The 115,343-nt window shown below is 46.1% G+C and carries 108 protein-coding genes, 1 tRNA gene, 4 pseudogenes, 1 riboswitch and 2 other annotated features (2 of these 116 cut by a window edge); of the genes and pseudogenes, 16 read left to right on the top strand and 97 right to left on the bottom strand.

The features are described from left to right. The 11 genes from clpX to ilvE form a co-directional block, all read right to left on the bottom strand. Positions 1-192: the beginning of an ATP-dependent protease ATP-binding subunit ClpX gene (gene clpX, locus MKX80_RS15235; RefSeq protein WP_154995871.1), read on the bottom strand. Its footprint begins 1,074 nt before the window's first position; only the first 192 of its 1,266 coding nucleotides appear in the window; the start codon lies at positions 190-192; its stop codon lies beyond the left edge, outside the window. Positions 193-460: 268 nt separating this feature from the next. Beyond that, complete coding sequence (gene tig / locus MKX80_RS15240; RefSeq protein ID WP_154995873.1) at positions 461-1,735, bottom strand: trigger factor; 1,275 nt, start codon at positions 1,733-1,735, stop codon at positions 461-463. A gap of 226 nt (positions 1,736-1,961) precedes the next feature. Next, positions 1,962-2,969 carry a DNA damage checkpoint antagonist DdcA gene (gene ddcA / locus MKX80_RS15245; RefSeq protein WP_268309960.1) on the bottom strand — a complete coding sequence of 336 codons (1,008 nt, stop codon included), beginning with the start codon at positions 2,967-2,969 and terminating at the stop codon, positions 1,962-1,964. A gap of 129 nt (positions 2,970-3,098) precedes the next feature. Then, positions 3,099-3,698, bottom strand: a complete 600-nt coding sequence (gene leuD, locus MKX80_RS15250; protein WP_339227091.1) for a 3-isopropylmalate dehydratase small subunit — start codon at positions 3,696-3,698, stop codon at positions 3,099-3,101. 12 nt (positions 3,699-3,710) lie between these two features. After that, on the bottom strand, positions 3,711-5,129 hold the full coding sequence (leuC, locus tag MKX80_RS15255) for a 3-isopropylmalate dehydratase large subunit (RefSeq protein ID WP_339227093.1): 1,419 nt from the start codon (positions 5,127-5,129) through the stop codon (positions 3,711-3,713). 33 nt (positions 5,130-5,162) lie between these two features. Further along, positions 5,163-6,275: a 3-isopropylmalate dehydrogenase gene (leuB, locus tag MKX80_RS15260; RefSeq protein WP_176275162.1), complete on the bottom strand. Its 1,113-nt coding sequence runs from the start codon at positions 6,273-6,275 to the stop codon at positions 5,163-5,165. Positions 6,276-6,302: 27 nt separating this feature from the next. Then, entirely contained in the window at positions 6,303-7,859 is a 1,557-nt protein-coding gene (locus tag MKX80_RS15265) for a 2-isopropylmalate synthase (protein WP_076793593.1), read from the bottom strand. Further along, positions 7,846-8,874 (bottom strand): ketol-acid reductoisomerase, encoded by a 1,029-nt coding sequence (gene ilvC, locus MKX80_RS15270; protein WP_003184095.1) that lies wholly within the window; start codon positions 8,872-8,874, stop codon positions 7,846-7,848. Before ilvC ends, MKX80_RS15265 begins: the two co-directional genes overlap by 14 nt. 23 nt (positions 8,875-8,897) lie before the next feature. Next, a complete protein-coding gene (ilvN, locus tag MKX80_RS15275) occupies positions 8,898-9,416 on the bottom strand; it encodes an acetolactate synthase small subunit (RefSeq protein ID WP_154995879.1) in 519 nt (172 codons plus the stop codon). Next, positions 9,413-11,137 carry an acetolactate synthase large subunit gene (ilvB, locus tag MKX80_RS15280; RefSeq protein ID WP_154995881.1) on the bottom strand — a complete coding sequence of 575 codons (1,725 nt, stop codon included), beginning with the start codon at positions 11,135-11,137 and terminating at the stop codon, positions 9,413-9,415. The genes ilvN and ilvB overlap by 4 nt, the downstream gene beginning before the upstream one ends. Before the next feature lie 157 nt (positions 11,138-11,294). Continuing rightward, positions 11,295-11,556, bottom strand: a binding site (T-box leader). Positions 11,557-11,560: 4 nt separating this feature from the next. Then, on the bottom strand, positions 11,561-12,475 hold the full coding sequence (ilvE, locus tag MKX80_RS15285; RefSeq protein ID WP_268343037.1) for a branched-chain-amino-acid transaminase: 915 nt from the start codon (positions 12,473-12,475) through the stop codon (positions 11,561-11,563). 456 nt (positions 12,476-12,931) lie between these two features. Between ilvE and MKX80_RS15290 the strand changes: the two genes are divergently transcribed. Then, on the top strand, positions 12,932-13,159 hold the full coding sequence (locus MKX80_RS15290; protein WP_234113250.1) for a hypothetical protein: 228 nt from the start codon (positions 12,932-12,934) through the stop codon (positions 13,157-13,159). A gap of 45 nt (positions 13,160-13,204) precedes the next feature. On the opposite strand, the gene gdhA is transcribed toward MKX80_RS15290, so the two are convergent. After that, the gene (gene gdhA / locus MKX80_RS15295) at positions 13,205-14,587 is read right to left on the bottom strand and encodes an NADP-specific glutamate dehydrogenase (protein WP_268343038.1); all 1,383 of its coding nucleotides are present in this window, start codon (positions 14,585-14,587) and stop codon (positions 13,205-13,207) included. Positions 14,588-14,997: 410 nt separating this feature from the next. On the opposite strand from gdhA, the gene MKX80_RS15300 reads away from it, so the two are divergent. Further along, complete coding sequence (locus tag MKX80_RS15300) at positions 14,998-15,252, top strand: hypothetical protein (protein ID WP_043926318.1); 255 nt, start codon at positions 14,998-15,000, stop codon at positions 15,250-15,252. 43 nt (positions 15,253-15,295) lie between these two features. Here MKX80_RS15300 and MKX80_RS15305 read toward each other — a convergent pair whose 3' ends face one another. The 3 genes and pseudogenes from MKX80_RS15305 to MKX80_RS15315 form a co-directional block, all read right to left on the bottom strand. Beyond that, the gene (locus MKX80_RS15305) at positions 15,296-15,778 is read right to left on the bottom strand and encodes a hypothetical protein (protein WP_154995888.1); all 483 of its coding nucleotides are present in this window, start codon (positions 15,776-15,778) and stop codon (positions 15,296-15,298) included. 653 nt (positions 15,779-16,431) lie between these two features. Next, positions 16,432-16,659 (bottom strand): hypothetical protein, encoded by a 228-nt coding sequence (locus tag MKX80_RS15310; RefSeq protein ID WP_268318247.1) that lies wholly within the window; start codon positions 16,657-16,659, stop codon positions 16,432-16,434. A gap of 136 nt (positions 16,660-16,795) precedes the next feature. Then, positions 16,796-17,017 (bottom strand): annotated as a pseudogene (locus tag MKX80_RS15315) (helix-turn-helix domain-containing protein). Between the two features lie 464 nt (positions 17,018-17,481). Between MKX80_RS15315 and MKX80_RS15320 the strand changes: the two are divergent. Then, on the top strand, positions 17,482-18,255 hold the full coding sequence (locus MKX80_RS15320) for a hypothetical protein (RefSeq protein WP_268343039.1): 774 nt from the start codon (positions 17,482-17,484) through the stop codon (positions 18,253-18,255). Between the two features lie 331 nt (positions 18,256-18,586). On the opposite strand, the gene MKX80_RS15325 is transcribed toward MKX80_RS15320, so the two are convergent. The 5 genes and pseudogenes from MKX80_RS15325 to MKX80_RS15345 form a co-directional block, all read right to left on the bottom strand. Next, the gene (locus MKX80_RS15325; protein WP_268343056.1) at positions 18,587-18,817 is read right to left on the bottom strand and encodes a LysM domain-containing protein; all 231 of its coding nucleotides are present in this window, start codon (positions 18,815-18,817) and stop codon (positions 18,587-18,589) included. Then, a pseudogene (locus MKX80_RS15330) lies at positions 18,803-18,898 on the bottom strand (LysM domain-containing protein); the annotation flags it as partial. The gene MKX80_RS15325 and the pseudogene MKX80_RS15330, both read right to left, overlap by 15 nt. Before the next feature lie 78 nt (positions 18,899-18,976). Beyond that, a pseudogene (locus tag MKX80_RS15335) lies at positions 18,977-19,165 on the bottom strand (hypothetical protein); the annotation flags it as partial. A gap of 93 nt (positions 19,166-19,258) precedes the next feature. Beyond that, positions 19,259-19,708 (bottom strand): SMI1/KNR4 family protein, encoded by a 450-nt coding sequence (locus MKX80_RS15340; protein WP_268318140.1) that lies wholly within the window; start codon positions 19,706-19,708, stop codon positions 19,259-19,261. 17 nt (positions 19,709-19,725) lie between these two features. Further along, entirely contained in the window at positions 19,726-21,726 is a 2,001-nt protein-coding gene (locus MKX80_RS15345) for a T7SS effector LXG polymorphic toxin (protein WP_268318139.1), read from the bottom strand. A 280-nt stretch (positions 21,727-22,006) separates the two neighbouring features. On the opposite strand from MKX80_RS15345, the pseudogene MKX80_RS15350 reads away from it, so the two are divergent. Both MKX80_RS15350 and MKX80_RS15355 read left to right on the top strand, forming a co-directional pair. Further along, a pseudogene (locus MKX80_RS15350) lies at positions 22,007-23,110 on the top strand (Rap family tetratricopeptide repeat protein). Continuing rightward, positions 23,110-23,244 (top strand): hypothetical protein, encoded by a 135-nt coding sequence (locus MKX80_RS15355; RefSeq protein ID WP_017474965.1) that lies wholly within the window; start codon positions 23,110-23,112, stop codon positions 23,242-23,244. The pseudogene MKX80_RS15350 and the gene MKX80_RS15355 overlap by 1 nt, the downstream one beginning before the upstream one ends. Before the next feature lie 47 nt (positions 23,245-23,291). Here MKX80_RS15355 and MKX80_RS15360 read toward each other — a convergent pair whose 3' ends face one another. From MKX80_RS15360 to MKX80_RS15430, 15 genes are all read right to left on the bottom strand, one after another. Continuing rightward, positions 23,292-23,675, bottom strand: a complete 384-nt coding sequence (locus MKX80_RS15360; protein ID WP_268318134.1) for an ArpU family phage packaging/lysis transcriptional regulator — start codon at positions 23,673-23,675, stop codon at positions 23,292-23,294. 124 nt (positions 23,676-23,799) lie between these two features. Then, entirely contained in the window at positions 23,800-23,946 is a 147-nt protein-coding gene (locus MKX80_RS15365; RefSeq protein WP_268343043.1) for a hypothetical protein, read from the bottom strand. A 133-nt stretch (positions 23,947-24,079) separates the two neighbouring features. Beyond that, positions 24,080-24,153 (bottom strand) — tRNA-Arg (locus tag MKX80_RS15370). 119 nt (positions 24,154-24,272) lie between these two features. Next, positions 24,273-24,794, bottom strand: coding sequence for a metallophosphoesterase (locus MKX80_RS15375; RefSeq protein ID WP_182070268.1), 522 nt, complete (start codon positions 24,792-24,794; stop codon positions 24,273-24,275). A 16-nt stretch (positions 24,795-24,810) separates the two neighbouring features. After that, positions 24,811-25,401 (bottom strand): XTP/dITP diphosphatase, encoded by a 591-nt coding sequence (locus MKX80_RS15380; protein ID WP_154995892.1) that lies wholly within the window; start codon positions 25,399-25,401, stop codon positions 24,811-24,813. Positions 25,402-25,423: 22 nt separating this feature from the next. Beyond that, positions 25,424-26,164, bottom strand: coding sequence for a ribonuclease PH (gene rph, locus MKX80_RS15385; RefSeq protein ID WP_020452486.1), 741 nt, complete (start codon positions 26,162-26,164; stop codon positions 25,424-25,426). A 125-nt stretch (positions 26,165-26,289) separates the two neighbouring features. Then, a complete protein-coding gene (locus MKX80_RS15390; protein ID WP_154995894.1) occupies positions 26,290-27,399 on the bottom strand; it encodes a GerMN domain-containing protein in 1,110 nt (369 codons plus the stop codon). A gap of 152 nt (positions 27,400-27,551) precedes the next feature. Beyond that, on the bottom strand, positions 27,552-28,370 hold the full coding sequence (gene racE, locus MKX80_RS15395; protein ID WP_154995896.1) for a glutamate racemase: 819 nt from the start codon (positions 28,368-28,370) through the stop codon (positions 27,552-27,554). A gap of 7 nt (positions 28,371-28,377) precedes the next feature. After that, complete coding sequence (locus tag MKX80_RS15400) at positions 28,378-28,821, bottom strand: MarR family transcriptional regulator (protein WP_003184148.1); 444 nt, start codon at positions 28,819-28,821, stop codon at positions 28,378-28,380. Positions 28,822-28,982: 161 nt separating this feature from the next. After that, positions 28,983-29,207, bottom strand: a complete 225-nt coding sequence (gene gerE, locus MKX80_RS15405) for a spore germination transcription factor GerE (protein ID WP_003184172.1) — start codon at positions 29,205-29,207, stop codon at positions 28,983-28,985. A 175-nt stretch (positions 29,208-29,382) separates the two neighbouring features. Beyond that, the gene (locus tag MKX80_RS15410) at positions 29,383-30,081 is read right to left on the bottom strand and encodes an SDR family NAD(P)-dependent oxidoreductase (protein ID WP_268343044.1); all 699 of its coding nucleotides are present in this window, start codon (positions 30,079-30,081) and stop codon (positions 29,383-29,385) included. A 17-nt stretch (positions 30,082-30,098) separates the two neighbouring features. After that, entirely contained in the window at positions 30,099-30,569 is a 471-nt protein-coding gene (locus MKX80_RS15415) for a thioesterase family protein (RefSeq protein ID WP_182070265.1), read from the bottom strand. A gap of 64 nt (positions 30,570-30,633) precedes the next feature. Then, positions 30,634-31,398: a succinate dehydrogenase iron-sulfur subunit gene (gene sdhB / locus MKX80_RS15420; protein WP_268343046.1), complete on the bottom strand. Its 765-nt coding sequence runs from the start codon at positions 31,396-31,398 to the stop codon at positions 30,634-30,636. Further along, entirely contained in the window at positions 31,395-33,158 is a 1,764-nt protein-coding gene (gene sdhA, locus MKX80_RS15425) for a succinate dehydrogenase flavoprotein subunit (RefSeq protein WP_154997577.1), read from the bottom strand. Before sdhA ends, sdhB begins: the two co-directional genes overlap by 4 nt. Before the next feature lie 33 nt (positions 33,159-33,191). Further along, positions 33,192-33,800, bottom strand: a complete 609-nt coding sequence (locus tag MKX80_RS15430) for a succinate dehydrogenase cytochrome b558 subunit (RefSeq protein WP_154997579.1) — start codon at positions 33,798-33,800, stop codon at positions 33,192-33,194. Between the two features lie 301 nt (positions 33,801-34,101). On the opposite strand from MKX80_RS15430, the gene MKX80_RS15435 reads away from it, so the two are divergent. After that, positions 34,102-34,545, top strand: coding sequence for a YslB family protein (locus MKX80_RS15435; protein WP_268343048.1), 444 nt, complete (start codon positions 34,102-34,104; stop codon positions 34,543-34,545). A 176-nt stretch (positions 34,546-34,721) separates the two neighbouring features. Here MKX80_RS15435 and MKX80_RS15440 read toward each other — a convergent pair whose 3' ends face one another. Both MKX80_RS15440 and MKX80_RS15445 read right to left on the bottom strand, forming a co-directional pair. Next, positions 34,722-37,295, bottom strand: coding sequence for an FtsX-like permease family protein (locus tag MKX80_RS15440; RefSeq protein ID WP_339227108.1), 2,574 nt, complete (start codon positions 37,293-37,295; stop codon positions 34,722-34,724). Further along, positions 37,292-38,041: an ABC transporter ATP-binding protein gene (locus MKX80_RS15445; protein WP_154997584.1), complete on the bottom strand. Its 750-nt coding sequence runs from the start codon at positions 38,039-38,041 to the stop codon at positions 37,292-37,294. The genes MKX80_RS15440 and MKX80_RS15445 overlap by 4 nt, the downstream gene beginning before the upstream one ends. A 164-nt stretch (positions 38,042-38,205) precedes the next feature. On the opposite strand from MKX80_RS15445, the gene MKX80_RS15450 reads away from it, so the two are divergent. Together MKX80_RS15450 and MKX80_RS15455 are read left to right on the top strand one after the other, a co-directional pair. Beyond that, complete coding sequence (locus tag MKX80_RS15450; RefSeq protein ID WP_182070262.1) at positions 38,206-38,880, top strand: response regulator transcription factor; 675 nt, start codon at positions 38,206-38,208, stop codon at positions 38,878-38,880. A 2-nt stretch (positions 38,881-38,882) separates the two neighbouring features. Beyond that, the gene (locus MKX80_RS15455; protein WP_268343052.1) at positions 38,883-40,304 is read left to right on the top strand and encodes a HAMP domain-containing sensor histidine kinase; all 1,422 of its coding nucleotides are present in this window, start codon (positions 38,883-38,885) and stop codon (positions 40,302-40,304) included. Between the two features lie 562 nt (positions 40,305-40,866). Here MKX80_RS15455 and MKX80_RS15460 read toward each other — a convergent pair. The 13 genes from MKX80_RS15460 to zapA all read right to left on the bottom strand — a co-directional run bounded on the left by MKX80_RS15460 (position 40,867) and on the right by zapA (position 55,637). Next, positions 40,867-42,099: an aspartate kinase gene (locus MKX80_RS15460; protein ID WP_268343054.1), complete on the bottom strand. Its 1,233-nt coding sequence runs from the start codon at positions 42,097-42,099 to the stop codon at positions 40,867-40,869. Between the two features lie 148 nt (positions 42,100-42,247). Beyond that, positions 42,248-42,427: riboswitch (Lysine riboswitch) on the bottom strand. A gap of 64 nt (positions 42,428-42,491) precedes the next feature. Continuing rightward, entirely contained in the window at positions 42,492-44,264 is a 1,773-nt protein-coding gene (gene uvrC / locus MKX80_RS15465) for an excinuclease ABC subunit UvrC (RefSeq protein ID WP_268314258.1), read from the bottom strand. A gap of 145 nt (positions 44,265-44,409) precedes the next feature. Then, a complete protein-coding gene (trxA, locus tag MKX80_RS15470) occupies positions 44,410-44,724 on the bottom strand; it encodes a thioredoxin (RefSeq protein ID WP_003184189.1) in 315 nt (104 codons plus the stop codon). Between the two features lie 212 nt (positions 44,725-44,936). Next, complete coding sequence (locus MKX80_RS15475; RefSeq protein WP_216930441.1) at positions 44,937-45,914, bottom strand: electron transfer flavoprotein subunit alpha/FixB family protein; 978 nt, start codon at positions 45,912-45,914, stop codon at positions 44,937-44,939. A gap of 49 nt (positions 45,915-45,963) precedes the next feature. Then, complete coding sequence (locus MKX80_RS15480) at positions 45,964-46,737, bottom strand: electron transfer flavoprotein subunit beta/FixA family protein (protein WP_182070259.1); 774 nt, start codon at positions 46,735-46,737, stop codon at positions 45,964-45,966. 31 nt (positions 46,738-46,768) lie between these two features. After that, complete coding sequence (locus tag MKX80_RS15485; protein WP_216930442.1) at positions 46,769-47,545, bottom strand: enoyl-CoA hydratase; 777 nt, start codon at positions 47,543-47,545, stop codon at positions 46,769-46,771. A 2-nt stretch (positions 47,546-47,547) separates the two neighbouring features. After that, positions 47,548-48,150, bottom strand: coding sequence for a TetR/AcrR family transcriptional regulator (locus tag MKX80_RS15490; protein WP_154997600.1), 603 nt, complete (start codon positions 48,148-48,150; stop codon positions 47,548-47,550). A gap of 141 nt (positions 48,151-48,291) precedes the next feature. Beyond that, positions 48,292-49,971: an AMP-binding protein gene (locus MKX80_RS15495; RefSeq protein WP_234112156.1), complete on the bottom strand. Its 1,680-nt coding sequence runs from the start codon at positions 49,969-49,971 to the stop codon at positions 48,292-48,294. Positions 49,972-50,178: 207 nt separating this feature from the next. After that, complete coding sequence (locus tag MKX80_RS15500) at positions 50,179-50,583, bottom strand: DUF350 domain-containing protein (RefSeq protein WP_026579111.1); 405 nt, start codon at positions 50,581-50,583, stop codon at positions 50,179-50,181. Between the two features lie 18 nt (positions 50,584-50,601). Further along, complete coding sequence (locus tag MKX80_RS15505; protein WP_268363679.1) at positions 50,602-52,959, bottom strand: endonuclease MutS2; 2,358 nt, start codon at positions 52,957-52,959, stop codon at positions 50,602-50,604. A 16-nt stretch (positions 52,960-52,975) separates the two neighbouring features. Continuing rightward, positions 52,976-54,691, bottom strand: coding sequence for a DNA polymerase/3'-5' exonuclease PolX (gene polX, locus MKX80_RS15510; protein ID WP_154997606.1), 1,716 nt, complete (start codon positions 54,689-54,691; stop codon positions 52,976-52,978). A gap of 143 nt (positions 54,692-54,834) precedes the next feature. Then, positions 54,835-55,371: a CvpA family protein gene (locus tag MKX80_RS15515; RefSeq protein WP_154997608.1), complete on the bottom strand. Its 537-nt coding sequence runs from the start codon at positions 55,369-55,371 to the stop codon at positions 54,835-54,837. A gap of 8 nt (positions 55,372-55,379) precedes the next feature. After that, a complete protein-coding gene (zapA, locus tag MKX80_RS15520) occupies positions 55,380-55,637 on the bottom strand; it encodes a cell division protein ZapA (RefSeq protein ID WP_020452506.1) in 258 nt (85 codons plus the stop codon). A 149-nt stretch (positions 55,638-55,786) separates the two neighbouring features. On the opposite strand from zapA, the gene rnhC reads away from it, so the two are divergent. Both rnhC and MKX80_RS15530 read left to right on the top strand, forming a co-directional pair. Continuing rightward, a complete protein-coding gene (gene rnhC, locus MKX80_RS15525; protein WP_234112158.1) occupies positions 55,787-56,728 on the top strand; it encodes a ribonuclease HIII in 942 nt (313 codons plus the stop codon). Positions 56,729-56,939: 211 nt separating this feature from the next. Continuing rightward, complete coding sequence (locus MKX80_RS15530; protein ID WP_182070253.1) at positions 56,940-57,743, top strand: hypothetical protein; 804 nt, start codon at positions 56,940-56,942, stop codon at positions 57,741-57,743. Positions 57,744-57,802: 59 nt separating this feature from the next. Here the strand turns inward: MKX80_RS15530 and pheT are convergent, their stop codons facing one another. The 3 genes from pheT to MKX80_RS15545 all read right to left on the bottom strand — a co-directional run bounded on the left by pheT (position 57,803) and on the right by MKX80_RS15545 (position 62,377). Further along, positions 57,803-60,217 carry a phenylalanine--tRNA ligase subunit beta gene (pheT, locus tag MKX80_RS15535; RefSeq protein ID WP_268316223.1) on the bottom strand — a complete coding sequence of 805 codons (2,415 nt, stop codon included), beginning with the start codon at positions 60,215-60,217 and terminating at the stop codon, positions 57,803-57,805. A gap of 15 nt (positions 60,218-60,232) precedes the next feature. Continuing rightward, entirely contained in the window at positions 60,233-61,267 is a 1,035-nt protein-coding gene (gene pheS / locus MKX80_RS15540) for a phenylalanine--tRNA ligase subunit alpha (RefSeq protein WP_076793188.1), read from the bottom strand. 363 nt (positions 61,268-61,630) lie between these two features. Further along, a complete protein-coding gene (locus MKX80_RS15545) occupies positions 61,631-62,377 on the bottom strand; it encodes an RNA methyltransferase (RefSeq protein ID WP_154995554.1) in 747 nt (248 codons plus the stop codon). Positions 62,378-62,494: 117 nt separating this feature from the next. Here MKX80_RS15545 and sspI point away from each other — a divergent pair, with 117 nt between their 5' ends. Then, entirely contained in the window at positions 62,495-62,707 is a 213-nt protein-coding gene (sspI, locus tag MKX80_RS15550; protein ID WP_023855460.1) for a small acid-soluble spore protein SspI, read from the top strand. Positions 62,708-62,740: 33 nt separating this feature from the next. On the opposite strand, the gene cstA is transcribed toward sspI, so the two are convergent. The 12 genes from cstA to MKX80_RS15610 all read right to left on the bottom strand — a co-directional run bounded on the left by cstA (position 62,741) and on the right by MKX80_RS15610 (position 77,365). Next, positions 62,741-64,537: a carbon starvation protein CstA gene (cstA, locus tag MKX80_RS15555; protein WP_268343283.1), complete on the bottom strand. Its 1,797-nt coding sequence runs from the start codon at positions 64,535-64,537 to the stop codon at positions 62,741-62,743. Positions 64,538-64,620: 83 nt separating this feature from the next. Next, positions 64,621-65,028 carry a hypothetical protein gene (locus MKX80_RS15560; protein WP_268299277.1) on the bottom strand — a complete coding sequence of 136 codons (408 nt, stop codon included), beginning with the start codon at positions 65,026-65,028 and terminating at the stop codon, positions 64,621-64,623. Positions 65,029-65,121: 93 nt separating this feature from the next. Next, positions 65,122-66,630, bottom strand: a complete 1,509-nt coding sequence (locus MKX80_RS15565) for an alpha-N-arabinofuranosidase (protein ID WP_154995558.1) — start codon at positions 66,628-66,630, stop codon at positions 65,122-65,124. A gap of 35 nt (positions 66,631-66,665) precedes the next feature. Continuing rightward, a complete protein-coding gene (locus MKX80_RS15570; RefSeq protein WP_154995560.1) occupies positions 66,666-67,508 on the bottom strand; it encodes a carbohydrate ABC transporter permease in 843 nt (280 codons plus the stop codon). Beyond that, the gene (locus MKX80_RS15575; protein ID WP_154995562.1) at positions 67,508-68,452 is read right to left on the bottom strand and encodes a sugar ABC transporter permease; all 945 of its coding nucleotides are present in this window, start codon (positions 68,450-68,452) and stop codon (positions 67,508-67,510) included. The genes MKX80_RS15570 and MKX80_RS15575 overlap by 1 nt, the downstream gene beginning before the upstream one ends. A gap of 30 nt (positions 68,453-68,482) precedes the next feature. Next, complete coding sequence (locus MKX80_RS15580; protein ID WP_268343286.1) at positions 68,483-69,760, bottom strand: ABC transporter substrate-binding protein; 1,278 nt, start codon at positions 69,758-69,760, stop codon at positions 68,483-68,485. 23 nt (positions 69,761-69,783) lie between these two features. Next, positions 69,784-70,989: a sn-glycerol-1-phosphate dehydrogenase gene (locus MKX80_RS15585; protein ID WP_154995566.1), complete on the bottom strand. Its 1,206-nt coding sequence runs from the start codon at positions 70,987-70,989 to the stop codon at positions 69,784-69,786. Between the two features lie 16 nt (positions 70,990-71,005). Further along, a complete protein-coding gene (araD, locus tag MKX80_RS15590; RefSeq protein ID WP_154995568.1) occupies positions 71,006-71,692 on the bottom strand; it encodes an L-ribulose-5-phosphate 4-epimerase in 687 nt (228 codons plus the stop codon). Positions 71,693-71,707: 15 nt separating this feature from the next. Next, positions 71,708-73,399: a ribulokinase gene (gene araB / locus MKX80_RS15595; protein ID WP_268294159.1), complete on the bottom strand. Its 1,692-nt coding sequence runs from the start codon at positions 73,397-73,399 to the stop codon at positions 71,708-71,710. Between the two features lie 14 nt (positions 73,400-73,413). Beyond that, positions 73,414-74,895: an L-arabinose isomerase gene (araA, locus tag MKX80_RS15600; protein ID WP_182070250.1), complete on the bottom strand. Its 1,482-nt coding sequence runs from the start codon at positions 74,893-74,895 to the stop codon at positions 73,414-73,416. A gap of 266 nt (positions 74,896-75,161) precedes the next feature. Beyond that, on the bottom strand, positions 75,162-76,058 hold the full coding sequence (locus MKX80_RS15605; protein WP_234113254.1) for a glycoside hydrolase family 43 protein: 897 nt from the start codon (positions 76,056-76,058) through the stop codon (positions 75,162-75,164). Between the two features lie 221 nt (positions 76,059-76,279). After that, positions 76,280-77,365 carry a M42 family metallopeptidase gene (locus MKX80_RS15610; RefSeq protein WP_339227124.1) on the bottom strand — a complete coding sequence of 362 codons (1,086 nt, stop codon included), beginning with the start codon at positions 77,363-77,365 and terminating at the stop codon, positions 76,280-76,282. Between the two features lie 173 nt (positions 77,366-77,538). Between MKX80_RS15610 and MKX80_RS15615 the strand changes: the two genes are divergently transcribed. Further along, on the top strand, positions 77,539-77,940 hold the full coding sequence (locus tag MKX80_RS15615; protein WP_154998134.1) for a sigma-w pathway protein ysdB: 402 nt from the start codon (positions 77,539-77,541) through the stop codon (positions 77,938-77,940). A 16-nt stretch (positions 77,941-77,956) separates the two neighbouring features. Here MKX80_RS15615 and MKX80_RS15620 read toward each other — a convergent pair whose 3' ends face one another. From MKX80_RS15620 to lrgA, 6 genes are all read right to left on the bottom strand, one after another. Further along, positions 77,957-78,220, bottom strand: coding sequence for a DUF1294 domain-containing protein (locus MKX80_RS15620; protein ID WP_154998136.1), 264 nt, complete (start codon positions 78,218-78,220; stop codon positions 77,957-77,959). 117 nt (positions 78,221-78,337) lie between these two features. Further along, positions 78,338-78,697, bottom strand: coding sequence for a 50S ribosomal protein L20 (gene rplT / locus MKX80_RS15625; protein ID WP_003184266.1), 360 nt, complete (start codon positions 78,695-78,697; stop codon positions 78,338-78,340). Positions 78,698-78,729: 32 nt separating this feature from the next. Then, a complete protein-coding gene (gene rpmI / locus MKX80_RS15630; RefSeq protein ID WP_003184267.1) occupies positions 78,730-78,930 on the bottom strand; it encodes a 50S ribosomal protein L35 in 201 nt (66 codons plus the stop codon). Between the two features lie 17 nt (positions 78,931-78,947). Continuing rightward, positions 78,948-79,466 carry a translation initiation factor IF-3 gene (gene infC / locus MKX80_RS15635; protein ID WP_154998146.1) on the bottom strand — a complete coding sequence of 173 codons (519 nt, stop codon included), beginning with the start codon at positions 79,464-79,466 and terminating at the stop codon, positions 78,948-78,950. 66 nt (positions 79,467-79,532) lie between these two features. Beyond that, positions 79,533-79,665: a sequence feature (ribosomal protein L20 leader region), on the bottom strand. Positions 79,666-79,800: 135 nt separating this feature from the next. Then, positions 79,801-80,484 (bottom strand): antiholin-like protein LrgB, encoded by a 684-nt coding sequence (gene lrgB / locus MKX80_RS15640; RefSeq protein ID WP_043926602.1) that lies wholly within the window; start codon positions 80,482-80,484, stop codon positions 79,801-79,803. Positions 80,485-80,507: 23 nt separating this feature from the next. Continuing rightward, the gene (lrgA, locus tag MKX80_RS15645; RefSeq protein ID WP_154998138.1) at positions 80,508-80,921 is read right to left on the bottom strand and encodes an antiholin-like murein hydrolase modulator LrgA; all 414 of its coding nucleotides are present in this window, start codon (positions 80,919-80,921) and stop codon (positions 80,508-80,510) included. Between the two features lie 238 nt (positions 80,922-81,159). On the opposite strand from lrgA, the gene MKX80_RS15650 reads away from it, so the two are divergent. After that, positions 81,160-82,716, top strand: a complete 1,557-nt coding sequence (locus MKX80_RS15650; protein ID WP_268343233.1) for an alkaline phosphatase D family protein — start codon at positions 81,160-81,162, stop codon at positions 82,714-82,716. A 53-nt stretch (positions 82,717-82,769) separates the two neighbouring features. On the opposite strand, the gene MKX80_RS15655 is transcribed toward MKX80_RS15650, so the two are convergent. The 3 genes from MKX80_RS15655 to MKX80_RS15665 form a co-directional block, all read right to left on the bottom strand. Then, positions 82,770-83,492, bottom strand: coding sequence for a LytTR family DNA-binding domain-containing protein (locus MKX80_RS15655; protein WP_216930460.1), 723 nt, complete (start codon positions 83,490-83,492; stop codon positions 82,770-82,772). Further along, on the bottom strand, positions 83,467-85,251 hold the full coding sequence (locus tag MKX80_RS15660; RefSeq protein WP_268343234.1) for a sensor histidine kinase: 1,785 nt from the start codon (positions 85,249-85,251) through the stop codon (positions 83,467-83,469). The genes MKX80_RS15655 and MKX80_RS15660 overlap by 26 nt, the downstream gene beginning before the upstream one ends. Positions 85,252-85,377: 126 nt before the next feature. Next, positions 85,378-85,605, bottom strand: a complete 228-nt coding sequence (locus MKX80_RS15665; protein WP_154994021.1) for a DUF3923 family protein — start codon at positions 85,603-85,605, stop codon at positions 85,378-85,380. 274 nt (positions 85,606-85,879) lie between these two features. On the opposite strand from MKX80_RS15665, the gene MKX80_RS15670 reads away from it, so the two are divergent. Further along, positions 85,880-86,692 (top strand): HAD family hydrolase, encoded by an 813-nt coding sequence (locus MKX80_RS15670; protein WP_268343235.1) that lies wholly within the window; start codon positions 85,880-85,882, stop codon positions 86,690-86,692. Positions 86,693-86,723: 31 nt separating this feature from the next. On the opposite strand, the gene thrS is transcribed toward MKX80_RS15670, so the two are convergent. From thrS to MKX80_RS15715, 9 genes are all read right to left on the bottom strand, one after another. Beyond that, positions 86,724-88,655, bottom strand: coding sequence for a threonine--tRNA ligase (gene thrS, locus MKX80_RS15675; protein WP_182070243.1), 1,932 nt, complete (start codon positions 88,653-88,655; stop codon positions 86,724-86,726). A gap of 342 nt (positions 88,656-88,997) precedes the next feature. Continuing rightward, positions 88,998-89,840 (bottom strand): putative sporulation protein YtxC, encoded by an 843-nt coding sequence (ytxC, locus tag MKX80_RS15680; protein WP_154994027.1) that lies wholly within the window; start codon positions 89,838-89,840, stop codon positions 88,998-89,000. Between the two features lie 77 nt (positions 89,841-89,917). Next, positions 89,918-90,550, bottom strand: coding sequence for a TVP38/TMEM64 family protein (locus tag MKX80_RS15685; protein WP_154994029.1), 633 nt, complete (start codon positions 90,548-90,550; stop codon positions 89,918-89,920). A 38-nt stretch (positions 90,551-90,588) separates the two neighbouring features. Further along, positions 90,589-91,521, bottom strand: coding sequence for a primosomal protein DnaI (gene dnaI / locus MKX80_RS15690; protein WP_182070992.1), 933 nt, complete (start codon positions 91,519-91,521; stop codon positions 90,589-90,591). A 17-nt stretch (positions 91,522-91,538) separates the two neighbouring features. Beyond that, entirely contained in the window at positions 91,539-92,963 is a 1,425-nt protein-coding gene (locus MKX80_RS15695; RefSeq protein WP_268343236.1) for a replication initiation and membrane attachment family protein, read from the bottom strand. A 116-nt stretch (positions 92,964-93,079) separates the two neighbouring features. Beyond that, a complete protein-coding gene (gene nrdR, locus MKX80_RS15700) occupies positions 93,080-93,538 on the bottom strand; it encodes a transcriptional regulator NrdR (RefSeq protein WP_154999129.1) in 459 nt (152 codons plus the stop codon). Between the two features lie 16 nt (positions 93,539-93,554). After that, complete coding sequence (locus tag MKX80_RS15705) at positions 93,555-93,947, bottom strand: cytosolic protein (protein WP_268343237.1); 393 nt, start codon at positions 93,945-93,947, stop codon at positions 93,555-93,557. A 183-nt stretch (positions 93,948-94,130) separates the two neighbouring features. Further along, on the bottom strand, positions 94,131-94,517 hold the full coding sequence (gene speD / locus MKX80_RS15710) for an adenosylmethionine decarboxylase (protein WP_020452545.1): 387 nt from the start codon (positions 94,515-94,517) through the stop codon (positions 94,131-94,133). Positions 94,518-94,753: 236 nt separating this feature from the next. After that, positions 94,754-95,776 carry a glyceraldehyde-3-phosphate dehydrogenase gene (locus MKX80_RS15715; protein ID WP_154999127.1) on the bottom strand — a complete coding sequence of 341 codons (1,023 nt, stop codon included), beginning with the start codon at positions 95,774-95,776 and terminating at the stop codon, positions 94,754-94,756. 515 nt (positions 95,777-96,291) lie between these two features. On the opposite strand from MKX80_RS15715, the gene MKX80_RS15720 reads away from it, so the two are divergent. Then, on the top strand, positions 96,292-97,512 hold the full coding sequence (locus MKX80_RS15720) for a pectate lyase (protein WP_268299392.1): 1,221 nt from the start codon (positions 96,292-96,294) through the stop codon (positions 97,510-97,512). A 26-nt stretch (positions 97,513-97,538) separates the two neighbouring features. On the opposite strand, the gene coaE is transcribed toward MKX80_RS15720, so the two are convergent. The 10 genes from coaE to MKX80_RS15770 all read right to left on the bottom strand — a co-directional run bounded on the left by coaE (position 97,539) and on the right by MKX80_RS15770 (position 109,975). Further along, positions 97,539-98,144, bottom strand: coding sequence for a dephospho-CoA kinase (coaE, locus tag MKX80_RS15725; protein WP_154999125.1), 606 nt, complete (start codon positions 98,142-98,144; stop codon positions 97,539-97,541). 17 nt (positions 98,145-98,161) lie between these two features. Continuing rightward, a complete protein-coding gene (ytaF, locus tag MKX80_RS15730; protein ID WP_255220632.1) occupies positions 98,162-98,836 on the bottom strand; it encodes a sporulation membrane protein YtaF in 675 nt (224 codons plus the stop codon). A 179-nt stretch (positions 98,837-99,015) separates the two neighbouring features. After that, entirely contained in the window at positions 99,016-99,843 is an 828-nt protein-coding gene (gene mutM, locus MKX80_RS15735; protein WP_182070239.1) for a DNA-formamidopyrimidine glycosylase, read from the bottom strand. 18 nt (positions 99,844-99,861) lie between these two features. Next, positions 99,862-102,501: a DNA polymerase I gene (polA, locus tag MKX80_RS15740; RefSeq protein ID WP_216930469.1), complete on the bottom strand. Its 2,640-nt coding sequence runs from the start codon at positions 102,499-102,501 to the stop codon at positions 99,862-99,864. 254 nt (positions 102,502-102,755) lie between these two features. Further along, positions 102,756-104,501 (bottom strand): ATP-binding protein, encoded by a 1,746-nt coding sequence (locus tag MKX80_RS15745; protein WP_268333123.1) that lies wholly within the window; start codon positions 104,499-104,501, stop codon positions 102,756-102,758. Further along, positions 104,494-105,216, bottom strand: coding sequence for a response regulator transcription factor (locus tag MKX80_RS15750; RefSeq protein WP_009329363.1), 723 nt, complete (start codon positions 105,214-105,216; stop codon positions 104,494-104,496). The genes MKX80_RS15745 and MKX80_RS15750 overlap by 8 nt, the downstream gene beginning before the upstream one ends. A gap of 328 nt (positions 105,217-105,544) precedes the next feature. After that, on the bottom strand, positions 105,545-106,483 hold the full coding sequence (gene mdh / locus MKX80_RS15755; RefSeq protein ID WP_154999322.1) for a malate dehydrogenase: 939 nt from the start codon (positions 106,481-106,483) through the stop codon (positions 105,545-105,547). Positions 106,484-106,531: 48 nt separating this feature from the next. Continuing rightward, positions 106,532-107,803, bottom strand: a complete 1,272-nt coding sequence (gene icd / locus MKX80_RS15760) for an NADP-dependent isocitrate dehydrogenase (protein ID WP_023855485.1) — start codon at positions 107,801-107,803, stop codon at positions 106,532-106,534. Between the two features lie 166 nt (positions 107,804-107,969). Then, positions 107,970-109,088 (bottom strand): citrate synthase, encoded by a 1,119-nt coding sequence (gene citZ / locus MKX80_RS15765; RefSeq protein WP_268316215.1) that lies wholly within the window; start codon positions 109,086-109,088, stop codon positions 107,970-107,972. Between the two features lie 422 nt (positions 109,089-109,510). Then, positions 109,511-109,975 (bottom strand): DUF441 domain-containing protein, encoded by a 465-nt coding sequence (locus MKX80_RS15770; protein WP_003184322.1) that lies wholly within the window; start codon positions 109,973-109,975, stop codon positions 109,511-109,513. Positions 109,976-110,076: 101 nt separating this feature from the next. On the opposite strand from MKX80_RS15770, the gene ytvI reads away from it, so the two are divergent. Further along, on the top strand, positions 110,077-111,192 hold the full coding sequence (ytvI, locus tag MKX80_RS15775) for a sporulation integral membrane protein YtvI (RefSeq protein WP_182070237.1): 1,116 nt from the start codon (positions 110,077-110,079) through the stop codon (positions 111,190-111,192). A 41-nt stretch (positions 111,193-111,233) separates the two neighbouring features. Here the strand turns inward: ytvI and MKX80_RS15780 are convergent, their stop codons facing one another. From MKX80_RS15780 to accA, 4 genes are all read right to left on the bottom strand, one after another. After that, on the bottom strand, positions 111,234-111,620 hold the full coding sequence (locus MKX80_RS15780) for an FxsA family protein (RefSeq protein ID WP_020452559.1): 387 nt from the start codon (positions 111,618-111,620) through the stop codon (positions 111,234-111,236). A 313-nt stretch (positions 111,621-111,933) separates the two neighbouring features. Continuing rightward, on the bottom strand, positions 111,934-113,691 hold the full coding sequence (gene pyk, locus MKX80_RS15785) for a pyruvate kinase (protein WP_154999324.1): 1,758 nt from the start codon (positions 113,689-113,691) through the stop codon (positions 111,934-111,936). A 24-nt stretch (positions 113,692-113,715) separates the two neighbouring features. Beyond that, positions 113,716-114,675, bottom strand: coding sequence for a 6-phosphofructokinase (gene pfkA, locus MKX80_RS15790; protein ID WP_154999325.1), 960 nt, complete (start codon positions 114,673-114,675; stop codon positions 113,716-113,718). A 242-nt stretch (positions 114,676-114,917) separates the two neighbouring features. Beyond that, positions 114,918-115,343, bottom strand: partial view of an acetyl-CoA carboxylase carboxyl transferase subunit alpha gene (gene accA / locus MKX80_RS15795; RefSeq protein ID WP_154999326.1) — the 3' end only. 552 nt of this gene lie beyond the right edge of the window; only the last 426 of its 978 coding nucleotides appear in the window; the start codon falls outside the window, past its right edge; it ends in the stop codon at positions 114,918-114,920.

A 115,343-nucleotide genomic window follows, 5' to 3' on the forward strand; every position in this document is an offset into this window, starting at 1 on the left:
TGGCTTCGGAACATCTTTGAACTCCACTTCTTCTTCAGAGCCGAGTTCCTCTTCTACAATTTCAGTGCAAAGTTCGATGCACTCGTCACATATATATACGCCTGGTCCGGCGACAAGCTTGCGTACCTGATCTTGTGTTTTACCGCAAAACGAGCATTTCAATTGTCCTTTTTCCTCGTTGAATTTAAACATTCTTTCACCCCTTATATCCTTGTCATTCCAGTTTCTTCGTTAAAAGAAACATCGCTTGAAAACATTCGTTCCATTATGTATTGCATTTTACCACACTTTCCAAAAAGGCGATAACGTTGTGTTTGCCGTTCGGCATATTCAATATGTATGTTGATCAAAACGACATTATCTATCCTTTCCCAAAGAAAAGATGATAAGTCAAAATTGTATAAAACAAGGCACGAAACATTCGCGCCCTGTTTTATATAAAGTATGATTATGAAACATATTAACGGTTTTCTACAAGAAAATCAATTGCTTTGCGAACTTTTAAGTCCTCTTTCATTCCATCTGTAGAACCGATTGCTTGTTTGATGTTTTCAACAGGCATGTTGTATGCTTCAGCCATTTTAGAAAGCTCTTCTTCGACTTCTTCGTCAGTGACTTGAAGGTTTTCCGCTTTGGCGATCGCTTCCAGTGTCAGGTTTGATTTCACGCGTTTTTCAGCATCCTCTTTCATTTGCTCTTTCAGCGCGTTTTCATCCTGTCCTGAGAATTGGAAGTAAAGCTCAAGGTTCATGCCCTGCATTTGCAGACGCTGTTCGAATTCTTTCATCATGCGGTCAAGCTCTGTGTCGATCATCGCTTGAGGAATGTCAGCCTCAGCGTTTTCAGCTGCTTTCACGACAAGCTCTTCGCGAAGTTTAGCATCCGCTTCGTTTTCTTTTGCTTCCTCGAGACGTTTTTTCGTTTTTTCAGTCAGCTCGGCAAGCGTTTCAACTTCCTCATCGACATCTTTCGCAAACTCGTCATCAAGCTCAGGAAGCTCTTTCGCTTTGATTTCGTGGATTTTCACTTTGAATACGGCAGGTTTGCCAGCCAGCTCTTCCGCGTGGTATTCCTCTGGGAATGTCACTTCAACGTCTTTTTCAGCACCGGCTTCAAGTCCTACAAGCTGATCTTCAAAGCCTGGAATGAAAGAGCCTGAACCGACTTCAAGGGAATAGTTTTCCGCTTTTCCGCCTTCGAATGCTTCGCCGTCTACGAATCCTTCGAAATCAAGAACAACAGTGTCCCCTTCTTCCACTTTGCCGTCTTCTTTTACAACGAGTTCAGCCTGGCGCTCTTGAAGAGACTTAAGTTCGTTTTGAACGTCTTCATCCGTCACGGCAGTGTCGTCTTTTTCAATGCCAAGGCCTTTATATTCGCCAAGTTTCACTTCAGGCTTAACCGTTACCTTCGCAGTGAAGATCAGGTTTTCGCCTTTTTCGATTTTTTCCACATCGATTTCCGGGCGGTCAACAGGCTCAATGCCCGCTTCCTCTACCGCTTTCGGATACTCGACAGGAAGCAGGATGTCCAGCGCATCCTGATAAAGCGCCTCAACGCCAAAACGCTGTTCAAACAAACCGCGCGGCACTTTCCCTTTGCGGAATCCAGGAATGGATACCTGCTTTACTACTTTTTTAAATGCATCATCAAGGGCTTTATTAAAGGTATCGGCATCTACCTCAACCGTTAAAACGCCTTCGTTTCCTTCTTGCTTTTCCCATTTTACTGACATGTGTTTCCCTCCAAAATCTATTCAGGTTGTGTCGTTTTTCCATTTTAAAACAAGCAAACGGCTACGTCCATCGCAAGCTGCCGACTGTGTGCAGCTCATGTGTTTCTGACAGCCATCATTATGTATACAAAGATAAATAATGAATCTTTAGCGGCAAACGGATCAACTTCCGTTTTTCACAAATGCAACCACTATATTATAACACAATGCCCGCTGCTTTCAACATTTACAAATAAGAAATTTCTTCTATGTCTTTGATCAGCGCGCATGCTTCGTCAAGCTGTCTGTCATTGAATTCATAGAGAATGTGAAGCTCCTCTTTATCGATGTCGATCCCGTGCATCTCATATCCGACTTTATGCAGTGCAGCAGCCCAGAGCTCGCGGTTTGAGTATTTCGGCTGAAACGGATAGAGGACGTAAATATGCCTTCTCCACAGCTCTTCGACCGCCTGGTACAGCGTGGGATTTTCATTCCCAAGCGTATCATCGAGCACGCTTAGAACATGCTTTAATATCGGCATATCATCCGGCTTGACCGTCTCTGTCGGATTAATTGTCATCGAATCGCCAAATTTTGCGACAAGCGTCGGCTTTTCATGGTCTGACTCGGCTAAAAGCTGAAGAATCATCGTTTTTACGACAGGATGTGCACTCGGATTTTGCAGAATCGTTTTCAACAAGCCGATATAGCTTGTCAGATTGCGGTCCTTCAGCCCGTGAAGAAGCTTAACCTGCTCTTCCGTGTCATGCAAAAGCCTTTCCTGATCAACCTCCTCCGTCTCAGGAAGGTCTTCGGTGATGTCCTCAGGTCCCGGGTCTTCCGTCATCTTGCGGCTGAAATCAAGCAGTTTATAAAACTGTTCTGCGCTTTCAGGAGGAAGCTTGTTTTCTTCGAGTACAGCTTCAATCGTTTCTTTTACTTTTTCGTATTGTCTGAGCTGGATTAAAATCGTCATATAGACTTGTAAAACGGTAAAATAGTGGCCGTGGCCTTCTTTCAGCATCTTTTCGCAGATGCCTTTCGCTTCTTCAAGCTCGCCGATTTCCAGCAGGCAGATGGCCATTCCCAGATAAATATCCGATTCCTCATCATCATAGCGCTTCGCTTCAGAAAACAGCCTGAGCGCTTCGTGGTAATTCTTTTCTTTGAGCGCTGCCATCCCTTTGTGCACTAAACGCTCCTTTACGTTAGGGAACGGGATGATCTTCGAGTTTTTCTTGTCATGCTTCATTTCTAAGTTCCTTTCAGGCACTTATTTTTTAACAAGTGTATCAACCCGGCCCGCTAAACACAAGAAAGAACCGGCGGCAGTATGCTGACGCCAGCAAAAAAAGCCTCCGATCTACATCGGACAGCTTTTTTATGCTTGCAGCCAAGAACTTCTCTGTTTCTCAAATTGTTCGATTTCTTCTTCAAGGAGCAATGTTAAAGAAATTTCATCGTAACCGTTCAGCAGCATCTCTTTCCAATGCGGATCGACCTCAAAGGCAATCTGCTGCCCGGCGTGGTCTGTTATCGTCTGTTTTTCAAGATCGACAGCCATCGTCAAAGATTGATATTCATACTGTTCAGCAAGCTCTTTCCACTTCTCATAAGGAAGGCGGATCGGCAACATGCCGTTTTTAAAACAGTTTTGGTGAAAGATATCGGCAAAAGACGGCGCGATAATGATTTTAAATCCGTAGTCGTCAAGCGCCCATGGCGCGTGTTCCCTTGAAGAGCCGCAGCCGAAGTTTTCGCCGGCTATTAAAATCGAAGCGCCTTTGTATTCCGGCCGGTTCAGTTCAAAATCAGGATTGGGATCGCCGTTATCCAAATATCTCCAGTCAAAGAAAGCAAAACGGCCGTACCCCGTTCTTTCGATCCTCTTTAAAAATTGCTTCGGAATGATCTGGTCCGTATCTACGTTGATTCTGTTAAGTACCGCCGCTATTCCGGTATGGGTCTTTAATGGCTCCATCTTGTCACTCCTCTATACAGCTGTTGTCTCGTGGTAATATTTTCTGACATCGACAAAGCGTCCGTGAATCGCGGCCATCGCAGCCATCGCCGGGCTGACGAGATGCGTCCTGGCCCCTTTGCCCTGCCTGCCTTCAAAATTGCGGTTGGAAGTCGAAGCACAGCGCTCTCCTTCAGGGACAACATCGTTGTTCATGCTCAAACACATGCTGCATCCCGATTCTCTCCATTCAAAGCCCGCTTCGATGAAAATCTCGTGAAGCCCTTCTTTTTCGGCTTGGATTTTGACGCTTTGCGAGCCGGGAACGACGATCGCTCTGACGCCGTCGGCGACTTTTTGACCTTTAATCATTTCAGCCGCCTGACGAAGATCTGTCAGGCGCGAATTGGTGCATGAACCGATGAAGACGTGCTCAATTGTAATGTCCTCGATTTTTTTATATGGTTCAAGACCCATATATTCATATGCGCGCTGCGCTTCTTTTTTATCGTCTTCCTGCGAGAAAGCCTCAGGCCCCGGAATCGCATCATCAACCGGCAGCACCATGCCAGGGTTGATGCCCCACGTCACCATCGGCGAAATGGCGCTTCCGTCCATCACGATCGTCCGGTCGTAGACCGCCCCCGGATCGGTTCTCAAATTCTTCCACTCTTCTACAGCTTTCTCAAACTCTTCGCCTTTTGGCGCATATTTTTTCGTTTTAACATATTCAAATGTTGTTTCATCCGGTGCAATCAATCCCGCTCTTGCCCCAGCTTCGATTGACATGTTGCACACCGTCATCCGTTCGTCCATCGACATGTTTCGGAACACTTCACCGGTGTATTCAATGACATAACCCGCACCGAATTTAACCCCGTATTTTCCGATGATTGCGAGAATGACGTCTTTAGCCGTCACTCCTTTTTGCAGTTTGCCGTCAACGCGGATTTCCAGCGTCTTCGGTTTTTGCTGCCAAAGCGTCTGCGTTGATAAGACGTGCTCCACCTCGCTCGTTCCGATTCCGAAAGCGAGCGCGCCAAACGCTCCGTGTGTGGATGTATGGCTGTCTCCGCAAACGATCGTTTTTCCCGGCAGCGTCAACCCCAGTTCAGGCCCGATGACATGGACGATCCCCTGGTCAACGCTTGACAAGTCTGCGAGGCGGATGCCGAATTCTTCGCAATTCCGTTCGAGCGCACTGACCTGCCGTTTGGCGACATCATCTTGAATCTCAAACCGATTGACAGTCGGAATGTTGTGGTCCATCGTGGCAAACGTATTTTGTGGCCGTCTGACTTTTCTGTTCTTTTGCCTTAGGCCTTCAAAGGCCTGGGGTGACGTTACCTCATGTATCAGATGCAGATCGATATAGAGAAGGTCAGGCTTCCCTTCACCTTTTTTAATCACGTGTTGATCCCAAATTTTTTCGATGATCGTTCGAGTCATCATCTTTCTTCCTCCCTCTACCAATATCCATTTTCCTTAAACGTAAGCGGTCATGATGTTTGAAATGGCATTGTCGTCTGCCAGCGCGGCTTTTACTTCCCCTGTAATCGATTGAGTCGTGCAATGTTCCGATCCTTTTGCCAGGTCCTTCGTCCGTTTTCCTGCACGGAGTACTTGATCGACTGCGTGTTCAACAGCTTTCGCTTCAGCTTCAAGACCGAAGGACGTCCTGAGCATCATCGCCGCGGACAAGATCGCCGCAAGCGGATTGGCAATGTTTTGTCCCGCGATATCAGGAGCCGAGCCGTGCACAGGTTCATATAGATGAAGTCCAGAGCTTGATAAGCTTGCCGACGGCAGCATGCCGAGCGATCCGGTCAGCATCGATGCTTCATCGCTTAAAATATCGCCGAACATGTTTTCAGTTACGATAATATCAAACTGTCCAGGCGCATAGATGAGCTGCATGGCTGCATTGTCGACGAGCATGTGCTCAAGCTTGACGTCAGGAAACTCTTTCGCTACTTCTTCCGCCGTCTTGCGCCATAGTTTGCTTGACTCAAGGACGTTGGCTTTATCAACGGAGGTCACTTTGCCTTTTCGTCTTTGCGCCATTTGGAAGGCTTCCCTGATGACTCTTTCCATTTCCGACTTTTTATAAAACAGCGTGTCAACAGCTTCTTCCTCGCCGTTCTGATTGACGTACTGCTCACTCGGCTTTCCAAAATACAAGCCGCCCGTCAGCTCGCGAACGATGACAAAGTCAACACCTTCGATATATTCAGTTTTTAACGGAGAAGCTCCCGCAAGGCTTTCAAACACTTTAACAGGCCGCAGATTGGCAAAAAGGTCGAGCTGCTTGCGGATGGCGAGCAGCCCTTTTTCAGGCCTCAGCTCAGAAGGATTTTGATCCCATTTCGGCCCGCCTACAGCTCCGAGCAAAATGGCATCCGCAGCTTTGCAGGCGGCGACAGTTTTCTCAGGAAGCGGCGCTCCCGCCTCATCAATTGCCGCTCCGCCGATCAGGCCGTATTCAAATTCGAATTCATGCTGATAATGTTCAGCAACGCTTTTCAGCACATCAACAGCCGCGTCCAATACTTCGGGACCAATTCCGTCACCGGGCAAAAGTGCAATTCGTTTTTTCAAATTCAACAAACTCCTTCCTTCTTACTGTTATGATCCTACAGCCGCCTGTTTTGACAATCCTTCCGCATTCGTCTTCAATACGAGATAGCGGTTCACCGCATTCAAGTAAGCTTTGGCAGATGCTTCGAGAACATCCTGGGCAACCCCGCGTCCTCCGGATTCTTTTCCGTCGATCATCACCCTGACATATACTTGCGCGAATGCATCCTGTCCCTTGCGGTTCGATTGAATCCGGTAATCAAGAAGCTGGACTTCTTTATCCATACAGCGCTTCAGCGTGTTGTACACCGCTTCAACGCTTCCCGCTCCGGTCGCCGCTTCCTGAATGATCTGATCTGTTTCCTGATCTTTAAGAGAGACCGTTGCTGTCGGAACCTGCGAGGTGCCGTAATGAACCTGCAGTGAAATAAAGTCATAGCCGATTTTGCGGTCTGCCGTTTTCTCCTCGAGTATCAGCGAGATGAGATCTTCATCCGTAAATTCCTTTTTCTTTCCAGTAAGCTCTTTAAAGATGTTAAAAAATTTATTGATTTCCTCTTCTCCAAACTGGAATCCGAGGTTTTGCAGCTTATCTTTAAATGCGTGGCGCCCTGAATGCTTTCCGAGCACAAGCGCATCCGTTTTCACGCCGACAAGCTCCGGAGAAATAATTTCATATGTTGTTTTTTCTTTTAAGAAGCCGTCCTGGTGAATGCCTGATTCGTGGGCAAAGGCATTATCGCCGACGACCGCTTTGTTCCGCGGCACGGCCATGCCGGTCAGCTTGCTCACTAAATCACTTGTCCGCTTAATCTCATTCAGCTGAATCGTTGATTCCGCCTGGTAGAAATCTTTTCGGATATAGAGGGCGACGGCGATTTCTTCAAGAGAGGCGTTCCCCGCTCTTTCGCCAATACCGTTGATGACAGATTCGACTTGATCTGCTCCGTTTTCAATCGCAGCCAAAGAGTTGGCGACAGCCATGCCTAAATCATCGTGGCAATGGGCCGAAAGCTGGACTTTATCGGCATTGCGGGCATTTTCTTTAATATAGCGGAAGATATTTCCGTACTCGGCAGGCGCTAAATAACCAACCGTATCCGGAAGATTGACGACATCCGCTCCCGCGGCGATCACTTCGCTGACAATCTCGGCTAAAAACGGAAGATCGGTCCGGCACGCATCTTCGGCAGACCACTGGACGATCGGGAAGCGCTCTTTGGCGTATTTCACCATTGCGACCGCCTGTTCCAGAACCTGTTCGCGCGTTTTTTTCAGCTTATATTTTAAATGGATGTCAGAAGTGGCGATAAAAATGTGAATCCTTGGTTCAGCCCCGTCTTTGAGCGCTTCCCACGCCGAATCGATATCTCCTTTGACAGAGCGGGCAAGCCCTGTTACCGAACAGTTTTTAATCGTCCTTGCGATTTCTTTTACTGCATTGAAATCCCCGGGGGATGAAGCGGGAAAGCCCGCTTCCATAATGTTGACCCCGAGTTTTTCAAGCTGCTGGGCGATCGCCAGCTTCTCCTGCGTGTTTAAATTAACGCCCGGCGACTGTTCACCGTCACGGAGTGTCGTATCAAAAAAGTTAATTTTTCGCACCGGCTACCACCGCTTCCTTCTTCTTGCCCTGCTTGACAAACGGCATCATTTCGCGAAGCTTTCTGCCGACCACTTCGATTTGGTGTTCGTTTTCGCTTGCATTGATGGCGTTGAAACGCGGACGGTTGACTTGGTTTTCGACGATCCATTCTTTCGCGAATGTACCGTTTTGGATGTCTTTCAATACTTCTTTCATTGATTCTTTTACCTTCTCATCAACGACGCGCGGGCCTGATACGAAGTCTCCCCACTGCGCTGTGTCGGAAATCGAATATCTCATACCTGCCAAACCTTCTTCATACATCAAGTCGACGATGAGCTTCAGCTCGTGCAGACACTCGAAGTATGCGAGTTCAGGCTGATAGCCCGCTTCTGTCAGCGTTTCGAATCCGGCTTTGACAAGGGAAGTCAATCCTCCGCACAGCACCGCCTGTTCGCCGAAAAGATCAGTTTCAGTTTCTTCTTTAAATGTTGTTTCAAGAACGCCGGCTCTTGCGCCGCCGATCGCTTTAGCATAAGCAAGGGCTTTATCTTTCGCTTCCCCGGTTACATCCTGATAGATCGCAAACAGCGCCGGAACCCCTGCACCTTGTTCAAACGTTCTTCGGACAAGATGTCCCGGTCCTTTAGGAGCGACAAGGAATACGTCAACATCTGCCGGAGGTACGATCTGATGGAAATGAACGTTGAATCCGTGGGCGAATACGAGTGAATTGCCCGCTTGAAGTCCGTCTTTAATTTCCGCTTCATACACTTTTTGCTGCTGTTCATCCGGAAGAAGCACCATGACGATGTCGGCCTGTTCTGCCGCTTCTCTTACCGTGAAAACTTGATGGCCGTCTTCCTCTGCTTTTGCAAAGGATTTCCCTTTTCTGACGCCGACAATGACGTCCACTCCGCTTTCTTTCAGGTTCAGTGCGTGCGCATGGCCTTGTGAGCCGTATCCGATTACCGCTACTTTTTTGCCCGCCAATACGTTTTCTTTGATATCACCGTTATAATATACTTTTACCATTTCAATCTCTCCCTTTTTATGTTTTATACAATAGATATTGTTTTAATAGAGGCCGGCTTTTGCTGAGTTCCCCTCGCAAAGGCCGTGGTGCCTGTTCTGGCAACCTCTTTAATCCCGTATGGTTTCAATAGTTCGATCAGGGCTTCGATCTTGCTTGATTCCCCTGTCACTTGAATCACGACGCTGTCTTTTGCGACGTCGACGACAGACGCCCGAAACGGTGCGATGACGCCGTTTATTTCCGCCCTGCTCGACGGAGGGGAAACCACCCTGATTAATGCCAGCTCTCTTTGGACGATCGATTGATTCGTAATGTCCGTGACTTTCAGTACATCAATCTGTTTATTTAATTGTTTTGTCAGCTGTTCCGTTTCTTTTTCATCTGCCACATGAACGACAAATGTGATCCTCGAAATTCCCGCTGTTTCGGTGTGGCCGACCGTAATGCTTTCAATGTTGTAATGCCGTTTTGTAAACAACCCTGTAATTCTGTTTAAGACGCCGCTTTGATTCAAAACCGTCAGCGTGATGATTCTTTTCAAGGTTTCACCCCCACCATTTCGTGCAGCCCTTTTCCAGGCGCAACCATTGGAAATACTTTTTCAGCTTGTGCAACCTGAACATCGATGACCATCGGTTCATTCGACGTTAGCGCCGCTTCCAGCTTTTCTTCCGCTTCTTCTTCGGATGTGATCCGGACACCTTTGATGCCGTAAGCTTCAGACAGCTTGATGAAATCAGGCTGTGATGTGAACTTGGAGTGTGAATAGCGCTCATCGTAAAAGATTTCCTGCCATTGCCGGACCATTCCGAGGCAGCGGTTGTTTAAGACCACGACTTTGATCGGAAGGTTCAGATCGTGAATGACGGACAGCTCCTGCAGCGTCATCTGGAATCCTCCGTCGCCGAGTATCGATACAACCGTCGCATCCTTATCCGCAAGCTGTGCTCCGATTGCCGCTGGAAGTCCGAAGCCCATCGTGCCGAGCCCGCCGGAAGTGACCCATCTGTCGGCTTTTTGGAACCGATAGAATTGCGCGGCCCACATTTGATGCTGTCCGACGTCCGTTGTTACAATAGCTTCGCCTTTTGTATAGCGGTGGATATATTCGATCAGCTTCTGTGGTTTGAACCCTTCTGTTTCATTCTCTTCATACCAGAGCGGATATTCGTTTTTCCACGCCGCAACCTGCTTTTTCCACTCATCAGAAGCGCTCGGCTTGCCGTTTTGCTTGATCAGCTCTGTCAGTACAAGCTTGCTGTCGCCGACAACCGGAATGTGCGTATGAACGTTTTTGCCGATTTCAGCCGGATCGATGTCAATGTGAGCGACTTTCGCATATTTTGCAAAATGCTTCAGATTCCCTGTGACCCGATCATCGAATCTGGCACCGATGCTGATTAACAGATCGCTTTCATACAGAGCCATGTTGGCCGCATACGTTCCGTGCATTCCGGCCATCCCGAGGAAAAGCGGATGGTCGGCCGGAAATCCTCCTAAGCCTAACAGCGTATGCGCCACCGGAATTTGCTGCTGTTCGACATAATTTTTTAATTCTTCTGACGCTTTCCCGTGCAAGACGCCCGCTCCCGCTAAAATAACCGGCTTTTTCGCTGCACTGACCGCTTCCACAAGCTTTCTGATCTGCAGATAATTCGGTTCCTTCGTCGGCTGATAACCCGGAAGGTGAATCTCATGGTCGTAGCGGAATTCTCCTTCTACAACGGCGATGTCTTTAGGAATATCGATTAAAACGGGGCCCGGTCTTCCTGTTGTCGCGATATGGAATGCTTCTTTAATAATTCTCGGCAAATCTTCGGCATTGCGAACCTGGTAGCTGTGCTTTGTAATCGGCATCGTAATTCCGATGACGTCCGCTTCTTGGAATGCGTCAGATCCGATAACCGATGTCGCAACCTGACCGGTGAATACGACGAGAGGCAATGAATCGATCATCGCATCGGCCAGACCCGTTACAAGGTTGGTCGCCCCCGGTCCGGATGTGGCGATGACGACACCTGGTTTCCCGGAAATTCTTGCATAGCCTTCGGCTGCGTGGATGGCGCCTTGTTCATGGCGCGTCAGCACATGAAACATTCCCGATCCGTAGAGTTTGTCATAAATCGGCAGGACCGCACCGCCCGGATACCCGTAGATCACTTCGACATTTTCCTGTTTTAAAGCCTCGATCAGCATTGACGCCCCTGCCATTGTTTGTGTACATTGGGCATTTTCAGCATCCAACTGTACATTCGTCCCCATTTTTCTTCCTCCTTATCAAGTGATCTTCATCACTGTTCATTCACAATTGGTTTTTAAAAATAATCAATGTATATGTGCCGCAAAGCATGTATACAATCTGCTTTTGCAGCTAAAAAAAGCCTTCCCGCCCACTGTTGACGCTGCACACCTTGCAGGCCAAAGGGGCGAAAAGGCTTTTCTTTCCGCGGTACCACCCTTGTTCGCGGCTTTTGAAAGCCGCCTTATGGATAATCGCTTATCCGGTTTAATAACGAGTGAACCTTCGTGACGTTCACCCGGCCAGCCTTACTAAACGTAGAAATCGTTCAGACTGACACTCAGAGGGGAGTTCACAAGCGGAGGCCGTCACCGGTTCCCAGCAATCCCGGCTCTCTGCAGGCGGCGTTTCCGCTGTTACTTATCCTCTTCAACGTTTGTCTTTATTCAGCTGACACTTAAGCTTTGATCTTTGAGGCTGACTTTTAACCCTTCACGGACGACGCGCTCGCGGAACTTTTCAAGCATCCGATTTGTGTGGACTCCCGGTTTGCCGTCCCCGATCTTGCGGCCGTCAACTTTTACGACCGCGATGACTTCTGCAGCCGTTCCGGTTAAAAACACTTCATCGGCTGTGTATACGTCATGGCGGGTAAACGGCTCTTCTTTCACTTCATAGCCGAGCTCTGCGGCTATTTCGATGATGGCATTCCGGGTGATTCCTTCAAGCGCTCCGATATAGCCCGGAGGCGTCAAGAGCTTTCCGTTTTTATAAATGAATACGTTATCCGCAGAACCTTCGGCGACATAGCCTTGATCATTGAGCATGAGCGCTTCTGTCACGCCCGCCATATGCGCCTCGATCCGGACAAGAATATTGTTTAAATAGTTCAGCGATTTTACTTTAGGGCTCAGCACATCTGGTCTGTTTCTTCTTGTCGGAACCGTAACGATATCAATTCCCGTTTCATATAAATGTTTCGGGAATATTGCCAATGGTTCGACAATTATGATGACACTCGGGTGTGAACAATTGTTTGGATCGAGTCCGAGGTCACCTGCTCCTCTTGAAACGACCAAGCGGATGTAAGCGTCTCTAAGCCCGTTTTTTTCGACTGTTTTAAGAACGTGCTGTGTCAGTTCTTCCTGCTGATATGGAATCTCCAGCATGATCGATCTCGCAGAATCGTAGAGGCGGTCCATGTGCTCTTTCATTCTGAAGATGTTGCCGTCGTATACCCTGATTCCTTCAAACACGCCGTCCCCGTATAAAAATCCGTGATCATAGACTGATATTTTAGCGTCTTCTTTTTTAACGAGTTTGTCGTTTAGGAAGATCCACTGGTCTTTCTGGTCCCCCATCCCTCTAGCACACCTTTCTGTTGTAAATGAACGCTTTAAACGATTAAAAATTCATGATGCGGGAACCCGTTTTCCCGCTGTCATTCCCGGGAAAGATGAAAAGTTTTCAAGTGATTTGTTCTTTTGTTTGAACTCATATTACGCCCCTTTACATGCAGTGTCAACCGTATTTTTTAAAATTATTAGACAATTTCGATTAATCAATCTACTTGTATACGCTTACATGATTGATATAAAAGGAAATTTTAAAATTGAAAAACAATTTAAAATTTTTTATTTAATCTATAAAGATTACATAAAAAAACTGGTGTTTTATACAGTTTTGTTAGATTTTATCACCGACAACTTTTTAAAATTTTATCCCGGCCGGTTAGATTTTTTACCACACACGTGTACAGACTCCATTTTACGATTTTTTACATAAACTGCTGTTAATCAAAAAAGAAACAGGTGAATATGATGTACCGCACTTTTCCTTCACACTCTGATCCACGCGTGCGCCAATACCCAGGATACTTCGGCTATCCGACTACTTATGTCTATAATCCTTCAGCGCACGGGCCCTATCCCTATTATCCGTACGGCGGGGTGTACACCACTCCGACTCTCGGATTCGGCATCGGCTACCCGGGAATTTCCGTTCCGGCTGTGCACGCCTTTACCGGAGGATTCAGAGAAAATTAACAAAGCACAAAAAAAGAGAGGGCATCATGCTCTCTCTTTTTACGGTTAAACGACTCCCTGAGCGATCATCGCATCCGCCACTTTGATAAAACCGGCTATATTGCAGCCGTCGAGCAGATTTCCGGGCCGTCCATATTCTGAAGCCGCTGCAACGCTTCTCTTGTAAATATCGGCCATGATCGTCCTGAGCTTCTCATCCGTTTCTTCCGCCGTCCAGTGAAGCCGTGCGCTGTTCTGCGCCATTTCGAGCGCTGACACGGCTACACCGCCGGCATTTGCAGCCTTAGCCGGCCCGAAAAGAACCCCCGCATCCAAAAAGCGTTTGACGGCGCCCTCTTCAGATGGCATATTTGCCCCTTCTCCGACGGCTTTGACCCCATTTGAAATGAGCACTTCGGCCGTCTCTTCGTCAATTTCGTTCTGGGTCGCGCACGGAAGCGCGATATCGCACGGAATAGACCAAATACCGGAGCATCCTTCGAAATAGTGTGCTTCCGGATGCTCGCTGACATACTCGCGAATCCTTCCGTTGCCGTCTTCTTTGAGCCGCTTCACCGTCTCAAGACAGATGCCTTTTTCGTCATAGACATAGCCGTCAGAATCGCTGCAGGCTACCACTTTCGCGCCGAATTGAGCGGCTTTTTCCATCGCATACAGCGCCACATTGCCTGAACCGGAGACGACAACAGTGCTGTTTTCAAAGCGCAGCCCCTGATCCTTCAGCATTTCTTCTACGAAATAAACGAGACCGTACCCTGTCGCTTCTTTCCTCGTTAAACTGCCCCCGTATTCAAGGCCTTTGCCTGTTAACACGCCTGCATCATAGCGCCCCCGAATCTTTTTATACTGCCCGAACATAAACCCGACTTCCCTTGCCCCGACACCAATATCGCCGGCAGGGATATCCGTGTCCGGTCCGATATGTCTGTACAGTTCATTCATGAAGCTCTGCGTAAAACTCATGATCTCCCTGTCCGACTTGCCCTTCGGATCAAAATCAGCCCCGCCTTTTCCGCCTCCGATCGGCAGTCCGGTCAAAGAATTTTTAAAAATCTGCTCAAAGCCCAAAAATTTAATAATGCTCGCGTTTACAGAAGGGTGAAAGCGGATTCCGCCTTTATACGGACCGATTGCGCTGTTAAATTGAACCCGGTATCCCCTGTTAACCTGGATATTGCCTTCATCATCGACCCACGGCACCCTGAAGGTGATCATCCGTTCAGGCTCTGCAATCCTTTCAAGAATGCGGTGTTCGATATACTTTGGATGTCTTGCCAATACAGGGACGAGGGAATCGAAAATTTCTTTTACAGCTTGAAGAAATTCGCTTTCGTGAAGATTTCGCTGCCGCACTGTCTCGTATGCTTTTGTCACATAATCTCTCGCCGTCTGAAAATTTGTTTGCTCCATTTTTTCTAGCGTATGCATCTTTCTTCAGCTCCCTTTCTAAAATAAAAGCAGAACGAACGTTGTAAGATTTTCTATCATGGTAAATTTTACAACCAACGCCCCGTTTACATCAATCTGGAAAACAGATTAAACCATTGCTGAATTGAGATGTATAACAAAAAGCGAGAATAGACGGGTATTAAGATAGAAGAACCGTTCTTAAAAGCTGAGGAGAAAAGGACCAATAAACCATAAAATACCACTTCATCTAAAAGGTTCTATCCGTACAAAATGTCTATTTTCTTTGTGGTCGGCGCATTTCCTGTTGTTCTCCCAGCAAAGGATGAGCATCTTATCCCGTTTTTAAAATGAATCCTACTGCATACAAAACGAAAACACATAGCTCTCTTATTTCATGGCAACAATAAAACGAAAACGGGGGTGATCTGATGGACGACAAAAAAGAAATGTCAAACGTTGAAACACAAAGAAACTTTTTAACTGCTGAAGAATTTCCTGAAGGAGCGTATGGAGCTGCACAGGGCAAAGACAAGCCTGTTGAGAACAAAAACACGCCATGGAAGGAAGGTCAGCAATACTACAGCAATTTCACATATGAATTCCGCAATCTCCACCAAGGAATGCCCCGGCAGTACCCCGGAGCGCATCCAACACATGACGAAGAGGATCAAAACGAGGAATGACCGATTTAAAAAAGAGCCGTGCTAAACGGCTCTTTAAAGCTTTTTATTGTAGGGGCTGTTGGAAATTTTGATTTTGCTGCTGGTTTTGTTGGTTTTGCTGACCCTGTTGTCCTTGCTGGTTAAATGACTGCTGCGCCTGCTGAAGTGCCTGGCTCATTTGGTTCATGGCCTGGTTTGTCTGGATCCCTTGAAGAGCCTGATTCAGCTGCTGGACAGCCTGCTGAATGCTTTGCTGAATTTGCTGATCCGTCTGCTGCATTTGCTGCTGAGATTGGGAGCTGAATTGCTGAATTTGCTGCTTCAGCTGATTGATTCCCTGGCTCAATTGAGAGCTCTGCTGGCCGCTTTGTCCCTGCTGCTGTGACCCCATTTGATTAACAGTTTGCTCCAGCTGGGCAAGCTGCTGCTGGATATTTCCGAATTCTTGAGCAAGTTCGGTATCCGTAATGTTGGCCCCGAGCAGCTGCTCATGCTTTTGTTTTTGTTGCTTCTGCTTTTGCTGCTGATTTTGCTGTTGCTTTGTCATGACAACATCCTCCTTAAAATTGATCACACCCTTTAGCTTTTTCATTTTGTTTGAAATGATGAAAGGGAATTTTTAGGATGTTGTTGTTTTGCAATATCAAAAGCCTCAAACCCTTGTATACCAAGAAGTTTGAGGCTTTTTTCAGAGACGTCCCAGGAGAGATTCGAACTCCCGACCGACGGCTTAGAAGGCCGATGACCCTTATGGACAGCATGTGACATCAGTTAACCAAAAGCCCATGATATCAAGGTTCTTTGCCCTTTTTTGTTTTCTGGAGGAACTAAAAATACCTAATTGGGAGCGAATCCGCTCCCCACTCGCTCCTAATTTTTCAATTAATTCATAAGTTTAAAAAGGGGACATGTTCCCCTGTTACCAAAAGAAAAATCAAAAAAACCTGTGAAGAATTTAACTAATTCAAGGAGTCCAAAGTCTTAAGAAGAGTGTTTATATATGAAAGGAGTGTTCTTCATATGACAGTCGAAGGTTTGTTTGAAACTTCAATTAAATCTATGTTCCGAGAAGAAGTATCTATGCTGGTTAAGTCGTTTTCACTCGAGAATCAAAAGAAGCAGCTCCAATCTTATCTAACCATGTAAGAACTTTCGAAAAAAACCGGTTTGAGTCTTTATACTCTTAGAGATTTAATGCGTTTAAAGCCATGCTAACCTTTTATCTATAGCCTCACAAAGTTGAACAACTTCTGATTCTGTTTTAAATTCAGTTAAATCAACCGATTGTTCCTGCTCCGCCAACAAATGTTCTTTATAATGAATCAAACGAGATTGTTCCAATGATTTCAGCATATTACTGCAATATGTTTTTGTAGACGCTTCTTTAATTGTATCCTGTAAGCAAGCCTTGTAAACACTTTTGTCCATAATAGTCCGATCACCTCTAAGAATGTGTACTCCTATTATAGATAAACAAATGCGAGAAATAAAGAGATATTTATACTCTCATTCCTTTTTATTCTCCATCTGGAAATTCATTGTTGACAAAAAATAAAGCCTTGCTTCATTGATCATACTGCCGGTACTTTTTCCGGCCGGCTTCAAGTTCCTGCTTCAACTGCAAAACATCAGTACGTCAAAGCCGGTTCACTTGTCCAATTTTTTAAACTGGTTTAATCCGTCCATCACTAATCAGCTTACTCATCCGCTGCTTATTCACTTTTAAAATATTCTGAGCCTCCGGGGTGCCGAGGACTTCATTTTTTATAAAAGGACCAAAATAAATATAGTCCCTTTATCTATAGGTGGCAAACGTATGACAAAAAAACTTTTTCAAGAGACCTTTTCCCTCACAATTTCTTTTGAGCACTAACCTTCAACTTGTTAAGTGATTAACACTGTATAAAAGACAACTCTTATGCTCAAATAAATCCTTTTAGGTTCTTCGGATGCATTGTGATTATTCAAAGGAAGACAACCTTATTAATTTTGAGGATGTCGTCGGAGTGGAAATAAAGTAAGCCCTATTATTCAAAGAGCAACGCAGTTACCTCATGACGGCCTTTATCTTAATCGCTTTTTTCCTTCTTAAATTAGCCCTCCAATATTCTAATTCATTACACCTAGTATAATTTCATTACGCACAAGATTTTAGATGGTTCCTTTTTACTGTTATGCACATAACGCCCCTAATTACCTTGTTTTTCAAGTACAATGAGGTTGAATTATAATAAGAAGGGTGGCATTATCGTGAAAGAAAAGAAGCACAATGGTTTTAAGACATTTGTTATGGTACTGACATTAATATTGGTTTCACCTGTATTTTCAATATCAGTATCAGCGTCAGAACTAACTGACAACGAAAAACTACATACTGAAACTACTGGAGCATCTAAAGGAAATTCTGTACCCGATCAAATACTGAACAGCGAAGATTTTAAGAATGTAAAGGTGGGTATGAATGATGTAAAGAAATTAGAAGCTTATCTTAAATTAAACGCAGATGGAACTCTTACCTTAGATCCCTCTTATACTAAACTAGATATTTCACGTTCTGTCACCAACGAAGTTCAAGAATGGATTAAATACTTGAACGGTTTAGTAAAACAAAAAGAAGCTGTCATTAACTCTGATTTTAGTGTGAAAATTTTAGACAAAGACGGTAGTGTATTGACACTTGAGAATGGAAACAATAATAAAATGAAAGTAGCGAAAAAAGGCTGCGGTCGATCTGGTCATGATGTCTACTGGTGGGGATATAATCTTTATTTTGACTGTAATGAAACAAGAACACTATATCAATCATTTAAAGCAGGCGGTGGAGCAACCTCTGGTCTTGCTTTAATATCAAGGGTTATACCCGTACCTCCTACACAATTAGCAAGCGTAATTTCCGGAGTAATCGGAGGCGGACTAGTTGGTTTTGGTCAAATGATTCAAGACGAACATGAAGGGCATGGTGTTAGAATACGTTTTACTGGACTCGGATATGCAGCTGTTCCAACTGGAGTTTTTCCACAATAAAAATGAAAGAGGGGAAACTATGACTTTCTTAGTTTTAATGGTAGGGTTATTTCTTTTCATTTACATGAAAGAACCATTCAGCAAAAAAGTGTATGCTTATGTTTACGTAGCTTTTTATTTAATGGTTTTAGCCCTATATATTATTAACACTACATTTGTAAATTTAATATCTAGCAGACTATTATTAATTGTAACAGTAATTGTCATTTCACCATTGTTCATCAGTTTCCTTAAATCCTCAAATGAATCTCGTTAGTTTCAAGTTAGAGGAGCAGGCATAATGCCTGCTCCTTTTCGTTACTTCAATAAAGCTTCAATTTTCGCTTTAGTTTTAGGTTCGTAAATACCGCGACAAACAGTCTGATTTAACTCGAATTTTTTGTCCAGCATAAATCTTGTTTGCATTCTTGATGCTATTCCAAGACTGCAGCGTCTTAATTGATGTATTGAACTTTTTGGAGATTCTAGATAAAGTGTCGCCAGTTTTGATTGTGTAATATTGCTTATTATTTGATGCCTTTGATGCACTACCACTTATTTTTAATTTTTGGCCAACATAAATCTTATTAGGATCTTTAATATTGTTCAAACTCTGAAGAGCTTTGACAGTCGTGTTGTATTTCTTTGCGATAACAGAGAGTGCATCCCTTTTTTGACAGTGTAAACCGTCTCCTTTTTAACTGGCTTTTTGTTTGAAACTGGTTTTACAGTAGCAGCTTTTTCAGTTCACGGCCACCATTGCCCGTAACCCGTCACGATAACAAATATTTGAGAATTTGCCGTCACCCTTACGAGTAATTGTGATATTCACAGAATTGTCCCCAGGGCGGGCAGTTAAGCGTTCAAGCTCAACTTGCTTTGTCTCATTTGAAAGATAAATGCCGCGGAGCTTCAGTTCCTGCTCATCCATTCATTTTATCCCCCTTTTTGTCGGATTTTTCTCGGATTTGAATATAAAAAAACCTTGAAAGGCAATAGCCAATCAAGGTTCTAAAAGCACATTTCATTCTTCATCATCTTCATAAAGGTTGTCCAAAAATTCATTGATGTCATCAGCTAAGATATACATATTGCTCATGTCATCAGGATTCTCTGACTCTTCTTCATGATCCCAAAAATAAATTTTGTCATAATAAGGTTCTTTAGTGCCTAGGCATATTACGTTCCCTGCAGGATCATCTGCAATCGGAATAAAGCCAGTTGGAAGTCTATACTCATATATGTCTATGACTTTCTCTAAATTATCATACATGTCACCAATGCCATTAAATACATTCAGAACGCTCTTTCCTTGTTCATCAGAAATATTAAAAATATTTGGTTCAGGATATCCACCATTCCACTGAAGTAAAAATTTCTTGTATTTTTCCGTTAGCTTTACGTTATTTTTTGTTTCAAACTGTTCAATCTCTTCTAAAGAAAGTTTTTTACCTGGTTCTTCAATTCTCACCATTAATTTCTCCTCCTTATCTACTTGCCATTAACAGTTGATACTCCACCTGCATGAGTAAATTCCCTATGAATATCTTTTTCTACAAGAATCATCGTTTTCCCGTCTTGGTGATGATGCCATATATAACCTGAAGGTGGCCTATTAAGTGATGGTACAGGTGGATCAGAATCTTTATTTAAGCCAGCCTCTATATTTGCCTTCTTATAATCCGCTGGTCGATTGGTCGGTTTTGAGATTTCTATTTCTACCGGTTTCACCGTAGGGTGCATATATGGTGTGAAATCAGGATAACCGTCAGGATATCTTACAGTTTGTCCATGTTTATTTGTGTATACCCAAGTACCATTTTTATCTATCTCTACTTTCCCGCCTTTCATCTCCCATTTTTCTGGAACAGGCGAATTTTTAGGCTTAGTTGCCAATTGTTCTTTTGTAAATTTTTTTATCGTTTCATTTTTACCCTTAGCAACAGGATTCACTTTTCCACTTGTTGATTTAAATAAAACACTCTTCTTCTTATCCTCAACCAGCTCACGTATCAGAGGTGTATTCTTCACGTTAATAGAATTCGGAGCATCCTGAAGAATCCCTTGCAATGCAGGAGTGTAACGATTATTAGGTGGCTTAATTGACTGTTTTATAGTCTTACCGGCTTTCTTCGCCTTGTTGACCGCGGCTTTCCCCGCTTTTGCAAGATCTTTCGAGCCTGTCGAAACAGAAGATTTTCCGCTTTTCAAGCCCCAAAGGCTGCCGATCATATAAGTAAAATAATGCGCTCTTGAATACGCATCCCCATGTACTACTTTCTCATCCCATTTTTCCGCCAACGTGTCAACCATACTCATAAAAGCGCCCTTATAATCGTATTCAAGAACCGTGTCTAAAACGACTTGTGGGTCTTTATGTAAATGGTCGATTGTCCACCCAATATTCCACCCCAACTGAATTCCGCCATCAACAAAATCTTTCGCAAGATCATATCCAGCGACAGCGCTGCCTTTAGCTGATTTATATACAGGACCTAAATATTTCTCCCCTGCCTCATCTAATTTTTCCCCTGCGTCCACTATACCATCTATAAAGCCTTTGCCGGTCTCTTTAATATTATCAATTGTCGTTTGAAGGGGGTCATTCCAGAACTCAATAGATTTAACATGCTCCATTTGTTCTGGTGTGAGATTATCATAACCAATTTCTTTAGCAATCTTAAGATATTCCGCTGAATCGGATGTATTTTCGAGCTTTTTTCTCAGCTTATAAAGCTGAACATCATGTTCACTAACTTCGCTGACTTCTTTTTCAAGCTTTGATCTCTTATCCAGCTTATCCAACATGACGCCCATCGCTGTGTCTTGGCCACCACGCAAAGTATCCATCTCATCCGGCTTTAAAATCGAACCCTTTTGGTAACCGGTGATTTCAATTTTAGGGCCTGTGTACATTTTTTCAAGTCGGCTTATGTATCTATGCATCGTTTCCAGGTCGTTTTCAGCGGTTTTAAGAGCGCTTGTCTGTTCGCGGTCAAAAGCATGTAGCTTTTCAATTGTCTGATTAATTTCCTTTAAGGCTTTCTGATTCTGTTCATGAAAACCGCTGTCATTCAAATCGGGCAAATCGACAATGTGGCTGACTTTTGCGATCGTGGCATTTGTTTTAGATACCAAACGCTTCGTTGTGCGGTCGGCAGCATTCACCCCTTGTTCCAGCTCGTGTTCGAGAAAGGTTTGCGAAATAAATCCGTTGTGGTTTGGTTCCAGAGAATTCAGCGCGCTTTTCATTTTCTTCAGCGTGGAACTGTATTCCTCTATGAAAGTATCATAGAACTGTAGAAAAGGGGTGTGGCATTCCTCGTAAAAGGCGCGGATCGCGTCGCCACCTTTTCCTTTTAAAGCATCATCAAGTGATGTAATGCTTTCTACGGCTTTTTTGACTTTTGCGAATTCGTCTGACTGATGTTTTAATTGTTCCAGCGTGTGGTCAATGGCTTTGTGCAACGCCTGAACATCCAGAGTTTTCATAGCACTCTCCTCTAATACTAAAGTGACATACCTCGAAATATTTTACCACTTTATAGAAAGGAATTGGTGAATAAATCCTGTCAATCCATGAAAATGAATCTTATTGAGTAGGTCTTATACCCTGACACGTTCGACTTGTTATTTTCAAATGCCAAAAAAGGAAAATCATTGTCAAAAAATGATCCTTTATGTAAAATGAATCATATGCAGAAAAAGGAAAAGACCAGACATTAATTTTTTGAATATTTAAAAACAACTATATGAAAGGATGCTGGGGGCATTGGAAGCTAAAGTTGCGTTTGAGAAAGTCGGTAAAATGCTTAATGATTGGTATTGTTTTATTAGACAAAACAATATTCAAAATGCTACTAAACTGCGGGAAGAAATTAAAAATATACTGCCTAATATGAAGGAAAATCAAAATGTGCTGTTATATTTTAACCTTATAGATTCACGATTTAAACTGATGACTGAGAATTACAAAGAATCTGGAGATCTGTTAAACGATATCAAATCAAAAGCTTTAGAATCCTGTACTGATGATATGATTCAGTACTATTTCTATTTCTTTTCTGGATTGTATGAGTTTTATAAAAAAAGATTTACCAAAGCCATTAATTTTTATAGAATCGCGGAAAGTCGTCTACATAAAATCCCTGACGAAATCGAAAGGGCAGAGTTCAATTATCAAGTTGCCATTGCATACTATGAAATTCGGTAAAATTATTTTTCCTTAAATCATGCTGAAAGAGCATTAGAGAGTTTTAAAGCAAACGGTATGTATTCCAATAGAGCAGCAACGTGTCAAATGGTTATTGCATGTAACAAAATGGATTTACTTCAATACAATGAAGCTGAAGACATTTTCAAAAGAGCCATTAAGGAGGCTGCTCAAGCAAATGAAAAAAGGGCTGAAGCCCTGGGATATTTCAACCTTGGCATATGTTATGAAAGACAGGAAAAGTTAGATGCGGCCCGACAATCCTTTGAATCAGCATTGGATATTCCAGAGCATCAAAGATCAGTTTATTCTGTACGAAGTATGTATATGTTAACCCGGGTGCTCTGTAAAAAGGGTCTTATTGATGAGGCGCAAGAATGGTACAAAAAAGCAATCTATGAAGCTGCTAAAGCTGGAGAAACAACATATGAAGCCAAACTGAATATCATAAAATCTTTATATATGGATTTAAACGAGACATCATTAGAGAAAGGATTTAATGTTCTCAAGGAAAATAACCTCTGGAGTGATGTTGCGGAATTGTCACAAAATGCAGGTAAACACTTCAAAAAGAAGGAACACCAGGCACTTGCGGCGAAATATTTTGAGGAAGCATTAATTGCCAAAGACCAAATCCAACGATTAACGGAGGGGATTGACTGATGAAAAAATTCCTGATCACCCTGGCTACAGTATCATTAACAAGCTTTATGTTATTAGGAGCTGTTCATACACCGAGTGACAACTTAGTCAAGACAACAACTATAAAAGTAGCTGAAAATGGAGCTTTCGGATAAAAATTCGCGGACTCATAAGAGTCTGCTTTTTTTGTTCTTAACAGCCCTCAGATTATCCCGAGAGCTGTCGCGAGATTGTAAATGGCCCGCCGTTTGACCTGATAGTATTTGTCCTTTTTCAGTCCCATCTCCATATAAATCTCAATGTCCTTTATTTTTTGGGGAGAGAGATACTTGGCCTTTATAATCTTTACTTCATCATCATCAAGGCTTTGTTTAAGCGCCCTGTCCATCTGACAAACTTTCAATTCATTTAAAGAGTGCTGGTCCCTGAGCTGCGGGAAAAGGTTATTCATCCCGGCCGCTTCCCGTTCTTTCCGGTTTTCAAGCTGAACCTTCAAAGCCTTATATCTTTTCAACTCCCTTATAATCGTATTTCTGACTTCTTTTTCGTCTATAGGCGGCAGAAAAGTCAATTGTGTAGCTGACATGCTAAATCCCTCCTAAAAACAAATTAGACACCAAATAAACGCTTATACAACGTCGATTTGGTGTCCGCAGGCTCTCCTTCTTGGACCAATATAAATTCCTGAATCCATCTATTCCATTAGAGACTTAATTGTTGTTTCTCTCAAATAATTTCATTTCGATGGTAATTCGATCCCCCTCTCGCTTTTTCGGCATCTTTACCGAAGGCATTTGCGCCACAGTCAAATCGGAAAAATCTTCGTCGATTGTGAAAACCGGTTTCTTTTTCGTCAACAAAAAACGCCTCCTACTTCGTTAAATTGATCGGTGCAAAATTGCGTCGGTTTTTTAATTGACCGATACATTGACCGTTACATTTAACGAGTAGAAAGCGTGTTATGACGGGCTTTATCGCCCCATTACGTGACGTCCCAGGAGAGATTCGAACTCCCGACCGACGGCTTAGAAGGCCGTTGCTCTATCCAGCTGAGCTACTGGGACATGATGTTGTTTTGTTTCGCTTTAACTATCAGCGACAAGATTTATTATATGCGGATCGGGACATAAAGTCAACAACTTTTTAGAATTTTTTTCTTCACGAGGAAGAAAAAAATTCTTCCTCATGAATGTGCTGGCAATTGGACGTGGTTCGTCAGGCTTTCGACTTCCCGGCCGTCCAAGTCATAAAAGCGGACCGTTGCATTGTCTTTGTCAATGTTTAGTATAGCATAAGTTTTTTCTTTCCGCACCCGCGGAAGGCGGATGCTGCCGGGGTTGATCAGCAGTTTTCCGTCCATCAGTTCGCTTCCCGCGATGTGGGAATGGCCGAAACAGATGATATCGGCGCCGAGCTCTTCAGCCTGGTAATACACATTTAAAAGCGACTGTTTAATGCCGTATAAATGTCCGTGTGTGAAAAAAAGTTTTCTCGATCCGACGGGAACGACAATTTCGTCTTTAAACTCTCCGTAAAAATCGCAGTTTCCTTTTACCGTTAAGTAAGAGGATAGCGCGGGATGGGAAGGATCCAATTCGGAATCCCCGCAATGGATAATGAGATCTGTTTCCTCCCCGTGCCGCTCAGCGATCATTTCCAGTTCGTCTTCAAGGCCGTGGCTGTCGCTGACAATCAGAACCTTCATGATCGGCCCTCCTCCTTTACGCTTGATCCAATAAAGCGGACAGTTTTTTCAGCGCTTCCGCTCTGTGGCTGATTTTGTTCTTTTCGCCGCTTGAGAGCTCGGCCATCGTTTGATCTTTGTCTTTGACGAGAAAAACCGGGTCGTAGCCGAAGCCGTTTGTGCCGCGCGGCTCTTCGGTAATGTACCCTTCCACAGAACCTTCGACCGTTTTCGTTTCCTGTCCGGGAATGCATAATGCGAGCGCGCATCTGAACCTCGCGGAACGGTCTTCTTTTTCCACCCCTTCGAGCTCTTTCAATAGCTTTTTCAGGTTGGCGAGATCGTTTTTCTCTTCTCCTGCATAGCGGGCCGAGTATACGCCGGGGCTGCCGCCGAGGTAGTCGACAGACAGGCCGGAGTCATCGGCAATCACGATTTTGCCGGTTTCTTTCGAAATCGTTTCCGCTTTAATCACCGCGTTTTCTTCGAATGTCTGCCCGGTTTCTTCGATTTCGGGCGTATAGCCGATGTCCAGCAGAGATTTGGCATCGTAGCCCCTCGGTTCAAGCATCGCTTTGAATTCCTTGACTTTCCCTTCGTTTTTCGTGGCAATGATGACTTCTTTCATCGTATATCAAGCCTTTCTCATGTTATTGTTGAATGGCTGATGCAACGTCGCCGAGCACTTCTTTCTGCTTTTCGATGAGTTCGGCGATCCCTTTCTCAGCCAGTTCTAAAAGCCCGTCCAGTTCACTTCTTGAGAATGTCGCTTCCTCTCCTGTTCCCTGAAGTTCGACAAAGCGGCCTTCGCCTGTCATGACGACGTTCATATCAACCTCTGCTGCAGAATCTTCCTGATAGTTCAAATCAAGGATCAATCCTTTTTCCTTATCGATTCCCACTGAAGTGGCAGCCAAAAAGTCGGTGATCGGCATCGCCTTCAGCGTGCCTTTTTCGACAAGTCTTCCGACGGCAAGCGCCATGGCCGTAAATGCTCCGGTGATCGACGCGGTTCTCGTACCTCCGTCAGCCTGAATGACGTCGCAGTCAATCCAGATCGTCCGCTCACCGAGCTTTTCCAAATCAACGACCGCCCGCAGAGCTCGTCCGATCAGCCGTTGAATTTCCATCGTCCGTCCGGAAATTTTCCCTTTTGACGATTCCCTGATCGTCCTTTGGTTCGTGGCCCGCGGCAGCATGCTGTATTCGGCGGTGATCCAGCCCTTCCCCTCTCCTCTCAAAAAGGGCGGCACGCGGTCTTCCACAGACGCGTTACAGATCACCTTTGTCCCGCCGACTGTAATCAGGACCGATCCCTCGGGATGCGTAATGAAGTCGAGGTCCATTGTGACAGGGCGCAGTTCATTGTTTTCTCTTCCATCGTATCTCATTTTTTACCTCCGATTGTATGTACATAAACCTTTCACAATCATTCCGCTCTTCCAAAAAGCTGAATAAAGAAAGAGGCAGCTTTAATCGCTCACCTCTTTTTCTATAGTATATCAAAAATCTCTGCTTAAAAACTACCTGTGTTCACCTTGCTCGGTCTTGAAACCGGCTTGGAAAGCTTTTCTCCTTTTTCATTCACGAGCTCAGCTTTTCCGTTCACAGTAACCGACACACTTTTTACATCAGGCAGCTCGGTTAATGTCAACACAATACTGTTTAACACTTCATCTGATATCACTTTTTTCTCGCCGTCGGCACTCCCGTAGATCGCTTTGTTAAAGTCGAGGGTTACATGGCCGTCTTCAATCTTCGGCTCGTTTTCAAGCTTAACGTCGCCCTGGAAATCGGAAAGCAGGCCGCTTTTATTGCCCGGTCCTTCCGTCAGCTCTTTAATCGCCGCCGTCACCTGGTCTTTTTCTTTTGCAGACGTCCGCTTTGTTACCGGAACGTAGTATGTGCCTTTGTCTGATTCAGCTAAATAATAGACGGTGACTGGCTGTGTCGCAGTTATATCGGTCACACCCGCCGTATCGAGGTTGATGCCGTCCTCGCGGCTGAGTTCTTCTGAAATCGGCGTGCCGCTAACAGGCATTTCTTTCAAATCATGGCCGTTCATGCGGATCTTCACTTTATCAATCGAGTTAAACTGTGTTAACGTCCATGTAATCGCCTGTACGATTTTTTGCTCGTCTTCAGCTTTATAGTTTTTAAATTCATTTGAGAAATCAGCAATTGCTGTTCCGTCTTCTTTAATATCAACATTGACCGTTGTATCCGCCGGCAGCACGGCTCTGAATCCGTTTGGCAGGATGTTTGAAACAGGGCCGCCTTCAACGAGGTATTCAAGCGCTTGTTTAGCCGTACCTTCCTGCTTTGGCAGCGGCAGCGTCTGGGCTGTCACATAGCCGTTCTTATCAATGAGATAAAGCTCTCTCATGACCGTATCGCTCGTTTGAGCCGCTTTATCGTCGCTTGTCGTTTTGCTGCCTTTGTCTTCTGTTTTATCTTTGGTTTTGTCTGTTTTGTCTTGCTCCTTCTCCTCTTTTACATATGTGATGTCCTGCGGCGGATCTATCTCCTCTGAGGCTTGATCTGACTGAAATATTCCGCACCCGGAAAGAAGCAGCGCGGAGGCCGTAACCGAAACCGCGATTCCTTTCATTCCTTTTTTCAGCATACTTTTCCCTCCTAAGGCAGTTTGTACTATTATGTATACGAGCCCGCTTTTGAATTAGACCGCTTTTTAAAAAAATCCCTCTCAATACAAAAAACCTTTTCTTTAAAAGAAAAGGCTCATGAAAAAAGCTGCCGTTTGCTTGTGCGGCAGCTTTATTTTATAGCGGTTTCCTGAAGAGAAATGCTTTCCACATTTTTCACTTCGTATCCAAACCAATCGTTTGCAATTTTTGTGAAGCGGGCGCGTTCCCCGGTTGTTAAAAACAAGTGTTCAGGCGGTTCCGCCGTTTTGCTTAATAAACCGTTGTATGACAAGATCGTGCTGACTTCCCTGGCCGTTTCATCTCCGGAGGAAATGATGTTGACGCGCTCTCCCATATAGCGCTGAATCGGTTCTTTTAAAATCGGATAATGCGTGCATCCGAGAATCAGCGTATCGATTGATGAATCCCTGAGCGGGTGCAGTGACGACCTGACGATTTCATCAGCCGTCTCATCCAAAAATTTGCCGCTTTCCACAAACGGGACAAACATTGGGCAAGCCAGATTTTCTACCGTTAAATCTCCGTTCAGCGAAAGAAGCGCTTCTTCGTATGCGCCGCTTTTGATCGTGTTTTCCGTTCCGATCACGCCGATTCGCTGGTTTTCCGTCACTTTAATCGCGGTTCTGGCTCCGGGCTGCACAACGCCGATGACGGGGATCGCGACTTCTCTGCTGATTTCCTCAAGCGCGATGGCCGTCGCTGTATTGCAGGCGATCACGAGCATTTTAATATGGTGGCGGGATAACAAATAATTTGTCATTTCCCATGTATATGACAGGACTTCTTTTCTGTCCCGAGGTCCATATGGACACCTTTTCGTATCTCCAAGATATATAATTTTTTCTTTCGGCAGCTGCCTCATGATTTCTTTTGCAACGGTTAAACCGCCGACTCCCGAATCAATGACTCCTATCGGTTGATCCAACAAAATCGCCTCATTTTCTGTTCATTTCCTGCTGAAGTTTAATTAATAATTTTTCAAATGCGGCTGTTTCTTCCTCGGAAAACGCCTCTAACATGTCTTCCAAATAGTCCTGCCTTTTTTGAATGACCTCCTGGATGATCCGCTCTCCTTCCGATAGAAGATGAATGCGGACTACGCGCCTGTCGGACGGATCTTTCACCCGTTCAACGAGATTGTTTTTCTCCATTCGGTCAATTAAATCCGTCGTGGTGCTGCACGCCAGGTACATCTTTTGTGATAACTCGCCGATCGTCATATCCCCGTATTCATACAGCCATTGAAGACCGACAAACTGGGGAGGGGTAATCGTATATTGGGTGAGAATTTCTCTTCCTTTTTGTTTAATGATGCCCGCAATATGGCGGAGTGATTTTTCAATATCCGCTATGTGATTCAAAGAAGCATTCGAATTCATTTTCTCTACCTCGCTCGACTCGTTGTTTTGTTTTCAAAACACTTGAGTCTATTTTCCTTCTTTTCTACATAAATTGCAAGACTTCAACATGAATATACAAATTGCACCTAAAAACAAATAACCGGTTCCCTTCTTGTTACAAGAAGGAACACCGGCTCAATTTAGAGCTCTAGCTCACCCATTCGAAGAAGTTCAACAACAGCTTGCGAACGGCCTTTCACTCCCAATTTTTGCATCGCATTGGAAATGTGATTACGTACAGTCTTTTCACTTATAAAGAGCTCGCTTGCGATTTCCTTTGTTGTCTTGTCTTGAACGAGCAATTCGAACACTTCTCTTTCTCTTTTTGTTAGCAGCGGCTTTGATTGAAACTCTTTCTCCTTCAAGTATTGTAACCCTCCTTGCTAAGGTGAGAGCTGATCTGAAACGAATGGGTTTCGATATAGTCGTGATATCATATGAAACATACGCAAGGTCGGTGACGTTTCTGACGGAGAAAAGGGTTCCCTCAAACACCTATTTTTCAAATCATAACACAGGCATCGTTTCAGGGCTGAATTTCTAAGGGAGACATTTTAAAATCCAGGAGATCAGCCGCCATCTTTTCGTAATATATGCGTGCGTTTTCTTTTTCTGCACAGCGTGAATGATTTGTGCAGCCGCTTTTTCGGGCGAAGCCGTCCAAAACAGATGATCACCTTTTGCAAGAGCCGTGTCCACAAAGCCGGGCTGAATTTCGGTGACCACAATTTCATCGCAACCGAGTTTTTTCACTTTTTGACGGAGTCCTTTTAAATAATTTGAAACGAATGCTTTTGAAGCGGCGTAGGTGACGGCCCCTCCGTTTCCTCTCAGCGCGGCGATGGATGAAATGCCGACTAAATGCCCTCTCCTATTTTTGATAAAATGCTCCATCAACACGTTCGAGCAGGACACAAATCCCGTCACATTTACATCGATCGTTTCCTTTTCTTTGCTCCAATCCATTTCGCTTTCCAAATATCCAACACCTGAACAGATGAAGACTGCGTCTGCCCAATTCATCTCATCAAGCAGTTCTTTCAACAGTATAGGCGAGCGTTCGCTGTCGGCTGTATCGACCTTTTTAATGTATGAAGGTCCAGGGAGGTCGTCACGCAATTTGGCTAGCAGTTCATACCGTCTTGCTGCAAGACCGACCTCCACTCCTGCGGCTGACAGCTGCTTGGCAAGCGCTTCGCCAATTCCGGAACTCGCGCCGATGATCATCGCTTTTTTCATTTTCCTCTCCCTGTCAATTATTTCTCAGGAAATGAGTCATTGCCAAGCAGTTTTGCTTTTTGTTCACCTGTCCATTTCACCGGCTTACCCGTATCTTTCGCAATTTGCACCATGACCGCCATTCCTGTAAAGCAAAGGTCACCTTCCCCATTTTTCGCCGCATAGTGGAGGGTGAGGGAAGCGTTGCCGACAGATGCTGTTTTGACGCCGATTTTCAAATGTTCATGAAGCATGACCTGCTGAAAATAATCGCATTGCTGGCTCGCCACGACGGGAATTGCCGCGCTATTCCCGTCTGAAAGGCGATCCATGACGCCCAGGTGCTTAAAATAGGAAATCCTCGCTTCTTCGAAGTAGACAAACGGTGTGACATTGTTCATATGACCGAACATGTCCGTTTCTGAAAAACGGACGGATACTTCATCAAAAAAAGAAAATGATTGACACCATGTGTCAAACGGTTCTTCAATATATCCCGGCAGCTTCATTGTTTTTCATCCCCTTTGATCATGAAAACACCTCTTCGGCTTGAAGAGGTGCGTTTTTTTCGTGTTATTCCGAGTTGTCGCTTCCGAAGAAGTTTTTAAACGCCTGAACGGTCGTATCCCTGTTTAATGCAGCGATTGAGGTTGTGAGCGGGATGCCTTTCGGACATGACTGCACGCAGTTTTGCGAATTTCCGCATTCGGCCAGTCCGCCGTCCCCCATAATCGCTTCAAGCCGTTCCGATTTGTTCATCGCTCCTGTCGGATGGGTGTTGAATAAGCGGACTTGCGAGAGCGGTGCAGGTCCCATAAAGTTTGTTTTATCGTTCACGTTTGGACAAGCTTCAAGACATACGCCGCAAGTCATGCATTTTGACAGCTCATAAGCCCACTGCCGTCTTCTTTCCGGCATTCTCGGTCCCGGTCCGAGGTCATATGTGCCGTCGATCGGCACCCATGCTTTGACTTTCTTCAATGAATCAAACATGCGGCTCCGGTCCACTTGAAGGTCGCGGACAACCGGGAATGTTTTCATCGGTTCAAGGCGGATCGGCTGCTCAAGCTGGTCGATCAGCGCTGTACAGGACTGTCTCGGCTTGCCGTTGATGACCATGGAGCAAGCGCCGCACACTTCCTCGAGACAGTTCATATCCCAAGCAATCGGCGACGTTTTTTCTCCTTTTGCATTCACCGGGTTCCTTCTGATTTCCATCAAAGCGGAAATCACGTTCATATTCGGACGGTATGGAATTTCAAACTCTTCTTGGTAAGGATTAGAATCCGATGTATCCTGACGAGTGATGATAAACTTGATTGTCTTATTTTCACTCATGATTTCGCCACCTTTTTCTTCGAGTAATCCCGTTTACGCGGTGCGATTAATGAAACATCGACATCCTCATAATGGAATTTCGGGGCTTCAAAATCGCCTGCATGTTTCGCCATTGTTGTTTTCAGCCATTCCTCGTCATTACGTTCAGGGAAATCCGGTTTATAATGGGCGCCGCGGCTCTCATTCCGGTTGTATGCACCGAGCGTGATCACCCGTGCCAATTGCAGCATGTTGTGCAGCTGACGTGTGAATACGGCTCCCTGGTTGCTCCATTTTGCCGTATCGTTGATATTGATGTTTTGGTAGCGCTCGGCAAGCTCTTGGATTTTTTCATCCGTTTTCAGCAGCTTGTCATTGTGGCGCACAACCGTCACGTTATCTGTCATCCATTCGCCGAGCTCTTTATGAAGGACATAAGCATTTTCATTGCCGTCCATTTTCATAATGTCAGCCCACTTTTCTTCTTCCTTTTTGACGTAGCTGTCGAAAACGGAAGAAGACAGATCTTCTGCGGATGTTTCAAGACCTTGAATGTATTCAACGGCTTTCGGACCTGCGACCATGCCGCCGTAAATAGCTGACAAGAGCGAGTTCGCGCCCAGGCGGTTTCCTCCGTGCATTGAATAATCGCATTCTCCTGCGGCAAACAGTCCAGGAATGTTGGTCATCTGATTGTAGTCGACCCAGAGTCCGCCCATTGAGTAGTGGACCGCAGGGAAAATCTTCATCGGCAGCTTGCGCGGATCGTCACCCATGAATTTTTCATAGATTTCAATGATTCCGCCCAGCTTGATGTCCAATTCCTTCGGATCTTTGTGGGAAAGATCGAGATAAACCATGTTTTCGCCGTTGATGCCGAGCTTTTGTCTGACGCATACATCAAATATTTCACGCGTCGCAATATCACGCGGCACAAGGTTTCCGTAGGCCGGATATTTCTCTTCAAGGAAATACCAAGGCTTGCCGTCTTTATACGTCCAGACTCGTCCGCCTTCACCGCGCGCCGATTCGCTCATCAGCCGCAGCTTGTCGTCTCCCGGAATGGCGGTCGGGTGGATCTGGATGAATTCTCCGTTCGCGTAGTAAGCACCCTGCTGATAAACGATCGAAGCGGCTGATCCGGTATTGATCATCGAGTTCGTCGATTTTCCGAAGATGATGCCCGGTCCCCCAGTCGCCATGATGACTGCGTCTGAACGGAACGACTCGATTTCCATCGTCGTTAAATTTTGGGCGACGATACCCCGGCACGCATTGTCATCATCAAGAACGGCTCCGAGAAACTCCCAGCCTTCATATTTCGAAACAAGCCCTTCAACTTCGAAGCGTCGAACCTGCTCATCCAGCGCGTACAAGAGCTGCTGTCCGGTCGTCGCTCCCGCATATGCCGTTCTGTGATGCTGGGTTCCCCCGAAGCGCCGGAAGTCAAGCAGCCCTTCAGGTGTTCTGTTAAACATGACGCCCATGCGGTCAAGCAAATGAATGATCGACGGCGCCGCTTCACACATCGCTTTGACCGGCGGCTGGTTGGCCAGAAAGTCTCCTCCGTAAACCGTATCGTCAAAATGCTCCCAAGGGGAGTCGCCTTCACCTTTTGTATTGACCGCTCCGTTGATTCCGCCCTGCGCACATACGGAATGTGAGCGCTTAACGGGAACGATCGAAAATAGTTTTACATTTGTTCCTGCTTCCGCAGCTTTAATGGTCGCCATCAGACCCGCAAGTCCTCCGCCGACAACGATGATGCTTGAATTGCTCATGCCTGCCCCACTCCCTCTAGTAATCTAGTTCTTTTACACAAATGCCAAAATCGCTCTCAGCCCTACATAGGACAGCACAACAAAGACTCCCATTGTCACAAACGTGGCGATTCGCTGTGAGCGAGGAGAAACGGTGATTCCCCAAGTGACAGCAAACGACCATAAACCGTTTGAAAAGTGGAAGATTGTTGAGAGGACACCTACAATGTAAAAGCCGAGCATGATCGGGGAGCTCAAAATATCAGCCATCATGTCAAAGTTCACTTCTGCCCCCATTTGGGCGGCAATCCGTGTTTGCCACACGTGCCAGCTGACAAAAATCAAGGTAATGATTCCTGTAATCCGCTGCAGAACGAACATCCAGTTTCTAAAAAATCCGAATCTGTTCGCATTATTTTTTGCTGTAAAAGCTATGTATACTCCATAAACAGCATGATAAATCAGCGGAAGGAAAATCACGATGATTTCCAAAGCGTACCTGAACGGCAGGTTTTCCATAAAGTGAGCGGCGTTATTAAACGCCTCCTCTCCGCTTGCCGCAAAATGGTTGACAACCAAATGCTGGATTAAAAATATGCCTACCGGTATGACGCCAAGCAAAGAATGCAGTCTTCGATAAACAAACTCTCTGTTCCCGGCCATTGCTTTACCCCCTAGTTGAAAAGTGCAGTAAAAATGAAAGGTCTCCTATCCCCCGTCCTGTTTCAAATATCGCACTTTGTTAAGTTTTTATGACAATTTCATTTTACTCCTATGAGAAATAGGCGTCAAGAAAACGCGTACATAAATTGAAATTTTCTAAAATTTAATCATATTTTTGAAAATTTTATTTTATCAAAATATAAATATATCAGTTTTTTTTCTTCCTAAATGCATATCCCCGCTGTAATCTTTCACCCCATTTAAGCTATAATAAACGGAGAAAAGAGGGGAGACATTGGATATGAACAAATATGAAGCAAACTTAGCGCAATTAAAAGAGCTGGAAGTCTCCGCATATGGCTATGAGTTGATCAGGGAAGTGCTGCTTCCCGATATGCTGGGACAAGACTACGCAGATATGATGTACTGGGCGGGAAAAAAGCTCGCCCGCAAGTTCCCGCTTGAATCCAGGGAGGATCTTCCCGCTTTCTTTCTGGATGCAGGCTGGGGAACGCTTACGATCGTCCATTCTAAAAAACAGGAGCTTGAGTTTGAGCTCGAAGGCCCGCTGGTCTCAAACCGCCTCAAATATCAAAAGGAACCCTGCTTTCAGCTTGAAGCCGGATTTATCGCCGAGCAAATCCAGCTGATGAACGAACATATTGCCGAATCGTATGAACAAGTGAAAAAAAGAGCCGGAAAAGTTGTATTGACCGTCAAATGGGATATGAAAGATCCGGCATGATGCTCGAAAGGCTGCTGTTGATTTTCAGCAGCCTTTTTACAATAAAACTCAAATGAACACACACTCTTAAACCTTCTGCTGAGAATATCGGCAAATCACACATCCACTGCTTCATTCTTCCGGCACTATATTTATCGTCAATAATCACTTAAGTTAGAAACGGTTATGCTTAAAAATTAATCTTCAAACACCGATCTTACTAAGTTACTTTTTGAAAGCCACAGTGCAGAAGGAAGGGCAGATAGAATACCCAGTAACGGACTTATTAATAATATGATGAAAATTATCACATAAGGTATTTCGAGGTTCTTTACATCTAAAGCTGATAATAGATTATACCCCAGTATAACGCTTGAAATTAAACCCATTATACAACCAGCTAATGAAATAACAATTCCTTCATATAAAGCGAGTCGAACGATTTGCCATGGCTTTCCACCTATGGCTCTCATCATCGCAAACTCTTTTTTACTTTCCCTTAAATTGCTTGCCATACTATTCATTAAGCCAACAAGTGCAATTAAGGTGATGATTAACACGCTGCTTCCCAATAATACAATACGCTGTTTGTACTGTTGATAAAATTTATCCATCTCTTCTTTTCTATCATACAAAATAGCATCTTGATATTGGGGATTTTCCATCAGTTTCTCAATTTTGGCCTTTATATGGCCTTTTTCACTTTGATCCTTAATATTAAAAAATATTTGTTCTGTTTTTTGAAGATGAAACAACCCTTTTAACGTAGTCTCATTAGTAAAGAATCTTAAATCTTCATCAGGTAAAATAGGCACTTTGTCAACGACACCGACAATGCGTAATGTAAATGGCTTCTTGCCAGAAACTTCACTTAATTCATCTGGTTCCAATGTGACTGTATCTCCGACTCGAAACCCGATGTCCTCAGAGAATTGTTTCGTAATCACGGCCTCATCATCTTTAAGGTGATCAATTCGGCCTTTTACAATTTCAAAAGGAGCAGTGTTGCGTACTTTTTCCAAATCCAGGCCGCCCACACTCGTTAAAATTTCTTTTTTTCCGTTTACGGTCATAAATTGCCCGTTCCAGTTTGAATCTACTTTTTTTATATCTAAATCCAAAGTATGTGTTAATATACTTGTTTGAACCGGGATTGTTTCAACTCCGTTCATATGATCAATTTGTTTTATAATTGAAGAAGAGAAACCTGGCTCATACGAGGCTTCGGTAGCCTGTATGACATAATCAAGCGGATATTGTTTTGATATTGTTTTTTCTGTTTGACTGACAACAGCTTGCAAAATCATATATCCAACGAATCCAACAATGACTGCTAACGTTAATACCCTAGCAATTTGCTGACTTCTTCTCATTCTTTTCAGAGCATTTCTTCCGGCAATCATGCTTTCCATTTGATAAAACGGCCTTAAGAGAAAAGTTAGTGCCGTTACAATGATCCTCAATACTGTAGGAGTCATCACAAACATAATGAGTACAAATGATACCCCTAACAGAATACTGAAGCTGCCGCTTCCTCCGCTTTTATGCACTGCAAATGTCATAGCTGCCAGCAATAGCAAAATCATGAACAGGCCGATAATGGTTGCTTTTGATTCCGCTTTACTTTTATTGATTTTTTGGCTGTATGCAGCGATAGGAGAAAGCCTGCTAGTCGATAAAGCTGGTATTGTTGCTGCTAAGACAGTCAAAAGAATGCTTCCAAAAAACGAAATGATTATACTTTTTGCCGGGATTGATATTGATTGGATGGAATAGCCTATAAATTGTTCAGCAATATTGGACAGGGCATAACATAGTACAGTACCTGTAACCGTTCCCACTAATGCAGCCATAGTCCCTATCAGAAAAGCTTCCCAGATGACCATATAAAACAATTGGGCAGGCTTTCCGCCTAAAAGTCTTAATGTTGCTAATTCTTTTTGTCTTTCTTGAACCGACATTTGCAAAGTGCTGACTACGATTAATAGGCTTCCTAACAAGACTGTAATTGATAAACCGTTGACAATCGGTTTTAACCCGCCCAGTTGTTCTTTCTCTGTCGTCATCGCCTTGCGTTGATCAATGGATATGTCTTCAAAATGTTCCTTTAAATCTTCTATTACTTTTTGTTTATCAGCTGATTGATTTAATTTCACCATGACTGCCGTTGCTTTATTTTCATTATGGGTTTGCGCTGCGAGCCAATCATAATCAAAAATGACGATATTATTTAATTGCTCGCTTTCATTTAAAATACCAGATACTCGTACCTTTACATTGTCCCCTGGAGGAAAAGGAAAACTAATTTCGGAATCAACATCCAAGCCCTTAGCTTTTGCATATCGAGCAGGGATTACCACTTCCTGAGCTTTCGGAAATCCACCTTTACCGATGGAAACCAACGGGTGCTCCATAGCCAATTGGTGATGTTTAAAGCCTATATAAACAGGCTGGGATGCAACAGCAGCCGGCATATCTTTGCTTGCATACGGAAATAACATCGGGGTTATTTGATCTACATCTGGAAATCCCTCTATTGTTTGCAAATCTTTCGCACTCAATTTTTTGGTTGATCCGTTATAACCTGAAACCAAATCAAAATCTCCGTATTTTTCCAACACTGTTTTTTCGTTTGATTGTTCTAAAGTTGTCATCATGATTTGCGAAATAATCAGCAGCATAACCCCAAGACTAATACCGATCACAGCAAATATAGACCTGGCTCTTCTTGCTTTCAAAAATCGCCAAGCCAATTGAGCAGTTAAATTCATGCGTATACATCCTCTAATCTTTTAGTGATATGGCTTAAATTTACTTTAGGAGTCGCAGTGAGCTGAATATCTCCCGCCAATTCCCCGTCCTTCATAAATACAATCCGATGTGCATGTGAAGCCACATTTGCATCATGCGTCACCATGATAAGCGATTGTTTTTTCGTATCGCAAAAATGGCGGAGAATTGTCAAAATGGCATCACCAGTTTTTGTATCAAGACTTCCGGTTGGTTCATCTGCTAATACGATACTGGGTTCCATAATAAGCGCTCTTGCAATTGCAACCCGCTGCTGCTGTCCCCCTGACATCTGGGACGGATAAGAAGAAGCGAGTCTTCCAATCCCTAATAATTGCAGCAAATCATTTGCCTTTTTATTTACCGATTTATCTTTCTTTCCAGCTAGGAGTATAGGAAGCGTTACATTCTCCTCTGCTGTAAGCACAGGAATCAAATTAAACAACTGAAAAATAAAACCGATATTATTTCTTCTGAGTTGTGTAATTTGGGACTCATTACACTGAGATAAATGAATACCGTCTAGTGTGACTTCTCCTGAAGTTGGTTTATCTAGCCCTGACAGCATATTTAATAACGTAGACTTTCCAGAACCACTAGGACCCATAATAGCTGTAAATTCACCTTTTTTTATATCCAAATCAATATTTCTTAATGCAAAAAATTGATGTACTCCCTCTCCATATGACTTTGATAACTTTTTGGTTTGCAGGACTGAAGCTCTCATGTTTTTCACCTCTTTTTATAGTTCAGTTTCATTTTAAATAGCTAAACTCAATAGGGCGTTAATAAAATATCAATAAAATATCAAGATTTATTCACACATATTCCGCAATTACCAAAAAAACGTCATAATGTTATTCAGAAGCAAAACAGAAAGGAATGGCGATAATGAAAGAAACCATATTAGTCGTCGATGATGATGCAGAAATTATTGAACTGATGAAAGACTTTCTGGAGATCGAGAATTACAATGTTCTAACAGCATTTAATGGAGAACAAGCACTCTCCATTGTCAACAAACAAGAGGTCGACTGTATCTTACTGGATGTAATGATGCCGGGGGAATCAGGCTTTTCGATATGCAAGAAGCTGAGAGACATAAAGGATGTCCCTATCTTATTTTTAAGCGCCAAAGAGGATCCAACCGATAAAATCAGGGGATTAAGTGTCGGGGGTGATGATTATATTGTAAAAACGGCAACACCAGGTGAGATTGTAGCCAGAATCAAAGCAGTGAGACGGCGCTCCGGACAGCAAAAACCCGGACACTCATTCAACGGCCTTACAATTGATTACTTATCCCGAGAAGTACATATACACGGAAGAAAAGTTTCCCTCACCTCAAAGGAATTTGACTTATTATCTCTACTTAGCAGACATCCCCATCAAGTATTTACACACGATCAAATTATCCAATTTATATGGGGAGAGCATTATAGTGATCCGCATACAGTAAGGGTATTCGTCGCGAGAATCAGGGAAAAAATTGAAGAAATCCCCTCTCGGCCGCGCTGGATCCTAACTGTCTGGGGTGTCGGATACAAATTTGTGGAGGGGGCATAAACATGTTAAAGGAGCACAAAAAAAGACTGACAATAAAAAAATGGCTGTTTCTCTTCATTATTGCATTTATTTTGCTCCCCATTCTTACTACAAAAATGGCCGTCCATTTTTATAATGAATCAAAAACAAATTCTATTGAAATAGAAGATATAATGCCTTGGCTGGAACAAAACATTCTGAATCAGCCGGAAAATTGGAACAAAAAAGAGTGGCAAAAACAAATACATCATAAAACTGATGAGCTTCATATAGGGATACGCTTGCTAAACAAAGATCAAAAAGTCTTATTTTCAACAATAGAAAAACCAGATAATCATCAGATTACAAAAATAGAGCAAACAGCAGATTACTCAGTTGGGAATACAAACTATCTTCTTGAAGAATATTATGTATATCAGAATAAAAAACTCGCAGGCATTTTATATGTTCAAGATAAAAGGCCTGCACTCCATGCTTTCAATGGTTCAGAAAACAGTTTTCTAGAACAGTATGGAGGCTTATTCATCGCATTATTTGTTTTCCTGATGCTTTTGGCGACAGCTGCATGGTTTATGAATAAACAAGTATTAATCCCGTTGACTGCACTGGAGAAAACATCACAGCTCATTTCAAAACAGGATTTCAATTTTTCTCTTCCTTCTTCACGTGTTACAGAAATTCATGAAGTATCAAACGGATTTAAGTCCATGCAGCTGCAGCTAAAGAAATCATTAGCCAAACAACAATCACTTGAAAACGAAAGAAAACTGTTTATTGCTTCTATCGTGCATGATTTACGGACACCAATATTTACAATCCGGGGATATCTAGAAATCATAGAAAAGCAATTACACCAAGCCCCTGAAAAAGTAAAGAAATACATTGTGACATGCAGAAATAAAGCGGATATGCTGAATCATTTAGTGTCAGACCTATTCTCATACACGAAGCTAGAACTTTACAAAGAAAAACCAAGTGTAGAGTTTGTAAACCTAAACCGCTTACTTGACGATTACCTGAACGATTACTCAGCAATATTAGAAGAAAAGGGAATTCATCTCATAAAATCAATTCCTGAAGGTGATACATATGTTTATGCAGATCCCGAGCTTTTTTCCAGAGCTTTTTACAACATAATAGACAATGCCATAAGATTTTCTTTTAAAAACAGCGACATCTATGTTTCACTGTTCGAAGAGAAAAAATACGCTGTCATTGCCATTCGGGATAAAGGAAAGGGGCTGCACGAGTCCGAGTTAGACCAGATATTTACGCCGCTTTACAGAGGAGAAACCTCGCGCAATCGAAAAACAGGAGGAGCCGGATTGGGCTTAGCCATAAGCAAGGAGATTTTAGAAGTGCATGGAGGTAAAATTACTGCAGAAAACCATAACAAACAAGGTGCCGTTTTTAAATTATATTTGCCATTACCTAATGGATTATGATTAAGCATCATACTTTTTTTGATCGCTTGTTTTAGATGATATAGAAAAAGCAGTAAAGAAATCGCTCATCATACAATAAAAGCACATAGCCTGAATATGAAAAAAGGACCCATACATCAAGTAGAAACCAAAACAGCCAACCAATAGCTGAAAAGTAACATTTTATTTTTCGGCCTATTATTTATATCAAAAAGGAATAAAATTTGGCCTCTGGCTGATTCGGTATTACCAACATCGCAACCGTATTGGGCTATGTTTAATCAAATTTATTTCGCACAAAGTGTCATAGGCGGGGACCGCGGATATATTTTACGAAGAAAAAGGATGCAGCACCGTAAAATCGCTCTGTGTTATTAGCAATCGTCTCCCGACTACTGAAGCCATTCCACAACAAACAATGGATAAAAGCTTATCAGAGCGGAAAACAGCGATATGATTGAGCTCCCTAAGGAAGAATATTCATCTTCATTTTCGCGGATTTCCCGCCTTATTCGACTTTGCATTAGCCCTTACTAACTCTGATTACATACCATTCTCCTCCTGCTAGCAAATTGCAGGATGTTTAATTCGCAGCTATGCTTATTTTCGACAGTTCAAAAGCATCATGCAGCGCTTCAACGGCTTTCACCATATCGCCTTCGTTGACGACAGTCGAAACTTTGATTTCGGATGTGCTGACCATTTTGACCTGGATGTTTTTTTCCGCCAGCACAGCGAACATTTCCGCTGCTACCCCCGGGTTGGAGATCATGCCTGAACCGACGATCGACACTTTGGCAAGCCTGTTTTCCGTTTCAATCTGTTCATAGTCGAGCGCGTCTTTGTATTCTTCGAGAACTTCGACCGTCCGTTTTAAGTCTTCTGTTTTCACGGAGAAAGAAATCGACGTTTTGCTTGTGCTTGTCACCGATTGAATGATGATGTCAACGTTGATGTTCTGTTTGGCGAGCGTTGTAAAAATCGTTGACAGCGTCGTCAATCCGCTCGCCAGGCCGCATACAGTCACGCGTGTGATCTGATCTTCAAATGCAATGCCTCTTACGATTAAATTCTGTTCCATTGATGATTCCTCCTCGATTAATGTGCCGGCTTCTTTTTCGGTGCTTGAACGGACTTCCAAAGGCACCTGATAGTTTTTCGCAAATTCAACAGCTCTCGGATGAAGGACGCCTGCTCCGAGATTGGCAAGCTCAAGCATTTCATCGTAAGAGATTCCGGCCAGCTTCCGCGCTGTTTTCACATAGCGGGGATCGGTTGTGAAAACCCCCGGTACATCGGTGTAAATGTCGCATTTATCGGCTTTCAGGGCAGCTGCGAGGGCAACGGCTGTCGTATCTGATCCGCCTCTGCCGAGCGTTGTGATTTCACCTTCCGCTGTGATGCCCTGGAATCCGGCGACAACGGCGATTTTTCCTTCATTCAGACGCTCTTTCAGCTTGCCTGTATTAATGTTCGTAATCCTTGCGTTACCGTGAATATTTTCGGTTTCGATGCCGGCCTGCCAGCCTGTATAGGAAACCGCATCATACCCTTTGTTCTGCAAAGCCATTGTCAACAGCGAAATTGTCACCTGTTCTCCTGTTGTCAGCAGCATATCCATTTCCCTGCTGCTCGGCTGTTCGGTGATTTCCTTAGCAAGCGTGACGAGGGAGTCCGTCGATTTGCCCATCGCCGAAACGACGACGACAACATCATGACCGCGCTGTTTTTCCTCGATGACGCGGTTTGCGACATTCAATATTTTTTCCACTGACCCTACGGAAGTTCCGCCAAATTTTTGGACGATGAGACCCATCAAATACCACCCTTTTTGTTTTCGTTCGTGCTTGTTTATGTATGAAGAGGAAAGCTTGACCAGCGGGCTGTACGGTTTTTTCATACAAAAAAAGCAATGAGAGAATTCCCTCATTGCTTTAACCAACAAAAATGCCGATGATCTTAAACAACGAGATAGCCCTCCAAGAAATGAATTCTTGACAGCCTTACATTTATTCAATGTAAAGCCAGCAGGAAAAATGAATGGATTTTTCCCCGCTTCGGCGACGCTCCCCTTTCAGCTTTCTTCATCGGAATCCATCTTCCTCATCAAGCCTACTCTTGAAGTTCGCACCTCTATCTTCACCATATCACACGATCTTATTATGAAATTAGTACAAATTCTATCAGATTCTTTTTAAAAGTTCAACATTATTTTTTTAAAGCCTCTTCAATCAGCTGCGCCGTTTTCAGGGGAATGCCGAGTTTGCGGATATCTTCGGCGCTCGCTTCCTTCATTTTCTTAACGGAACCGAAATGTTTTAACAGCAGTTTTTTCCGCTGTTCGCCGACGCCCGGTATGCCGTCGAGCACCGATTGAAATGCGCTTTTTCCCCTGAGCTGCCTGTGGAAGCTGATCGCAAACCTGTGCACTTCGTCCTGAATGCGCTGAAGCAGGTAAAATTCCTGGCTGTTCCGCTCAAGCTGGACGATCTCAAGGGGATCACCGATCAAAAGGTTGGATGTTCTGTGTTTATCGTCTTTCACCAGACCGGCAACAGGGACATCGAGACCCAATTCATTTTCCAGAACGTCAAGGGCAGCAGACACCTGCCCCTTTCCGCCGTCGATCAAAATTAAATCAGGCAGCGGCAGATTTTCTTTCAGCACCCTTGTATATCTTCTTCTGATGACTTCGCGCATTGATCCGTAGTCGTCAGGACCTTCAACTGTCTTGATTTTATATTTGCGGTACTCTTTTTTATGCGGTTTTCCGTCGAGAAATACAACCATGGCCGAAACAGGGTCCGTTCCTTGAATATTTGAATTATCAAACGCTTCAATTCTGTACGGCGTGTAGATGCCCAGCGCTTTGCCAAGCTTTTCAATCGCGCCGATCGTCCGCTCTTCGTCCCGTTCGATGAGCGAAAACTTCTCTTTCAAAGCGAGCTTTGCATTTTTATGGGCAAGGAGCAGCAGATCTTTCTTCGCTCCTCTTTTCGGCTGGCGCACGTGCACGTCCAATAGCTCCTCAATCATGTCCTTATCGACGCTGTCAGGCACCAAAATTTCCTTCGGAAGAAAATGGTTGTTTTTTGAGTAAAATTGCCCGATGAACGTCAAAAACTCCTCATCTGCTTCCCTGTATAGAGGAAACATGCTGACATCCCTTTCAATCAATTTACCTTGCCTGATGAAGAAGACCTGGACGCACATCCAGCCCTTGTCATACGAATAGGCAAATACATCGCGGTCAACCATGTCGTTCAGCATCATTTTCTGTTTTTCCATCGTTGACTCGATATGGGCAATTTGATCGCGGAATTCTTTCGCCCGTTCAAACTGCAGGCTTTCCGAGGCTTCAAGCATTTTTGCTTCAAGTTCTTTCTTGACTTCATTGTAGCCGCCCTTTAAAAAGCGGGTAATTTCTTCTGTGAGCTGTCTGTTTGTCTCCTCAGACACATCATATACGCATGGCGCCAGACATTGTCCGAGATGATAGTACAAACAGACGCGGTCCGGCAGTTTGGCGCACTTTCTGAGCGGATAGAGGCGGTCCAGCAGCTTTTTTGTTTCCCTTGCAGCCTGGACATTGGGGTACGGTCCGAAATAGCGGCCTTTGTCTTTTTTGACCTTCCTTGTGACAATCAGCTTCGGATGCCGCTCATTCGTGATTTTAATGAACGGGTAGCTTTTATCATCTTTCAGCATCACATTATATTTCGGGTCGTACTTTTTGATTAAATTCATTTCAAGAATGAGCGCTTCGATGTTCGAGGATGTGACAATGTATTCGAAGTCTTCAATTTCACTGACAAGACGCTGTGTTTTGGCATCATGGGAACCGCTGAAATAGGAGCGGACCCTGTTTTTTAAGATTTTCGCTTTCCCGACGTAGATGACGGTATCCTGCCTGTCTTTCATTAAGTAGCAGCCAGGCTGATCCGGGAGAAGGGCCAGCTTTTCTTTGATTTTTTTGTTCATCAAAAATCCTTCCTTGTTTCGGCGTTTTTCCTTAATTTTAGTTTACCATGACCGACCGTACGTTCGCCACAATTGGAGAAGGAAGATGGCGGTTTGTAAGAAAAAAGCGATCCCTTTGGAATCGCCTTTTTCACAGGTTTCTATTTTACAAATGTTTGTTGACCAATTCTTCAAGCGCTTCTTTCGGTTTAAAGCCGACAGATGTTTCGACCACTTCGCCGTCTTTTAGTACGAGGAGAGTCGGGATGCTCATCACGCCGTATTTGCCGGCAGTTTCTTGGTTTTCGTCAACATCGATTTTTACGATTTTCAGTTTGTCTCCCATTTCTTGATCAAGCTCTTCAAGTACGGGCGCGATCATTTTACAAGGTCCGCACCAAGGAGCCCAGAAGTCGGCGAGAACTACGCCTTCACTTGTTTCAGATGAGAATGTTTGATCAGTTGCTTTTACGATAGCCATTCTTTCATTCCTCCAATTGTGAAATTATGCTTTTTAGTATAGCATCTCCCTTTGGTTCACGCTAACATAATGCTTGATTATACGTTTCCCTATCTGCACAGTTTTACACATCGGGATTTTAGCCTTTCTGAAAATGTCCATATCCCATGTTATTTTGCAGAAGACGGAAATGTGCCTATGTAAAAAGCCGGCCATTTCAGGCCGGCTTTTGATCAAGTGCTGACGCTCAGTTTTTTAAATTCCTCCGTGAGCAGCGGAACGATTTCAAATAAGTCGCCGACGATCCCGTAGTCGGCAATTTTAAAGATATCAGCTTCCGGATCTTTGTTGATGGCAACGATGATTTTGCTGTTTGACATCCCTGCGAGGTGCTGAATCGCTCCTGAAATGCCGCAGGCGATATATAAGTCAGGTGTCACGACTTTGCCGGTCTGGCCGATTTGAAGCGAATAGTCGCAGTAGTCTGCGTCACAGGCTCCCCTTGAAGCGCCGACCGCGCCACCCAATACCTCGGCAAGCTCCTGCAGCGGTTTAAAGCCTTCCTCGCTTTTGACGCCGCGGCCTCCTGCTACAATAATTTTCGCTTCAGACAAATCGACGCCTTCGGACGTTTTTTTGACAATGTCCTTGATGACCGTTCTGATGTCCCGAATATCTGCTTCGATGCTTTCAACCGCTCCTGTCCGCGTCTCATCTTTGTCAAGCGGGGCGATATTATTCGGTCTGATCGTTGCAAAGATCGTTTCATCTTCGGAAATGATCCGCTCAAACGCTTTGCCTGAGTAAATCGGCCTTGTAAACACGATGTTGCCGCCGGCCACTTCAACGTCGACGGCATCCGATATCAGCCCTGTTCCCATACGGGCTGCAAGCTTCGGCGACAAGTCTTTTCCCATTGACGTATGGCCAAAAATCATCACGTCCGGATTCTCGCGTTCAATGATTGGCAAAAAGGCTTGAACATAGCCGTCAGACGTATAGTTTTTCAAGAGCGGGTTTTCGGCTGTAAGCACTCTGTCAGCGCCGTAATGGATCAGTTCTGCCGCATGACTTGAAACGCTTTCACCGAAGAGAACGCCGATCACCTCTCCCCCTTGGGCAACCGTTTTTCCTGCGGCTATCGCTTCGAATGTCACATTTCTCAACGAACCGTCCCTGAACTCTCCCAATACGATAACTTTTTTGCTCATGTCCATTTCCCCCTGTATTTTAATGACCGTGTTTTTTCTCCCTTCGGCTTCAAACGACCTTTGCTTCGCTTCTCAGCAGTGATACAAGGTCTGCCGCCTGCTGCTCCGGTTCCCCTTCAAGGATTTTCCCGGCTTCTTTTTTCGGAGGCAGGAATCGTTCGATCGTTTTTGTTTTGGCGGCCACGTCTTCCTCGTCGATATCCAGATCATCAAGCTCGAGCTCCTCGAGAGGCTTTTTCTTCGCCTTCATGATTCCTGGAAGAGACGGATAACGCGGCTCATTCAACCCCTGCTGTGCAGTCGCTACGATTGGAAGCGACGTCTGGATCACTTCAAGGTCGCCCTCGGCGTCGCGTTCCGCTTCAACATCTGCGCCGTTTACCGTCAGCTTTGTAATCGTCGTAATACAAGGAATGCCGAGCAGCTCTGCCAAACGAGGCGCCACCTGTCCCGATCCCCCATCGATCGCCACGTTTCCGCCGAGTATAATGTCGTACTCGCGGTCTTTCAAATAGTTGTAAAGGATGGCTGAAGCCGTATATTGGTCCGCTTCTTCCAGGTCGTCTTCAATGTTGATCAGAACGGCTTTGTCGCACCCCATCGCCAGAGCCGTCCTGAGCTCTTTTTCAGCTTCTTCCTCGCCGACTGTGACGACCGTAATTTCACCGCCGTGCTTCTCCTTCAGCTGAAGCGCTTCTTCAATGGCGTACTCATCGTACGGATTGATGATGAATTCAGCTCCGTCCGTGTTGATTTCCCCTTGTTCAATCTGAATTTTCTCCTCTGTATCAAACGTGCGCTTCATTAAGACATAAATGTTCATGTTCTATTCATCCCCTTTGTTTTCACGTTTGTTATTTCCCTTTAAAATGCGGCTTCCGCTTTTCAAGAAATGCCTGAATCCCTTCCTTCGCATCCTCGGATTGGAACACTTCGCCGAAGTATTTCCCTTCTAGCTTGAGGCCGCCTTCATACGAATACACTTTGCTCGAATTCAGGAGTTCGATGACATAAGCCATCGTCTGCGGACTTTTTTCAGCGAATTTTAGCGCGAGCTCTTGTGCCTTTTGCAGCACTTCTTCTTCATTCGCCGCCAAAATCGTGACAAGGCCGTATTCAAAAGCTTCTTTGCCGGATATCGGCTCAGATGTCCCGATCATTTCAAGCGCTTTGGCGGTGCCCACATACTTCGGAAGTCGCTGCGTTCCCGCAAAGCCGGGAATGATTCCGAGATTCAGTTCTGGAAGGCCGAGCTTAGCGCTTTCCTCGGCAATCCGGATGTGGCATGCCATCGCAAGCTCCAGGCCGCCTCCAAGAGCAGCCCCGTGAATTGCGGCGATCACCGGTTTTGGAAAAGATTCTACCTTTTCGAAAATCTGCTGGCCTTTATCAGCCAAATTTGCATAATCAGACCCGTCCATCAATGATGTAAACTCTTTAATGTCAGCGCCTGCCGAGAAAAATCTTCCTTCCCCGTGAATCACGACGCTTCTGACATCCTGACGTTCTGAAAGTTCATCAAGGCATGCGGAAAGATCTTCAAGCACTTGCGTCGATAGCGCATTTGCCGGCGGGTGCTGAATCGTAATGGTCGCGACATGGGCGTCTACGGCGTATGATAATGCTGCCATTTTTATTCCTCCTCCTTCGTCTTCTGGCTGCTGAACCCGTGGATCAGCAATTCATGAATGTTGTCTGCCAGGTTTGGCAGATCGTATTTTTGATCATTCATCACCCAGGTTGTAACCGTCTCATCCACCGTACCGAAAATCATCTGCTTCGCCAGGCGGACGTCAAGCGTGCTCTTAAATTCTCCCGCTTCTTTTCCTTCGGTGATGATGTCTTCCAGGATGGTTAAGTACCCTTTGAGAATCTCATTGATTTTCAGCCTCAGCTCAAGATTCGACTGCCTCAGCTCAAGCTGGGTGACAATCGCGAGGTGGCGATCGCTGCTGAGCAGTTCAAAGTGCTTTTTGATGAACAGCGAAAGCTTTTCTGTCGCCGAATTTTTCGCTTTCATTTCTTCGTTCATCTGCTCGATAAACTGTCCCATTTTCTCTTTGAATAATGAGATGAGAATGTCTTCTTTGTTTTTAAAATAAAGATAAATGGTGCCGTCCGCCACTCCGGCCTGCTTGGCGATTTTTGAAACCTGTGCCTGATGGTATCCGTTTTCTGCAATCACAATGACAGCTGCGTCGATAATCTGCATATACTTTGGTCTCTTTTGTTTCAATTGGCTTCGTCCCTTTCAAATTAATGAATGAATACTCATTCATGAGTTAATCGTAAATAAAAATGGACGGTTTGTCAAGAAGCTAAACTCAAATCGCATCACAAAAGCATGCCGTCAAAATCGACGGCAGACTTCGCTTTTTCAGACGCCGGTCTTTTCTTCTTGAACGAGCGCTCTTCTTAAAATCTTTCCGACTGCCGTTTTCGGAAGTTCGTCCCTGAACTCGTATACTTTCGGCACTTTATAAGGAGCCAGACGCGATCTGGCATATTCGTCCAATTCCTTCTCTGTTATTGTAACATGATCTTTCAGCACAACAAAAGCCTTAACCGTTTCTCCTCTGTATTCGTCAGGGATGCCGGCAACGACCGCCTCCTGAACGGCTTCATGCTCGTAGAGCACCTCTTCGATTTCGCGCGGGTAGATGTTGTATCCCCCGGCAATGATCACGTCTTTTTTGCGGTCGACGATATAAAAGAAGCCGTCTTTATCCATGTAGCCGATGTCTCCGGTAAAAAACCAGCCGTCCCTTAGACTCTGAGCTGTTTCTTCATCATTGTTCCAGTAGCCTTTCATCACCTGCGGTCCTTTGACGGCGATTTCTCCATGCTCATAAGGCTCGAGAAAACCGCCGGTTTCTTCCGAATAGATCGCCGCGTCTGTACCAGGCCAAGGACACCCGATACTGCCCGCTTTATTCAAATCCCAAATAAAATTGGCGTGAGTGACGGGCGAGGTTTCAGACATTCCGTAACCTTCGACAAGCCTTCCGCCCGTCACCTTTTCAAACTGCTGTTTGACTTCAACAGGAAGCGCCGCTGATCCGCTCAAACAGCTCTTAATTGACGACAGATCGTATTGGTGAAGGTCAGGATGGTTCAACAAGGCGATATAAATCGTCGGTGCCCCCGGAAATATCGTCGGCTTTTCTTTATCGATCGTTTTCAGCGCTGTGCGCGCGTCAAATCTCGGCAGCAGGATCATTTCATACCCCTGCCTGATCGTGAAATTCAAGACGGCCGTCATTCCGTAGACGTGAAAAAACGGAACGATCCCCAGCACCTTCTCCTCCCCTTTATTCAATTGATAAAACCAGGCGGCGCACATCTCCATGTTGGCTAGTATGTTGCGGTGGCTGAGCATGACGCCTTTTGGCGTGCCTGTCGTGCCTCCGGTATACTGCAGAACGGCAATGTCGTGGGCCGGATCGATTTCAATATCCGGCGGACCGCTTGGAACGGGGCGTTTCATGATGGTGCGGAAAAGGTGGGTCGTCTCATTTTCATTGATCTCAACCGACATTTGATTCTCTTTTTTTTGAACAATCGGGTACAGCAGATTTTTAGGGAAAGGCAGGTAATCTTTTATGCTTGTCGCAATGATGTGCCTGACATTTGTTAGCGCTTTCATTTTATATGCCGCCGGGTACAGCATGTCGAGCGTAATGATGATGGTTGCCCCGCTGTCATGAAGCAGATGTTCGAGCTCCCTTTCCGTATACAGCGGATTTGTCTGAACGACGATGCCGCCGGAGAAAAGTACGCCGTAATACGCGATAACCGCCTGCGGGCAGTTCGGCAGCATAATCGAGACTCTGTCTCCTTTTTGAATGCCGAGTGACAGCAGGTAATCTGCCATTTTTAAAGCGTCCTCGTAAACTTGCCGGTACGAACGTTTTTTTCCGAGAAAATGAATCGCTGTTTTTTCAGAAAACTGTTGGGCGGATTGTTGCAGGATGGAATGGAGTGTTTGATCTTCAAATTGCAGCTCGTGAGGAATTTGTTCAGGATAATGACGCAGCCACGGTTTTTCAGTCGGCATAAGATCCCCCCTTTTAAACAATATATTCTTGATTTCAGTATATCAAAACAATATTCAGAAAGTAATGATATTTTTTCATTTTTAAAAAGGCGCCCTTTTCAGGACACCTTTTTTAAGCATAAAAGATCATATAAATCAGGCCGATAACCACAAATACCCCAGCTGTAAAAAACAGGACTTTCGCTAATTTCTCCATGTTGATCCCCTTTAGATACCCGAAGCCACGACAAATGACAGGCCGACTGAAATGACGAATGAAATGAAGCCGACTGCGCGGTTGTCGTTTTCAATCTCCTTGTCAATTTTAAAGCGCGGCGTCAGAAATTCAAAAATGAAGTAGCCGATCAAAAGCAGGATAAAACCGAACAGCCCCCACCCCATCATTTGCAGCAGGGAATTATGCTGGCTGATCGATTTTTGCAGCACGTTGGCGATGCCTAAAATTTTTCCGCCTGTTGCCATCGCAACCGCCATGTTTCCTTTTTGAATCTCCTCCCAATTTTTATACGTGGTGACGAGTTCAAACACAGATAAAAATATCACAAGACACAAAACGGAAACGCTGTAGTACGCGGCGATTTCCACAAGGTCGTTCTCCCAAAACTCTTTCATCCTTTTAGACTCCCTTTTTTATTTTAATTCGACAATCGTGACGCCTGATCCTCCCTCTCCCGCTTCGCCGAACCGGGAGTTTTTCACATTGCGGTGGGATTTCAATAGGTCCTGGACGCCTTTTCGGAGGGCGCCGGTACCTTTGCCGTGGATGATCGAGACTCTCGGATAGCCCGCAAGCACCGCATCATCCAAGTATTTTTCAACCCGGTGAAGCGCATTTTCATACCGCTCTCCCCTAAGATCGAGTTCGAGCGAGACGTGATAATCTTTCCCTTTGACGGCGGCGATCGTTTTTTGTTTTTCGGGTTCAGGTGCCGATTTCAGGAATTCCAGATCCTTTTCCTTGACCTTCATTTTCAGGATGCCGATTTGAACATTCCATTCGGCCGCACCCGTTTTTTCGAGCAGCGTCCCTTTTTGGCCAAAGGTTAAAACCTTGACTTCATCGCCCGGTTTTAATTCGCGCTTGTCCGTTTTTTTCTGAGCCGGCTTTTTCGCTTTTTCAAACGAAGGCACAGCTTCTTCAAGGCGCTTTTTCGCCTCGATCAGCTCATGGTCTTTAAATGCTTTATGGTCTTCTTTGATCATGCGGAGCGACTGGATGATCTCGTCTGCTTCTTTCATCGCTGCTTTGACTTTTTCAGCCGCTTTTTGCTCCGCTTCTTCGTAGAGCTTGTCTTTTTTCTCCTGCCATTCGCTGATCTGCTGTTGCAGGTCGCGGTGAAGGGCTTCAGCCTCCGCGCGGATGGCTTCGGTCTCGTTCAGCTCCGCTTCGGCGCGCTTTTTGCTGTCTTCCAGCGATGCGATCATCGTATCAACTTCATTGTGTTCGGCCGTCATCTCCGCTTTTGCGCGGCCGATCAGGTAATCAGGCAGCCCGAGGCGCTTCGAAATTTCGAACGCATTGCTTCGGCCGGGCACTCCGATTAAGAGCTTGTAGGTTGGTGATAGTGTATCGATATCAAATTCGACGCTTGCATTAATGACATTTTCGCGATTGTAGCCGTATGCCTTCAGCTCCGGATAATGAGTCGTGGCAATGACGCGTGCGCCTGTCTGGCACACTTCGTCAAGGATGCTGATCGCAAGGGCCGCACCTTCCTGCGGGTCTGTCCCGGCGCCGAGCTCGTCAAAAAGCACAAGGCTGTTTTCCGTCATGTCTTTCAAAATTTCGACGATGTTGACCATATGTGACGAGAACGTACTTAAGCTTTGTTCGATTGACTGTTCATCGCCGATATCGGCAAATACTTGATCAAATATGGCGGTCTCTGATCCTTCTTCAGCCGGTACGTGCAATCCCGACTGCGCCATAATGGTCAAAAGCCCGAGCGTTTTAAGCGTCACCGTTTTACCGCCCGTGTTCGGGCCCGTGATGACAATTGTCGTATACTCTCCGCCGAGCTCAATATCATTCGGAACGACCTCATCCAGGGGCAAAAGCGGGTGGCGGGCTTGAATCAGGCGGACATAACCGTCAGCGTTGACAGCCGGTTTAACCGCTTTTGTCGCTTTTGCGTATTTTGCTTTTGCAAAAATAAAGTCCAGCGTCTGGAGCACTTTGACATCGTGAAAAAGTTCATTTGTGTGCTCTGCCGTCTTTTCTGTCAGGACGCGCAAGATCCGTTCAATCTCCTGTTTTTCGTTTACTTTTGCTTGGCGAAGCGCATTGTTCATATCAACAATCGCCTGAGGCTCGATAAACAATGTCGCACCGGAAGACGACTGATCGTGCACGATTCCTCCGTAGCTTGATCTGTACTCCTGTTTGACAGGGATGACGAAGCGGTCGTTTCGTATCGTGATGATCGTATCCGACAGCATTTTTTGCGCAGATGAAGAACGCAGCATCGATTCCAGCCGGTCTCTGATTCTTGATTCAAGCGTCCGCAGCTGAGTCCTGATTCCCCTTAACGTCTCAGATGCATGGTCAAGCACTTCTCCATGATCATCGATGCACGAATTGATGTCTCTTTCCAATTCGGAAAGCGGAATGAGCTTTTCTGCATATTGGTGAAGACAAGGGATCTCAATCCCGTCTTCGAACAGGCCTTCGAGAAAGTGCTTCATCTGTTTTGCTGCGTAAAGCAGACCCGATATTTCAGTCAATTCCGCCGGGCTTAAAATGCTGCCGATTTCTGCTCTTCTTAACGCTTTTCTAATGTCCGTAAGGCCGCCGAAAGGGGCGCTTCCTTTTAAGCGCAGGACGGTTCCTGCTTCATCGACTTCTTCCTGCAGCTTTTTGACTTCTTCGAACGAACGGGAAGGTTTGAGTTCCAAAAGCATTTCCTTCCCCAAAGAAGATGCCGCATGCTCTGTGAGCTGTTCTTTTACTTTATGAAATTCCAGTGCTGATAGCGCTTTTTGCTGCAACGTCCATTAAACCTCCTTAAGATCGATGGCGCGACAAAAATGCCTGGACTTCTTCAAAGGAGCGGGTATTTAATACATTGGCCTTTGGCGTCCATCCTTTTCTCGCTGCCGTAACGCCCGTTTTCATATCATCAAGCATCGCTGTGTTGTGTGCATCCGTATTAATAACGAGTGTCACTCCGGCAGCATTCGCTTTCATCAAGTGTTCCATCCTGAGATCGAGCCGCGCTGGATTTGCGTTCAGCTCCAATGCTGTATTCGTTTTTTTCGCAAGCTCGATCAGCTGGTCAATATCGACTTCATAACCCGCTCTTCTTCCGATCAGACGGCCGGTCGGATGAGCGATAATGTCAACGTGCTGATTCATCAGCGCGGTTTCAAGCCGCTTCATGATCACGTGCTGCGGCTGTGAAAAGCTTGAATGGATGGAAGCAATGACAAGGTCCATTTCCGCCAGCAGCTCATCGTCATAATCAAGTGTTCCGTCAGGGAGGATGTCCATTTCCACGCCTTTAAAAATATGAAAATCGGTAAATTCCTTATTCAGTTCATCAATTTCCTTTGCCTGCATGCGCAGGCGCTCTGGCGTCAAACCGCCTGCGACTTTCAAATATTGGGAATGGTCTGTGATCGCCATATAGCGATACCCTTTTGCCATGCATGCTTCCGCCATTTCCCTGATCGAAAAAGCACCGTCGCTCCAAGCCGAGTGCATATGAAGATCTCCTTGAATATCCTCGGCGGAAACGAGCCCGATGTCGTCGCTGTAGTCCTCGACTTCTCTTCCCGTCTCCCGCAGTTCGGGCGGAATAAACGGAAGCCCGAAATGGGCGAAAAATTCTTTTTCGCTTGAGAAGGTTTTAATTTCTCCTGTTTCAACGGTTTCGACGCCGTATTCACTGATTCTTTCGCCTTTTTCTTTGGCTAGCTGGCGCATTTTGATATTGTGGTCTTTTGATCCGGTAAAATGATGAAGCGTCGTTGGGAACTGTTCCTCTGTCACCAGCCGGAAATCCGCACTGATTTCGTATTCAAACGCAAATGTGAGAGACACTTTCGTATCTCCTGCGGCAATGACCTCCTTGATGTTCGAAAGCTTTAAGAGCCCTTCCCGGACAAGTTCCGGATCAGTGACAGCCATAATGTAATCGAGGTCTTTCACCGTTTCTTTGGCGCGGCGCAAGCTTCCGGCCCGCGAAAACTTGATGAGACCCGCGAGCCCTTCAAGCTGCTCTTCGATGATGTCAGCGACGGCCAAAGCAACCGCGATCGGGTACCGTTCAGGGCGTTTCCCCGCTTCACCCAAAGCCTGCAGGATTTTTTCTTCCGTTTTTTTGCCGAATCCGGCAAGCCCCTGAACCTTTTGCTGTTCGCAGGCCTCTTTTAAAGATGCCGCATCACAGACGCCGAGCTCCTGATACAGCTTGGCGATTTTTTTGCCGCCGAGACCCGGCAACTTCAAAAGCGGGACAAGTCCTTCCGGAACCTCTTCCTTTAATCGTTCCAGCGTTCCGGATGCTCCCGTGTCCATATATTCCTTGATGACAGCATATGTGCCTTTGCCGATCCCGGACAGGGACATCATATCATCGATTTCCGAGAGGCTTCTGTCGTCTTGTTCAAGAGCTGCCGCAGCCTTTCTGAAAGCGGAGATTTTAAACGGGTTGTCTCCTTTTAGTTCCATATATATCGCAATCGTTTCAAGTAATTTGATAATATCTTTTTTATGCATGTTGTTCACCTCTTGTTTCCCCTCGTTCATCCTGCTTCAATCATACAAATTTTTGGCTGTTCCTACAACAAACAGGCATATCCGACAGCTTCCGAGGTTCTCAAGAGCCCCGAAAAAAAACTTCCCTACAAACAGAGAAGTTTTTACAAAGATCCGTACTGATGCAGCAGATTGTTTAACATGTTTGATAAAAACGGTGTTTTATGAATGATCAAATCAGCCATGACCGATCCGGCCATCATGTTTTGCAGGACATCGATCGGCAGAAGCGTTCCGATGAACAGAACGACAAACACGAACAGATAGATTTCCGCAAAACCGAGCACGGCTCCGAGTACTTGGTTGATCTGTTTAAGAACCGGTATGCTTGCAACGGCATCCAAAAACGATGCGGCAATTCTCAAAAGGATAATCGTCAGGAAAAAGAGAATCAAAAACGCAATCATATTGTAATAAGCGCCTTCAAGGCTTCCGTTTACAAACGCCAGCGCAGCCTGGCCGCCCGTAAAGTCGGGAGACGGAATCCAGCCGAGCTTAGGCGCAAGGTCGCCGTAATAGGTTGCTGCCACAGCGATCGCTGCGATAAACGTAACCAAACGGATAAACTGGCGGATAAACCCTCTTTTGAGTCCAATAAACAAACCGGACAAAAGCAAAATGATAATGATGATATCTAACATCGTGATGTTCAATCCTTTTCTTTAATTTGTCCTTTTAATCTCTCAAGCTCTTCCTTCAGCTTCAAATAATCGTGAACCACATTTACAGCCGTCAAAACGGCCAGTTTATTTATATCAAGGTACGGATTTTTTTCGTTGATTTCTCTCATTTTATCATCCACAATCGAGGCAACGTGCCTCATATGGCTCTTGCTCTCATCGCCGATAATTGTGAATTGCTGACCGTAGATGTCAACTGTTGTTTTCGTTTTTTGACCATCAGACAACGTTTCTCCTCCATTCCAATTATGCGAGAATCCTAGTCTATATCATAACATGTTTAGAGATTGAATGGAAAGACGAGCCCTCCGCTGTTATGATACACTTATAAAAACAATGATTTAGCGTGTTTAAGGCTAATAAAGGAGATTAGAACGTGTCACATTCTGTTTTAAAAGTTCCCCCGTCTGTTATTGAACGAATGCAAAGCTACTACGGGCCTGACATGACTTCACTTTCGGTACAGGGCGCGGTTTTCCAGGCCAAACCCCAAGGGTGCACCATTACAGCATACCGGTCAGGGAAGGTGCTGTTCCAAGGAAAAAACGCGGAAAAGGAAGCGGAGCGCTGGACGGCGGATGCTGAAGCACCGGCTGCCAAAAAGCCCGTATCCAAAAAAAGCATCCCGTCCGTCTATCAGCCGCCTGAAGGCATCGGTTCCATGTCCGTGATCGGATCTGATGAAGTCGGGACAGGCGATTATTTCGGCCCGATCACTGTCGCGTGCGTATACGCTGACAAAACAAAGCTGCCGCTATTAAAGGAACTCGGTGTTAAAGATTCGAAGAACTTAAAAGATCCGCAAATCGTTCAGATCGCGCGCGACTTAATCAAGACAGTCCCTTACAGCCTGCTCGTCTTGAGAAATGAAAAGTATAATGAAATGCAGGAAAAAGGGATGAGCCAGGGAAAAATGAAGGCCCTTCTCCACAACCAGGCGATCGGCAACCTTCTCAAAAAGTTGGACGGCACCAGGCCGGAAGCGATTTTAATCGACCAGTTCGCAGAACCTGCCGTATACTTCAAGCACCTGGCAGGCAAAACCGCCGTCAAAGAACGTACATATTTCAGCACAAAAGCGGAAGGCATCCATCTTTCAGTTGCAGCGGCCTCGATCATCGCACGCTATTCATTTTTAATGGAGATGGATAAGCTTTCGAAAGAAGCCGGGATGACGCTCCCGAAAGGAGCGGGTCCGCTCGTCGATGAAGCAGCGGCAAAGCTGATTAAGAAACACGGCGAAGGCGCATTGAGGGTATTTACAAAGCTGCACTTTGCCAATACGCAGAAGGCGAAGCGGATTGCGGCGAAACGTTAAACGGTGCCGACTAGGTTGGATGAGCGGGTCCGTTGCAACTGGACCCGCATATTTCACCAAAAATTCAGAGCCCCTGCTGAATTTTGACCAGCTGTGAAATGTTTGAACCTTCTCTTCTTTATATGGTGAATCATTGACCTCTATGGATGACTATTGCGAATATCTCCGCATTCCTTCTCATACAAATCGACAGACTCAGAAAGGAGTCACCATGTCAAAAATAAAATGGATCATCACGCTCACCATATGCGCAGCTCTGGCATTTTCTCTCTTTATTTTCTTCAACAAGGCGAACTTTACAGAGGCCAGCGAAAATAAAGAAAACGGGCTTTTATTTGCCCGAAACTACATCAGCTATGTGATGGAAGACGAGACGATGTCGTTTAACATTTTCGGCCTGCAAAAAACAAACACCGGCGTTCCGATAAGCGGTGATACGGTTACATCGCTCGCTTTTGATAACGATCATATACAAATCAGCGATTACAAGGTTGAAACAGGGATTCGCCATAAAGGCTATATGCTCGTAAACATTATCGTTGACGTCCGGATCTCCAGCGATAAACCGGAAAAAACGGATCAGCTGCTGATATCTTTTAACGGATGTGATAGAGAAGCATTTCAAATCGGAAAGATCACCCTTCAAAACGAACACAATGTTCGAAGCGGCGATCTGTCGCCTGCCGGCCAGTATACTGCAGGATATCCAAAGCCGTCCTTGGACGTTCGGCTGAAAAACAATCTGGCAAAAGATATTTCCCTTGAAAAGATCACCGATCTAAACGGCGTCATGACGTATACATTTGACAAGGGGACCGCCGTTCAAGCGAAACAAAGCAAACACATCGTCGTCCCGTCTTTTGATCTGACAGGCGAATATGATTTTTATACGGTCACTCCTGTTTTACGTTATACTGCAGCAGGGAAACGTCATCAATACAGCATGCCCGGTGTACTGTACGGAGCTTTAGACTCCGATGAAGAAAAAATCGAACGGATTCTGAAGCGTCAGTAGCTTTTGACCATGTTGAAGACAAAAAACCGGTTCCCGAATGATCGGGGACCGGTTTTTCTTTATCCTCTCAATACAGCCTGATATGTGTCCTCAAGTGCCTTGAGCACTTGGTCGTGAACTTTTGTCACTTCTTCTTCGGTCAATGTTTGTTCAGGATTTAAATATTGCAGGCTGAAGGCGACGGATTTCTTGCCTTCTTCCATGTGCTCGCCTTCGTAGACGTCAAAGACATGGACTTCTTTGAGCCATTTGCCGCCTGCTGTTTTGATGACGTCCTCAAGCTGGCCGGCCGTTGTTTCTTTGTCTACAACAAGCGCGATATCCCTTGTAACAGAAGGATACTTCGGAATTGGTGTATACGTGATCTCCGGTACATCCAATCGAAGGAGCTCGTGCAGGTCCAGCTCAAACACATACGTGTCGCTCAAATCCAGCTCTTTTTCAACTGACGGGTGCAGCTGGCCGATGAAGCCGACTAATGAGCCGTTGTGCAAAATATTGGCTGTCCGCCCAGGATGAAGCTCTTTTCTTTCAGATTGAGCGAACTCGATGCCGTCGGTGATTCCGAGCTTTTCCAACAGACCCTCGACGATGCCTTTTACGACGAAGAAATCAACCGGCTTTTTCTCGCCCTGCCAGAGGTTTTTGTGCCACAGGCCTGTCACGGCTCCCGCGACGTGTTCTTTTTCGACAGGTTTCGTATGTTCTTCGGCTTTCAAGAAAACTGAACCGATCTCATAAAAAGCAGTTGAATCGGCCTGCCTTGCCAAGTTGTATGCAACCGAATCGAGCAGATTAGGGAGCAGGCTGTGCCTCAGCACGCTTCTTTCCTCGCTCATCGGCAGCGAAAGGATCGTTTTAAACGATTTTTCCAATGCGTAAGCCGTTGCTTTTTTATCGTTTGTTAATGAGTATGTGATCGCCTGGGAAAGCCCTGCCCCTTCCAAAAAGCGCCTTACTTTTCTGCGCTTGTCCTGATAAGGTGTCAGTCCGCCCGCAAAGCCTGTCACTTCAGGCAGTGTCGACGGAATGTTGTCATATCCGTACAGTCTAGCGACCTCTTCGATCAAGTCTTCTTCAATTGCAATATCGCCTCTTCTTGATGGAACCGTCACGACCAGCTCACGTTCAGCGTCTTCAACGGCAAAGCCGAGCCTTTCAAAAATGCTGACCATTTCTTCTTTGCTGATGGACATGCCGAGAACCTTCGTCACTTTATCAACGGAAAGGCGAATGACATTCTCTTTGATGTCAAGATGGTTTTCTTCAACCGTACCTTCCAAGACGGTTCCCCCGGCATACCGGCTGATCAAATCTGCCGCGCGTTCTGCCGCGAGGCGCACCCGTGCGGGATCGATGCCTTTTTCAAAGCGGACGCTTGATTCGCTGCGAAGACCGAGATCTTTTGATGCTTTGCGGACGGTCTGTCCGTTAAAATACGCCGCCTCAAGCAGCACTGTCGCCGTATCTTCGCGGACTTCGGAGTCCGCTCCGCCCATTACGCCTGCGACAGCCTGCGGAAGAGAGCCATTTGTGATGACAAGATGCTCAAGCGTCAACGTTCTTTCTTGTTCGTCGAGCGTCGTTATCGTTTCGTTCTCGTACGCTTTGCGGATGACGACCTCTTTTGAGCCGAAGCGGTCATAATCAAACGCGTGCAGCGGCTGACCGTATTCGAGCAGCACAAAGTTCGTAATATCGACGACATTGTTGTGCGGTCTGATTCCGGCATTGATCAGCTTCGTCTGCATCCAAAGCGGTGACGGGCCGATTTTGACGTCTTTAATGATTTTTGCCGCGTATAAAGGATTGGCTTCTGTATCTTCAATTTTGACAGAAATATAGTCCGCCGCTTTTTCGGCGCCTGCCTGATAAGCCGTCTCAGGGAGCTTGACTTCACGGCCGAGAATCGCAGCCACTTCATAGGCAACGCCGAGCATGTTCATGGCGTCGGCGCGGTTTGGCGTCAGTCCCAGTTCGAGAACCGCATCGTCGAGCGCCAGGCTTTGAAGGGCGTCCGCACCGGTTTCAGCATCGCCCGGGAAGACGAAGATGCCTTCCGCATATTCTTTCGGCACAAGCTTGCCTTGAATGCCAAGCTCCTGCAAAGAGCAGATCATGCCGTTAGACGCTTCCCCGCGGAGCTTCGCTTTTTTGATTTTAAAATTGCCGGGCAATACCGCACCAACCGTGGCGACAGCTACTTTTTGCCCTCTGTCCACGTTCGGAGCCCCGCAGATGATCTGGACAGGCTCTTCTTCACCGATATCGACGAGGCATTTGTTTAATTTGTCAGCGTTCGGATGCTGTTCGCGCTCCAGCACATGTCCGATGACAACGCCTTTCATTCCTTCTCCTTTATATTCGATGCCTTCCACTTCAATTCCGCTTCTCGTAATCTTTTCAGCGAGAATCTCGGGAGTCATCCCGTCTAAATTCACGTATTCCTGCAGCCATTTATATGAAACAAACATCACGCGTCCTCCTCTTTAAGCCTGTTTAAATTGAGATAAAAATCTGACATCGTTCGTATAGAAATGACGAATGTCGTCAATGCCGTACTTCAGCATTGCGATTCGTTCAACACCCATTCCAAAAGCAAATCCCTGATATTGTTTGGAATCGAATCCGGCCATTTCGAGCACGTTCGGATGCACCATTCCGGCGCCGAGAATTTCGATCCAGCCCGTTTGTTTACAAACGGAGCAGCCTTTGCCTCCGCATTTAAAGCAGGAAACATCGACTTCGACAGACGGCTCTGTAAACGGGAAGAAGCTTGGACGCAGTCTGATTTCGCGCTCTTCACCGAACATCTTTTTCGCGACCGTTTCAAGGGTTCCTTTTAAGTCGCTCATGCTGATATTGCGGTCAACACAGAGCCCTTCAATCTGCATAAACTGATGGGAATGTGTCGCATCATCATTGTCGCGGCGGTACACTTTGCCGGGGCAGATGATTTTGACAGGGCCTTTGCCTTTATGCTTTTCCATCGTGCGCGTCTGAACAGGAGAAGTCTGTGTTCTCATCAGCGTATCTTCCGTAATATAAAAGCTGTCTTGCATATCGCGGGCCGGGTGCTCTTTCGGAAGGTTGAGCGCTTCGAAGTTATAGTAGTCGGTTTCTACTTCAGGACCCTCTTCCACCGAATATCCCATGCTGATAAACAAGTCTTCGATTTCTTCAATAACGATCGTCAGCGGATGCCGTGCTCCTGTTTTCACAGGGCTTCCCGGAAGCGTCACATCAATCGTCTGTTCTTTCAGCTTCCTTTTCACCTCTTCTTCCTCAAGGCGGGCATTTTTTTCGGCAATCGCCGCGGCGATTTTCTCTCTTACTTCGTTCGCCAAGGCGCCCATTTTCGGCCTTTCTTCAGCGGACAGCTTTCCCATTCCCCGAAGCACTTCTGTGATCGGTCCCTTTTTTCCCAGGTACGCAACGCGGACGTCGTTGACTTCTTTTAATGAACCAGCGGCTTCCACTTTTTCAACCGCTTCTTTCTCAAGCCGTTTCAGCTCTTCCTGCATCTTAAAAACTCCTCCTTTTATGTAGCAACCTGTTTTTTTAGGCAATAGAAAAAGCCCCTTTCATATTGAAAGGGACGAATCGTGGCCGTGGTACCACCCTTTTTTTAAAACAAAGCAAAAAAGCTTTGCTGCTTACTTCATTGGCATAACGGAATGAATCCGGTTCACCTTTACACATCCCTTGAGAGACGCGGTCCCGGTGACAACTCAAGAGGTGAAGCGTTTTTCCGGCCTGCCATAAAAATGCTTGCAGTCTAAGGCATTTTCTCCCTTAATGACGGCATGTGAAAAAACGGAGCCTCTATCACTGTTTTTAAACATATTACATTCATTATAGTGAAATACATGGTCCTGTGCAACCGGTTATCCGCGGAGATGATAAAGAAGGACCGCGGCTGCGGCCGCCACATTCAGCGACTCCGCTTTTCCGTAGATCGGAACGTACAGATTTTGGTCAGTCTGTGCGAGGAGATCCGGATCGACCCCAGATCCTTCATTTCCGATCAAAAGCGCAAATGACTGTGACGGCTCCGCTTCTCTAAATGGCACGGCATCCTGCAACGCTGTGCCGTAAACCGGGACGCTTTTTCCCTTCAGCTCTTCAATCAGCTCTGAAAGCTCGCGTTTTAAAATCGGAATGTGAAAATGCGAGCCTTGAGCCGACCTGAGCGTTTTGGCATTGTAAGGGTCGACAGTGCCTTGTCCGATAACAACCGCATCGATCCCCGCTGCATCTGCCGTCCGGATGATCGTCCCTAAATTGCCCGGGTCTTGCACAGCATCCGCAAGCAGCACCTTTTCGTATTGAAATGGTCCGCTTTCGGGCATACGGCATACAGCGGCGACAGCCTGAGGCGTCTCCGTTTCGGCAATCGCCGAAAAAGCATCAGCGCTCAAAATATAGCGGGCAACAGACTCATCAATCATAGCCGGGAAGTCCGCTTCGTCTGCGACCATGATTTCTTTCACAACACCCGGTGTCTTCAGCGCTTCCTCAACAAGATGCTCGCCTTCTATTAAGAAAGTATTGGTTTTTGTCCGCTCTTTTTTTGCGTGAAGTTTTTTCCAATCCTTCACTTTTTGATTTTTAGCTGATTCAATTCGTTTCAAATCGTTTTGACTCCTTTTGTCTCGCAATAGTCACATTATATCTCATCAATGATACATAATAAACCCGAAAGCGAGGCAGAATATAGAAAATCAGATGATGAAATGGAGTGAAAAATGATGGATTTGAATTTGCGCCATGCCGTTATTGCCAATGTATCAGGAAACTCGCAAGAAGAGCTTGAGCATACGATTGTCGATGCGATCCAAAGCGGTGAAGAAAAAATGCTTCCAGGATTGGGTGTGTTGTTCGAGGTCATCTGGCAGCACGCAACTGAATCAGACAAAACCGAAATGCTCGAGACATTGGAACAAGGCTTAAAAACGAAATAAACCGGCGGCCTGAAATGGCCCCGGTTTATTTGATCATCCAGGAATAGAAGGCTCCATCCGCAAAGCCGGATCACGCCAAATCTCCGTCCATTTTTTAATGGCAGCCGCCATGATCACCAGTCCCAACAGCAGCATAATGATCGATAAAATGCCGTTTAAAAAGCTGAAACCGGCAGCTTCCGCATTAAAATAAACGTTTTTGATCATCCAGTATCCCGCGTAGTTGACCGTCACATACAAATAAGCGAGCGGAATGAGGCATGTCAGCATATAACGCCGTTTGTCCGCAATTTTTAAAATGACCGTCGCTCCGATAATTAAACCGACGGATGCCATCAGCTGGTTGGATACGCCAAACAGCGCCCAAATCGAGCTGATATCGCCTGAATACAGCAAATACCCCCACATGAAACAGGCAAGGGCGCTCGCTGCGACCGAACCCGGAAGCCAGTCCGTTTTTTTCAGCGGTTTGTACACTTCCCCGAAAAAGTCTTGAATCAAATAACGCGCCACCCTTGTACCGGCATCGATCGCCGTTAAAATAAAGACAGCTTCAAACATGATGACAAATTGAAAAAAGTAAGAGGCCAAATGGCTGAAAAACGGAATATCCGTAAAAATATAAGCCATGCCGACGGCAAGGGTAACAGCTCCGCCTGTTCTTCCTTCAAGATCGAGACCGATTTCGCGGCTGAGTTCAGGCAGGTGGACGACATTCATGCCAAGCGTCCGAAAGACTTCTGGTGAACTGTTGATGGCAAAATAATCGCCCGGCTGCAAGGCCGTTGCCGCGATCAAAGCCATGATGCCGACAAGACACTCAACGAGCATCGCCCCGAAGCCGACGAATTTCATGTCGCTCCACTTATCAAGCATTTTCGGCGTCGTGCCTGAACCGACAAATGCATGGAAGCCGGAAATCGCGCCGCAGGCGATCGTAATTGAAATAAACGGCCAGACTGGACCAGGCGATACAGGTCCCCCTCCGCCCGTGAACTCGGTAAATGCCGGAAACGGAATCGCCGGATTGACGACGAACACCCCGGCAATCAAGGCGATAAACACTCCGATTTTCATAAAGCTGCTCAAATAATCGCGCGGTGCAAGCAGCAGCCAGACAGGGAGCGCCGCTGCAAAAAATGCATAGACAGGAAGTGCGACAGCAAGCGTTTTCGTATCGAGCGTCAAGGCGTCTCCAAGCGGCGTCTCCGCGATGGAGGGCCCGATGAAGACACCGGCCATCAGCAAAATAAATCCTCCGGTTGACGCTAATTTTAAGTTACCTGTCTTTTTATAAAATAAACCGACCCCCATCGCGATCGGAATTGTAATCGCAACGGCGAACGTCCCCCACGGATTGCGTTCAAGCGCATGAAGTACAACCATCGACAGCCCTGCCATCGTGATCGTAATAATAAACAGCATCGCAAGCCCCGTGCAAAATCCCGCAACAGGCCCGAGCTCTTCTTTCGCCACTTCTGAAAGCGACTTTCCCTTCCTCCGCATGGACGCAAACAAAACGACAATATCATGCACGGCTCCCCCGATCACCGCTCCGATCAAGAGCCACAACAGCCCCGGCAAGTAGCCGAACTGCGCCGCCAAGATCGGCCCGACAAGCGGCCCTGCAGCTGCGATGGCCGCAAAGTGGTGGCCGAAAGACACCCATTTGTTCGTCGGCACATAATCTTTGCCGTCTTTCTGGAGATGGGCAGGAGTCGGCTTGTCATCATCAACCTTCAACACTTTCACCATCATAAATGTTCCGTACAAACGATAGGCGATCGCCAAAATACAGATGGAAGCGATCACAATTGTTATTGCATTCATCCAATTCCTCCCCCCTTTGTTTCTTTTTTAACATATCTCATATTTTATGTAAGCGCAATCATCTTTTTGTGCGAAGTTTTCAATCAGCTGCTTCCCGACAACCATAAACCAAGTTGACGAATAGGAATAATAAGAATAAAATAAATACAAGCTTCATCTGCAGCCTTTTTGAAGGCATCATTGGCGGATATCAACAAGATATCCGCCTTTTTTCTGTCAGCATAATGGAACGACAAAAAATGAACGGCCATGACTAGACAAAAAGCGGCGATACCCGCGATTCGACCGGCGGTTGTCGTGACAAGCGAAGCTGAAAAATGGCGTGACAGTGAAAAAAACAGCATGGTGCCGATGAAAATAAAACCCGCCGCTAAAAGCGGCTGATCAAAAGACCGTACCCTATCGATGACCGCTGTGATAAACAGAAGCCAAAGGTATGCTAAAAATACATACATCAAAAAACAGTAGGCAGCCGAAAAAAACGTCTTCATAGATCCTCCTCCCGTTTTATCTTATTCTTCGGCATATTTGCGGAAGCCTTTTTTCATCTAAAAAAACCGGCCTCGCCGGGCCGGTTTTTCAATTTATCGTTTTTTCATTCTGATCACATTCCAGGAAAGCTTCGGAAGGTGAGCCGTCAGCCTGCCGTCACATACTTTGGCGTCTCCTCCGCTGTGCGGAACAACGTTGTTGCGGTCTTTTTCATTCGTCGCTTTATGATCCTCGTGTTCCAGAACGATGTGCTCAGAGACGCTGTACCCTTCAAAGCTTCTCATATCGGCTTCCATTTCAAGGCTGCCGTCTGTTGCGCGGTTGACGGCAAAAACGGTTAATTCCTCGGCTTCTTCATTGAAAACAGACACGGACTCCAAGTACGGAACATCCGTAAAGTCTTTCGCATCATACTTCGGAGACGATACGGCCGTCTGCAATACCGTTCCTCTGCCGTAGACGGAAGCGTGCATAAACGGATAGAAAATGGTCTGACGCCACGCTTCTCCTCCTTTATCTGTCATAATCGGCGCGATGACATTGACAAGCTGAGCCAGACAGGCGATTTTCACACGGTCCGCATGCTTGAGCATCGTAATCAGCATACAGCCGACGAGAAGTGCATCCTCAAAATTGTAGATGTCTTCAAGAAGGTGCGGCGCTTTCGCCCAGCGCTCGGCTTCTTTGTCTTTTTCATTCGAGTGATACCAGACATTCCACTCATCATATGAAAGGTGAATCGTTTTCTTGCTTTTCTTTTTCGCTTTCATATAGTCGCAGACTGAGATGACCGTTTTGATAAATTGATCCATATCTAGCGATCTCGCCAAATAGTTTGGAAGGTCGTTATCACGGTTTCCGTAATACGAGTGAAGCGAGATGTACTCGACGTGTTCGTACGTATGATCAAGCACCGTCGTTTCCCAGTCGATGAATGTCGGCATTCCGCTTCCCGAGCTTCCGCAGGCGACGAGCTCGATCGACGGGTCCGTCCATTTCATCACCTTTGCAGCTTCAGCGGCAAGTCTTCCGTATTCGGCTGCTGTTTTATGCCCGATTTGCCATGGACCGTCCATTTCATTGCCAAGACACCATGTTTTAATTTTATGCGGTTCCTTATATCCGTGGGATTTTCTCAAGTCGCTGTAGTACGATCCTGACGGATGATTGCAATATTCAACAAGGTTGCGTGCGGCATCAATTCCTCTCGTTCCGAGGTTGACGGCCATATTCACCTCTGCCCCGACAAGCTTTGCCCAATCCATAAACTCGTTCGTCCCGATTAAGTTCGGCTCGGTTGTCGCCCACGCTAAATCAAGTCTTGTCGGCCGCTGTTCGACAGGTCCGACCCCGTCCTCCCAGTTATAGCCCGAGACAAAGTTTCCTCCGGGATACCTGATAAATGGAACCTTCAGTTCTCTGACCAGTTTGATGACGTCTTTCCGAAAACCCGATTCGTCAGCTTCAGGATGATCAGGCTCATAAATGCCTTCGTAAACGGCTCTGCCGAGATGCTCGATAAAGGAGCCGTAAATTCGTTTATCAACCTCTGCCACCTTATATTCCTTGTCAATCGTCATCTTCGCTTTGTGTGCAGTCATGTTAAACCATTCCTTTCAAGATAATATATAGTGGATCAGCCTTTAATTCCGCCCGCCGTCAAACCTGATATAAAGTACTTCTGGAAGAACAGGAAGATAAGAATCACAGGCAGAATTGCCAGCACAGAACCCGAAATCAACATGTCATAATTGTTCCCGTACGGACTGAGCAAAGCGGACAGCCCGATTGGTAGCGTAAACATTTCTTTCGATCGTAAAACGATCAGCGGCCATAAGAAGTTGTTCCAGCTGTTTAAGGATTGAAGAATGATCATCGCTCCAAATGCCGGTTTCATCAAGGGCGCCATAATCCTGAAGTAAATGCCGAACTCTGTGCAGCCGTCCATTCTCGCGGAATCAAGCAAATCTCTCGGCAGGCCGAGCGCATACTGTCTGAAGAAAAACACAGCGACAGGCGAAACGATAAACGGCAGGATCACGCCGGCGTAAGTGTCGACAATATGAAGAGAAACCGTCATTTTAAATAAAGGCAGCATGAGAATTTCGATCGGCACCATCATGATCAGGAGCACGGCTACAAACAAGAGATTTTTTCCTTTAAAGTCGTAGACGGCAAGCCCGTATCCGACCATTGAAGAAAACAAGAGCGTCAGCACGGTGGATATCACCACGAGAATCAAGCTGTTCGAAAACCATTGAAAATAAATGCTTCCGCCGTTAAACAAGTAATTGTAATTGTCAAGGCTCAGGATTTCAGGGCTCAGCTTCAAATTCAGGCCGAAGCGCAGCAATTCCGAAGATGGTTTGAGCGAGCCAAGCAAAAGGCAGAAGAGCGGAAACACAAACAAAAAGCTTAATATTGCAAACAGCAGAAACAGAGCAACTTTCGCAATGTTGAGGCCTCCGGCAGGACGCATTAATAGCCCTCCTTTTTAAAAGATCCAGACAGCTTTAATGAAATGAGGCTGCAGATGAAAATGATGATCAAGAGCACGATGCCGAGCGCCGACCCGTAGCCCATGTTGTTGTAGGCAAGCCCCTGCTGATAAATGTATCCGACCATCGTCAGGCCGATGTTGCCCGGAGAGTTGTTCTGCCACAGCACATAGCTTTCTTCAAACATTCGGAAGCCGCCGATGATGCTGATCGTCAGCACGTAGACGCTGACGGGCTTTAAAAACGGAAGCGTAATATGGTAAAACTTCTTGAACGTGCCTGCGCCGTCGATTTCGGCAGCTTCGTACAATTCTTTCGGAACGTTCTGCAAGCCCGCCAAAAAGTACAGGACATTGATTCCCATCCATCTCCAGGATGCGAGCATCACCATTAAAAACATGCCGGTATGTTCATTGTTCAGCCAGTTGTACGGCGAAGCTCCGAGCTTAGCCAATATCGAATTCGCCAGCGATGTATCCATTTCTCCAAAAATCAGCCTGAAAATAATTCCCGCCACAATGGTTGAAGTCAGAGCCGGGATGAATAAAGCCGATTTAAACACGTTTTTAAACTTTACGAGTTTAGAATCTAAAAAGACTGCCAGAATTAGAGGAACAGGTATTAAAATCAGCAATGTCCAAAAGGTGTATTTGACGGTGTTGAATAGTGCGGTATAAAATGTAGGATTGTTTAATGCTTTATAGTTCTCCGTCCCGATGAAGCGGACTTCCCCGGGGAGAATGCTTTGAAAGCTCATGATGACGACGCTGATAAGCGGATAAAGAAAAAATATGCAGAAGGAGAGTACAAAAGGTGCTGTGAAAATATAGGGTGCGGCTTTTGCTGAATATAATAAACGTCTGATCTTTCTTTTTCTGCTCATCGGCGGAAACGAACGCACTGTATCTGTTTTAACAGTCTTCAAGTTATCGCCTCGCTTTACAGTAATGAAAGACTATTGCCCTTTCACTTCATCTGCTGCTTTGTCCAATGCTTCTTTCGGTGTTTTGCTCTTCGTTTTGAGCGCTTCGTACAGTACGTTTCTGTTGATGAGATCGGAAGTTTTCGCATAGTCCTCAGTGAGGTAAAGCGGATTGATCTCATCTTTTATGTCAAGAAGCACGGAAAAGATGCGTTGTCCATTTTGGAAATATTCTGTATATTGATTTGGTTTTTTCAATTCGTCCGAGTCCCACACATCCCATCTGAGCGGATCGAACCCGAGCACGGTCCACAGCTTGATGTTGCCTTCTTTTGATGCTTTGGCAAATTTCAAGAAATCCTTGGCCAGATCGACCTCTTTCGCCTGTTTTGGAATCACGGTGGCCGTTCCGCCCATTCCCGCTGAGCGGTCTCCCCCTTCTTCCCATGCCGGCAGCGGTCTGATCGCGATTTTCCCTTTCAAGTCAGGCATATAATCCAAAAAACGGCCCATATACCAGATCGGCATTAAAACAGACGCCGAACCGCCTTGGTTCATAAACCCGTAGTATTCTTCACTGTGATGATTGCCTCCGGGCGTTGTGACGGCAATTTTGTCTTTCTCAATTAAAGTCTTTAAAAATTCGAGCGTTTTCACATTTGTCTCATTGTTTAATGTCAAACGCCCCTGCTGATCAAAATAACCGGATCCCTGCTGGGAAACCAGCGGCAGAAATGAATTCGGGTCGGTCGTTTCAATCGTCGTCATCGGTTTTCCGAGAGCTTTGACGACCTTTTTGCCCGCTTCCCTGTAATCTTCCCACGTTTTGATGTCATCCGGATCAACACCTGCTTTATTCATCATTTCCATGTTGTAATACATCACGGTTGTTCCGACATGGGTGTCAAGTCCGTAAAGCTTGCCGTTCTTGCTGTAGAGCGTGAGCCTCGCTTCAACAAACTTGTCGCGTTCGTCTTCCACAAGCGGCGTTAAATCTGTAAGAGGAATGTCAGAGCCCTTCAAAAAGTTCGAATAGCGCCCCAGCTCAACATCGGCAATATCTGGAACCCCTTTCCCGGCTAAAAGCGAGATTGATAAATTGTCATGCATCTGTCCATACGGATACACCACTGTATTTAATTTGATTTTTCGCTCGGGATACTTTTTGTTCCATTCTTTCACCATCTCAGCGTAAAACTGTTCATGAAGGCCGTTGAATGTCCAAAATGTCAGTTCGGTGCCGTCCGCTTGATCGGAGGCTGGACTCGCCTTGCACCCCGATAAAAGCAGACATACAGCGACCGTGACCATAAAGATAGATGAAAGGAACCTTTTCACATTTTAACCCCTTTCACGCCCGGTCCTTTGCCTAAAAGCCCTGGCAAAAGGCCGTATTGATTGATGATTTTCAGTCCCGTATACCGGTCCCTGAGCTGATGGGCGTAAGTGAGCGCTTCTCTCACCAGCTCTTCTTCAACATCGAGTTCTTTGAATGATACAGGCCCGCCGATACGCCTCATCCACTCTGCCATTTTCTCACCGTCAGGGAGCTTTTCATAAATCGAGCGAATCGCGTGCTCAGCGTGTTGATCACCCAAGCTTGCACCGATAAGGGATCGGTAAATATCAGTCAGCATGATGGCGCTACAGCCGACTTTAGCACCGTGAAGCACCTGCCGCTTATTGTTCTCCAACGCTTTCATTTCAAGGTAGTGGGAAAGGTGGTGCTCGCCGCCGGAAGCCGGCCTTGAATGATCGAGAACCAGCATGACAAGTCCTGAAAGGATCAGCGATTCCATCAATTTCTTAATCCCATCGCGTGTCTTGGCGGCGATGTCATCTATTCGGACAAGACATTGATCAAGCGCTTCTCTCGTGAGACGGCTGGCGGCCGGGCAGTACGGCTCGCCGGCAAGCAAGCGGGAAATTTCCCAATCCGCAAGCGACGTCACCTTACCGAGCATATCGCCAAAACCTGCGGCTACCATGTTCTGCGGCGCTTGACACAAGAGATCCAAATCGGCAAAAAGTGCAATCGGCGCTGTCGTTTGAACCGTCTGTTTCTTTCCTTTTAAAATCAGCGGTGCGCCGGCTGAAGTAAAACCGTCAACCGACGGAGCCGTAGGAACCGAAATAAACGGGATGCTTCGCTGATAGGCGCAAAACCTGACGATGTCATGAATCGTGCCCGCTCCGACCGCAATAAGTACATCCGCATCAATCGGTACACCGATCAATGCACTCACCAACGTTTGTTCATCTGCCGTCACATCACCCGCTTCATTAGCTTCCAGCAGAACCGGAACCGTTTCAGCCGTTTCCTCAAGAAGAGCCGCAATCCGCTTGCCGGCTATCCGTCCGGTCGTTTCATCATAAATGACAGCGGCTTTTTTATAGGAAGCCGATTTCACGAAAGCGGGCAGCTCTTGCTCAACAGCATTGTCGCCGATCGTGATTTTTTCCACTGTAAGCGGGTAGTGAACGGTTCCGCATTCGCATGCGCCCAAAGTTTTTTTTACATAAGAGATCATGTCATTCATTGGCAGCTTCCCTCCTCTATTGGCCGTAATAGGCGTCTGCCCCGTGCTTGCGAAAATAGTGCTTATCTTGCAAAGCGCTCTTAATCGGCTTAAGAGACGGATTCAGCATCAGGGAGCGGTACGCCATCTTCGCGACTTCTTCCAAGACGACGGCATTGTGTACGGCAGTTAAGGCGTCTTTTCCCCAGCAAAACGGCCCGTGATTGTTCACGAGAACGCCGGGCATCGCCAGGGGGTCAAGATGCCGGAACACCTCGGCAATCACTTTTCCTGTATTCAACTCGTATTGACTCCTGATCTCATCGGGATCCATTTCCCGTGTACACGGAATGTTGCCGTGGTAGTAGTCGGCGTGAGTCGTTCCGAGCGACGGAATGTCCTTCCCTGACTGCGCCCAGCTTGTCGCCCACGGGGAATGCGTATGGACGATCCCGCCGATCGATTGAAACTGCCGGTAAAGATAGAGGTGTGTCGGCGTATCGGAAGACGGCTTCAGATCACCTTCCACAATCTCGCCGTCCATATTGAGAACCACTAAATCTTCGGCTTTTAACTCGCTGTATTTGACACCGCTCGGCTTGATGACAACCAGCTCATTCTCCCGGTCAATGCCGCTGACATTCCCCCATGTAAAGGTGACAAGCCGGTACTCCTCAAGCTGCAAATTCGCTTTTAATACTTGTTCTTTCAAAGATTCCAGCACAGTTTTCTCCTCCCTCTAAGCCATCGCTTTACCGGTGTCGAAACTGACGGACTGGATGTTTTTCAATTTTTTAAGGCGCTTCATCACGTTGTTTTGCTTTCCGAAGTACGTGTAAAGCTCCTTATATTCCGCATAAAGCTGATCGTATAAGGCAACGTTTTCAGGAATTGGTTTGTACGTTTGATCCTTGATCTTGCCCATATGTGCGACTGCTTCTTCGATATGATCGTAACCGCCGTTCACGCTTCCGGCCGCGAGCGCTCCGAATATCGCGGAACCTAAAGCCGGCGCCTGCGGAGATCCGGAAATTTTGATTTCCATGTTGGTGACATCCGCGTAAATCTGCATGATAAACGGATTTTTTTCGGCGATTCCTCCTGCGGCATACAGCTCCTCGATCGGCACGCCGCTTTGTCTGAACGTTTCAATGATGATCCTCGTCCCGTAAGCAGTCGCTTCGACCAATGCACGGTATATATCTTCAGGCTTAGTGGCAAGGGTCATACCGAGCATCATTCCCGTCAGATCGGCATCAACGAGTGTTGAACGGTTTCCGTTCCACCAATCCAATGCAAGCAAACCGCTTTCGCCGATATGGAGACGGTCAGCCTTTCGAGACAGCAATTCGAATATAGAAATCTCTTCGGCTTCAGCTTCTTTCATATAGGCTTCTGGTACAAAATGTTGAATCAGCCATTGAAAATGGTCGCCGACGCACGATTGCCCCGCTTCATAGCCGACATAGCCAGGCAGAATCCCGTCTTCTACGACGCCGCACATTCCCGGCACCATCCTGACATCCTCGCCGAGCAGCATATGACAGGTAGACGTTCCCATGATCATCAGCATCTTCCCCGGCTCTGTGATGCCGACCGCCGGAACTGACACATGAGCATCAACATTTGCGACAGCGACCGCTGTACCCGCCAGAAGCCCTGTCTTCCCGGCCATTTCTTCAGTCAGTCCGCCCGCTTTTTCGCCTACAGAATAAATATCCTCCGTCAATTTTTCCCGAACGATATGTTTCAGCTTTGGATGCAGGCTTGTTAAGAAATCGTCGGAAGGATAGCCGCTCTTTTTGTTCCAAATCGCTTTATAACCCGCTGTACAATTGTTGCGCTTTCTGTTTCCGCACAGCATATAGACGATCCAGTCGGCCGCTTCCATGATCTCGGCTGCGGCATCATAAATGTCAGGCGCTTCTTCCGCGATTTGCATTACTTTTGGAAAGAGCCACTCGGAAGAAATTTTTCCGCCGTATGTTTGAAGAAAAGATTCATTTCTTTCTTCCGCAATTTGGTTCAAGCGATTCGCCTGCTCCTGTGCAGCATGGTGCTTCCAAAGCTTCACATAACTGTGCGGTTCTGACGCATACTCTTCCCTCATGCAAAGAGGAGTCCCGTTATTGTCAACGGGTAAAATCGTGCAGGCCGTAAAGTCGATTCCGATGCCGATGATTTCCTTCGGATCCGCTTTTGACTGCTTCAAAAGGCTCGGAATCGTTTCCTCCAGCACTTCAATGTAATCGGCCGGATGCTGGAGCGCCCAGTCTCTCGGAAGCTTTCGTTTTGAGTCCGGAAGCTCCCGGTCTATCACCCCGTGCGTGTACTCTTTGACAGCCGCCGCGATTTCCTCACCTGTCCGGACATCGACGAGAACAGCACGCCCTGACAATGTTCCAAAGTCAACCCCGATTGTGTAAGGGATAAGTCTTCACCCCCTTAAAATTTGCGAAGCCGATATGCAGCTTCACTCCATTTGAGTTCATTGCGAAGATTTAAAATCGTCGTATCACGGTTGATCAACACCGCTTCAATGCCCGACATTTCGGCCCAATCGAGCATCTGCTCGGCTGTCAGCTGATACGAAAGGCATGTATGGTGAGCACCCCCAGCCAAAATCCACGCTTCAGCCGATGTTCTCAGAGACGGCTGCGGCTTCCAAAGCACGCGCGCCACCGGAAGATTCGGCATATCATGCGGAACCTTCTCAGCTTCGACTTCATTGATGACAAGCCTGAAACGTCCGCCCAAATCGATGAGGGAGACATTGACCGCAGGCCCTGCAATTCCGTCGAACACGAGCCGCGCCGGATCATCCTTTGCCCCCATTGACAGCGGATGGACTGCGATTCTCGGTTTATGTTCGGCAATCGAAGGGCACACTTCAAGCATGTGGGAGCCGAGAATCATTTCATTACCCGGTTCAAAATGGTACGTATAGTCCTCCATAAATGACGTTTCTTTTCCGCCGGCCATCACTTTCATCATCCTGACGAGCGCAGCCGTTTTCCAATCTCCTTCTCCTCCGAAGCCATAGCCTTCGGCCATCAGCCGCTGAACGGCCAAACCTGGAAGCTGCTTCATACCGTGAAGATCTTCAAAGGTTGTCGTAAAGGCCGTATAGCCTCCGTTTGAAAGAAAGCGCTTTAACCCAAGCTCGATCCGTGCCTGTTCTTTAACGGATTCCCTTGCCTCTTCGCCTTCAGGCCACTCATAAAGCTCCTCATATTCGGAGATGAGTTCATTCAGACTTTGTTCTGATACAGCATTGATCTCCGTGACGAGGTCACCGATTCCATATCCGTCGACAGACCAGCCTAGCTGAATCTGCGCTTCAATCTTATCTCCTTCTGTTACCGCCACATTCCGCATGTTGTCTCCAAATCGGGCGACTTTGATATGGCGGCTTTCAATATATGCGACCGCTGCGCTCATCCATTTGTCGATCGAGCGTTTTACGTCTCTGTCTTCCCAATATCCGGCGATCACTTTTCGCGGAATGCCCAGTCTCGCTCCGATAAAGCCGTATTCACGGTCGCCGTGAGCAGACTGATTAATATTCATGAAATCCATGTCGATTTTATCCCACGGAATGTCCCGGTTAAACTGGGTATGAAAATGGAGCAGCGGCTTATTCAGCTCGGAAAGGCCCGGAATCCACATTTTGGCCGGTGAAAACGTATGCATCCAGGTAATGATGCCTGCGCACTCCTCGTCCCGGTTCGCCTCTTCAAACAGTTTTCTGACGCCGTCCAGCGAAGTGGCCACCGCTTTGTACTCGACTTGAAACCTTAAATGTCCGTCATTTAATCCGTTGCAGATCATTTTGGAATGCTCTTCTACCTCTTGTACCGCCTCTTCGCCATATAAATGCTGGCTGCCTGTCACAAACCAAAACACATGCGTCTTTGCCTGAATCAAATAGCTTCCTCCTCCTCTTCTTTATGGTGTCTGTGTAGAATAGCAAACTATTAAAACGCTTACAAAAAAACATGAATCATACCTTGACCTCAAACTGTATCGCGATTATATGTACGTACAACTAACATCAAAAACATATTTGTACGAACAACTTCATTATATCATTATGAAAAAAACTGTCAATTTAATTTCCGGTATGTTTTTTATTTTTTTTGACAGATTTCAGAACAAAAAACCGGGCGAAAATCGCCCGGCATCTGCGGCTGTTAATAAGTCGGCCACCCTTGGGAATCCCAGTACAAGTCGTTGATGAGCAGCTTCGATACGCCATTGTCCAACGCGTCATAAGCGTGTCTGACAAGGATCGAGTTGTTCAAAACATCCTGATGTCCCGGCCCTTTCCAGCGGTCATTGCCGGAATCCAGGATCGTCCCTCCGCCGTTCATCATATTTTTGCCGCTTTTATCATAATAGGGTCCCGTAATGCTCGTTGAACGGCCATACGCTATTTTATATGTGCTGTTCACTCCTTTGCAGCAGCTGTCAAACGAGACAAATAAGTAATAGTAGCCATCTTTGTAGGTAATGTTCGGCGCTTCAACCGCTCCGCCGTTATTCGGCCTTGAGGCGATCGAATACAGGCTTCCCGTCGGTTTCATCGTGTTCTTATCAAGCCTTGTCAGCTTGATGCCGCTCCAAAAAGAACCGAATGAGAGCCAAGGATTTCCGTCTTTATCAATGACCAGATCAGGGTCAATGGCATTAAACTGATCACCGGATGTCGATCTGATGACCAGCCCGTCATCCCGCCATTGGCCGGATGAAATCCGATCTGTCGATGCGAGTCCTATCGCTGATGTGTTTGAACCGAAAGACGAAACCGAGTAATACAGCCAATACCGGCCGTTATAGTAGCTGATATCCGGTGCCCACTGATGCGGTTCATGATTTGGTACGTACATCTTCCACCATGACAACGGAGTTGGAAAAATACTCGGGGCAGCACTCCAGTTTCTACCGTCTGTTGATTTAATGACACGCAGCCCTGTGCCGAGCCCGGTTCCAAATGTATACCATGTATTCCCCTCTTTAATGATGGAGGGATCATGGATGAAATTGTCCCCCTTTGTGTCCCAAAACGCCGCCTTGCCTGATTCTGGCATCAAAAAAGCCAACAGCAGTCCGAATATCAATGCCGCCAAAGACATTCTCCGCAACACGTTTTTCATTCTGTTCACACTCCTGTTCTTGTAATGAAAAAACAATGCCTCCCTTTCTTTGTCAATTTTTCGAACAATGTTTATATATGTAAGCGCTGTCTTTAACATTCCAAAAAAAAAAAAAGCTGACAGCTTGTAAGATAAGCTGTCAGCCTGCTCTTTCATCAGTCAAACGTAATGTTTTGAACCGTCTCTTTATCCAGTCGTTTAATGACTTCGGTAATTAATTTTACCGCATGTTCATAGTCATCCCTGTGAAGCATAGCTGCGTGTGTATGGATATACCTCGTCGCAATCGTGATCGACAGGGCAGGCACTCCGTTCGCGGTAAGGTGGATCGATCCCGAATCTGTTCCTCCGCCTGAGAGGGCGTCGAATTGATACGGAATGCCGGCTTCATCTGCAACATTCGTTACAAAGTCGCGAAGCCCTTTATGGGACACCATTGATGCATCATAAAGGATGATCTGCGGGCCTTTTCCCATTTTGCTTGTCGACTCTTTTTCGGTAATACCCGGCGTATCACCCGCGATTCCCACGTCAACACCGAAAGCGATATCAGGCTTGATCGTATGCGCGGCGGTTTTCGCGCCCCTCAGCCCGACTTCCTCCTGTACGGTTCCGACACCGTAGACGACATTCGGATGATCGGCTCCTTTCAGGTTTTTCAGCACGTCGATCGCGATCGCACAGCCGATACGGTTGTCCCATGCTTTGGCAAGCAGCATTTTTTCATTATTCATCACCGTAAATTCAAAGTAAGGGACGACCTGGTCTCCCGGAAGAACGCCCCACTCCATCGCTTCCTCTCTGCTCGACGCTCCGATATCGATAAACATGTCTTTAATATCCACCGATTTTTTTCTTGCGTCCGGAGACAGGACATGAGGAGGTTTTGAACCGATGATACCGGTAATGTCGCCTTTCTTCGTCACAACCGTCACGCGCTGTGCCAGCATGACCTCGCTCCACCAGCCTCCAACCGTCTGAAAGCGGAGATAGCCCCGGTCATCGACCCGCGTAACCATAAAACCGACCTCATCAAGATGGCCGGCAATCATAATCTTCGGCCCGTCAGCCTGTCCGGTCTTTTTTGCGATTAAGCTTCCCAGTCTATCTGTCGTAACCTCGTCGGCAAACGGTTCTATGTACGATTTCATGACTTGTCTGGGCTCTTTTTCATTTGCCGGAATTCCTTTTGCATCTGTTAATTCCTTTAGCATCGTCAATGTTTCATCAAGCTTTGCCATCTCTATACAGCCTCCTTAATTAACCCTCATTTACTATTATACAGAAACATCCCTTTTCAATACGACCAATATCGTTTACAGCTTTTTTGGTTAAAAAATGAAACCTTGCGGGAACTGGTTCGTATATATTGGGATATACTTAAAATTACTTTCAAGGGAGGTTCTGTTTTAACATGATTGTCATCATATTGAGACTGGCTTTGCTGGCACTTTTGGTATACGTCGTGTACAGGGCCGTTCAATTTTTCGGGAACCCTGACAGAAGGCTGAAATCAGCGCAGGCAAAAAAGCACTTTTATTTTTTGGATGAACAGAAAAACGCACGCAAAAATCTCAAACTGACATTTAAAGGCGTGCTTTTCGAAGGAGAAAAACACATTCCTTCAAAAGACCATCCGCTGTTTATCCATACGATTTTTGTATGGACGGAAGCGCCTGAAGAAAAGCTCAGCTCTTTCAATGAGGAAGACTTCGCGGAATTGGAAGAAAACATTAAATCGCACTATCCCGATTGCAAAATCGATTGGGATTCGAACATTCAGAAATGGAAAAACAAAAAAGCAGAAGAGCAATAAAGCCTCGTCTGCTTTTTTAGTTCATCATATAAAAGCCGGTCAAAACGGCTTGTACGCCCAGCAAAAAAGGAATGCCAAGCCTGAAGGAAAGGTGTTTTGTCTTATGTCTGAACCGCAGCATCCCGAACCAGACGCCCGCGGAACCGAAAGCGGCCGCAACGAGCCAGATGCGGCGCTCAGACACCCTCCATTTACCTCTGACCGCTTTTTGCTTGTCTGCTTTCATTAAGAAAAAGCCGTATCCGTTTATGAGGATCGTGTAAATCCATATGAGAGTCATATTTGTTCATTTCCCCTTGCTTCGCGGTTTGATCACTTGCGGCGGCCGGCCTCACGAACCGTTCCACATCCTGCTCTAAGAACAAAAGAAAAAGGCCGGAACCCGGCCTTTTTTCAATTATTTATTCAATTGAGCTTTAGCAGCGTCTGCAAGCTGATTGAATGCGTTCAGATCGTTTACAGCAAGGTCAGCAAGCATTTTGCGGTTTACTTCGATACCGGAAAGCTTAAGACCGTGCATCAAACGGCTGTAAGAAAGACCGTTCATGCGTGCTGCAGCATTGATACGAGTGATCCAAAGTTTGCGGAAATCGCGCTTTTTCTGACGACGGTCGCGGAAAGCGTAGTTTCCTGATTTCATAACCTGCTGGTTAGCTACTTTATATAATGTATGTTTTGAACCAAAATAACCTTTTGCTAATTTGAGAACCTTTTTACGACGTTTACGTGTAACAGTTCCGCCTTTTACTCTTGGCATTAGATTTCCCTCCTAATTATACCTTTTCCGAATTACTTAATGTTGGCAAGCTGCTGCTTGATGCGTTTGAAATCGCCGGCGCTTACGACTGCGCTTTTGCGAAGCTTGCGCTTTTGTTTTTGAGATTTATTTGCGAACAAGTGACTTGTATATGCATGAGAACGTTTCAGTTTCCCGGAACCTGTCTTTTTAAAACGTTTCGCAGATCCGCGGTGAGTTTTCATTTTTGGCATGGATGTTTCCTCCTTAATTACTTTTCAATTTTAGGCGCGAGCACCAGGAACATGCTGCGGCCGTCCATTTTCGGCTTCGTTTCAACAGTCGCCACTTCCGCGCAGGCTTCTGAAAAACGGTCCAGCACGCGCTGCCCGATTTCTTTATGCGTGATCGCACGGCCTTTAAAACGGATGGACGCTTTCACTTTGTCCCCTTTTTGCAGGAACTTGATGGCGTTGCGAAGCTTTGTATTGAAGTCATGTTCTTCAATACCAGGGCTCAGCCGAACTTCTTTTAAGTTAATGATTTTTTGATTTTTGCGTGCTTCCTTTTCCTTCTTCTGCTGCTCGAATCTGTACTTTCCGTAGTCCATGATCCGGCAGACAGGCGGTTTTGCATTCGCTGCAACCAACACAAGGTCAAGATTTGCGCGACTCGCAATTTCCAGTGCTTCCTGGCGGGATTTGATCCCAAGCTGATCGCCATTTTGTCCGATCAAACGAACTTCACGCGCACGGATACCCTCATTAACCAATTGATCTTTGCTAATAATGAGCCACCTCCATAGAATCTTTGAATTGATTTCACAACTCATTTTGACGTTTCTTTGCATTTCACAGGCAAACAAAAAGTGTGGGCATCGAAACACCCACACTGCGAACATTGCATAGAAAAATAAGAAATGTACGTTTAACCTGCCAACTACAAGAATGTGTCAATCAGGTGAGAAGCGGGTGCTTCTGCTTGTTGATATATATTCAATTCATTATCCATCTTACATAAACAAATCCTGCAAGTCAAGATATAAAATTTATCACAACATTTGCTATTATATCAGGACACTTTTGAAATAGCAATGCTATTTTTTTATTTTTCTTTCAGCCGCTCTATCCGCCGATCATTTGGACACATAACGGAACGACAAACACGGTCACAACGCCGACGACGACAACTGCAATACTCGCCATTGCCGCTTCGACTTCCCCCATTTCAATTCCGACAGCGACACCAAGGGCATGTCCTGATGTTCCGAGCGCCAACCCTTTGGCGATCGGATGCTGCACTTTGAAGATTTTCAATAAAAGCGCGCCGAGCGCATAGACGATCACTGCGTTAAAGATGACGGCGAAGGCCGTGATATCTTGAATGCCGCCGATTCCTTTTGATAAAGGCAGAGCAATCGCCGTCGTGGCGGCCTGGGGCAGCATACTTTTCATAACGGCTCCGTCAAGATGAAGCGCGTTTGCGATCAGATAGACGACAGCAACCGAGCAGACAGAGCCTGCGATAATGGCGCCAAGGATTTGCAGCCAATATTTTTTCAAGCTTTTCGCCTGTTTGTATAAAGGAATGGCAAACGCAATCGTGGCGGGCTCCAAAAAGAACTTAATGATGTCTCCGCCGCTCTTGTAGTCCTCATATGAAAATCCGCCGATTTTTAAAAACGCGATTCCAAGAATCATCGCGACAAACAGAGGCGTGAATAAGAAAAAACCATTTGATTTTTTAAATAAAAAAGTGCCGATGCCAAATGCGGCCAGTGAAACGACGATACCGAAATAAGGTGTCATAACGTAAAGAACCTCCTATTGATTCAAGAAGCTGTTTTTTTAGCTGGTTCAACCCGGGTGTCCTGACGGTCCTTTTTGCCGACAGACAGAATGAACTGTGAAAACAATCCTGTCGCTGCAAGCAGAATGACGGTGGCCAGGAAAATCACAAGGACGATCGGCAACCCGTATTTCTCCATGACGCCGAGCGAATTCATCACTGATATTCCCGACGGAACGAATAAAAAACCGATCAGCGAAGTGAGCGCCGTGCCAAGCGATTCGACTTGTTCAAGCTTGAGCACCTTCGCACACAGCAATGTAAACAACAACACCAAACCGATGACAGATGGAGGAATCGGGATGGGCAGAATTGCGGCGATTCCGTTTGAAACAAACATCATAACAGCAAAAATAAATGCCTGAGTTAAAAATCCATATTCTTTTTTACCCTTCATTTCGTTCACCTCTTTGGCTGTGTTGGGTTCATTATAAAAAAAAGCCCGGCCAAAAAAGCGTTTTCAAAATAACTTGCCGGATACGGCCCTTCAACTGCAGAAATGGGACGATGAAATGCAAATCACTCTTCCGGCTTTGCAAATTCTTCACAAATATTTAAATTCCAGAATGTGCTAATGGAGCAAAGCAGATCGTATAGTGGTTAATGAGAAAACGATTGATGAGGAGGCCTGACCCATGGACCATTCAAGAGGAGGCCGCTTTGTTCCGGCTGGCGAATTCGTATCTTTGGCAAGACGCGGCCTTATGCCTGAAGACGCTTCGATCGCCGCCGGCGCGCCCCGATTTGCAGATTATCCATTCAAGCTTGGCGTGGCTTCTGGAGACCCGCACCCCGACGGGTTTGTCATCTGGACAAGGCTTGCCCCTGATCCGCTTGCCGAAGACGGTTTAGGGGGAATGCCTGACAGAGCTGTCCCTGTTCAATGGGAAGTAGCTGAAGATGAACATTTTCACAAAGTGGTGAAGCGCGGGACGGCCTCTGCGCTCGCTGAGCTCGCCCACTCCGTTCATGTTGAAGTGCACGGTTTAAAGCCGGGAAGCTATTATTGGTACAGGTTTAAAGCGGGCCGGGAAATCAGCCGGACAGGCCGTACAAAAACCGCGCCTTCCCCGCACGCCGACATCAAGGGAATGTCGTTCACCCTCGCCTCGTGCCAAGCTTGGTACCACGGATATTTTACGGCGTACCGGCATATGGCCGAAGACCATCCGGACGTTGTTTTTTTTCTCGGAGACTATATTTACGAATATGCCATTAATGCTAAAAATCTTTTCCGCGATGTGACTTTATCCGCTGCCCATAACGCAAAAACCGTCACGCTGAGCCAATACAGACTCAGATATTCTCTTTTCAAGACAGATCCGGACCTCCAGGCCATTCATGCACTGGCTCCCTGGGTTGTGACGATGGATGACCATGAGGTCGAAAACAATTATGCCGGTATCCATTCGCAATACAATACTTCTCCGGACGATTTTCTCCGGCAGCGCGCAGCGGCGTACCAAGCTTTCTACGAAAATATCCCGATCCGCAGCACATCGATTCCAAATGGGCCTGACATGCTGATGTACAGACGGTTCCGCTATGGAAACCTGGCTGAATTCAATGTTCTGGACACCCGGCAGTACCGCAATAATTTTCCGGCAAATGAGGCTGAACGGCTTGAGCCATCCCGTTCCATACTCGGATTTGACCAGGAGCGCTGGCTTTTTCAGGGCTTGAGCCAGTCTGACACGGTGTGGAACTTTTTAGTCCAGCAAGTCGTGCTGGCTCAAATCGACCGCGACACAGGCCCTGGAGTTGAGTACAGCACAGACCAGTGGGACGGTTTCCCCGCTTGCCGCGACAGGCTTTTTTCCGCTTACAAGGCATACGGCATCCAAAACCCCGTTGTGCTGACAGGGGATATTCACAGACATGCTGCCGCCGACTTAAAGGCGGACTTCGACGATGTTGGTTCAGCGACAATCGGAACCGAACTGATCACAACTTCGATCTCTTCAGACGCTGACGGCAGTGAAACCGATTCATTGGCGCCGATCTGGCTCGGAAACCCGCATGTCAAACTGTACAATGCGCAGCGCGGCTATGTTCGCTGCCTCTTGACGCCCCGGCAGCTCGAAGCCAACTTCCAGGTTCTTCCTTATATCACACGCCCCGGCGCCCCAGTCTCAACTTATGCCAAGTTCGCCGTTGAAGCGGGACGGCCCGGGCTCCAGCGCATGTTTTAGCTAAAAACGGCGGTGACTGACGAATTCAGTCTTTCACCGCCGCTGATCATTTTTCACACCATATGCAGCCGTTTTTTCAGCTCTTTCGCGTATGTACGGCTGACAGGAATCGTGGAACCGTCTTTCATCAGGAGGTTGTATGTCGAATTGAACCAAGGTTTAACCTGTTTAATATGATCCATATTTGCGAGAAAGCTTCTGTGCACCCTGATCAATGCCGTCTGTGACAGCTTTTGTTCGAGTACGACTAATGTATCGTGAACCGTATATGCCTGATCAAAGGTTTTCACTGTGACGTGTCCGTCTTCTAACCCGGCGTATACGATTTCGTCCGGATCGAGCACGACGATCGATTCGTCAATGCTGAGAGCAAGCCTGTGGTGGCCCGCAAGCTGCTGCCCCTCCTGATGGCCGGGACGCATCCTTTTATATTTTTGTATCGTCTGTCTGATTCGCTCCTCATCAAACGGCTTTGTCAAATAATCGATCGCATCCACTTCAAATGCTTTCAGCGCATATTCATCATAAGCGGTCGCAAAAACGACAGCCGGAGGAGCCGACATTTTTTTCAGCCGCTTCGCAATGTCAAAACCGTTCTCCCCAGACAAATCGATGTCCAAGAAGAGGATATCAGGTTTGTGATCCGCCATTTTGTCAAACGCTTCTTCGATATGTTCAGCTTCATCGATCGCATCCACTTCTTCAGTCTGCTCTAATAAATATCTCAGCTCGTCTCGCGCAAACATTTCATCATCCACGATTAATACCTTGAGCATCTCTGTTCCCCTCTCTTTCGGTTTGAAAAGGAATCTTGAAGGATATCTCTGTTCCTTGATCAAGTTCGCTGGCAAGCTGCAGGGCAGCCTGGTGCCCGAACAAACCGGTGAGCCGCTGATTCACATTGTAAAGCGCCGTCCCATTCCCTTCTTTTGAAGGCGCGGGCGCCTGTCCCAGCTGTCCAAGCATCTCCGGATCAATTCCCCTGCCGTTGTCTGACACCTTCATCAAAACGCCGTCATGCTCTCTCACAGCGCATACTTTTACCGTGCACACCTTTTGTTTTCCCGGGAATGCATGGCGGAGCGCGTTTTCAACGAGCAGCTGCAATATAAAAGGAGGGATTTCCATTCTTTCAAGGCCGTCCTCGATCTGAAAATCAATATGATACTTGCCAGGGAATCGGGCCTGCTCCAATGATAAATAGGCTTCCAGGTGATTCAGCTCTTTTGAGAGCGGAATCATCAGCTGCCTGGCTCCCTGCAGATTGGAACGAAAATAAACGCTCAGCTGCAAGAGAAGTTTCCGCGTTTTTTCCGGATCTGTCCTGCACAGAGCAGAAATCGTATGGATGGCATTAAATAAAAAGTGCGGATTGACCTGTGCCTGAAGCGCTTTGATTTCGGCATCTTTCAAAAGCTTGCTTTGCAGCTCCGCCTCACCGAGCTCAAGCTGGGTGGAAAAAAGCATGGCAAGCCCTTCGGCAAGCTCTTCCGTCACGCGGTTAAGTCCGGATGGGTGCTTAAAATACAGCTTCAGCGTGCCGATCGTTTCGCGATTGGAGAAGAGCGGCAGTACGATCGCCGCCTGCAGCGGACAAGAACGGTGCGTACACTCGATTTCATCGCGCGACTTCACTTTCATGACCTTACCGGTGTGAATGACTTTTTTCGATAAACCGGTGATCAGATTTTTTGAAGGAATATGATGGTCGGCTCCTTCTCCGACATGAGCGAGAATGTTCTCTCTGTCTGTAATCGATACGGCATCCGTCCCCGTCATCCGATGAATAATGAGAGCGGCGCTTTTGCAGGAATCCTCATTCAGTCCCCGGCGGAAAAAAGGAAGCGTCTGATCCGCTATCGAAAATACCTTATGGGTCTGAACGGCCCTCGCCTGTTCCTCTTTGCGGATAATAGACTGAATGATCGATAGAAAAATAAAGCTGCCCGTCCCGTTGACAATCATCATCGGAATACCGATCATCTGAACGAGCGCCAGAGCCTCAGCCTGCGGTTTTGCAAGCACGAGAATCATTAGCATCTGCAGGCCCTCCATACAAATACCCGCAAGAGCGGCTACCCGCGGTGTCACCATCTGGTGCCGTTTCCTGAAAAAGCTGCCGATGTAACCTGCGATGACGCCAGCCAGCAGTGAAGAAACCGCACAGCTCAAAGCCGTCGTCCCTCCCAGTGAAAAACGGTGAATGCCTGACAGCAGCCCGACACCCGCTCCGACAAACGGCCCTCCGATCAGGCCGCCGATTTCGACACCAAGAATTCTCGTATTGGCAATCGAGCTTGACGGGTCGATCGCAAAAATCCAATCATTGTTCAAAATCTCGTGTTCTCGGATTTCAATCCCCGTATAGTTGCTGATGATGCTGAACAAGGAAAAAATGAAGATGAGAACTCCCTTTCCCTTATACCCTTCAGGATGCTGAAGGTGCTGACGGAACACCTTCATATGGGCCAACATAAAGCCCAGAATGACGATGATCCCCACTCTCTCCAGCATCATGATCATGAGTTGGATCATGTACTTCCCCTTGCTTTCTTTCTGAATCGGAATCTGCTCTTATTCTATCATACCTCTCATTATTCACACTTTGACGCGGTATGCTTTACAAAATAAAAAAGGCAGCAATTGTTTGCCGCCGTTTGCTTATTTGCTACTTCCCATTTTCAAATTAACAATCAGCCACACCACTTGAATAATGAATGGAAATATAAATGCAATCAATAAAACGATAAATGCTATTAATTTAAGTTCAGGTGTTTGAGTAACACCTGCACCATCAACATCTCTCAGCCAAACAACAGCTGCCCCTATTACAAAAATAGCCATCCAAAATATGTTGCAAACCCACCAAAATACCCATCGTTTTTTCACAAAACCATTCCTTCCATTTCTACAACTATATCATTTTGTTACACTGAATCCGCTTCTTCCGCCCGCATATAGGCCAACATCATGATCATAAAATGGATCTTAGAAATCCCCTTGTTTTCCAAACAATAGAATTTCATTTTATCATATCCGAGAAGCTTTCACACTTTGACACTGCATTACATCACATTCTTAAATTCATTCCTTTCACATCCCTTTGATCTATTGTAAAATAAATGAGAGAATTCTATAAATTATAATGGCAGAGGAGAAGATCATGAAAGCCGTATTTTTTGATTTAGACGATACATTGCTCTGGGATGAAAAAAGCGTCAGCACAGCATTTTCCAAAACGTGTCTTAAAGCTGAAGAAAAATACGGAATCCATGCGGAAGAATTTGAAGCAGCCGTCCGCGAAGCAGCGCGAAAGCTTTACACGTCTTATGAAACATATCCATACACCGTCATGATCGGCATCAACCCATTTGAAGGCCTGTGGTCAAACTTCAGCGAGCCGATCAGCGAAGGGTTTCAAAAACTGAACAAAATTGTTCCTGAATACAGAAAAAACGCATGGACAAACGGATTGAAGGCGTTTGGCATCGACGATCCCGCCTTCGGGGAAGAACTCGGCGAATATTTTGCGGCAGTGCGCCGAAAGAGCCCTTTCGTGTATGAAGAAACATTTGCCGTTTTAGATGAACTGAAAGGAAAAGTAGAGCTTCTTTTGCTGACAAACGGCGACCCGAGCCTGCAGAAAGAAAAGTTGGCAGGCGTACCGGAACTTGCTCCTTATTTTAATGAAATCGTCATTTCCGGTGAATTCGGAAAAGGAAAGCCTGATCCAAGCATATTTGAACACTGCCTCAGCCTCCTCGGCATGTCAAAGGATGACGCCGTGATGGTCGGAGACAACTTGAACACCGACATTCTCGGGGCTTCCAGAGCAGGCATTCAAACCGTCTGGATCAACCGCAAAGGCAAAAAGAATGAAACTGACGTTACACCTGATCACGAAATCAGCCATTTAAGCGAACTGTTCGATATCCTCCGCGTAGAAACAGCGGACAAGCTAAGCAAAAAAGCATGACTCCCGAGCGGGAATCATGCTTTTTTCTTGTTTATTTCTTTGCTTCAGCAACGGCTTTTTTAATGAAGTCTGCAATTGCAACCGTTTCTGATTTTTGCTCTCCGTATTTGCGGACGTTGACGGCTTCGTTTTCAACTTCCTGGTCGCCGACGACAAGCATGTACGGGATTTTTTGCATCTGTGCTTCACGGATTTTATAGCCGATTTTCTCATCGCGGATATCGACTTCAACGCGAAGCCCTTCACGCTGCAGGCGCTCCTGAACTTTTTTGGCGTAGTCAAGATGCACGGACGGCGATACAGGGATGACCTGGAACTGAACAGGGGCAAGCCATGTCGGCAATGCGCCTTTATGCTCCTCAATTAGGAATGCGACAAAGCGTTCCATTGTCGATACGACACCTCTGTGAATGACGACCGGACGATGAGGTTTTCCGTCTTCTCCGACATATGTCAAGTCAAATTTTTCAGGAAGAAGGAAGTCCAGCTGTACAGTTGACAGTGTTTCCTCTTTGCCGATCGCTGTTTTGACCTGAACGTCAAGCTTCGGTCCGTAGAAAGCCGCTTCCCCTTCAGCTTCGTAATAATCGTGTCCGATCTCGTCCATCGCTTCCTTCAGCATCGATTGCGCTTTGTTCCACATTTCATCGTCATCGTAGTATTTCTCTGTATCTTCAGGGTCGCGGTAAGACAAGCGGAATGAATACTCTTCCAGACCGAAGTCTTCGTATACATCCTGAATCAGGCGGACAGTTCGAATGAACTCGTCTTTGATTTGATCTGGACGGACAAAAATGTGAGCGTCATTCAGCGTCATTCCGCGAACACGCTGCAGACCTGAAAGAGCGCCTGACATTTCATAGCGGTGCATCGTTCCAAGCTCGGCGATCCGGATCGGCAGTTCACGGTAGCTGTGAATGTCGTTTTTATAAATCATCATATGGTGCGGACAGTTCATCGGACGAAGCACAAGTGTTTCATTGTCCATCTCCATCGGCGGGAACATGCCGTCTTGATAATGATCCCAGTGGCCTGATGTTTCATACAGGTCTTTGCTGCCGAGGACAGGGGTATACACGTGCTCATAGCCGAGCGCAAGCTCTTTGTCAACGATATAACGCTCGATGACGCGTCTGATGGTCGCACCCTTTGGCAGCCAAAGCGGCAGACCCTGACCGACTTTTTGCGAATTGGCGAACAGCTTCAGTTCTTTTCCGAGCTTTCTGTGGTCGCGTTCTTTTGCTTCCTCAAGGAGGCGAAGATGTTCATCAAGCTCCGCTTTTTTGAAGAAAGCCGTACCGTAAATGCGCTGGAGCATCTTGTTGTTGCTGTCTCCGCGCCAGTATGCCCCCGCAAGGCTCAGCAGTTTGAACTCCTTGATTTTGCCTGTCGAAGGAACGTGAACACCGCGGCACAGATCGAAGAATTCGCCCTGCTCATAGATCGATACCGTTTCGCCTTCCGGAATCGCATCAAGCAGTTCCAATTTCAAATCATCGCCGATTTCGGCAAACCGGGCTCTGGCTTCCTCGCGGCTGACTTCTTTTCTTACGATCGGCAGATTTTCACCGACGATTTTTTTCATTTCCTTCTCAATCTTCGGAAGGTCTTCCGGAGTCAGCGCTTCTTCCATATCCACATCATAGTAGAAGCCGTTTTCGATGACCGGACCCACGCCGAGCTTCACGTTTTTATACAGGCGCTTGATCGCCTGAGCCATTAAGTGTGCAGTACTGTGGCGCATGATTTCAAGCGCTTCTTCGCTGCCTTCAGTAATGATTTCGATGGCGCCGTCCTCAAGGATCGGTGCGCGCAGATCGATTTCTTTGCCGTTTAATTTTCCCGCTATCGCTTTTTTCTTTAAGCCGGGACTGATTGATGCCGCGATATCTTCTGTTGTCGTCGCTTTTGCAAACTCCTTAACCGCTCCGTCAGGAAATTTGATTTTTACCATATCTGACATCCTAGTCACTCCTTTTTTTTACAAAATAAAAAATCCCCGTCCCCCTAGAAAGGGACGAGGATTAATAAACGGAATTCGTGGTTCCACCCTTTTTCCCGAAAACGCAAAAAACCCGTCGCGCTCTCGGCTTTCGGTTCTGTAACGGGAAGTCCCGTCAGTCATTACTAGACAAACTGCCGTTCACAACTGATGTTCAAAGGCGGTAAAAAAATGCTCCTTGGCTTAAGAGACTTTCAGCCCTGGTCTCCCTCTCTGTCAAACCGGTGTTCATCTTTTCATGTCCTTATCAATACATGGTATCTTTAAGTTTATATCGTATTATAAATCGTTTTTCCTGCAAAATCAAGAATGCTCTTCCAAAATGTTTTCCCGCGGATGAAAGGCGTCAAGCGAAAGAATCCGCACGCGCTCCTGAAAAATATTTTGAATGGTCTGAACCATGGCGTGTTCCCGGTCTTCCGTGTAGAGGTCTATTTTTTCCGGCGCAATCGATACGAGCGGAGCCAGGAGATGGGAATCAATATACATTGGGTGTTCTCTTACGAACCGCCTGTCTATGTATTTTTTTTGTTCCCGTTCAGAAATATACTTTAATTCCCACAATACAAAATAACCGTCGTGCACAATGTGGACATGGTCAAGCATCGGCTCTTTCGACATGACGTAGTCTCTCAGCGATTGAATGAATGTCTGGTATTCCTGCTCCATTTTATACTCGTCGATCGCCGCCTCCACATAAGACCTGAGGCGTTCATAATACTTCCCGAGGCGAAACGTCATAAAGGACCGAATGGAAAAGACGTTTTCCTCAAGACAGATCGTTTGGAGCTCCTGGATGATGTAATGTTCGCGAGGTGTGTCGTCCTTGTTGAGAGGAAGCCCTTCAAGTTCGCCCTCCATAATGCTGTGGGCCAATTGAAGAATCTGCTGCTGTTCATCCCGGTCCAAAAAGTAATAATCGCCTTCAATGACCGAAAGCATGTATTCGTCTTCTTTGCATTCTGTAAAAAATCTCGTCAGAACCGGCTCAATATAGGCCTGAATACTGACAGAGGAATGGGTCTTTTCAATTCCAATTTTCCCTGGCGCTTCGTGAATCTTGATATGCCGGTTCCCATCCGCATTGCGAAGGAGATGCAAAAACGCGGCTGTATCATAATCATCTTCAAATGTAATTTCAAGCATGTTTGTCCCCCCTAACAACATCTGATACATGTATATGGGGGTGACAAATAAAATAGACGTAAAAAAAGGATGAGCCCTTAATCGAGGAGCGCCTGCACTTTTTTTCTGAACAAAAGAGGGACGGTAATGAATATCAAGTAAATTGCGGCTGTAACCGCAATCGCTATAATGTCGCCGGTCAAGAGGCTTGACCCGAGCACATTTAAAATAATCGTGCCCGGAATGATACCCGCCGCCGTAGCCAGGACAAACGACAGAGGCTTCACTTTGGAAACGCCTGCCGCATAGCTGACCGCGTCAAAATGAATCGGCGCCAGCCTCAAGAGCAGAATGCAGAAAAAGCCGTTTTTCCGCAAAAGCGTCCGCAGGCTGTCAAGCTTCAGCGGCATGTGCTGAAAGTTTCCGCCGAGCCTGTAGGCAACAGCGAATGATAAAAATGCACCGCCTGCCGCCCCGATAAAAGAATACAAAGAGCCAAACAGCGGACCGAAAGCGAGGCCGCCGCTGACGGCGAAAACGGAAGCAGGAAGCAGCAAAAACGGCCGGATCATCAATAATCCGATATAGATCAGCGGGGCGAAAATCCCGAAGGATAAGACGCCTTCTCTTATATGAGCGGGGCTCAGATTCAGGTATTTCGCATTCAGCCATAGTCCGGCCACCGCGATTACGGCGATAGCCGTCCATTTGGCCAAGGTTCTTTTTCGCATCTTCTTCATCTCCGTGATTGAAGCTCGGGGTCATGTGATTACTGACGCCGGTTTTTCCCGTCCAGCCGGACAGGCGTCGCTAAATACAGCACCCTTTCCATCAGCCTTGCCGCTTTTACTTCTTCTTTTTCTCCCCTTTGCGAATAGGTGAAATGGTGTTTTAGTTCATCAGGGTCAAAGTTTGAAGAGAAAAACGTCGGCAGCTGCTGGGACATTCTGTGCTGAAGGATGGCGCCGAGCACCTCATCCCTCACCCAGCTTGACATGGACTCCGCACCGATATCATCGAGCATCAGAATCGGCGTAGACTTGACCATATCAAGCTTTTCCTCAAGCGACTGATCATGTATCGCATTTTTCAGCTCCCTGACAAATTCAGGGACATAGACGAGAATGGATGGATGATCCTTTGCGGCAAGCTCATTGGCAATGGCGGCCAGCATAAAGGTCTTTCCGACCCCGAACTTCCCGTAGACGTAAATGCCTTTTCCCTTTCCCGTTTCGTTATAGTCATGCAAGAATCCCGTCACAAGCTGAAGGACCTTCAATCTGCTCGGGTCGTCTCCGTCAATATCGGCAAACGTAGCATCCAAAAGATCCTGTTGAATATAGATGCTTTTAATCAGCGACCGTTGTCGTTCCCTCTCGTCCGCTTTCTTTTTTTCCGGACACCTATCATATTGAACATCGATCGTTTTTCCGTTCAGCACAAGCTTTGGATGATAACCCTGAATCAGGTTTTTGCATTCATTCAGACTCGGGCAGTCTCGGCAAGCTTTGCTTTGCTGTGTAAATTCATAAAGCTTGTTCAGGCTCCTGTCGATCATTCCTTGATCCACTTCTGACTGGCGGCTGTTTAAAAACTCCTGAACGTCCTTGTCAGAGAGCACTTTTTCTTTCATATCTTCAAGGCGTTTTTGAAAATCGGGTCTCGTCGTCACGCCTTGCAAAGCGCGTTTAATCGGCTCCATCATCTTGTCACCTCACATTAAAGAGCGGAATGGTTTTTCAGTTTTTGTACTTCTTCGAGCAGCTTCTGTTTCTGTTGGTCAAAACCTTCTTTGCTTGCAGGACCAGCCGGCTCTGTTTCCAGCGGTTTGCTGTCAGCTTCGTCACTTTCCCGAAGCCAATCAGGCAGCTTTTCTTCCCTGATGACTTTCTTGTTCCGGAAAGGCTTTTTCTTCCCTTCCGCCCATTCAAGATATTGGCGGTTTTCTTCTTTCGCAAGCTTCATGGCCTCTCTAACCGTGCGAACGTTTTTTCTGGCCCAGTGAGAAGCGATTTTTTGGGTGTAATTTTTCGAGAGCTTCATATCGGTTTTCAGCATGACATAATAAATCAGAACATTGATGACGCCGGGCTCTAATTTTTGGTCAAGCATAATTTCTTCTATAATTTTCAGATCGGCTTTGGATGGTTCCGCTCCGCCGCCGATATCCTGCAGCAGCTTTCTTGGCGATACCTGCTCAAGCAATGCGATCAAATTGTCTTCCTTGGCGTTCGTTGACGACTGTTGATTCGGCTGTTCGCGGAGATTCATCGGCTGCACTTTATCGACGAGTTCCGGAAGCGGGCCGCTGCGCTCGATCTGATACCAGTCGCTCGCCGCTTTTCTGAGCGCTTCTGTCGTGATCGTATCGTGTTCGTCAACGGCTGACATGACGACGTTTTGCATCTGAAGCGGTTCGATACCGTAGAGAAAGGCCAATTTTTTAATCGTTTCCTTCACTTGGTCTGTCAGCGCTTTTCTCGGGATAAGCGTGTCAGATAAACCGGCGAGAAACAGTTGAAAGTCAAAGGCGTCGTCTGTGACTGCTGCCGGTTTGCTGGTCCCTTCTTTCATCCATTCATGATCTTCGCGAAGCTCCATTGCTTCGATCATATCGTCAGACATCTTCCATTCGCTCGGCTGGACAGAGGCAAAAACTTCATTGAAAGAACGGGTGATATCCCGTGCTTCTTCAGGAACAGACGGGTGGGAAAAATAATCTTTCAGCTGCTGAAACCTCGCTTTTCCGACGCGGTTGTACAAGAAGACATTCAGCATGCCGTCCTGAAAGAACTCGTCCGGTCTGAGCGGCGGAATCAATTCATATATAAACAAACGTTCGTCTTCCGTTTCTTTCATATAAGTTTTCAACAGTCCGATCCCCTCAAGCTTTTCCTTTTCTGAGTGAATCGTCTTCAGGTTGGTCTGCATCGCCGCCATCAGCTGTCTGTGAGTCGAGCTTTTTCCCCAGACTCTGTTTTGCTCCAGCTCTCCCCACAGCGTGAGAAACAAGCTGAACGAAAAAGAGCCGATTAAAGGCTGATACAACAGCGTGACAATTTGCCGGTCCAAGTCCTGCAGCAATCCGTAGCTTTTGACAACGTACGGATCGACAGGAAGCAAATCTTTCCAATAATTACTCATATCTTTTGTCAACCTTCCACTTCGTTTCTTGTCCTCATTTTACACCTTTTTCAGGCCTTCATGTCACACGACTGTGTTTTTATCATGAGAAAAGAGCTGGATCAATTTACAGCTCTTTACCGTTCCTTCTTTATTAAGTCTTTCAGCTCGTCGATAAATACGTTAATATCTTTAAATTGGCGGTATACTGAAGCAAATCGGACATATGCGACTTCGTCGATTTTTGCAAGCCTGTCCATCACCATTTCTCCGATCATTTCGCTTTTTACTTCAGCAACGCCTTGGTTTCTAAGCTCTTTTTCAATTTCAAAGCAAATATCTTCAAGCTGCTTTAAGGCGACAGGGCGCTTTTCGCACGCTTTGATCAAGCCGCGGAGCATCTTCTCGCGGCTGAATTCTTCCCGGATTCCTTCTTTTTTTACGACGATGAGCGGAATTTCTTCCACTTTTTCAAATGTAGTAAATCGATAGTTGCACGATTCGCATTCGCGTCTTCTGCGAATCGATCTGCCTTCGTCAACGGGACGGGAGTCCAAAACCCTCGTCCCGTTATGCTGACATGCTGGACATTTCATTTTTTCAGCTCCCTATTCAATTGTTTGAATGTACAGATTTCTGCAGCTTTCCGTCCAGTTCGCTGTATAGCGTCGAGACAAGCCCGCGGCTGTAGCCAAAATCGGTTGGGAAAAACGTTTCCGTTGACACATTAAAATCCACTGCTGTATCAAAAGGGCGAATCGAAACGACTGTCGCCACCACAAAAGCTTTTCTCGTTTTTTTAACCTCAGCGCTGATTTCTCCTCTTTCTTCCGACACCGATGTCACCTTGCAGCCGTCAAGCCCTTCCAGCACTTCCTTTACAGCATTGAGCGCTTCTTTTGACGCCGCTTTATAATAGCGGCTCTTCAGCTCGTCCGAAGGATGGCGGTCAGACGTTTCGGCGTGTGTAGAAAAAAACCGTTGAATGTTTTGAAAAAGACTCATATCCCCTGTCCCCTTTGTCTTTCTTCTCTATATTTTATTAGAAAAATGGTTGATTTCCAAGGGAAAACAAATTAGGGCAAGAGAATGCCGGGGAATATGTATCGGGGATTGTCGCGGGAGGAAAGAAAAAGGAGCGGATTTTAAAAGCGGTGTCCGCTTTTTCATCCAGCTCCTCTATCGGCATTAAAGTGCCTGTGCTTTGGCATTGGCCTGTTTCACCTGAACAGGTCCCATGCCTCTCGGTATTTCAATGTTCTCTCTTGTTTCCGCTCTTAACTCTTCTGCGATATAATCCGCAGCTACGTTCGGATCTAAATCTCCGCAAGTATAAACATCAATGCTGGCATATCCGTGTTCAGGAAAACTGTGAATGGTCAAGTGAGATTCAGAAATAATCACGACCCCGCTTACACCTTGAGGTGCAAACTTATGAAAGGCTACCTCACGTACCTCAGCACCTGACTTCAGTGCCGCATTTACAAACGTTTTTTCAATAAAATCCATGTCATTCAGCTTATCAAAATCGCATCCCCACAGTTCGGAGATAACGTGACGCCCCATTGTTTCCATAGCATGGACCCCCCTTAACAAGAATTAAAAAAGTGAATTTCCAAGCAACTGAACCGGTCAATTACCACGGGGGAAAGTTAGTCCGGAGAGGTCCTAACCCTTTAAGTAATGCCGAAGCGCTCACGAACTAGAAGTTCACGAAAAATAGTATACTTTGTTTGAATATTTTTTGCAAGGCGGTTTTATCATTTGATGGTTAAGGGGTATTTATTTTTTGATCCGTCCATGCTCTTATTTTATACAGTTGAAGGGTGTTTCATTCTTGCAGCCGCGTATCTGATCAAATCGACAACCCTGCACGAATATCCCCATTCATTGTCATACCATGCGAGCACTTTCACCTTTCTGTTTTCAAGCACCATTGTTGAAAGGCTGTCGATCACCGCCGAGTATGGATTCGTATTAAAATCGGATGAGACGAGCGGTTCATCGCATACATCGATGATCCCGGACATAGAGCCTGCCGCTGCCATTCGGAACGCCTCATTAATATCCTCTGCCGTCACATCGCTTTTTAAATCAGCCACAAGGTCAACGAGTGACACATTTGAAACAGGAACGCGCAGGGCCAGGCCGTGCATTCTTCCTTTTAAATGGGGCATGACAAGTGACAGCGCTTTCGCGGCGCCTGTCGTTGTCGGAATGATCGAAGACCCGCAGGCGCGCGCCCTTCTCAAGTCTTTGTGCGGATTATCAATATTTTTTTGATCATTTGTAAAAGCGTGAACGGTTGTCACCAGCCCGTTTTCAATGCCAAATGCATCATCAAGCACTTTTGCGACAGGAGCGAGACAATTCGTCGTACAGGAAGCGTTTGAAATAATCGTATGACGCTCCGCATCAAATTCACGTTCGTTGACGCCCATCACGATTGTGATGTCTTCATTTTTGCCCGGCGCTGTCAAAATAACTTTTTTCGCGCCGGCTTCAATATGAGCTTCCGCTTTTTCCTTCGAGTTAAATTTCCCCGTCGCTTCTACGACGATGTCGATCCCATATTGTGCCCACGGAAGAAGCTTAGGGTCCCTCTGATTGGTCAGCATGACCTTTTTACCGTTAACGAACAGACAGTCGTCTCCAGCCTTTACATCAAGCTCATAACGGCCGTGATTTGTGTCATACTTTATTAAATGAGCGAGCGTTTCCGGAGGGTAGCTCGCATTGATCACTGCAATGTCAATCTGTTCATCAAGCATCGCTTTTCTAAACACCATTCTGCCGATTCGGCCGAATCCGTTTATCGCAACTTTCACTTTCATCAAATATACACCCCTTATTTTATGTCATTCCACATCATGATTTATTCAAAATAAGTATAACACATTATTTTTAATTAGCCATACCATTTGTTGCTTTTATAGCAAATTTACGCACTTATGTGAAATCGTGAATAAAAGACTAAAAAAAATCAGCCCTAAAGCATATATTTCAAATACATCTTTAGTGCTACAATTTCCAACAGCGCTAAATTTTCACCGACAGAAGGCAGTGTCTTCAAGGAAGGACAACCATGAAACTCATCAAAAACACATCTTTTATCATTTCTTTTTTGGCTGCGGCCAGCATTTATTTTTTATTAGGTACAGTCGCTGCTTCTGCGGCAAACGAAGATTATCCGAAACAGATGATCAGGCTGGAAAGCTCATCAGGCTTAAACATCACACCCGCCGGGAATCAAGACAACGCACCGCTAACAACAAAACAGACGAGCGGGGAAAAAGAAGAAAGATGGAGGCTGGATACGTCTGACGGCAAACAATTCAAAATCAGAAATATGGATAGCGGTAAAATTATCATCCCTGCCCATTACGCACTGTCAGATCATAATCCGGCTGTGGTCTACTATGACAATTCTCGGAAGGAAGAGTTGTGGAACATCATCGGGGCTGACAAAGATGGAAACGGAGATTTTATCACGTATAAAATTGTCAGTGCACAAAACAACAGCCTTGCACTGACACTGGACGGCAGTGGAGTGAAGCTTGCCAAATACACGGGCAGCTCCCTCCAAAAGTGGAAGCTTCCAAGCGACGGGCTCGAAGGTTTCGCCGGCTATGCAAAGGAAACGAACGGCAAGCAGAAAACAGGCACAAGCGGCGGCCTGCTTGGAAAAGTCGTCTATGTTAACAATCTGGGCGAACTGAAGACCAATATTGAAGGTTCAACGCCCCGCACGATTGTTGTCTCCAGCAATATCGGCGCTTCAGCCAAAACGGTATTAACCGTTGGCGCCAATAAAACAATCATCGGCTCGTATGAAAAACATAAGCTGAACAACGTTTACTTTAAAACAAAAGCTGACTCTGGCAACGTTATTTTCAAAAACCTGGTCATTGCACATGATGCATCCATAAATGAAAACAATGACATCCCTGTTTATATTACCGATTCGAGAAACTACTGGATTGACCATGTCACATTCCAGGGCCACAGCTATTCGGCAAACGGCCACGATCTTGACAAGCTCTTATACGTCGGGGCTAAAGCCGATTACGTCACACTGTCTCACAGCACATTTACAGACCACAGGTACGGCCTGATTCTCGGCTGGCCCCAAGATGATAAGCAATACCACAGTATATATAATGGCTATCCGCGGATGACGATCAGCCACAATCGCTTTGAGAATCTTTACGTCAGGGCGCCCGGGTTGATGCGTTACGGCTATTTTCACGCGAAAAACAATTATATTAACAATTACCACCTCGGCTTCACGATTACGACATTGGCGAAAATATATTCTGAAGCCAATTACTTCGGCACGGGCAGCGAAAAAGGCATACTTGATGATTACGGAGACGGCTCGTTTAAAGATGTCGGGTCATATCCGGCGATAAAGGGGCAGAAATCGACTGAGACAAACTGGAGACCTTCATCCAACTACAGCTATCGGACGATGAAGGCCGGCAATGCCAAAACTTTTGCCGAACGGTATGCAGGTGCACAGCGCACCGCTCTGTATTATGCAAATTACAGCCAGTTTAAAAATGACTAATAAAAAAAGTGAGCGCGACATTGCGCTCACTTTTCAGTATTTGACCATGTATCAAGCAGCTGATGAAGCTGCGCTTCTGTATCTTTCAGACTGCCGCTGTTATCGATGACAGCGTCTGCCCTTTTCTTTTTTTCGTCAAGAGAATGCTGGGCGTGAATTCTGTTCAGCGCCTCGTCTTCATTGAACCGGTTTCTTTTCATCAGCCGCTCAAGCTGAAGCTCCTTCGGCACCCAGACGACGATCACTTTATCTGTCAAATGTTCAAGCCCGCTTTCGTATAAAAGCGGAATATCAAGAACAACAAACCGTTCCCCGGCCCTTATGGCTTCGTCGCGCTGTTTGATCATCATTTTTCTCACTTCTGGATGGACGATCGCATTTAACTGCAGCCTCTTTTCTTCATTAGCAAAAACAATTTCTCCAAGTTTTCTCCGGTCGATATCGCCTGTTTCAAGCAGCACGCCTTGACCAAATGTCTCAGCGATTTTCTGATAAGCGGGCATCCCTTGTTCAACCGCCTCTTTTGCGATCACGTCCGCATCGACGACCGTGATGCCGCACTGCTGGAACATTTGCGCGACAGTACTCTTGCCGCTGGCAATCCCTCCGGTTAATCCGATGACCAATGTCAAAGGCCTGCACCTCCTTCTTACAGTTTCCAGATACCGATCATAATCAGCAATATACCGGGAAGGAAGGTCAGTTTATCCATCCAGTTCCATTTCGATAAAAATCGGCCTGCCTGTATTCCGCAAAATACGAACAATGAGCTCATGATACCTACCGTAATGCTCATCGGAACAGGGGAAAAGCCAAGCGCGGCAGCGCCGATCCCTGCGCCGAACGCGTCAATAGAGAGGGCGAAACCGAGAAGGAAAGCTTCTATACCGGTAATGATTCCTGATTTATCAATGTCGGCGCTTGTCGGTTTTCTTAAAATGTGTATCACGATTCCGAGCGATTTCAATTCAAGGTTAATGAGCGTTTTTTCAGAGAAGACGAGATCCTGTTCTTTCTCCGGCCTGAAAAACTGATACAGCACCCATGCGCCGATCCCCATTAATATGACGGCTCCGAGCCTTTCTGTTACGACAACGGGCAGGAATTTCGCCAAAAGGGTTCCGATCATCATGGCAATATACATCACGGCACCAGAGCAAAAAGCAATAATCAAAATCGCTTTAAATGGGATTTTCATCTTTCGCAATCCGTAAGTAAATCCGACTGAAAAACTGTCCAAGCTGACGGCGAATGCCAGCAGCAAGAAAGATGCAAACATCATATCAGGCTCTTCCTTTCTGTTGATGCGAGCGGTGTAAGTCATGCAGCCTAAAGGCAGCTTTCTAGGCTTCTTATATATATGAAAGAAGAAAACCATCCGTGTGTTGTTCACCTGAAAAAGAAACATCACACCTTAAAGCCTGCTTTTAACAGCTATTTGGAGCGTATGCACCGACAGCTTGAACCATGATACGGCTTGCTGTTGTCCCTTTTATGCGATTGTCATTTTTTTTGGCACTTTATGCAAAAATGAGTGCCCCTTCCGCCAACGACTGTTTTTTCAATTGGAGATCCGCACTTTTTACAAGGTTCATCTTTCCGGCCGTAAACGAAAAGTTTGAGCTGGAACATGCCAATTTCACCTTGTGAATTGATGTAAGATCTGACTGTGCTTCCCCCTGCTTCAACAGCTTCCTTTAACGTTTGAACGATCTCTTCATGGAGAAGAACCGTCTGTTTTTTTGTGAGCTTGTTCGCTGTTGTCTCGGGATGGATACCGGCTCTGAACAAAGCCTCGTCAACATAAATATTGCCCAGTCCGACCACTGTCCGCTGATCGAGCAGTGCGGTTTTCACCGAGCGGTTTGTTTTCTTTAAGCGCTCTCTTAAATAACCTGCTGTAAATTCGCCGCTGAAAGGCTCGGGCCCGAGCTGCCTGAGAGGCAGCTCCGTCAGTTCTTCTCCCGGTTTAAACAAATGCATCGTGCCGAACTTTCTGACATCCCGGTAGCGCAGCTCGCTTCCGTCCGTGAACCTGAAAATGACGTGCACATGTTTATCAAGTGGTTCATCGTTTTGATGAAGCCCATATTTTCCTTCCATTCTCAAATGGGAAACCATGACACAGTCATCAAGATGAAACAACAGGAATTTTCCCCTTCTTCCGATCGACTGAATCGTCTGACCGGCCAGGAGCCTTGCGAATTCCTCAGGCTCCGCCGGCCGTTTAATAATATTTGTCCATCTAACCTCAACCGCATCGATCGTTTTCCCTCTTACAAGTCCGGCAAGAGTGCGCCGGACCGTTTCGACTTCTGGTAATTCCGGCACATCATCACTTCCTTTTCTCTATTTTGCATCGTACCATGAAGGCCCTGAAGAGCAGTCCACTTTCAGCGGAACATCGAGCTCCAATGCGTGTTCCATTACTTCAGGAACCAGTTTTTCAAGCACTTTGATTTCGTCTTCAGGCGCTTCAAAAATCAATTCGTCATGAACCTGCAGCAGCAGTTTGGCCTGGAGATTTTTTTCTTTTAGCTTGTCCGCCATGTCGATCATCGCTTTTTTAATAATATCTGCGGCACTTCCCTGGATCGGCGTGTTCATTGCCGTCCGTTCGGCAAAGCTGCGCAGATTGAAATTCCGGCTCGTCAATTCAGGGATATACCGCCTCCGGCTTAAAAGAGTCGTTACATAGCCCCTCTGTTTCGCTTCTTGAACGGTCTCTTCCATATATTCTTTGACTCCCTGGAAGCTGTGGAAATAGCGCTCAATAAACGCGGCCGCTTCCTTTCTTGTAATTCCCAGGTTTTGCGACAAGCCGTAGTCGCTGATTCCGTAGACGATTCCGAAATTGACGGCTTTCGCCTGTCTTCTCATCGCAGGGGTGACTTCTTCTTCTGATACATGAAAAACATCCATCGCCGTTTTCGTGTGAACGTCCATATCGTTCGTGAACGCTTCAATCAAATTTTTATCCTTTGAAATATGGGCGAGAACCCTCAGTTCGATCTGGGAGTAATCCGCCGCAAATATGAGCCAGCCTTTTTGCGAAGGTACAAACGCCTGGCGGATCTTGCGGCCTTCCTCAAGGCGGATCGGTATATTTTGCAGATTCGGATCGGTTGAGCTGAGCCTTCCCGTCTGTGTTAAAGCTTGATTAAAGCGGGTATGCACTTTATGGCTGTCTTTTTTGATCACTTTTAAAAGCCCTTCAACGTATGTGGACTGGAGCTTGCCAATCTGTCTGTAGTGCAGGATATCTTCGATAATGACGTGTTTGTCGCGCAGCTTTTCCAGCACATCGGCTGAAGTCGAATAGCCCGTTTTTGTTTTTTTGACGGCAGGCAGCCCGAGCTTTTCAAACAAAATCACACCGAGCTGCTTTGGTGAATTGATGTTGAAGGTTTCACCTGCTGACTCGTGGATTTTTTTCTCGTATTCCGCTAATTTGGCGGACAGTTCTTCACCCATTTTTTTCAGTCTGTCGACATTGACTTGGACACCGATCGATTCCATCTCACCGAGAATGTGAGCGAGTGGCATTTCGAGCGCTTCAAACAGATCGAGCTGCTCGTTTTTCTCCAATTCATCAAGGAGCTTTTCGCGCAGCAGCGATATCGCCTTCGCTTTTCTGGCTAAATGGTCGGCAAGCTCCTTCTCATCCGGAACGGCCTGTTTCGCACCTTTTCCGTAGACAGCTTCATCTGCCGCAACGATGTGTAATTGATGTTCTTTCGCAACGCTTGCCACATCATCGTAGGAGTGTCCCGGATTGATGATATAGGCCGCAAGAAGAACGTCAAATTCTGCGCCTTTCAGTTCGATGCCCCGCCAGCGCAAAGCGACCGCCGCGCGTTTTGCATCAAACACCCATTTCTTTTTCGACTCATCTTCGGCCCATTCTTTAAAACGGTCCGACTGAACAGCCGCCTCTTCCGGAATGAAAAAAGCGCCATGTTCGTTGACGATCGAAAAACCGAGGATCGGCGCCTCGTGATAATTGTCGCCGAGCTGTTCAACAACGAGTGAAGCCGGTGAAGCAAACAAGTCATCCGTGATGTCTGTTTTGATCTTGACGTTGATCTCTTCAAACTGTTCTTCTTCTTTTTCTCCCGGCTCTTCGCCAATCCTTTCGAGCAAAGAGTTAAAGCCAAGATCTTTAAAAAGCTTGACGACCGCTTCCCTGTCAAAACCTTCGTATCCGAGGGAATCGAGGGTGACTTCAAGCGGCGCTTCTGTCGTAATCGTCGCAAGCTCTTTGCTCATTAAAGCCTGTTCTTTAAATTCTTCAAGCTTCTCTTTCAGTTTTTTTCCGCTGACTTCGTCTATTGACGACAGCAGCTCCTCTACTGTATGGAACTGTTTCAAAAGCTTGATCGCCGTCTTTTCGCCGACGCCCGGCACGCCTGGAATATTGTCTGATGAGTCTCCCATCAGCCCTTTCATATCAATGATCTGTTCAGGGGTAAGTCCGTATTTTTCCCGGACATGTTCAGGCGTATAGTATTCGACATCTGTAATGCCCTTTTTTGTGATGGCGACCGTCGTTCCTTCTGTAGCCAGCTGTGTCAGATCCTTGTCGCCGGAAAAAATCTTCACTTCAAATCCGTCTTTTTCCGCTGATTTGGCAAGGGTGCCGATAATATCATCGGCCTCATAGTTTTCAAGCTCATACCTTGAGATTTGATAGGCGTCGAGGAGCTCGCGGATAAACGGCAGCTGCTCGGACAGCTCGGGCGGCGTTTTTTGTCTGCCGCCTTTATATTCTTTAAACGTTTTATGTCTGAATGTCGTTTTCCCCGCATCAAAAGCAACGAGCATGTGGGTCGGTTTTTCTTCTTCAAGCATCTTCATTAAAATCGTGGTAAATCCGTACACAGCGTTTGTATGTATCCCTTTTTCATTGCTGAGAAGAGGCAGAGCGAAAAACGCACGGTAAGCCAGGCTGTTTCCGTCAACCAATACTAATTTTTTTCTTTCAGTCATCTTTATCCTCCTAAGGAGCCGATTCGTCAGCTTCCATTCAACTTCGTGATCATATTTGCTTATTTTATTTTAGCAAAGTTCATTTTGAAAGGAAAATGAGAGTGATTTCGCAGAAAATAAAAAAAGGGACGCGTTGTTGATCGCGTCCGTCCATATGGCTCCTTGGATGAAGGGGTTCACTAATGATCCTATCAGCCAAGTTTTAACCATATATATAAAAGTTGTTAAGCCTTTGTAAAGTTTGCTAAAGGAAGCTACTCGGAGGCGCGTTTTAAGCGGACCGTGAATTCGGTGCCTTTTCCCCGCTCGCTTTCGACGTCGATTTCACCGTGGTGGGCTTCGACTAAATGCTTGACGATCGCAAGGCCGAGACCGGTTCCTCCTGAATTTCTGCTCCTGTCTTTATCGATCCGGTAGAACCGTTCGAATATCCTCGGGATTTCGGACCGCTTGATCCCGATGCCCGTATCCTTCACTTTAACTTGCACTGCATCTTCCAGAACATCAGCCGAAATCGTCACGTTTCCATCTTCAGGCGTATATGTGAGCGCATTGTTGACCAAATTCAAAAAGATCTGCTTTAGTCTGTGCGGGTCTCCGGAAGCAACGGCCGGCTTATCCGGCTTTTCCAGGGTCAAGGTGATTCCTTTTTCCTCCGCTTTATTCTTCATAAGCATTTCAATTTCAGCGAGGATTTCACCAATATTGCAATGTTGAATATTCAGGGTGAAGTTTTGCTGTTCGATTTTCGACAGATCCAACAGGTCCTGGATCAAGGTTTGCAGACGGCTGCTCTCTTTTAAGATGATCGATAGAAACTGCAACAGCGTCTCCCGTTCATTCATCGCTCCGTCCAAAAGCGTTTCGGTGAACCCTTTAATTGACGTAATCGGCGTTTTCAGCTCGTGGGAGACATTTGCGACAAAGTCCTTCCTCATTTCTTCAAGCTGCTTTCTTTCCGTCATGTCATGGAAAACGAGAACAATGCCCTTCCACTCATCATTGATGCCGATAATCGGAACTCCGTCGACTTCAAAATACCTTCTTTCAATTTTGATCGGCAGTTTAAACATTTTACGGACCTTTGTTTCCGTCATAAAAATTTCTTCAATGAGATTAATGATCTCTTCGTGTTCGAGCACTTCATGATAGAAATGGTAAAGAAGCTGATCAGCTTCTACGTGAAATTGCTTTTGATAAGCGCGGTTCACAAGGTGAATATAACCCTTTCCGTCGATTAAGATCAGACCTGAATCGATATTTTCAATGACGGTTTGCAGACGGTCGCGCTGCATTTCCTGGGCTCTTGTCATATCCTGGAGATTCTGCGCCAGCATATTGATGGACTGGCTCAGCATCGTTTCATCTTCGTTGAATGTCCTTGCTTTATAGTTTCCTTTGGCAAGCTCAATCGCCACTTGTGTCGCAGACTCAATCGGATTCGTATATTGAGAGGTAATTCTCGCCCCAAGCCCGGCGATGATCAAAAAAGCCGTTCCAAGGCTCACGCCGAGGAGAATCCAGATCTTTTGATTGATGTCTTGCAGTGAATCGGCAGGAGTGCTGATCAGAATATATCCTTTCACATTCCCGTCTTCTTTCAGCGGCTGCACGTAACGGTAAACGGACTCGTTATCAGGGTTGATTCTGAAGCCTCCTCCTTCACCGTTTAAATCCGCCTCAAGCGCTTCTTTGATAACGGATTGATCTTCGGCGCGGCCCCCAAAATGAAAAAGAACCTGACCTTTTGTATCAACCAGCGATACATGACTGTCCAATTCACGGCTTGCCTTCTCTAAAATGGCTCCTTGCTCCGAAGACTTCATGTTTTCACGATTTGCCAATGAAGCGACTAAAGCGGCCTCTTTTTCAATATGGCTGCTCAGTTTGGCATCGTAAGAGGAGTGAAACAAGTGAACGAGCAGAAAACCGAGTGAAGCAAATACGAGAATCAAAAGCGTCAGCAGGGCAGCTAAAAGCCGGGTCCGGAATTTAATCATTCAGTTTCGGCTCCTCCATTTTGTAGCCAAGACCTCTGATTGTTTTAATGTATTCCGGTTTTTTTGTATTTTTTTCAATCTTATCGCGAAGGTGGCTGATATGGACATCGACGATGCGCGTATCGCCTGCAAAGTCGTAGTTCCAGACAGCGTTGAGAAGAAGATCTCTCGTCAGCACCCTCCCTTTATGCCGTCCCAAATATAAAAGGAGTTCGAATTCCTTCGGCGTTAACTCGAGGCGTTCGTTTTGAAAGTAAACCTCATAATGTTCAGGCAGTATTTTCAGTTCGCCTATGATCAGTTCGCCTGCATCCGGTTCTTCCGTTTCCTCCGGCTGAACGGACAGCGTCTGTGTTCTTCTTAAAATCGCTTTAACCCTTGCCGTCACCTCTCTCGGGCTGAACGGCTTCGTCATATAGTCATCGGCACCCAGCTCGAGACCGAGTACTTTATCAAATTCATCATCCTTTGCGGTCAGCATCAAAATCGGATACATCAGCTTCTTCTGTCTGAGTTCCTTGCATACTTCAATGCCGTCCATTTTAGGGAGCATCAGATCGAGCACGATCAGATCCGGCTTCTCTTCAATCGCCTTTAACAATCCGGCTTCTCCGTCCATGGCGGTCACCACATGATAGCCCGACCGTTCAAGGTTATATTTTAGAAGGGTAACAATCGATTCCTCATCATCTACAACTAATATCTTTTTGCTCATGACATGCCTCCAGGCTTCAGATTTCCCCGACATCTCTTTCTCTATCTTTTGTTAAATAAACGTTTTCACTCCTATTTTAACGAAAGCCTATCCGTTCGACAATTTGATTTTTCAGTGTTTTGCTTAAAATCTCTCTTTTTCGGCCATAAGCCGCTGTTTTAAGCGATGGAATGCTTCCATCAAAAAGAATGAAAATGTCCGGGCAGATGATTATGATTAGGTATATGCTGACAGCCCGTGTTTATGTCTTGATTTTCATACGGTGTTATGTAAAAAGGTTCGCATTCAAAAACAGGAAGGCTTGTCTAAAGCCTCCCTGCCGTTTTCTTTATGATAATACTTTCATGACGTTTTTGACTGATTCAACGGATCGATCAAGCTGACTTTTTTCAGTTTCAGTCAGTTCAAGTTCAATGATCTGTTCGAGACCGTTTCCGCCGATAATCGTCGGAACGCCGAGATAAATGCCTTCATAGCCGTATTCGCCTTCAAGGTAGGCAATGGTCGGCAGCACGCGGCGCTGGTCTTTTAAGATCGCTTCAACCATTTCTGTCAGGGAAGCGGCCGGCGCATAATACGCGCTTCCGTTTCCTAACAGGTTGACAATTTCTCCCCCGCCTTTTCTCGTTCTTTCAACAATCGCATCGATCCGGTCTTTCGGAAGAAGCGTTTCAAGCGGAATGCCGCCTGCATAAGAGTAGCGAACGAGCGGAACCATGTCATCCCCGTGTCCGCCCAGTACAAAACCTGTAATGTCTTTGACGGAAAGGTTTAGCTCTTGAGCGACAAACGTTCTGAATCTCGCCGTATCCAAAATTCCTGACTGGCCGATGACCCGCTCTTTCGGGAAGCCCGATTCTTTATAGACAGCGTATGTCATCGCATCTACAGGGTTTGTCAGAACGATGATGATACAATCAGGTGAGTATTTAACAACTTCCTTTGTTACACTCCTCATGATCTTTTCATTTGTAGCCACGAGGTCGTCCCGGCTCATTCCCGGCTTTCTCGCGATCCCCGCCGTGATGACGACGATATCTGAACCAGCCGTATCTTCATAGTTTGCCGTTCCTGTAATATTCGCGTCAAATCCTTGGACAGGGCTCGCTTCCAGCATATCGAGCGCTTTCCCTTTTGTAGGGTTTTCAAGCTGTGGAATGTCGACTAGCACGACGTCAGCCAATTCTTTTTGAGCCGTTAAAAACGCAGTTGTTGCACCTGTAAAACCCGCTCCGATGACAGATACTTTATTTCGCTTCTTTCCCATTTTTTCTACCCCTTTTAATTGTTGTTTGTTTTACCCCAAAACAGCCGTTTAAGACATGTTTTTGATAAGCTCATCACCGAATTCAGAGCATTTGACTTCAGTCGCGCCGTCCATCAAACGAGCGAAATCGTATGTGACGACTTTGGATGCAATTGTTTTCTCCATTGATTTAATCACAAGGTCGGCAGCTTCATTCCAGCCCAAATGCTCAAGAAGCAGCACGCCAGATAGGATGACGGAAGACGGGTTTACTTTGTCAAGGCCGGCATATTTAGGAGCTGTACCATGTGTCGCCTCAAAGATGGCATGTCCTGTCTCATAGTTGATGTTTGCTCCAGGTGCGATGCCGATTCCGCCGACTTGGGCAGCAAGCGCATCTGAAATGTAGTCCCCGTTCAGGTTCATTGTCGCCACAACATCAAACTCGGCAGGGCGGGTCAGAATCTGCTGCAGGAAGATGTCAGCGATGCTGTCTTTGATGATGATTTTGCCGGCCGCTTCAGCTTCGCTTTGCGCTTTGTTTGCAGCGTCTTTGCCGTCTTTTTCAGCGATGCGGTCATATTCGGCCCATGTGAATACTTTATCGCCGAATTCTTTTTCAGCCACTTCATAGCCCCAGTTTTTAAAGGCGCCTTCCGTGAATTTCATGATGTTTCCTTTATGGACGAGCGTCACAGATTTGCGGCCGTGCTCGATTGCATACTCGATCGCAGCTCTGACAAGCCTTGATGTCCCTTCTTCAGAAACCGGCTTGATGCCGATGCCTGATGTTTCAGGGAAGCGGATTTTGTTAACGCCAAGCTCATTCTTCAGGAATGAAATCAGCTTTTGAACTTCTTCAGAGCCTTTCGCGTACTCGATACCGGCGTAGATATCTTCAGTATTTTCGCGGAAGATAACCATATCCGTATCTTCAGGGCGCTTAACCGGTGAAGGAACGCCTGTGAAATAGCGGACAGGACGCAGGCATGTAAACAAGTCAAGCTCTTGTCTGAGCGCTACGTTTAATGAGCGGATTCCGCCGCCTACAGGAGTTGTTAAAGGACCTTTAATCGCGATCAGGTATTCGCGGATCGTATCAAGCGTTTCTTCAGGAAGCCATTCGCCTGTTTTGTTGTACGCTTTTTCCCCGGCGTAGACCTCTTTCCAAGTGATTTCCTTTTCGCCGTTATACGCTTTCTCCACAGCCGCTTCAAGAACCCTGGAAGCTGCTCTCCAAATATCAGGACCTGTTCCGTCCCCTTCAATAAACGGGATAACCGGGTTGTTTGGAACGTTTAATACTCCGCCAGAGACTGTAATTTTTTCGCCTTGTGCCACAATAAAACCTCCCATAATATGTAATTCTTCAATATAGAAAAACATTTGTTTCCCCCTTTGGCGGGGGACAAACATGTTTTTTCATAGATTCATTAATTCATTGTTTCCTTAGAAAAGTCGTTAAGAGGCCGGCCGAACGAAGCTCGAGCAGCCTCTTTTCAAACGGTCAGCTTCTTTCTTCAATCGGAATGAACGTCTGCATGTCAGGGCCGGTGTAGTCAGCCCGCGGACGAATCAGGCGGTTATTTTCATACTGTTCAAGAATGTGAGCGAGCCAGCCTGATACCCTGCTGATCGCAAAAATCGGTGTAAACAGATCATGGTCGATTCCTAAGCTATGATAAACCGACGCAGAATAAAAGTCTACGTTTGGCGGCAGCTTTTTCTGAGACGTGACGATTTCCTCAGTCCGCTCTGAAATCTCATACCATTTGCTTTCACCCGTTAAATTCGTCAAACGTCTGCTCATTTCCTTCAAATGTTTTGCGCGGGGATCGCCCTGGCGGTATACGCGGTGGCCGAATCCCATGATCTTTTCTTTCTTTTCAAGCTTGGCGTGAATATATGAATCTACGTTTTCGACCTCGCCAATCTCTGAAAGCATTTTCATAACTGCTTCGTTTGCTCCGCCGTGAAGCGGACCTTTCAAGGCCCCGATTGCGGCCGTTATCCCTGAGTAGACGTCTGAAAGCGTCGCGACGCATACTCTGGCTGTGAACGTAGATGCGTTCAGCTCATGATCCGCATGCAGAATCAAAGCTTTGTCAAACGCTTCCACTTCAACAGGTGAAGGTTCTTTTCCATTCAGCATGTAGAGAAAGTTGGCGGCAAAACCGAGTTCCGGATTCGGCTCAATCGGCTCGAGCCCTTTGCGGATTCTTGAAAAAGCAGCGACAATCGCAGGCATCTTCGCTTGGAGACGCACCGCTTTTCTGTAGTTTGCTTCCGCATCCATTTGATCTGCTTCTTCGTCAAACAGCCCGAGTAAAGAAACGGCTGTCCGAAGAGCTGCCATCGGGTGGACTTTTCCATTCGAGTAGGATTTGAAATGGTCAATGACTTCTGTGGGGATACCGGCATTTTCAGAAAGCTGTTTTTTAAGCTCGGCAAGCTCCTCTTTGTTCGGCAGCTTTAAATGCCAAAGCAGATAAACAACTTCTTCAAAGCTAGCTTTTTCTGTCAAATCATCGATGTTATACCCTACATATGTAAGAGTATCATCAATAATTGAACTTACTGATGATGTAGTGGCGACTACCCCTTCAAGGCCGCGTGTTGCTGTCATACTCATCTCTCCCTTTTTTAAAAATTTCCCCTTTTAAAATTAAACCAAAACCCAGGAGTAAAAACAACGCATGATGTATACATCTTCTTTAATCCAAAAAGAAAATGCTTACATTAAATCGTTTTTCGAATAAAACAATCGTGCGTTTCTATATACCGTTCGATACTCCGATATGCTCAATAAAGATTAAGCATATTTATATTATAAACAATTATCAGACATTTGTTAAATGTTTAACTATAGTTTTTTTTACTTATTTTTTGCACCAGCTGACTTCTATTTACAGATTTTTAGTAGTTTTAACTGCGTTATTTATATTCAATTATGTTTTTTTAAAAAAATACGGGGCTGAAATTTTTTTAGTTACGAAAGTTTTTTTAAAAGTAAAAAGCCCCCTGAAACAGGGGGGACTGCGCACATTTCTAAGATGTGAAATGCTGGACGGCTTGCATGACGAGATAGGCGATCCCGGCACCGATGAGCGGGCCGACGGCAACACCTTTGAATAAAGCGACCGCTAAAATCGTTCCAAATACAAGAGCGGTCGTGATATGGGGGTCTTCCGCAAGCAATGTGATCCCGTTTTTGGCGATCAATGCTACGAGAATGCCCGCCCCGAGTGCGATCCATGCGTAATATGATTTCATCGCTTCGCCAAGCTGTTTAAAGCCGATCTCTCCTGTCGCAATCGGCACAAGGACCGCTATTGTAATGACGGTAACGCCCCAGTTGATCCCTTTGGATTGGATGGCCGGAAACAGCTTTTGATCGAGTCCGATCAGCTTGATTAAAAGCAGTACAGATACGGCGATGATCAGCGACTGATTTTTAGCGATTAAAGCGATGGCCAAAAGCAGGATCAAAAATAAATTAGCTTGAGTAAACATGCTGTATTCAACTCCATTTTTTTATGACCTTTCTCATAATAACAGGACTCAAGAATAAAATGAAATAAGGACATGCTTTCTAATATCAGGAGGATGCACAATTGAACCAATCCTATCTCACAGCTGCGCTTCGGGCAGTGTATGTGCTGTTTTTGGCCGCTGCTTGCGGAGCGGTCGGCTACTACTCTTTTCCGTTAACCTATCCTTTTGTGATTGCGCTTATTCTCGCCATCATGATCAACCCTTTTGTGGAATGGCTCGATAAGCGGACCGGTCTCCCGAGAGGCGTCAATGTCGGCATCGTGCTGTGCGGCTTTTTGACCGCCGGCGCTGGTTTTTTGACACTGGTCGTTGCCGAGATCGTCTCTGGAACGGCTTATTTGGCTAAAATACTCCCCGTCCAGTTTAATAAAGCCGCTCTCTATATCGAATCGTTTTTTACGAATCAGATCATGCCGCTGTATAATCAGCTGGCCGCTTTTTTTGACGGGCTGGAAGCCGCCCAGCAGGAATCGATCATTACTCAAGTCCAAAATTTGGGCAGTGAACTCGCTTCAGGCACCGCTTTGTTTCTTTCAAAAATTCTTGAGATGGTGCCCCTTTTTTTCGCCTTTCTGCCGAATATGGCGGCCGTGCTGATCTTTTCGCTCCTGGCCACTTTTTTTATCAGCAAAGATCTGCATAAAATCCAAAACAAGGCGCGGTCTGTTCTTCCTGATCGGCTGATCTCGGGTACAGCGGCTGTCTATGCGGAATTGAAAAGAGCGCTGGCAGGCTTTGTGAAGGCCCAGCTTACCTTAGTGGCGATGACGATGGTGCTCGTGTTGATCGGGCTTTCCGTGTTAAAGGTCAATCATGCAGTGGCGATCGCTTTTCTGATCGGGCTGGTCGACCTGCTGCCGTATTTGGGAACAGGGTCCGTATTTGTGCCGTGGATTGTCTATCTAGCAGCTTCCAAGCAGCTGCCGCTCGCGATCGGCCTCGGAATCTTGTACATCGTCGTGCTCGTCTTCAGACAGCTTGCCGAACCGAAGATTTTGAGCCGGTCAATCGGACTTCACCCTTTGGGAACATTGATCGCGCTGTTTGCCGGTTTCAAATTGTTTGGCTTTCTCGGATTGATCATGGGCCCCGCCCTTCTCGTTCTCATTCAGGCTCTCTTTACAACAGGTATTTTTAAAGACATATGGCTGTTTATTAAAGGAAATGAAAAATAAGCGGCAGCCTGTTTTTTCCATGCGGGCTGCCGCTTATCGGGTTATTTGATGATGTTGATCCGCCTGCCTTCAGACATCCTCTTCAGCTTGCGGGATATGAACGGTTTGAAACGGCTGCGCGTTGCCGGCAGCAGCAGTAGTAAACCGATGATATCCGATAAAAAACCGGGCAGCAAAAGCAGCATGCCGCCTATGAAAATACAAAGCCCGTCCAAAATCGCATCCCCAGGCATCTTTCCGTACTGAAGATCGCGCTGAACTTTGTAGTAGACTTCGATTCCTTGTTTTTTGGCGAGAGCGGCCCCGAGAAATCCCGTCAAAATGATCAGCAAAACGGTCGGCAGCACACCGATCCAATTAGCGGACAAGAGGAACAGACCGATTTCACTCGCTGGAAAAATGACGAGAAATAATAAGAAAAACTTCATTGTCTTCACCTCATAATTCTAAAATGGAAGCGAACGGCCGCCCTATTTTGCTTGTGCCGCCTGCAAAAAAAGAAGGGAAAAGCTTCCCTTCTTCCAGCGTGTTGTCAAACCCTCGCATTCGTTGTCAGGCCTGCGCGTCGGTGCTCACGAATTCCAACATTCGCTCCGCTCCGATGCTCGGCCTTCCTAGACTGCAAGGGTTTTCAATCACGCTGAATTGAAGGATGACAAAATCCTAAAACTGAAAAACGTTTTAGGATTTTGTCATCAATCTAAAAGAAGGGAAAAGCTTCCCTTCTTCTTCAATAAGCGATTAAAGTACGCTTGCACGTCCTTTGTAAACAGCTCCACGGGCAGAGTCGACCGTAATGTCTTCTCCTTCTTTCAGAATGGAAGTCGCATTTTCCATTCCGACAATGACAGGGATGCCGAGGCTTAAGCCTACGACTGCCGCGTGGCTTGTTAAACCGCCTTCTTCCGTAATCAGCGCAGCCGCTTTTTCAAGGGATGCCATCATGTCACGATCCGTGCTTTTTGTAACCAAAACGGCGCCATCTTTCATTTTTTTGTCCGCTTCTTGTGCATTTTGAGCGATGACCACTTCACCAAACGCGGATTTGCGTCCGATTCCCTGGCCTTTTGCGACCACGTCTCCGACAACATACACTTTCATCAAGTTAGTTGTACCGGCTTCACCGACAGCTCCGGCCGTGATAACGATCAAGTCGCCGTGGCGTACGATGCCTGTATCAAGAGATTTTTGCACCGCTTTTTCAAGCATTTCGTCAGTGGAACTGTGGTTTTGTCCGCTTGTTGCGAAAACGCCGAAGACAAGAGACAGCTTTCTTGAAACCGCATCGTTTACCGTAACTGCGACAATCGGCGCCTGCGGGCGATATTTGGAAATCATTCGCGCCGTATGGCCGCTTTCTGTCGGTGTGACGATGGCATTCACATCAAGGTTGATTGCCGTATGTGCCACAGACTGGCCGATCGCATCTGTAATTGACATGCTGACTTGCTTGCTTCGTGCAGAAAGGATCTTTTTATGGTTGAGCGCTTCTTCTGAACGGGAAGCGATATTGTGCATCGTCTGAACGGCTTCAACAGGATAATTTCCCGCAGCCGTTTCACCTGAAAGCATGATCGCGTCAGTGCCGTCAAAGATCGCATTGGCGACGTCGCTCGCTTCCGCGCGTGTCGGACGCGGATTGCGCTGCATGCTGTCGAGCATCTGGGTAGCCGTGATGACAGGCTTGCCAAGTGCATTGCATTTTTTGATCAGTTCTTTTTGAACGAGCGGCACTTCTTCGGCAGGGATTTCTACACCCAGGTCTCCACGTGCAACCATCAGACCGTCTGATACTTCAAGAATGGCATCGATGTTGTCAACGCCTTCCTGGTTTTCGATTTTTGGAATGATTTGAATATCAGCCGCATTGTGCTCTTCAAGAAGTTCGCGGATTTCAAGGACATCCGACGGACGGCGCACAAAAGATGCCGCGATGAAATCAACACCCTGCTCGATACCGAACACGATGTCGTTTGCGTCTTTTTCCGTAATTCCCGGAAGATTGACGCTGACGCCCGGCACATTCACGCCTTTTTTGTTTTTCAGCGTTCCGCTGTTCATCACTTTCGTGACGATTTCACGCTTGTCCTTGTTGACATCTGTGACTTCAAGTCCGATCAATCCATCGTCAAGCAAAATCGTTGACCCAATTGATACATCGTGAATCAGCCCATCATATGTAACTGAGATTTTGTCAGTCGTACCGATGACTTCGTCCATTGAAACGATCAGCTGGGAACCCGCATCCAGTTCGATTGAACCGCCTTCCATTGTGTGCGTGCGGATTTCCGGACCTTTCGTATCAAGAAGGATACCGATATCTTTTCCCAGCTTGCCGGCTGCTTCGCGAATGTTTTTAATTCTTGCGCCGTGCTCTTCGAAATCTCCATGGGAAAAGTTCAGGCGCGCCACGTTCATTCCGGCTTCCATCAGCTGGGTGAGCTTTTCAATACTTTCACTGGCCGGGCCAATTGTACAAACTATTTTAGTCTTTCTCATATTGCTTCCTCCTCGGGTTTTACACTAGATTGACAGTTCTTGAGACAAGCGGTACATGCTTTGATCAATTGTATGTTTATGCTCGAGTATTTCAATGATATCATGATGCACAAGCTGGTTATTTTGAATTCCGACACAGCGTCCGCCTTTTCCTTCAAGAAGCAGTTCAACCGCAAATGCCCCTAGGCGGCTTGCCAATACACGGTCTGCTGCAGTCGGAGAACCGCCGCGTTGGATATGTCCAAGCACCGATACTCTAGTTTCGAGATTTGTGGCTTCCTCAATTCTTTTACCGAATTCAACGCCGCTTCCGACGCCTTCCGCCACAATGATGATGCTGTGTTTCTTGCCGCGCTCATGCCCTCTTTTCAGCCTCGCAATAATTTCTTCCATATCGTAGTCGGCTTCAGGAATCAAAATGGATTCCGCTCCTCCGGCCAAACCTGACCATAAAGCAATGTCCCCGGCATGGCGGCCCATTACTTCAATCACGTATGTACGTTCATGGGATGTAGCTGTATCCCTGATTTTATCGATGGCATCGATAACGGTATTTAACGCCGTATCAAATCCGATCGTCAAATCTGTTCCAGGGATGTCATTGTCGATCGTTCCCGGTACTCCGACACAAGGAAAACCGTGTTCTGTCAGCTTTTTGGCTCCCATATAAGAACCGTCACCGCCAATGACGACTAATCCTTCTATACCATATTTTTTTAAATTCGCTATTCCTTTTTCCCGTCCTTCTACCGTTTTAAACTCAGGACACCTTGCTGTATATAGCTTCGTTCCTCCGCGGTGAATGATATCTCCGACAGAACCGATTTCAAGCTTTTCTATTTTTCCGCTGATTAAACCTGAATACCCGTTGTAAATTCCGTATACTTCTACGTCATGGTAGATCGCTTTCCTGACAACCGCGCGGACCGCCGCGTTCATTCCCGGGGAATCTCCGCCGCTCGTCAATACTCCGATACGTTTCATCTTTTTCACCTCTAAAACATATATAATTTACCTTAACACGTTCATTGCCGCTAAAACAATGAAAAAGGGATGAAAATTTTCCGAAAATCCCTATAAAACCTTACTCATTATACAATTAAACAAAAAGTTTTTAAATAAATTTTAAGCAAACTCTTTGAAAAATCGCGGGTGAAAGACACAATCCTTTCACTTTTCACCTTTGTCCATAAAAAATAAACGTGAGCCAAAGGCCTCACGTTTATTTATTTTATCCCAACATATTGGTTTTCAGTCGAAATTTTTCCAATTGATTTATACTTGTTATATCTTTGTTGGATCAGCTCGTTCTTATCCAGCTTCAGCAGGGATTTGAGCTCGCGTTTCAGCGCTTCGTCGATGTAGGCAGCCTGCTGCTCTACATCGCGGTGTGCTCCGCCTCTTACTTCTTTTATAACATGATCTATAATATCCAATTCTTTTAGGTCCGGAGCGGTGATTTTCATTGTTTCTGCCGCTTTTTTCGCGAGTCCTGAATCCTTCCAGAGGATAGCAGCCGCTCCCTCGGGAGAGATCACCGAATAAGTTGAGTTTTCCAGCATCAATAAGCGGTTTGCGACGCCGAGCGCAAGCGCTCCTCCGCTGCCGCCTTCCCCGATGACGATCGAGATGACCGGCACAGAGAGGCCCGC

It is taken from the genome of Bacillus sp. FSL K6-0972, from assembly GCF_037976035.1.
Lineage (GTDB): Bacteria > Bacillota > Bacilli > Bacillales > Bacillaceae > Bacillus > Bacillus haynesii.

Coding starts and splice junctions, on each gene's coding strand:
- tig (WP_154995873.1), bottom strand. CDS start 1,735: ATGTCAGTAAAATGGGAAAAGCAAGAAGGAAACGAAGGCGTTTTAACG.
- ddcA (WP_268309960.1), bottom strand. CDS start 2,969: ATGAAGCATGACAAGAAAAACTCGAAGATCATCCCGTTCCCTAACGTA.
- leuD (WP_339227091.1), bottom strand. CDS start 3,698: ATGGAGCCATTAAAGACCCATACCGGAATAGCGGCGGTACTTAACAGA.
- leuC (WP_339227093.1), bottom strand. CDS start 5,129: ATGATGACTCGAACGATCATCGAAAAAATTTGGGATCAACACGTGATT.
- ilvC (WP_003184095.1), bottom strand. CDS start 8,874: ATGGTAAAAGTATATTATAACGGTGATATCAAAGAAAACGTATTGGCG.
- ilvB (WP_154995881.1), bottom strand. CDS start 11,137: ATGGGGACGAATGTACAGTTGGATGCTGAAAATGCCCAATGTACACAA.
- ilvE (WP_268343037.1), bottom strand. CDS start 12,475: ATGGGGGACCAGAAAGACCAGTGGATCTTCCTAAACGACAAACTCGTT.
- MKX80_RS15290 (WP_234113250.1), top strand. CDS start 12,932: ATGATGTACCGCACTTTTCCTTCACACTCTGATCCACGCGTGCGCCAA.
- gdhA (WP_268343038.1), bottom strand. CDS start 14,587: ATGCATACGCTAGAAAAAATGGAGCAAACAAATTTTCAGACGGCGAGA.
- MKX80_RS15300 (WP_043926318.1), top strand. CDS start 14,998: ATGGACGACAAAAAAGAAATGTCAAACGTTGAAACACAAAGAAACTTT.
- MKX80_RS15305 (WP_154995888.1), bottom strand. CDS start 15,778: ATGACAAAGCAACAGCAAAATCAGCAGCAAAAGCAGAAGCAACAAAAA.
- MKX80_RS15310 (WP_268318247.1), bottom strand. CDS start 16,659: ATGGACAAAAGTGTTTACAAGGCTTGCTTACAGGATACAATTAAAGAA.
- MKX80_RS15340 (WP_268318140.1), bottom strand. CDS start 19,708: ATGGTGAGAATTGAAGAACCAGGTAAAAAACTTTCTTTAGAAGAGATT.
- MKX80_RS15345 (WP_268318139.1), bottom strand. CDS start 21,726: ATGAAAACTCTGGATGTTCAGGCGTTGCACAAAGCCATTGACCACACG.
- MKX80_RS15355 (WP_017474965.1), top strand. CDS start 23,110: ATGAAAAAATTCCTGATCACCCTGGCTACAGTATCATTAACAAGCTTT.
- MKX80_RS15360 (WP_268318134.1), bottom strand. CDS start 23,675: ATGTCAGCTACACAATTGACTTTTCTGCCGCCTATAGACGAAAAAGAA.
- MKX80_RS15375 (WP_182070268.1), bottom strand. CDS start 24,794: ATGAAGGTTCTGATTGTCAGCGACAGCCACGGCCTTGAAGACGAACTG.
- MKX80_RS15380 (WP_154995892.1), bottom strand. CDS start 25,401: ATGAAAGAAGTCATCATTGCCACGAAAAACGAAGGGAAAGTCAAGGAA.
- rph (WP_020452486.1), bottom strand. CDS start 26,164: ATGAGATACGATGGAAGAGAAAACAATGAACTGCGCCCTGTCACAATG.
- MKX80_RS15390 (WP_154995894.1), bottom strand. CDS start 27,399: ATGCTGAAAAAAGGAATGAAAGGAATCGCGGTTTCGGTTACGGCCTCC.
- MKX80_RS15400 (WP_003184148.1), bottom strand. CDS start 28,821: ATGAATTCGAATGCTTCTTTGAATCACATAGCGGATATTGAAAAATCA.
- MKX80_RS15410 (WP_268343044.1), bottom strand. CDS start 30,081: ATGAAAAAAGCGATGATCATCGGCGCGAGTTCCGGAATTGGCGAAGCG.
- MKX80_RS15415 (WP_182070265.1), bottom strand. CDS start 30,569: ATGAAGCTGCCGGGATATATTGAAGAACCGTTTGACACATGGTGTCAA.
- sdhB (WP_268343046.1), bottom strand. CDS start 31,398: ATGAGTGAAAATAAGACAATCAAGTTTATCATCACTCGTCAGGATACA.
- sdhA (WP_154997577.1), bottom strand. CDS start 33,158: ATGAGCAATTCAAGCATCATCGTTGTCGGCGGAGGACTTGCGGGTCTG.
- MKX80_RS15430 (WP_154997579.1), bottom strand. CDS start 33,800: ATGGCCGGGAACAGAGAGTTTGTTTATCGAAGACTGCATTCTTTGCTT.
- MKX80_RS15435 (WP_268343048.1), top strand. CDS start 34,102: ATGAACAAATATGAAGCAAACTTAGCGCAATTAAAAGAGCTGGAAGTC.
- MKX80_RS15440 (WP_339227108.1), bottom strand. CDS start 37,295: ATGAATTTAACTGCTCAATTGGCTTGGCGATTTTTGAAAGCAAGAAGA.
- MKX80_RS15445 (WP_154997584.1), bottom strand. CDS start 38,041: ATGAGAGCTTCAGTCCTGCAAACCAAAAAGTTATCAAAGTCATATGGA.
- MKX80_RS15450 (WP_182070262.1), top strand. CDS start 38,206: ATGAAAGAAACCATATTAGTCGTCGATGATGATGCAGAAATTATTGAA.
- MKX80_RS15455 (WP_268343052.1), top strand. CDS start 38,883: ATGTTAAAGGAGCACAAAAAAAGACTGACAATAAAAAAATGGCTGTTT.
- MKX80_RS15460 (WP_268343054.1), bottom strand. CDS start 42,099: ATGGGTCTCATCGTCCAAAAATTTGGCGGAACTTCCGTAGGGTCAGTG.
- uvrC (WP_268314258.1), bottom strand. CDS start 44,264: ATGAACAAAAAAATCAAAGAAAAGCTGGCCCTTCTCCCGGATCAGCCT.
- trxA (WP_003184189.1), bottom strand. CDS start 44,724: ATGGCTATCGTAAAAGCAACTGATCAAACATTCTCATCTGAAACAAGT.
- MKX80_RS15475 (WP_216930441.1), bottom strand. CDS start 45,914: ATGAGCAAAAAAGTTATCGTATTGGGAGAGTTCAGGGACGGTTCGTTG.
- MKX80_RS15480 (WP_182070259.1), bottom strand. CDS start 46,737: ATGAACATTTATGTCTTAATGAAGCGCACGTTTGATACAGAGGAGAAA.
- MKX80_RS15485 (WP_216930442.1), bottom strand. CDS start 47,545: ATGGCAGCATTATCATACGCCGTAGACGCCCATGTCGCGACCATTACG.
- MKX80_RS15495 (WP_234112156.1), bottom strand. CDS start 49,971: ATGCCGACTGAAAAACCGTGGCTGCGTCATTATCCTGAACAAATTCCT.
- MKX80_RS15500 (WP_026579111.1), bottom strand. CDS start 50,583: ATGAAAGAGTTTTGGGAGAACGACCTTGTGGAAATCGCCGCGTACTAC.
- polX (WP_154997606.1), bottom strand. CDS start 54,691: ATGCATAAAAAAGATATTATCAAATTACTTGAAACGATTGCGATATAT.
- MKX80_RS15515 (WP_154997608.1), bottom strand. CDS start 55,371: ATGTTAGATATCATCATTATCATTTTGCTTTTGTCCGGTTTGTTTATT.
- MKX80_RS15530 (WP_182070253.1), top strand. CDS start 56,940: ATGTCAAAAATAAAATGGATCATCACGCTCACCATATGCGCAGCTCTG.
- pheT (WP_268316223.1), bottom strand. CDS start 60,217: ATGTTTGTTTCATATAAATGGCTGCAGGAATACGTGAATTTAGACGGG.
- pheS (WP_076793188.1), bottom strand. CDS start 61,267: ATGCAGGAAGAGCTGAAACGGCTTGAGAAAGAAGCGGTTGAAAAAGTG.
- sspI (WP_023855460.1), top strand. CDS start 62,495: ATGGATTTGAATTTGCGCCATGCCGTTATTGCCAATGTATCAGGAAAC.
- cstA (WP_268343283.1), bottom strand. CDS start 64,537: ATGAATGCAATAACAATTGTGATCGCTTCCATCTGTATTTTGGCGATC.
- MKX80_RS15560 (WP_268299277.1), bottom strand. CDS start 65,028: ATGAAGACGTTTTTTTCGGCTGCCTACTGTTTTTTGATGTATGTATTT.
- MKX80_RS15565 (WP_154995558.1), bottom strand. CDS start 66,630: ATGACTGCACACAAAGCGAAGATGACGATTGACAAGGAATATAAGGTG.
- MKX80_RS15570 (WP_154995560.1), bottom strand. CDS start 67,508: ATGCGTCCTGCCGGAGGCCTCAACATTGCGAAAGTTGCTCTGTTTCTG.
- MKX80_RS15580 (WP_268343286.1), bottom strand. CDS start 69,760: ATGGTCACGGTCGCTGTATGTCTGCTTTTATCGGGGTGCAAGGCGAGT.
- MKX80_RS15585 (WP_154995566.1), bottom strand. CDS start 70,989: ATGAATGACATGATCTCTTATGTAAAAAAAACTTTGGGCGCATGCGAA.
- MKX80_RS15605 (WP_234113254.1), bottom strand. CDS start 76,058: ATGCCAGAATCAGGCAAGGCGGCGTTTTGGGACACAAAGGGGGACAAT.
- MKX80_RS15610 (WP_339227124.1), bottom strand. CDS start 77,365: ATGGCAAAGCTTGATGAAACATTGACGATGCTAAAGGAATTAACAGAT.
- MKX80_RS15615 (WP_154998134.1), top strand. CDS start 77,539: ATGATTGTCATCATATTGAGACTGGCTTTGCTGGCACTTTTGGTATAC.
- MKX80_RS15620 (WP_154998136.1), bottom strand. CDS start 78,220: ATGACTCTCATATGGATTTACACGATCCTCATAAACGGATACGGCTTT.
- rplT (WP_003184266.1), bottom strand. CDS start 78,697: ATGCCAAGAGTAAAAGGCGGAACTGTTACACGTAAACGTCGTAAAAAG.
- rpmI (WP_003184267.1), bottom strand. CDS start 78,930: ATGCCAAAAATGAAAACTCACCGCGGATCTGCGAAACGTTTTAAAAAG.
- lrgB (WP_043926602.1), bottom strand. CDS start 80,484: ATGACACCTTATTTCGGTATCGTCGTTTCACTGGCCGCATTTGGCATC.
- lrgA (WP_154998138.1), bottom strand. CDS start 80,921: ATGAAGGGTAAAAAAGAATATGGATTTTTAACTCAGGCATTTATTTTT.
- MKX80_RS15650 (WP_268343233.1), top strand. CDS start 81,160: ATGGACCATTCAAGAGGAGGCCGCTTTGTTCCGGCTGGCGAATTCGTA.
- MKX80_RS15655 (WP_216930460.1), bottom strand. CDS start 83,492: ATGCTCAAGGTATTAATCGTGGATGATGAAATGTTTGCGCGAGACGAG.
- MKX80_RS15660 (WP_268343234.1), bottom strand. CDS start 85,251: ATGATCCAACTCATGATCATGATGCTGGAGAGAGTGGGGATCATCGTC.
- MKX80_RS15670 (WP_268343235.1), top strand. CDS start 85,880: ATGAAAGCCGTATTTTTTGATTTAGACGATACATTGCTCTGGGATGAA.
- thrS (WP_182070243.1), bottom strand. CDS start 88,655: ATGTCAGATATGGTAAAAATCAAATTTCCTGACGGAGCGGTTAAGGAG.
- ytxC (WP_154994027.1), bottom strand. CDS start 89,840: ATGCTTGAAATTACATTTGAAGATGATTATGATACAGCCGCGTTTTTG.
- MKX80_RS15685 (WP_154994029.1), bottom strand. CDS start 90,550: ATGCGAAAAAGAACCTTGGCCAAATGGACGGCTATCGCCGTAATCGCG.
- dnaI (WP_182070992.1), bottom strand. CDS start 91,521: ATGGAGCCGATTAAACGCGCTTTGCAAGGCGTGACGACGAGACCCGAT.
- MKX80_RS15695 (WP_268343236.1), bottom strand. CDS start 92,963: ATGAGTAATTATTGGAAAGATTTGCTTCCTGTCGATCCGTACGTTGTC.
- nrdR (WP_154999129.1), bottom strand. CDS start 93,538: ATGAAATGTCCAGCATGTCAGCATAACGGGACGAGGGTTTTGGACTCC.
- MKX80_RS15705 (WP_268343237.1), bottom strand. CDS start 93,947: ATGAGTCTTTTTCAAAACATTCAACGGTTTTTTTCTACACACGCCGAA.
- speD (WP_020452545.1), bottom strand. CDS start 94,517: ATGGAAACAATGGGGCGTCACGTTATCTCCGAACTGTGGGGATGCGAT.
- MKX80_RS15715 (WP_154999127.1), bottom strand. CDS start 95,776: ATGAAAGTGAAAGTTGCGATAAACGGATTCGGCCGAATCGGCAGAATG.
- MKX80_RS15720 (WP_268299392.1), top strand. CDS start 96,292: ATGGATAGCGGTAAAATTATCATCCCTGCCCATTACGCACTGTCAGAT.
- ytaF (WP_255220632.1), bottom strand. CDS start 98,836: ATGACTTACACCGCTCGCATCAACAGAAAGGAAGAGCCTGATATGATG.
- polA (WP_216930469.1), bottom strand. CDS start 102,501: ATGACTGAAAGAAAAAAATTAGTATTGGTTGACGGAAACAGCCTGGCT.
- MKX80_RS15745 (WP_268333123.1), bottom strand. CDS start 104,501: ATGATTAAATTCCGGACCCGGCTTTTAGCTGCCCTGCTGACGCTTTTG.
- MKX80_RS15750 (WP_009329363.1), bottom strand. CDS start 105,216: ATGAGCAAAAAGATATTAGTTGTAGATGATGAGGAATCGATTGTTACC.
- mdh (WP_154999322.1), bottom strand. CDS start 106,483: ATGGGAAAGAAGCGAAATAAAGTATCTGTCATCGGAGCGGGTTTTACA.
- citZ (WP_268316215.1), bottom strand. CDS start 109,088: ATGACAGCAACACGCGGCCTTGAAGGGGTAGTCGCCACTACATCATCA.
- MKX80_RS15770 (WP_003184322.1), bottom strand. CDS start 109,975: ATGTTTACTCAAGCTAATTTATTTTTGATCCTGCTTTTGGCCATCGCT.
- MKX80_RS15780 (WP_020452559.1), bottom strand. CDS start 111,620: ATGAAGTTTTTCTTATTATTTCTCGTCATTTTTCCAGCGAGTGAAATC.
- pyk (WP_154999324.1), bottom strand. CDS start 113,691: ATGAGAAAGACTAAAATAGTTTGTACAATTGGCCCGGCCAGTGAAAGT.
- pfkA (WP_154999325.1), bottom strand. CDS start 114,675: ATGAAACGTATCGGAGTATTGACGAGCGGCGGAGATTCCCCGGGAATG.